The following is a 115,343-nucleotide window of genomic DNA, read 5'->3' on the forward strand; positions in this document are numbered from 1 at the left end:
GCTTACCTATCAACGAAGACACAGTTAAATTACACCACGAATTTAGTGCGACTTCTTGCCCTCATAGAAGTATGGAATTACACGGAAATGGTGGAGCTTACAACGGAGCAGGAACTGAAGCGTGTAGACAATATTTCATCAATCGAATTAAGCAATTATTAGCTGGAGACGTAACTGAACCACCAGTTGTAGAGAAAAGCATTTTAGATGAAGACGTAGAACTAGCTAAGCGTGATGAACCTTATTACGAAGCAACAGTAAGCATTGATTATGTGTTAGAAAGCCAACCAACAGAAGATAGTGAGGATAAAGAATTTGTCCCAGCTGGAACTAGAGTACGTGTGTACGAGAAAAAAGGCGGTTGGAGTAGAGTAAATTACAAGGATAGCGATCAATGGATTGAAGATAAGTACTTAACAGAAGTTACAGTATTTTAATGATTTTAGCCCTTACTTAAAAGTAGGGGCTTATTTTTTATGTATTTTTTAAAAAAAGTTTTAAATATCTCTTGACTTTATACCTTATATAAGGTATAATTAATAATGTAAAGGAGGTGAGGTAGTGAGTAACAGAAGAAATAAAAAAACAGACTCTCACAAAGACAAGATGTTGGTACTAGCAACAGTGTTAGCTATCCTCGAAATAGTAAACACAATTCTTGAAATCTTTGTAAAAGTCTGTAAATAGACCCTTAGGGAACGGAGCTTATAAAAGCTCCTAGTACCTAAATGTTATTCACATTATATCATGAAAAAAGAAAAAATACAAACTATGATTATAATATTAGGTATATTTGCCGTGATAATTTCAATTATCTTAAAACTTATTTAGGAGGTTTTACAATGATAGATCAAGCGATTAAACAAATAGAAGAATTATTCAACAGTGATTTAACTGATTATAGAATTTCAAAAGATACAGGATTGACACTAAGTGTTATTCAAAATTACCGCAGTGGTAAGTACGAGTTAGAAAATATGAGTTTTAAAGTAGCAAAAAAATTAATCAGATATGCGGAGGAATTAAAAATGAGAAATTATGATAAAATGATGGTAGTGGTAAATGAATTAGTATTAGAAGATGGAGCAACAGTGACTTACTGGACTGAGGATAAACCTAATGATTGTACATGTTGCTATTCAGTAGAAGAGCTAAAAGCACATTTAGGAAATATGGAAGAAGATGACTATGAGAAATTAATATTCCAGGTTGATAATGGTGATGATTGTGACAAATCATATCAATTCTACATGAGTGAATACAAAGCAGTTTTAGATCGTGACGAAATTACACTATCTTTCTTACACAACACTAGATAAATTTTAAGCCCCAAAATAAGGGGCTTTTTTTAAAAAAAATTTCAGTCAAACTTTGATTATCGGAAAATCGTATGTTAAAATATAGTCAGTTGGTATTACAACCTAAACTTTCTTTTAATACTAAAGTTTTTCAAGACGGGACGCTATTTCTCCTTGTAATATTTATTTGGTTAATGCGATGTATCATAGTAACAAAATAGCGTCCGCAGTCGGTTTTCCTTCCATAAAACAAAATAGCAAACATTTTTCAACCTCCTAATGGGGGTTGTTTTTTTATGGGGAAAAAAAGGGGAAAAAGCTTCTGAATACTTGTTTTTTTCTTTTAAACCTCAAATATACACAGGTGCTTTTTAAAACACCTGAAATATGCTATAATATACTGATAAATATACATTTTATACTTGAAATATATTTTTTTACACCTCAAATTTAGAGAAACATCTATATGAGAGAAATATAGTAAAAATTATCGGTTATGATAGGGGGAATAGGGATGGAATTAAAAAGATTAGATGAAACTAAAGTATTAAAGGATCCAGTGCATAGTTATATTCATATCCATTATGAGGTAATTTGGAATTGTCTTGATAGCAAGGAGTTCCAAAGATTACGTCGTATTAGACAATTAGGGGGAGATTTTCAAGTTTATCCAACAGCAGAACATTCAAGATTTTCTCACTCGTTAGGGGTGTATGAGATTGTTAGAAGGATGGTAACTGAGATAAAGTCTTTATGTGTTGAGTTAACTGAATATGAAAAAGTGTGCGTGATGCTTGCTGGGTTGCTACATGACGTAGGACACGGCCCGTTTTCTCATGCTTTTGAACATGTAACTAATCATAGTCACGAGGAATATACCGCAAAAATTATATTGGGGAATACAGAATTAAATTCTATTTTACGAGCTGTATCTAGAAAATTGCCTGAAGATATCGTTTCTATTATCCAACATACTCATGAAAATGATATATTAAACCAAATTGTTTCTGGGCAACTCGATGCAGATAGAATGGATTATCTACTACGTGATTCTTACTTTACAGCTACGAGTTATGGACAATTTGACTTAGAAAGAATATTGCGTACGATGCGTGTTAGAAAAACAAGTGAAGGTAGGAAGGTGATTGTAGTAAAACATACAGGTATCCATAGTGTAGAAGACTATATTATGGCGAGGTACCAAATGTACTGGCAAGTTTACTATCACCCTGTAGCTAGAAGTTATGAAGCAGTGTTTATTCAACTATTTAATAGATTAAAAGATATTTTTAAAGACAATAAAGATTATTTTGAAGATATGAAGGTGCTAATTCCATTTTTAGAAAAAGCCGAAGTTAGAGAAGAGGAGTATTTCAGATTAGATGAGAATTCATTATTATACTGTTGTGCTCTTATTCAAGATAAAGCTGATGCGATAGCTGCAGACTTAGCGAAGAGATTGCAAAATAGAAAACTTTTCGAGTATGTAGATTATAATGAAGAGAATTTAGCTCAAATTCAAAATATGCTACGTGATAATGGATATGATGAACAATATTATTTAAGAATAGAGAATGTGGAAGCGAGTGTCTATAGTCCATATAAAGGTAGAAAAATTTTAATTGAGAAATTAGATGGACAGATAGTTGCTCTTGAAAAAGCTAGCACAATCGTTGAATCTATCACAAAAGGTCAGACTAAAAAAGAGGGGACTATATTTTTCCCTAGATAAAATAAAATTTTAAGGTAATGTAGAAGTGTTTGGAAAGAGAAATGTGCTCTTTTGATAAGAAATACTTCTATGTTACCTTGTTTTATTATTGGATTTAAAGAGTATAATTTTAAATTTTTATAATAATTGTCAGAAAATAAAATATTTTTAACTTACTATTGATTTTAGTTTTCGGAAATGTTATAATCGTAATTACATTATAAAAAACAAAAATAAATTAACAACAAAGGAGAGATGTAAAATGTTTGAATTAGCAAATGTAGCGAGACCAGGGGTAAGTGAATATATTTCAGGAAGTGGGGCATTATCTGCACTTGATAATAGATTAGAAGGGTTTAAAACTCCTTTGATTGTTACTGGAGAAAAATCTTACGCGGCGTTTACGAAGTTTTATAAAGGAAATAGAGAATTTAGAGTAGCGAAATATGATGGATCGGCATCTTTTGAGGATATGCAACGTATTGCAGATGAATTTGGTGAAGGTGTTGACGTAGTTCTTGGAGTAGGTGGAGGTCGTGTTATCGACACTGCCAAAGGTGTAGCACAAAACTTAAACGTTGAGTACATGACAGTACCGACGGTAATCGCAACTTGTGCACCTTATGCACCTGTAGCTGCGGTTTATCACCCAGACCACACATTTAGAGAAGTTGCATACTTTAAACGTACTGCATATGCTTGTGTGGCAGACTTAGATTTATTATTAGAATCACCAAAAGAATATTTCGTAGCAGGTATCGGTGATACTTTAGCAAAATGGTATGAAGCAGTAGTTTTAGTTGAAAGAAATAATAAATTTAACGATCCTTTTGTAAGAATGGGATTAGAAGCAGCTAAAATCACTCGTGATGTGCTTTTACGTGATGCTAATGGTGCATTAGAAGCTATGGAGAAAGGTGAAGTAACAGAAAGTTTCAAAAATGCTGTAGACACAGTATTTGCAATCTCAGGATGTGTTGGATGCTTCGGTGTTCACTATGGACGTATGGCAGGAGCTCATGCAGTGCACAATGGTATGAGTTTAGTTAAAGAAACACACTCTGTGTTACATGGTACAAAAGTATCTTATGGTATCTTAGTTCAATTACTTGCTGAAGGTAAGAGAGAAGAAGTTGAGAAACTTGTTCCATTCTATAAAGACAATAACTTAGCTTACAACTTAGCTTGTGTTAATGTAACTGAAGATGTAGAAGAAAAAATGAAGAAAATTGCAGAATTTGCAGCTAGTGAAAAAGAAACATTTAAACTTGCAGTTGATGTTTGTACTCCAGAAGTTGTATTTAATGCGATGAAAGAATTAGAAGAATTAACAAAATAATAAAATAGTAAAAGACCTCGGATAAGTTAATCTGAGGTCTTAATTTTTGTGTTTTATAAGTTGTTTTTTAATACTGGTACTAGCATAGCGTTGCTAATGTTTTGTGCAGTATCGTCTTGAAGTAGATAATTAACGATTTCGTAACCGAATAGAATTGCGACAGCTGGGCCTTGGGCAGTAATTACATTTTTATCAACGATTACCGCTTTTTCGTTATTGTATGTTTTGCAGTTTATTTCTTTATCGAATCCTGGATAAGAAGTTACTTCTTTATCTTCTAGTATACCCGCTTTGCTTAAAACGATAGGTGCGGCACAGATAGCTGCAACAAGTTTTCCGTTGTTATACATTTCTTGATAAAATTCAATTATTTTATCGTTGTCGCGAAGTAGTGTGCTTCCAGGCATTCCACCAGGGATTACTATAGCATCATAGTCAAGGATGTTGTCGATATCGTTAATTTTTTTATCTACTATTATTTTCACATCGTGTGAGCTTGTTATGTGATCTTCGTTGTTGGCAGAAATTAGATCAACATGAATATTAGCACGGCGTAATATATCGAGAGGTGCGATAAATTCTAATTCCTCACTTCCGTTTTCAACGAATAAAGCAACTTTTTTAGTCATAAAAAATCCTCCTAATGGTATTGTATGTAGTTATAGAAAAGGTATTTTGCAAGTTTATATTTTCTCTCCTTACTATTTTTGTGTAGCTTGCGACACCTCCATATCTTTTGTTGTACAAAAGGATATTCCGGTTAAGAAATAAGCCTGTAGTCTTATTTCTTCGCAGTAAAACACTATTGTGTTTTACTTTAGCTACTATAAAATAGTAAGGGGAATAAAAAACTAATTGGATACAATAAGAGTACAGAAAAAATACATATAAGAGAGTGTTTCTTCTATATCGTATATCATTTCTTATTAGTTTTATTTTATTGTATTTATAAAGAAAAATCAACCACCTACGGAAGATGGTTGATTAAGTTTAAACTCATTGTTAATTATTTAGAAATTTCTAGAACTCCGTATCCAGTGTCACGGCGTTTGTATACTACTGAAATTTCGTTTGTATTGCTGTCTAAGAATGCGAAGAAATCGTGTCCTAGAAGTTCCATTTGGAATACAGCTTCTTCTCTTGTCATTGGTTCTACTTTAAGTTGTTTAACTTTACCGAAATCTAATGTAGTTTCTTCAGCTTCTTCTAACTCGTTAGTAAGAAGATTTTCTTCAACAAATCCTTTTTCGCGTCCTTTTCTATTGATTTTAGTTTTGTGTTTTCTCATTTGACGTTCAAGTTTGTCTACAACTAAATCAACAGCTGCGTATAAATCTTCGTTAGTTTCTTCTGCACGAAGTGTTACACCTTTAAGTGGCACAGTGATTTCAATTTTTTTCTTATTATTTTTGTATACTTTAGCATTAGCATAAACGTTTGCTTCTAAACTGTCAGCAAAGTATTTTTCTAATTTAGAAACTTTGTTTTCAACATACTCTCTAATTGCTTGAGTAATCTCTAAATTTTCTCCTCGTACTTGATATCTTAACATTTTAAAGCACTCCTTTCATAAAGTAGCCTAGCTACTTTATAGGGGGTTCCCCCTCTTTTTATAGTTTTATTATACCACTTTTTGATAACGTTAGCAATATAGTTTGCATAAAAATGTCGCTTTTATAAAATGGATATTTATTTTGCTTTATAAATATATTTTTGTTAAAATAAAATTAAATATAGCAAACATAGAAGTTAGAAAGAATTGTAAAAGCTTAAGATGTTAACTAAATGAGTAAAAATAATCTGAAAATTTAATAAATATTTACAGATAAGGAGGGGAGAAATAATGTTTTTTAGGGAGTACTGTGAATTTATAGAAGCACTTTATATAATTTATTATTCAAAAATGGATGACTATGAGAAAAAAATTAATTATAGAAGAATCAAAGACAGTTATGATAGTTTTGGGAAAAGAAACGATGATTTTGAAGAAATTTATGATGAGATAATTACAGGAGCAGTCTATACTTTGAAAGAAAGTGATTTAACTTTTTTGAAGAAGTACGATGGGCTGCTTTTGTCTATTTCTAGATTACTCAATTTAAAAATTAAATTACACTGTTTAGATAATTGTCCGTATATCCAAAAGTTGTATTCAGTTGAGTTGGTCGGAGATAAATATCATTGTCTACAATGTGATAATAGAGATCAAAATTTATTTTTTAGTTTTGAAAATAATAATCTAAAGACTACATATTGTAGGAGATGTATTTCTTTTGGAAGAAGTGATGATAATTTTATAAAATTTCATGTTAATATTCCAGTATCAAAAATTGAGGCACCTAAACGACCAAGTGTAAAGCTGAGTGATATTCAGGAACTAGCGAGTATAGGATTGGTAGAGAATACTAGAAAAGATTTAAGTACACTAGTTTGGGCTGTTTGTGGAGCGGGAAAGACAGAAATAGTTTACGAGGTGATTTATCAAGCGATCCTAGAAAATAAAACTATTTGTTTAGCTATTCCAAGGAGAGATGTAGTTAAAGAATTATTTGAAAGATTTTCTCGCGATTTTAGTGGTTATCCTATAAACGTCTTACACGGAGAAGAGAAGGTACTAGAAGAATCTAATTTTTATATAATGACTACTCACCAACTTGTGAAATACTACAATTATTTTGATATAGTGATAATTGATGAGGTAGATGCTTTTCCGTATTCTGGAGATGAATGTTTAGAAAATGGTGCGAAAACAAGTTTAAAAAATAATGGAGTACTTGTGTTTTTATCAGCTACACCATCAAATAGAATTAAGGCTAGTGTCGATGAAATTATTAAAATACCTATAAGATATCATAGATATTTGTTGCCTGTTCCGAAAATTAAAATTGAAAAGACAGAGGTGTTTGATTTTACGAAGAAATCCAAATTTATAGAGAAATTTATAAAAGGCAGGTTAGCTAAAAACAGACGAATTTTAATATTTGTCCCTGAAATAAAAATGTGTGAGACGGCAGTACTTTATCTTAGAAATATTTTTCCAGATGATATTATTATAGATTTTGTGTATAGTGAAGATAAAAATAGAAGCGAGAAGATTAGGAAGTTTTATGATAGGAAAATAGATATTTTTGTAACTACTACTATATTAGAACGCGGTGTGACTTTTGATTATTTAGATGTGATAATTTTTGATGCAAAACATATAAATTTCACAAAGTCAGCATTAATCCAAATTTCTGGGAGAGTAGGAAGAAAGGATTATGATAATAGTGGGGATATAGTATTTTTATCAGATAAAATTAGCGGGGAGATGAAATCGGCGATTAAGGAAATAGAATACATGAATAACCTGGCTAAATATAGAAAGTTAAATAGGCGGTAGAATATGAATTGTAGTTTTTGTGGATCGGAAATTAGGAGTAAGTTAGGTTTCGATACAATTTTCAAAACAAGAGAAAAATTTCAACTGTGTGCTGAATGTAAGGAACATCTTGATATAAATGTGTTAGAAGTAGGAGAATACACGCTCTATTATTTCTCTGATTATGAGTTTGTCAAAGATGATATTTATTCGATAAAATATTTTGGAGATGTAGCGTGTGCGCTGAAGTTTAAAAATTTGTTTAAACAATTTCTATCTTTAAATAAGTTTGATTTGATAACGATTGTACCTGCTAATGAGATTCGGGAGATTATACGTGGATTTGATCATATTGAACAGCTATGCAAAATGTGCGACATTAATTTTGAGAAGATACTAGGCTGTGAATATAGAGAAAAACAGGCGAAACTTCATAAAGAGAGAGGGGAGAATAAATACTATATTCTACCTAATGGACAAAATTTGGGAACTGTTAGAAGTATGTTGATTATTGATGATATATTTACAAGTGGTAATACCTTACTAGGTTGTGCTAAAACTATAAGAGAACTTTATCCAAAGATAAATATAAGTTTTTTAACGTTATCGAAAGTAATATAATAATAATCTGAGTATTTTTTACTTAACAACTTAGATATTTGTGGTATAATGTTAAAGTTGATTTTAAATGTTGTCTTAGAAAGGTTGGGAGTGACTCAAAAATCGTGATTTCGTAGAAATCGATTTTGTCGAGTCACCCCCGCAAAGTTTATTAGATATCTAAAAAGCTCTTATAAAGCGCATTTAGATATCAATAAACCACTGCGTCTATGAATTCTCATATAAATTATGTTAATTTTTAGAACTTTTGGAACAACCTCAAATTATACAGCTAGGAGATGGTTAAAACAAAAATTTTATTTTCATTTATAATGATCGCATTAATTTTAATTTTAGTAGTTTTCTTATCTAAGAAATTTGAATTAAATAAAGATCAAATTATTATATTCTGGATATTAGTTTTATTTTGGTCGGCAATAAGTATTATTAGAGCATATAGAAAATTATATGCCATAACGCCGATTGAACAAGGGGGACTTTCGTTAACTCCTGTACTTGCTGCACAGATTGCTGCAGGGTATGGACTTATGAGTTTAATTGTAAGGTTGCCGATGTTTTTAGCGAGTGATATTTTTAAGAGAAGAAAAATATTCGTACAGATCTCATTATTTTTACTAATTGTAACATCGTTTTTAGTTGCATTTAACGGAAGTTATGTGACGTTATACCTATCTTCATTATCTTTAGGTATAAGTGCAACAATGCTTGCCTTATTTAATGTTATTTTCTCAGAAACATTTTCGAGAGATAAGGCTGCGGTATCAGTTTCGATATTATCTGTAGCACCGTTATTAGCTGAATTTATCGCTGCACCGATACAATATGTTTTCACTATGAATACATATAAACACTTTGATTATATGTGGATAGTAGCGGGAGTTATAGCGGTAGTAACGTTCATATTATCATTTATGATGAAAGATTATCGCCCAATCGATAGTGATTTCTCATTTGATAAAGTAAAAGTAGTAATTAAGCATAAGAGTTTTATTTATATTTGTTTATTAGCATTGTTACTTTCATTTATTAAATTCTCAACAAGTGGAGCTAATATGATAGCTTATGGTAAAACAGAGCTAAACATGACGCCACTTATGCTTGCGTATATGGATGCAGTCTTTGCTGTCCCTCAGCTCATTGCAGGGGTTCTTGTGGGAGTGTATTTCACTAGAAAATGGGGTATTCAAAAAACCTTATTATTCTTATTAGGGTGTTCATTAGCATTCTACGTAATAGCACTGTATGTAAATAATCCGTATGTTATTTATTTCAGTTATATTCTTAACGGATTAGGGTATGGAGGTGCATATAACGCACTTATTTCACTTGCTATGCAATATTTTGATAGAGAATACCGCAATGTAAGTATGGGGATATATCAAGCATTCTTCGCATTAGGAATTTATTACGGAGATTATGTTTATGTTTGGATTGCTAAAAATGTTAAAAATGGTCTATTTGGTTTCACGCAAAGTAAAGCAATATTCTTGATAGTAATAGGAATAACTATAGTAAGTATGCTTATGGTTAAAATCAAAGTTAGAGATAATTAAAAAAAGGGCTCTTTGTCAAATTCGGGGCATGGAGAAAAATAGGAAATGAAATCTAGGCAGCATTTTGCTGCTTAGATTTTTTCTTGTTTTCTTTAAGTTTGACATTATTTTTATACTCAGAAACAAATAATCTAGACATAATTAAAATGCGTAATCTGAAATTACTAAAGCTAGAATATCCATAAGATACTCTCTTTAGTAGTTTTATTTTATTATTAAATCCTTCTAATGGACCATTAGAATACTTATATTTAACAGCATTAAGCATATACTCTTTGTGCTTTTTCATAGTATTTATAGCTTTAGATACACCTTTAGATAATCCTCTAGTATCCATATCTATATACTTCTCTAATTCTACAGAATCTTTAGCCTTAATAGCTTCTCTTATCTCATGCACTCTCTCATAGCTAGGTGTAAATTCATCATCTATAGCTAATATATAATCTAATACTTCTTTTCTAGTTACATAGCGTTTAAAGCTTCTAGAATAGAATGTTTTTGTTGAATTTACTTTATCTCTATCTTCTAATATTACTTTCCAGAAGTTCTTTAAAATAGTGTAAGTAGAACTTTTTTTATTCTTATATTGGTTCATTAGTTTTATTCTAGCTTTATTTAATTCTCTATTAATATTTTGTACCATATGGAATCTATCTATAATTATTTTAGCGTTAGGAAACATCTCTCTAATCATATTCATATAAGGAGGGTAAATATCTATACAGATTGTTTTTACTTTCTTTCTTACTTTCCTTGGATATCTCATAAAGTACTGTTTTAATATATGTTGAGTTCTTCCATCTACAATATCTATAAAATCATGTGTTTTAGCATCTAAGAATACGAAGCTCATTCCATTTTTACTGTCTTTAGTTGACTTTATCTCATCAAAACATAGGTGTTCTGGTAGGTTTGAATGAGTCTTAATTTCTACGGCTTCTCTACATGATTTCATTACTCTTACTACTGTAGATACTGATACATTACTTAATTCAGCTATATCTTTAAATGATATTGTCTTAGAAAGATTCTTCATAATGTGAAATATAAGATTTTTAGATATACTGCAGTGTTTTTGTACAAATAATGTTTCAGCACAAAACTTAGAATTACATTCTTTACATTTAAAGCGTTGTTTCTTTAATCGTAGATATGTAGGGCATTCTGATATCTTTAATAAAGCTACTTTTAATGGATCTGTGAATCCATTTTTAACTATATTATTTCCTTCTTTTATACAACCACAGTTTGTACAACACTTTGGATTGTATGATAAAGTCCCATGAAATACGAATGTATCTTGACCGTCTACATTAATTAAATCAAGTTTATCATCCATAGTTATATTTTGGTCTTTTATTAATAGTAAATTTGTGATAAAATTAGACATGACAAATATCCTTTCTTAGTTAATTATTTTTCTACACTTTAATTATATTGGGTATTTGTCTTTTTGTATATAAAAATTGAAATCCGGGGCTGGAATTTTTCCATGCCCCGGATTTAGTATACAACCAAAAAAAGTTGATTCACGATTTTGTGAATCAACTTTTTTGTTTTGAATCTATTATCCGATTAGGTCGGCTCTAATCCAACCATTACTTCCTCCGTATGAAACATAAGCCCATGCTTCACCTTCTGAGTTCACTTCGATATAGTGTTGGTAAACAGAACGTCCTACTGGAATAGTAGTAATGATACTACTTGAGTCGTTAGAAGAACTTCTTAAGTTAACCCCAGCTGATGGTTTAACATAAGCTGTACGCTCATCACTACGACGACTTCTAGAACTTGAAGAGCTAGAAGCTGAAGGTCTAGAAGAACTTTCTTTAACGATGATAGTTTCTTTTTCTTTAGCTTTTTCGTTTAAACCATTAACAGTGAATGTACGTTTAAATTCTCCTGTTGTTTTAAGTTTTAATTTGTTTACTGTATTTTTATTTAATGAAATAGTTACTTCTACTTTGTCACCATTTTTTAAATTGCTTTGTTTATCAAATGAAATATCTGGGTTTGATAATAAGTTTGAGATTTCTGCATTTGAGTTATCAACTTCAGGAACTTTTTTGATATCAACTTCAGGTTTTCCTTCACCTTCAGCACCATATGTTACGAAGTTTACTTCATATGTAGCTAAGTCGATAACATTTTCTTTTTTCAAGAATTTATTATAACCGAAGTATAATCCTACAACTAGTACTATAAAAGTGATGATAGCTGTTAATACAACTGGGATAATACTTTTCTTTTTCTCTTTAGGTTCTTCCATATACATAGGAGGAACGTTATAGTTTTGTTGTTGGTTATTATAATCTTGAGGTTGTTGATACTGTGTGTTTTGGTATTGAGTGTTTTGATATTGTTGATCATAACCTTGATTATTGTATTGAGTGTTATCCATATTTGGATCGTAATTGTAGTTAGGATCAAAATTTTGATTATTGAAGTTTTGGTTGTTTGGACCTTGACTATTTCTATTCATTTAATTCTCCTTTTTTAATAATATTTTAGTTAGCGTAATCTCCACCAGGAGCGTTTAAATACTCTTCAAGTGAAATATTTTTTTCGTGGATTGTTTTAGCGATGTCTTCTCCAACGTAACGGATATGCCAACTTTCTTCCATATAACCAGTCTTATCTACGAATTCTGGTTTGTATCTAACGATATATCCATATTTATGTGCGTTATTTGCCAACCATTCAGCAGCCTTTTTACTGGCTTCGTTAGTTCCGTCTGATCCTAGTAGTTGACCTTGATTGTCGATAAGGTCGAATACTAAACCAGTTTGGTGTTCGCTGTATCCAGGACGAGCAGAGAATCTATCTGCTTCTTGTTTTCCATGAGCAGCTACATAATTATTGTAAAGCCCAGCTTGAGTATCGTAAGCTCTGAAACCTGATACTTGGTTAGAAACGTTAAGTCCTAATGCTTGAGCATCAGCAATAAGCTTATTGACTTTTTGTCGAGCTGTAGGATCTTCTCCAGGATTATAATTAGCAGGTAGTGGATGTTTTTTGTTAGCTAAAATAATACCGTTGATAACTGTAGGTTTAGTAACAGTTTCTGGAGTTTTACCCATAGTTGATGATTCATTCTCACCGTTTTTATTTTTATCGTCCTCTTTATTAGTAGAAGTTTTAGAATCCTGTTTTTGATTAGAAGAATTAGGAGTTGTTGCTTTATCATCTTTAGTTAAATAATAAAAACCACCTAAAGCGACAGTTAAAACTACTAAAGTAACTGTAACGATAGTAATAATATATTTTTTCATAAAAAAATAACCCTTTCTTTAAGTATAATAAATGCATTCAATTCATAATATTAATGCAAAAAAAATATAAATACTAATTTAAATATAGCTCTTATTAAATATGATAAGTTGAATAGGGGTTTTTGTCAATTATAAACAATGTTTAAATTGAAATTTTATAATAAATATAAGATAAATAGTATTTGGTAGATATTTGTATGAGACGATTAATTTCTATAGAGAAAACGTAAAGTAGGAGTAAAAAGAAAATAGATAGAATTATTTGGAAAGGGAATAGATTCGTGTATTTCTTATTTAAAGTATTTAGAATAGCAGTAGGTTTGTGAAGTGCTATAGGGATGAAAGATTCAATGAAAACTAATAAAGGAATTCAGTGAATAATAATATCTATAATACTTATAATTAAATATATATGAGTCTAGAACATTTTCTAGCCAATAGTTCTAATATTTTTATTTTCCTTTAAAAAAACTGGGAAATTTGATATAATAATAAAGATACCTATATAGTTAGAGTTGCTTTTAAGGGTATTATAAAAACGAAAAAGGAGTGTTAATTTGGATAATAACATTTCAGATTTATTGACAAAAGAAATTGCAAAAGCAATGTTAAATAGATTTTTCTTTAAAGAACCTAGTAATTTAAAAATATTTGCATATTCAGTTGGATATATATTATTAATATTATTAGGAACATTACTAAATATCGAAATTGTTGCAGCATTTCTTTCTGTGTTTCCTCTTACATACGTACTTGGAGCTAAAGGATTAAAATTGTATCTTCCGTTGATTGTTTCAGGGGGGATAATATTAGCACTGTTAGGATCTCCAATAATGATGTTTTGGTTTGGGATTCACATGGTTGTTGCATATATAATATATAAAACTATAGATTTACGTTTATCAAAGTTATTTTTAGTGGTAGCAATAGCGACAGTATTATTTTTAGGAATTGCTATATATGTATTTTTATCTATAAGATTAGGTAATATAACTATAGATAGTAAACAAATTTTGGAGTTTATTAATAACTATGTAAATTCAATGGTAGAGATGAATCAAAATGTAGATAAAAATTTAGTTTTGGAGAGTTTCTCAAGCATGCAAAGAACATTTCCAGTAACTTTATTCATAATGTTGTTTGTATATAGTTTATTAATGGTACAATATACACTTTCTTTATTGGCTAGAGAATATGTGATTATTCCAGCTTTTCCGAGATTTAGTCGCGTAACATTAAGCCCGAAAAGTGGCTATATTTACATCGGAGTTTCTTTAATTACATTGTTATTTGAGATGGGATTAGATGAAAATAAATATAGTTTCTGGAATATATTGTTCCAAAATATATCAGGTGTACTAGCATTAGCATTTATTCTAAATGGTTTGTTTACAGCATATTTCTTTATCGAACAAAAAACTAAGAATAAGGTCACTATAGCAAAACCAATCGCATTTGTTTTAATGTTAATCTTCAGTCCAATTTTTGAATTACTTGGATTTATAGATAGTATATTCAAATTAAGAGAAGGTTATATCATTATGAAGAAGGGGGAATAGATATGAATGGAAAAAGAAAATATGAATTGATAATTTCAACTATTTTTCTAATAGGAGCAATACTTTGCGGAATATTTGATATTTTTAGTTTAGTTATTTATTTATTAATAGGTCTTTTAATCTTCGTATTCTATATTCTTCAGAAGAAAAAAGCTGTAGAACAGATGGAAAGGTATATTAGTAAATTAACTAATAGAATAAAAGATTCATCAGAAAAAGGAATTAATAAGTTTCCTATTGGTATAATTGTAATAGATGAAAATAAGAATATTGAATGGGCTAATAACTTTATCTATAAAAATATAAAAGTTGAAGAGATAAAAGGTCTAAATATCTTAGAACTTATGCCGGAAATTTCAGAGTTATTTGAACTGGAAACTCCGGTAGATAATCAGTTTGAAATCTTTGGTAAATTTTATAAAGTTAACTATCAAAAAGATAGTGGTTATATTTACTTCTTTGATATTACAGAAAGTAAAGTTGTTATGCAGAGATTTAGAGATACAAGGCCTATTATTCTTAATCTAAGTCTTGATAATTATGAAGATGTTTATGATTCGTTAGAAGATGAAGTAGCGAGTAGATTAGATGCTACTGTAGTTGTTACTTTAACAGATTGGGCTAAGAAAAATAGTATTTATCTAAAAAGAATCGATGACGATAGATTTATTGGACTTTTAAATGTCAAAGATTTAAAGAAAATAGAAAAAGAAAAATTCCAGATTTTAGATACTATTAGAAATCTAAAAGAAGAATTCGATGCACCTATTACTTTAAGTATAGGTGTAGGTATGGGAACTGACTTCTTGCCAGAATTAGGAGAACTTGCGAAGAGTTCACTTGATTTAGCTTTAGGGCGTGGTGGAGACCAGGTTGCTATGAAAGATGTTGATGGTACGATTAGATTTTATGGCGGTAAAACAAATCCACAAGAAAAACGTACTAGAATTAAGGCACGTGTTGTATCTAATGCGTTAGCCGATATTGTAAGTGATAGTGATAAAATAATCGTAATGGGACATAAACGACCTGACTTCGATGCTGTTGGAGCTTGTGTAGGGATTTACACATTTTCTAAAATAGTAGGTAAAGAATGTTACATTATTTTAAATGATAGTGACAGAGATGAAACAATTCAAAAAGTAATGTTTGAAATTGATAATTCTGATGAACAATTGTCAAAAGTGTTTGTCGATAGTGATGAAGCTTGGGAACTTATGACTCCTCAAACAACATTAATCGTTGTAGATACTTCTGATGCATCACGTGTTATTGATGCTGCGATATTATCTAAGGCTAATAGAAAAGTTATTATTGATCACCATAGACGCGGTGAGGATATAATTACTAATCCGTTGTTAACTTACATTGAACCTTATGCATCATCTGCATCGGAATTAATCGCAGAATTAATAGAGTATCAAACTAAGATAGAAAAAATCACTCCTATTGCAGCAACGATTATGCTTGGTGGAATAGTGGTAGATACTCAAAACTTCTCAATAAGAACTGGTTCTAGAACGTTTGATGCAGCTGCTTATTTACGAAGTAATGGAGCTGATCCAACGAGAGTAAAAACAATTCTAAAAGAACCGTTTGAGAACTTTATGAATAGGGTAGAAATTATTAATAATTCTATCCAAAAAACACCGGAGATAATAATGGCAAAAGCCCCTGAAGATAAATATTATACTAATGTAATGCTTGCTCAAAGTGCAGACTTACTGCTAACTCTTAAAGGAATTGAATGTAGTTTTGCTATAGGATATTTAGAAGAAGGTAAAGTTGGAATTTCAGCAAGATCATTAGGTAATATAAATGTTCAATTAATTATGGAGGAGCTTGGTGGTGGAGGTCATCTTGCCAACGCAGCAACTCAAATAGAGGGAATTAATTTAGACGAAGCTTTAGAACGACTAAATGATGCCATCGATAAAATATTATCATAAAATAAAAACATAGATAAAAGGAGAAATTGTAATGAAAGTTATATTTTTAGAAGACGTTAAAGGAAAAGGTAAAAAAGGAGATGTTAAGGAAATTGCAGATGGATATGCAAAATTCTTAATAACAAATAAAAAAGCTGTAGCAGCAACTAATGCTAATATGGCAACACTTAAAGGACAACAAAAACGTGTTGAAAAAGATAAACAAGAAGAATTAGTTCAAGCTAACTTACTTGCGAAACAATTAGAAGGTCTTGAAGTGACAATTAAAGTTAAATCTGGAGAAGGTGGAAGATTATTCGGATCAGTATCTTCTAAACAAATTGTTGAAGAACTTAAGAAACAACATGACCTTAAAGTTGATAAGAAAAAAATCGACTTACCACACGGTATCCAATCTTTAGGATATACAAATGTAAAAATCAAACTACACAACCAAGTAGAAGGAACTATTAAAGTTCACGTGGTGGAGCAATAATAAAGAATTTGAAGGTGACAATATGAAATATCACATAGATTCTGTTGTAATGGCAGAACAATCGTTATTAGGGGCTCTGATGCAAGAGCCAGAGAAATTAATAGAAGTCAAAGCAACGGTTGATCCGGAAGACTTTTATGATGAACGAAATAAAGATATTTATAGTGCTATTTTACGTTTAGATGAAATGGAGATAATACCTGACACCACTACGATTTTTGAAGAAATAAATAATAGTGGGGCATTCAGAACAGTGGATGCCTCATTATATATAGTGGACTTGTATGATATTACTCCAAGTTCTCGTAATATTATGCACTATGCGAACTTAGTAAAAAGATATTCGATATATAGAGAAATTCGAGCGGCACTTTTAAATAGTACTGAAGAGATGAATCAAGGTAATGCTGACATAGACTCTTTAACTGCTACATTATTCGATCAAGTTGAACGTGCGATGGAACGAGCGAAAACATCTCAGTTTAAAAATATGAAAGATGTTACTGATGAAGTTTTTAAAGAAATCTTAGCTCGTATGGCTGGAGAAGGTCAGAATGTTGCTGTACCTACAGGATATGGAGCATTAGACAAACTTGTAGGCTTTGGTAAAGGGGATTTAATTATCCTTGCAGCTCGTCCTGCGATGGGGAAAACAGCATTTGCGCTTAATATCGCACTTAATATCGCTGGGAAAAATCCTCGTTCAGAAGAAGAGAAGAGAACAGTTGCACTATTCTCATTAGAGATGGGAGCAGACCAACTTGTCTCTAGGATGATTTGTAGTGAAGGAATGATAGATTCTGAAAAAATTAAAAAAGGTGATTTAGATAATGATGATCTAATGAAACTTGAAACAGCGGTTCATTTCTTAAATCAAAAAAATGTCTTTATTGAAGATAGTGCTTTTATCAAAGTAAATGAAGTAAGAGCAAAATGTAAGTTATTAAAAGCAGAACATGGTCTAGATCTTGTTGTTATCGATTATCTTCAACTTCTTCAAGGAAGTAAGAGAACTGATAATAGGCAACAAGAGGTATCTGAGATTTCTCGTAGTTTAAAACAGATGGCAAGGGAACTAGAATGTCCAGTTATTGCTTTATCTCAGCTATCTCGTAGTGTTGAGTCTAGACAAGATAAACGTCCTATGATGAGTGACCTTAGGGAATCTGGAAGTATTGAGCAAGATGCTGATATAGTTTCATTCTTATATCGTGGGGATTATTATAGAAGTGAAGATGCCGATGAAAATGAACCCCAAGAAACAAGTGATGTTTCAACTATTGAAGTAATTATTGCTAAAAATAGGCATGGACAAACAGGTACTGCAGAACTTGCATTTATGAAACGATATAATAAATTCGTATCGAAAACTTATGCTGAATAGGGAGGGAAAGTAATGACGAATAGAGATACTAATTCTCAAAACAATGAATTTAATAATGATTTAAATGGTTATTATGATCAAAATGGAAACTTTATTCCTTATGGATATTATGACGAGAATGGGAACTATATATCAAACGGTTATTATAATCAAGATGGAAACTTTATTCCGAATGGCTACTATGATCCAAATGGAAACTACATTTCAAATGGTTATTACGATCAAAATGGTAATTTTATTCAAAATGATGGAAATAATCAAAATAATAATGAATTTGCACCTGCGGGTTATTATGATCAAAATGGATTCTTTATGACAAATGGTTATTACGACCAAGATGGTAATTATATTGAGAATGATCAAACTAATTTTGAACAAGGAGTAAATGGTCAATATGATCAGTTTGCTAATAATAATTTCCAAGGAAATGATAATTATTCTAATGTAAATCAAGAAAATACTGATGAACAAAACAAGGAAACTAAAAAAGAGAAACCTAAGAAGAAGTCATCGAAACTTGGATTTATAGTTGCATTTCTTTTAATATGTGTTATTGCTGCGGGAGTTTATTATTTTAAATTCTACAAGAAAGATGATAAGGTAGTTCACCTAGATCAATATAAGGTTGAATTAGCTGCATACGGTACTAATAGACAAGGTAAGGTAAATGTTGATATAGTAGAAATTCCAGAAGTAAAAGATGCAGATGATAACATCAAGAAATTCTTGAAAAAACCTGAGATTAAATATACTCCTACAGAAAACCTAGAAAATGGAAGTAAAGTAGATGTAGAGATTACTCTTAATAAAGATGAAGCTCAGAAAAAAGGTCTGAAAGTTAGCGGAACATTTAAACGTACTCTAACTGTTACTGGATTATCTGAAGAAAAAACAGAGAAAAAAGAAGAAGTTAAAACTACAAGTACAGCTTATTGGAATAAAAACAAAGGTGATAAACTTTATCGATTTGTGAAAAGTTGGGAAAAATCTTTAAACCAAAGTTATAAAGAGTATACACCGAGTAACCAAGTGAACTTCCATGGATTAAAACTTCCTACTGAAACAGAAATGGCAGGAGACGCACGTTTAGTTCTTGAAGGAGATAAACTAATAAATATGAAGTGGTCACCAGAAGGAAATTATAAAGATGTGTATAATATAGTTGCTGTATTTTCAGATATTGATAAACCTGTGAATTCAGTTGCTCACTTATATTATTTCACTATTTTAAATGGTGAACCTATCGTGTTAATAACTGAACAAAATCAAGGAAATTCTAAGAAGTATGTTTACTTTAGAAGAACTGCTAATGTAGACCTGCAAAAAGGTTTTGAAAATATAGTTAAGAGTTCATAATAATAGGCTAGGGGCAGATAGCGAAAGTGTTGTTTGTCTTTGGCCTTTTACAAAAAAAATATTATAATAAAGTTTTGGAGGACAAAATATGAATTTTAAAAATAAAAGGTTGATATCAACTGTTATTGTCGTAGTATTGGTGGTATTTTCGCTGATTAAAGGAACTATATCATCAAGCAATAATAATAATAATAAAAAAGATGAGTCAGAATTAAATGGCTATTTAACAGAGTTTTTACAGGAACAAAGTATTACTAAATTAACCCTTAAAAAAGGAGATAGTAGCCAAGTAATTCAAAAGATTTCTATTGAAGGTGAAATTAATTCTGAAATGACGAATACTTATTCACGAGGATCTGTATTGAATCAAATTAAAGAGGCAAAAGGTAATCCGAATGTAAAAGCGATATTACTATCAGTAAATTCTCCTGGTGGAGGAGTTTATGAAACTGCTGAATTATATAACGCATTAAAAAATAGTGGTAAAGATGTTTATGTTTCAATGAAGAAAACAGCTGCTTCGGGTGGATATTATGTATCTACGCCAGCTAAGAAAATCTTTGTGAATACTGAAACAACTACTGGATCTTTAGGGGTAATTATGAGTTATGTATCTGCACAAAAATTCTTAAATGATCACGGAATTAAACAAGAAACAGTTCGTTCAGGTGATCAAAAAGCAGTAGGTGGTCTAACTGAAGACTTACCAGAATCAACTAGAAAAATCTTACAAGAACAAAATAAAGAAGCATATGAAAGATTTGTAAAAGCTATAGCTGAAGGTAGACACTTAAGTGAAGATGAAGTTAAGAAACTTGCTGATGGAAGAACTTATACTGGAACTCAAGCAGTAGCGAACAAACTAGCTGATAAAATTGGTACGGAAGATGAGCTTATTGATTTAATAAAAGAAGAAAAAGGATTATCTAATCCAACTGTAATTGAATTAAGAGCTGATAAAACTGCAGAAAGTTTAATTTCTAGATTTGTTAAAGCTACAACAAAAAGTTTTATCTCTGAATTAAATAGTGAAGTGAATTCAAATAAAGTAGAACGTAGTTACTTAGGATAAGGAGGTTTTTACATGAATAATGAATTAAATAATAATAAACCTTCAAATGATCCTCTTCTAAATGAAACTTCAGAAGCGGTAACGACTGATACGATAAAAAATGAACAATCTACTATTGAGAACGAAGATACTAAAGTAACGGAAGAAAAAGTTGATAAAAAAGAAAAAGACCTTTCGTTGCCAACAACAATGGAAGATTATATAAAACTTTCGAAAAATTTCTATGCAGGTTTTTGGGTTAGATTTGTTGCATATTTAATCGATATGATTGTTATTTACGCTATAGCTAGTTTATTAAATACCTTTAGTTTTGGACTTTTGAATAAGCGATTAGATTTTCCGATTTTAGGAGAAGAATCTCTTAGTTATGTTATCGTTATGTTTACTTATTTTATAGCGATGACTTACTTCTTTTCTCAAACTTTAGGTAAGATGATTATGAAGGTAAAAGTAGAAACTAATAAAGGTGATAAGCTGAGTCTTGCTGATGTGGTTTATCGCGAATTGATTGGTAGATTACTAACAATATTTTTGGCGTATATCCCGTATATAGCAGTTGCTTTTACTAATAAGAGAAAAGGACTTCATGATTTTATCGCTGATACTGTAGTAGTCAAAGAAGATTTCTCTAAACTTCGTCGACAGATGAACGAAAAATTAGAAAGTAAAAAATAAATAAGTTTTAAAGCTGTAGATTTTAATTAATCTATAGCTTTAAATTTCAAATTAAATCCTAGAAAATCAGCTGAGAAACCCTTTATAAGAGCGTTTTTCTATATCATAATGATAGCTGTTATTGATTATTTAAAATATTGTTGACTATAATTTTAGATGGTAGTATACTTAATTTATAACTAAGATTACAATTGTAGACAAAAAATATTTAAAAGATAGGTGTGATTAATATATGGTAAAAAATGAAACATATTTAATTGAAGGGATGAGCTGTGCTTCTTGTGCAGCACATATTGAAGAGAGTTTAAAACAAGTTGATAATTTATCAGATGTCAATGTAAACTTTGCAACAAGTAAGCTTACTCTTTCTAGAGGAGAAGGAATAGATAGAACTAAAGTAGAAAAGATTGTAGAAAAATTGGGGTATAAGCTTACTTATGTTTCTAGTATTGAAGAGAGAACTTTCATATTAGAAGGAATGAGTTGTGCAACGTGCGCGAAAAATATAGAAGATACGATTTCATCTTTAGATGGAACAGAAAAAGCCATTGTAAATTTCGCTACAGAGAAGATGGTAGTAAAATTCGATAAAGAAAAATTAAGTGTAGCTGAGATTGAGAGAAAAGTAGAAGAAGCGGGCTATAAAGCAAGATTAGAAATAGATGATTTGGTTGATGATCAAGCTGAGAAAAAACAACAAGAAATTGATGGTATTTGGGAAAGATTTATTTATTCAGCTATATTTACAGTGCCTGTGTTGTATATAGCGATGGCTGAGATGGTGGGATTACCTATGTTGGAAAGTTTAAGCCCGATGGGAAATACAAAATTATTTTCAACTGTACAGTTTATTCTGGTGTTACCTGTTTTATATTTTGGTAGAAAATTCTTTAGTGTAGGAATTAGAGCTATTTTTAGAAGAAAACCTAATATGGATTCTTTAGTAGCGTTAGGAGCAGGGGCGGCATTCTTATATAGTGTTTATTCAACCGTATTGGTATATTTAGGTGATGAACATGCAGCTATGAATTTGTACTATGAATCTGCAGCGGTAATCTTAACATTGATTACACTAGGTAAATACTTTGAAGGAGTATCGAAAAGTCGTACTACAAATGCTATTAGTAAGTTGGTCGGATTGGTACCAAAAACTGCTAATTTAATTATAGATGGTGAAGAACATGTTGTAGCAGTAGATGAAATATCTACAGGTAATATACTACTTGTTCGTCCTGGTGAAAAAGTACCTCTTGATGGAGTAGTGATTGAAGGTCGTTCGACTGTAGATGAATCGATGTTAACAGGGGAAAGTATCCCAGTAGAAAAAGAAATAAATAGTAAAGTTGTCGGAGCTAGTATTAATAAAACAGGTGTTTTTAAAATGAAAGTTACTAAAGTGGGTAAAGACACTACTTTATCACAGATTATTAAACTTGTTGAAGATGCTCAAAATTCTAAAGCTCCGATTGCAAAACTTGCTGATAAAATTTCAGGAGTATTTGTTCCTATTGTTATTGTTTTAGCACTAATAGCTGGAATTTTATGGTACTTTGTTGGAGATGCATCTTGGAGTTTTTCTCTAAAAATTATTATCGCAGTACTTGTTATTGCTTGCCCATGTGCTTTAGGATTAGCGACACCAACAGCTATAATGGTAGGTACTGGTAAGGGAGCGGAACACGGTATTTTAATAAAAAGTTCGGAAGCTTTGCAATTAGCTAAAGAAGTCGATACTGTTGTTTTTGACAAAACTGGAACACTAACAGAAGGTAAAATTTCAGTAACTAATATAGTGACATTTAACAATTTATCTGAAGAGAATCTCTTGCAGCTTGCAGCGAGTGTAGAATATCTTTCAGAACATCCATTAGGCTTAGCGATAGTAGATGAAGCTAAAAATAGAAACTTAGAGCTATTAGAAGTTAAAGATTTTAATTCATTAACAGGATTAGGTATTTCATCAACGGTTGATGGTAAGTCAATGCTTATCGGAAATGAAAAATTAATGTTAGAAAACAATATTGACACTAAAGATTCAGTTGAAAAAGCAGAGAAATATGCTTCTGAAGGAAAAACACCATTGTTCATAGCGGTAGATTCAGAACTTGCTGGAATTATAGCTGTTGCTGATCAAATAAAAGAGAGTAGTTTGAAAACTGTAGAAAAACTACATAGCTTAGGTTTAGAAGTAGTTATGTTGACTGGTGACAATAGAAAAACTGCTCAAGTAATTGCAGAACAATTATCGATAGATAAAGTTGTGAGTGAGGTTCTACCAGAAGATAAAGCAAATGAAATAAAAAAACTTCAAGCACAAGGTAAAAAAGTAGCAATGGTTGGTGATGGTATTAATGACGCACCCGCACTAGTACAAGCAGAAGTCGGAATAGCAGTAGGAACAGGAACAGATGTAGCAATTGATGCTGCGGATATAGTGTTGATGAAACCTGACTTAAATTCTGTTGTTAATGCTATTGTATTAAGTAAAAAAACTATAAAAAATATTAAAGAAAATCTATTCTGGGCTTTCTTCTACAATGTTATAGGTATTCCTTTCGCGATGGGGGTATTCTACATATTCGGAGGGCCGTTGTTAAATCCGATGTTAGCGGGAGCTGCTATGAGTTTTAGTTCTATCTCTGTAGTTCTAAATGCTCTAAGATTAAAAAGAGTAAAATTAAATTAATAAAATAAAAAAAAAGAAAGAAGGATTAATCATGAAAAATGAATATAGTATTGAAGGTGTAAAATGTGGTGGTTGTGCATCTACAGTTAAAGAAAAATTATCTAAATTAGATAATGTTGATAGTGTTGAGGTTAATATCCAAAACAAAAATATTGTGGTTGAAGGATCTGCTTCAAAAGAAGAACTTCAAGCTGCATTAGCAGATACAAATTTTAAAATAGTATAATTAGAAAACACCTTAGAATTAGTAATAATCCTAATTCTAAGGTGTTTTTGTGTTCAATATGAATTTTTATTTATCGTATCCTAAATATCCGATTGCGATTGCTTTCGGTCCAGCATGAGAACCGATTACTGGAGATACGATTTCTGTTTCTACTTCGATGTCTCCAAAAGTTTTTTTAATAGAAGACATTGCTTTTTCTAATAACTCGTCAGTTGTATAAAGAACAAATAAGTTCTTTGGATTTTTTTCTTTTATTTCTTCACACATTTTAGAAAGTACTTTATTTATTCCTCTGTGTTTACCACTAACAGAAAGTAGACCATCTTTAATAGTAATAATAGGAAGAATGTTTAGTAGGTTTGATAAAACGAATTGAGCTTTCGTAAGTCTACCACCTGCGTATAAATACTCCATAGTTTCTACTGTTACAAGAACATTATGTTGAGAAGCTAGTTCTGCGTATCTTTTTTCTATATTTTCAAATGTTAAACTTCCATCTTCGAATTCTTTGATAATTTTTTCGATTGCTATTCCTACCATTCTTGCTATTTGAAGAGTATCTATTATTTTGATTTCAATACCGTCAATTAGTTCTTTAGCTTGTACAAAAGAAGAATATGTTCCTGATAATTTAGAAGAAACGCTAAAAGCAACGATACGCTCAACACCTTGTTGTTTAAGTTCTTCATAGACACTTAGTATTTTACCTACAGCAGGTTGGCTTGTGCTAGGTTTTTGTCCACTATGTATTCTTTTGTAAAATTCATCAGGAGTAATAGTTACGTTATCCTCAAAAATCTCATCATCAAGACGAACTTCTACTGGAATAACTGTAATTGGATTGTTGTTTGCAAAATTTTTATTAATTTGTAATGCTGAATCGCACACAAAAGCTGTTTTCATAAATTTAACCTCATGTTTTATTTTTATATTCAAAATTATAGTAGCTTTGCTACGTTTTTATATAATACACTAAAAATAAAATTTTTTCAAATAAAAAGTGAAATAAAAAATTCACTTTTGTTAAGAAGGTGTAGTGAAAAAGTTAAATAAAATAAGATGTTAGGGTTTTAATGGTGTTGAAATTAATTTAGAAAGTTACATGCTTTATCTCTAATTATATTTATATTTGTTGATAGAGATTAATTAATGATTACAGAAAGGTGATAAAAAGTATTAATAAACCTATAATAAAAACGAATACTTAGGTTAGATTAATTTATGTTATAATAAGATTAATACAAATAGATAGAAGTAGGAGGGATAAATATGATTTTAGAAAATATTTCAGGACCCCAAGATCTTAAAAAATTAACAATTGAGGAATTGCATAAGCTTGCTGATGAAACAAGAACGGTATTATTAGAAAAAATTAGTTCTCACGGAGGACATAGTGGACCAAATTTGGGAATGGTAGAAATGACAGTTGCCTTGCACCATGTATTTGATTCACCAGTTGATAAGATAATTTTTGACGTATCGCATCAAACTTATATTCACAAAATGCTAACGGGACGTCAAAAAGCATTTATGGATCCTAAACATTATGATGATGTTTCTGGATACACAAATCCAAAAGAAAGTGAGCATGATCTTTTTACTATGGGACATACATCAACTTCACTATCGTTAGCAAGTGGGGTTTTACATGCAAGAGATTTGAAGAATGAAAAAAGCAATGTTGTAGCAATTATCGGAGATGGTGCTTTATCTGGTGGTATGGCTTATGAAGGATTAAATACAATAGCTACACTTGGCACTAATGCAATAATTATAATAAATGATAATGATCAGTCGATTGCTAAAAATCCTAAAGGTGGTATATATACTGCATTAGAAAATTTACGTAAGACTAAAGGTCAGGCGACGAATAATATTTTCAAAGCCTTAGGATATGACTATCATTATTTAGAAGATGGAAACAATTTAGAAGAGCTTATTTCATTGTTTAAAGAAGTAAAAGATATAGATCACCCAGTAGTATTACATATTTATACAGAAAAAGGGAAAGGGTTTAAACCAGCAGAAGAAAATCATGAAAAATTCCATGCTGGAGGACCATTTAGCTTAGAGACAGGGGAGTATATTAAAAAAGGTGCTGTTACTTCAACATACAATGGAATTACTTCTGAGTATTTAACTAAGAAGTTAAAAGAAGATCCACTAGCGGTCGTTATTAATGCAGGAACACCGGGAATAGTTTTTAATAGAAAGCTAAGAGAGCAAATAGGAAGCCAATTTATAGATGTCGGTATTGCAGAAGAACAAGCGGTAACGATGACAACGGGACTAGCAAAAAATGGCGCAAAACCAGTGTGGGCAGTATTATCAACGTTCTTACAAAGAACATATGACCAACTTTCTCATGATATGGCATTAAACAATCAAGCAGGGGTGGTATTAGTATACAGTGCTTCGATAAATTCAATGAATGATGAAAGTCACTTAGGATTTTTTGATATTCCATTTCTATCACATATACCAAACTTTGTATACTTAGCTCCTACTAATAAAGAAGAGCATTTAGCGATGCTAGAGTGGGCAATTAACCAAAATGAGCATCCAGTTGCTATACGTGTTCCTGTGGGAAGTGTAATAGAAACTGGGGAAGAAGATGAAACTGATTACTCTATTTTAAATAAAAATAAAGTAGAAAAATTTGGAGAACAGGTTGCAATATTTGGAGTAGGTAATTTTTATAACTTAGCCGAAAAAGTTTCTGAACAATTAAAATTGGAACATAACATAGAAGCAACATTAGTAAATCCACGATTTTTAACAGGTTTGGATAAAGAATTGCTAAACTCTCTAGAAGATAATCATAAATTGGTTGTAACTGTTGAAGACGGTATAGTAGAAGGTGGATATGGTCAAACTGTAGCGAGCTATTTAGGGAATACAGAATTGAAAGTTCAAAACTACGGAATAAATAAAAAATTCTATGATAGATATAACGTAGAAGAATTAATGGAAGAAAATGGCTTAACTGTAGATAATATGGTTAAAAATATTATAGAAAACCTGTAATGGAAGGAAGCATCCCTAATTTTTAGGGATGTTTTTTTGATAATCAAACGTGATAGTGTGGAAATTAGGATAATATAATTAAAATAAAAACAGTGTAAATTCTATTTTTCTAGCGGATTAAAGCGTTTTTCTTTTTAGAAGAAAATAACTGTATTAATTATTTGAAACATTAACATTATAATAAATATAGGTGGTGAAGCAAATGGAGATTTTTAATTATGATAATAGAAGTTTGAGGTTACTAAATATATTAGAATCTAGTTTTTTAGTTCAAGATCAGTACTTATTAGATGTATTAAAGGTAAGTTCAAAAACTATTAGTAATGAAATAAAATCTTTAAATGAATTATTTGAAGACTGTGCATATATAGAAAATAAGAATTCAAACTATAGTCTCTTTATTACAAAGTTAGAAGAATATTTAAAGAGAAAAAGATCTATATACGAAGCTAGTATTAATTTTGATTCTAGTAAGGTAAGGTTAGTATATATATTTAAGACATTAGTTTCTTCGGGTGAGAGTACCCTTATAGATGATTTATCTTTTGAAATGATAGTTAGCAGAACAACTTTAAATTCTGATATAAAGAAATTAAATGAAATTATAAGTAGTTATAATCTTGTTATAAAAGGAAAACCTAATACAGGTATTAGGGTAGTTGGACTAGAAAAAGATATTAGAATTTTTATTTTAGAAAATATATTTAATTATATGTATAAAGAAGATATTTTTGATAAAGATGATAATATGTTCTTTGATGAAACATTTGAAAAGTACAAAATTGATAAACAGGCAAAAGCTGAATTTTTCAGATACTTAACAGTATCTTTAGATCGATTTGCTAATGGTTATTATTTGAATTTTGAAGAGAATCAATATGAAGAATTATTAAATAATTATGCACAACCTTTTATTAAAGAGATAAGTGATTATATAGAGAATAAATATAAGATAAACTTATCTACTGATGAAATCAAATTTTTAGCGATTTGCTTTGCTACGATGAGAGTTCCTACAAAAATAAATAAAATAAGAGAAAACCTAAAATATACTGAAGAATATACGAACCTTGTTCAGGAAATTTTAGAAACAGTTGTTTACGAGTATGGACTTGAATTTGATACTTCGGATATTATTGAAGAATTTATCTATCACATATACTTCTTAATGGAACGATTAAAATATGGGGTTAGATATAACAACAATATGAAAGAAAAAATTAAAGAACAATATCCAGTATCGTATAAAATTGCTAAAACCGCCAGTAAAGTAATTAACGATAAGTATAATTATATAGTTTCAGAAGATGAAATTAGTTATCTAGCGATATATTTTGAAACGTTATTGAAAAAAATAAAAGTTCAACCTGAAAATTTAAAAATATTGTTAGTAACTAACTCAGGACCAGCATATAGAAAACTTATGGTAAATGAAATAGAAAATATAATAGTAAATTCACAAGTATCAGCATACACCACTTTTGAAAAAGTTGATTACAGTAAATTTAATATTATAATTTCTACAGAGGACATACAGTTTGATACAGAAACACCGGTTATTTATCAAAACGAAATTTTAGATAAGATGTACTTGAAAAAAGAAATTAATTTTCTACAATATGTTAATAAAATGAATAATCCTAGTATTCGAGGAATGGAATCAGTGTTGCTAAGTTCGATGAGAGAAGAGACATTTTTCAAATGTGATAGCAAAAAAACATATGCTGATAATATTGATTTTATGATAGAAGAGTTAATAAAACAGTATTTGGTAGATGATAAGTTTTTAGAAAGAATCAGAGAAAGAGAAAAAAAATCGTCTATGATTTTTGAAAAAAATGTTGCATTCCCACATACGATAAATAAACTAGGAGATGATTTAATAATTGCTCTAGGGGTAAGTGAAAAAGGATTTAAGGATAATGAAGACTTAAAACTAATATTTATGGCGTGTGTACCTGAAGGAGAAAAAAATGGGTTGATTTTAGCTAAAACCTACGATGAATTAATTTCAATTATTAAAGATGAAAAATTAATTACAGATATATCAAAAATAGATAATTATGACTTATTAGTAAATTACTTTATAAAAAATACTAATTTATATAGATAGCAATTAGGAGGACATATGAATTTAATAGTTTTAGGAATACTCTTTATTTTAGCGTTTATTTTACAGTATGCTCTAACTTATGTTCAGTTAAATAGTTTTAAACGAAGCTATAGTAAACTTAGACGAATAGGTAGAGTAGTAATAGGAAGAAAAAAAGGTGCTGCACGAGCAGGAGCAATCGTTATGCTAGCTATTGATGAAAATGATAAAGTTATTACTGGAGAAGCTATGCAAGGAGTAACGGTACTTGCTAGATTTAAAAAATTTGAATATTTCAATGGTCTGAAAGTAGGGACTATAAATAGAGAAGATTGTAAAGCGGTAAAATTATCAGCATCTTTAACTAGTGCAGTACTTGATGGAGTTGTTAATTATAAAACAATTTCTGCAGGTGGACAAGTTGAAATGGAAGCAAGTCCATTTGGGAAATTAGCAAAAAAATTAAAATTAAATTAAATATTATAAGGAGGACAATATGGATTATATTGTTAAAATAGCTTCAGGCTTTACAGGTTTATTTGACGAAGGTGCTAAAACTTTCGTAAGTTGGGTAGGAGGAATCGTACCAAAAGTATTATTACTTCTTGTTTTTATGAATGCCTTAGTTGCTTTTATAGGGCCGCATAGAGTAGAAAAATTCGCTAAAGTTTGCTCTAAAAACGTAATTTTAGCTTATGGAATTTTACCATTCGTTTCTGCTTTCATGTTAGCAAACCCAATGGCATTATCAATGGGTAAATTCTTACCAGAACGTATGAAACCAAGTTATTATGCATCAGCATCATATCACTGTCATACAAACAGTGGGGTATTCCCACACATTAACGTTGGTGAGATCTTTATCTACTTAGGAATTGCAAATGGTATTACTCAATTAGGTTTAGATGTTACACCATTAGCAATTAGATATCTTCTTGTAGGGTTAGTAATGAACTTCTTTGCAGGATGGGTTACAGATTTCACAACAAAAATCGTTATGAAACAACAAAAAATTGAATTAAGTAATGAATTAAAAGCGTAAAATTAGGAGAAATAATTATGACATACGGAACAATTAAAATAGAAAAAGGTAGCGGTGGTTTCGGTGGACCTTTAGTAGTTACTCCAAAACCAGGAAAAGATAAAATTTTATATATTACAGGTGGTGGAGCTGAACCTGAAATCGTAGAAAAAATCGTAAAATTAACAGGTGCTACTGCGGTTAACGGATTTAAAACATCAGTACCAGACGAAGAAATTTTCTTAGCGATCATTGACTGTGGTGGTACATTACGTTGCGGTATTTATCCACAAAAAAGAATTCCAACAGTTAACATTATGCCTGTAGGACCAAGTGGACCACTTGCTAAATTTATTAAAGAAGACATCTATGTTTCAGCTGTAGGATTAGACCAAATCTCTTCTGCTGAAGGTAGTGAAGAAGTAGTAGTTGAGGAAAAAACTCAGGAAGAACCAAAACGTGAATTTAAATATAGTGCAGATAAAAAAGTTTCACAAAGTTTAGCAGAAAATGCTAAATCATCTGTTATTCAAAAAATCGGTATGGGTGCTGGTAAAGTAGTTCATACATTATACCAAGCTGCAAGAGATGCAGTTCAATCAATGATTACAACAATTTTACCATTTATGGCATTCGTTGCGATGTTAATCGGGGTTATCCAAGGATCAGGATTTGGTAACTGGTTTGCTAAATTATTAACTCCTCTAGCAGGGAATATCTTTGGATTAGTAGCTTTAGGATTTGTATGTTCTATTCCATTATTATCAGCGTTACTTGGACCTGGTGCAGTAATTGCTCAAATTATCGGTACTTTAATTGGGGTTGAAATCGGAAAAGGAACTATTCCTCCACAACTAGCATTACCTGCATTATTCGCAATCAATACACAATGTGCTTGTGACTTTATCCCAGTTGGTTTAGGTCTTGCAGAAGCTGAACCAGAAACAGTAGAAGTAGGTGTAGTATCAGTACTTTACTCACGATTTATTATTGGGGTACCAAGGGTTATCGTAGCTTGGTTAGCAAGTTTTGGAATGTACTCTTAAGATTTTATAGGAAGCGGTCTTCGCTTCCTACATTAACGACATAGTCGGCCGTAAATGAATGAATAAAAATATAAGCAGAGGAAGAATGAGTATGATAATTTATGAAAATACAATAAAAAGTAAAGGAAGTCTTGTAGGTGAATTTGGAGATGGTATGTTTATCCTTTTTGGAGATAATGCACCGGATATGTTAAAAGATTATTGTTATGGAATTGATGTGGTACCAACTAATGCAACTATAGAAGTTGGTCATAAATTAAAAGTAGATGGAGAAGAGTTTGAAATTCTTGGTGTAGGTGATGTAGCTGAGAAAAACCTAGTAGACTTAGGACATCTAACAGTTCATTTTTCAGGAGATTTAGATAGTTTATTACCTGGTGCAATTGTGGTAGAGAATAAAAGTTGTCCTAAGATTGATATAAATACAAAAATTACTATAGAAAAATTAAACTAAAGGAGAAATAATTATGAGTTGGTTAAATTTAGAAGGAAAAACAGTAGTAGTAACAGGTGGAGCATCAGGAATCGGTGCAGCGGTAGTTGATGAATTCTTAAATCAAGGATGTAATGTTGTAGTAAGTGATCTTACAGAAAAAGAATCTGATAATAATAAATTATTATATGTAAAATGTGATGTTACTAAAAGAAGTGATGTTAAAGAAGTTGTTGCTAAAACTGTAGAAAGATTTGGAACAATCGATATTCTTGTAAATAATGCAGGAATTAATATCCCGCGTTTATTAGTAGATAAAAAAGCCCCTGAAGGTAAATATGAATTTAGTGATGAGATATATGATAAAATTATGGATATAAATGTTAAAGGTTTATTCATCTTCTCTCAAGAAGTTGGGCGTATACTTGTTGCTAAAGGAAGTGGTGTAATAGTAAATATGTCTTCAGAATCTGGATTAGAAGGATCAGAAGGACAAAGTATTTATGCGGCTAGTAAGAATGCGGTAAACTCATTAACACGTTCATGGGCAAAAGAACTTGGTAAATTAGGTGTTAGAGTAGTAGGTGTGGCTCCAGGTATATTAGAAGCAACGGGACTTAGAACATTAGCTTATGAGGAAGCGTTAGCTTACACTCGTGGTGTAACAGTAGAACAAATTCGTGCTGGATATACAAGTACAAAAACTACGCCATTAGGAAGAGATGGTAAACTATCAGAAGTTGCAGATTTAGTTGCATATGTAGCAAGTGATAGAGCAAGTTATGTTCATGGTGTTACATATAATGTAGCAGGTGGAAAAACAAGAGGATAATAAATGAAATAGGGGAGTTTCCCCTATTTTTTGTAGTTTGTGAATTTCAATTATTTTTACTATAATAAATATATAGAACTAAAAATGAGGTTGATAATATGAATATAAAAGCTGTGTTATTTGATATGGATGGATTAATGGTTGATACGGAAAGTTTAGCAACTGAAGCGTTTATTCATAGTGCGAAAAAGCAAGGATATGATATGACGAAAGAAGAAACTCTTATGGTATTAGGATTTACTACGAAAAGTATTTATGAGTTTTGGGAAAATTATTTCAAAAATTCTGATGTTAGCGGGAAACAACTAGTAGATGATCATTATAAATATATAGAAAATGTTTTATTTACTACAGGGCCTAAAAAGATGCCGTATATAGAAGAGTTATTAAAATATTTGAAAGAAAATAATTATAAGGTTGCCGTAGCTTCTTCGTCTAATATGAATCATATAATTAACAATATGGAAAAAACAGGATTGAAGAAATATATAGATGGATTTGCTAGTGGTGCTGAGGTGAAAAATGGTAAGCCAGCACCAGATGTCTTCTTATTAGCTGCTGAACGTTTAGGCGTAGAACCAAAAAAATGTTTAGTTTTAGAAGATTCAAAAGCTGGAGTAATAGCTGGTAGTTCAGCAGGAGCTAAGGTTATAATGGTTCCTGATATGTTTAAACCAGATGATGAGTGTAAGGAAAAAGCTTATAAAATTGTTAATAATTTAGGAGAAGTTATAAATATGTTAGAGGAGAATAATAATGAAGATTTTAATAGATAGTGCAAACGTAGAGAAAATTAAAGAAATATCGAAATATAGAGAGATAACAGGGATAACGACTAATCCAACAATATTATCAAAGGTAGAAGGAGATATTGAAAATATATTGAAAGAATTAAAGGAATTTACTTACAATAAATATGAAATTCATGTACAAACAACAGAAAGTGAAGTAGAAGGAATATTAAGTGAAGCAAGAGTACTTAGAAAATTTTTTGGAGAAACATTTCATATAAAAATTCCTGTAACAAAGGCTGGTTTAGAGTCTATTAAACTTTGTTCAAGAGAAGGGATTAAGGTGACGGCTACAGCGGTTTTAAGTCCTATGCAAGCATTGGCTGCAGCTATGAATGGAGCAAGTTACGTAGCACCGTATGTAAATAGAATGGAAAATGTCGGGCAAGATGCAACAGAAACAATTTCTGTAATAAGTGATTTATTAATAGATTATCCTACAGAGATTTTGGCTGCAAGTTTTAAAAATATAAGACAGATTCAAGAAGTCTTGCTTCAAGGAGCCGAAGCGGCAACTATATCTCCTGAATTAATAGAAACAAGCATTTGGCATCCTTATACAGATAAGTCTGTTTTAGATTTTGAAATTGATTGGAAAAATAAATTTGGTGATAAAAAAATTATTGATATGATATAATAATTAATAAGAATAAAATATGTCTAGAATTGGAGATTAGTATGGATAACATAAATAATGTAGAAGAAATGACAGATAAACAGTTTATGGAGTATAAAGAAACACTCCTAAAGCTAGCTTTAGAAAAACTAGAGAGTAGTGCAACATTAGAAGAAGATAAAAATAAAATAGAAAAGTTAATTAAATAATTTTAAAAATCAACTCAATGAATAACAAAAAATACTAAGTTATTGAACTTATTAGTGGTGTTATAATGATATTGGGTTGATTTTAGTGCAAGGAGAATAAAATGATTGGTCTTGTTTTTGATGTTGATGATACTTTATATGAACAGATAGTTCCATTTGAAAATGCGTTTAGAAGTCTATTTGATATAGATATTGATATAGAAAAGTTTTATCTCTTGAGTAGATATTATAGTGATGTAAAATTTGAAGCTTCTAGAAATGGTGAGATGACGATGGATGAGTATCATATTTATCGAATCCAAGAAGCGGCAAAAGATTTAGGTGTATACCTAACAGATGAACAGGCTCTTAGTATGCAAAGGCAATATAAGAATAATCAACAAAAATTAAAAATGTCTGATACAACGATAAGTATTTTGGAACTTGCTAAAAAGAATAATGTGAAGTTGGGTGTCATAACTAATGGTCCTAGCGATCATCAATGGACGAAAGTAGATGCTTTAGGCGTTGAAAAATGGATTCCTAGAGAAAATATTATTGTTTCAGGTGATTTAGGAATAAACAAACCAGATGTTAGAATATTTGCTGCTATGCAAGAAAAGTTACAACTAGGAGTTGAATCTTTATATTACATTGGGGATTCTTTAGAAAATGATATAGTTGGAGCGAATAATGCAGGATGGAAATCGATTTGGATAAATCGTTATAATAAAGAATATTCTACAGGTACTGAAATATATATAAAAGTTCAAAACAATTATGAATTGTTTGAAATTATTAAAGAAATAATTGAAAAATAAGACAAAAGTATTTTAGGATACAGTTTTTTATGGTAAAATTAATTATATATATTCAATATAATATTTATTTTAGATATTGAATAATAACATTCTTGTAAACAGGAGGAAAAGATATGAAATTAGTATTTTTTAATTTAAGAGAAGATGAAAAGAGTGCTTTAGAAAGTTGGAGAAATGCTCATCCTGAGGTTGAAATTGACGTTTATACAGAGGAACTTTCATCTGCTAATAAACACTTATTAGAAGGAAAGCAAGGTGTAGTTTTAGCGCAAAATAAACCTTTTGAGAGCGACGTATATGAATATGCTCACGAACAAGGAATTAAAGTCTTTGCGACTCGTTCTGCAGGATTTGATATTTATGATTTAGAGTTAATGAACAAATATGGTATTAAAATGACAAACGTACCATCATATTCACCTAATGCAATTGCTGAGCATGTACTTACAACAGCACTTAGAATTAGTAGAAACACTAACAAAATTCAACGTAATTTAGAAAGACATAATTTCTCTTGGAATCCAGGGATTTTATCTCGTGAACTTAGAACTTTAACAGTGGGAGTTATCGGTACTGGAAGAATCGGGACTCAAGCTGCTAGATTATTTAATGGTCTAGGATCTAAAGTTCTAGGATATGATGTTTACAAAAATGAAGCGGCAAAAGAAGTTTTAACTTATGTTGAGAATTTGGATGATTTAATTGCAAATTCTGATGTAATAACTATTCATATGCCAGCTATTAAAGAATATAACCACATGGTAAATGATGAGTTTATCTCTAAAATGAAAGATAACTCAATTTTATTAAATGCTGCTCGTGGTATGTTAGTTGATACTAAGGCTGTGTTACGTGCTTTAGATAGCGGAAAAATTCTTGGAGCAGGATTAGATGTATATGAAAATGAAAGTAAATATGTTCCTAAAAACTTTGAAGGAAAAGAATTCGATGATGAGTTATTGCAAACTCTAATCGATCGCGATGATGTAATTTATACACCACATACAGCGTTTTATACAGAAACTGCAATTCAGAACCTAGTAGAAGGTGGATTAGAAGCTGCTGTAGATGTAATTACGACAGGAACATCAGCGAATGCTGTAAATTAATTTAATAACTGATATTATAAAGACTTAGTTTTGTTAAATGCAAAATTAAGTCTTTTTGTGTTGTTAAATATATAAAGTTGCATTATAACTATAGAAGAGAGAATAAGAGGTGATTATTTTGATAATACATCTTGAAAAAATTATTTTTAACGCATTGAATATTTATTGTTATATTTCTTTATTTAATAATTGTATTTGTTTGTTTTTTTGTTTAAAATATATATGGTTAATTCAATAAATACTTGAAAATAGATTATGCTTTTAAATGTTTCAATTTAATGACAATAACGTATTCTATATATGAAAGTATTGAATATCTAAAGGATTAGAGATATAATATAATGTATATTAATAATATCGTAAATATAAGAATAAAATGAAGGAGAAAAGAGATGTTATTTAATCGACAAGGGCTACAACAAAAAAATTGGCGAATGGTCAAAAAAGGAAAACACATACTTTTTGGTTGTTCGTTATTCTTTGTTGTTGGGGGAGTAAGTGTTAATGGCCCGCAAGTGACATATGCAAGTGAGATTAATAGCTCAGAATTATCTGTTAAGCAAGATAATATAAGTAACAAAAATACGGCAGTTAGCACTTCGGAATTAAACGATGAGAAACAAACGGAAAGTTTAAACAACACAACATTAGAAAATAATACTTTAAGCGAAAGCAAAGAGAAGATTATCCTGAAAAAGGAAGCTAATAAGGAAGAACTAAAGAATTTAGTTGATAAGATTAAGAAAGCAGACATCAGTGGAAAAACTGAAAAATCTGTAAAAGAACTTAATCTTGTTTTGTCACGTGCAGAAAAAGCGCTAGATAATAAAGAAATAACTCAAGAAGAAATTGATAAAGAAGTAAAACTTTTAAAGGTAGTATTTGAGAATTTAGAAGATAAATCTAGGGGAGACAAAAAATCAGAAATTAAGAAAGATGATGATAAATCAGATTCTGAGAAAGATACTAAAGAAAAACAACAAGTTAATAATACAGAAGATGTTGCTAGAAGACATAATGAAAAAATTACTAAAGCAACTAATATCGTGAAAGAAATTAATAGTTTAGCTAGTGAAATAAACTATGAATTTAGTGATTCAGAAAAAGAACTAGTTAACACTATTGAGAAACTTCCAACTACTGATAATAATAGTGAAGAAAGTATTCAAAAACTATTAAATGAAGCAATTTATCTTCGAAATAGAGTAGCTAATAGAGTTACTCGTGCTAATTCGGGAAGACGTGACCCACGAAATGGAAAAGTCATTGACAAAAATGGAGAGAGTGGGTTTAGAGCGATTTGGTTAGCATCAATTGCTAATAAATATGAAGGTAGTAATAACTTAGTAAATGAAAATAGAACAAATTTAACTTTTTATAATTCGGATACTTTATTCTCAGTGATGACAGCGTATGGTAAAAGAGGAAATGGGGAACCGTTAGTAAGATATCAGAATGGCCCTAAACGAGGAGAGGAAAATCCTACTCCGTATTATGTAAAAAGAGTAGGAGTTATAAGTGGTCTTAATCAAGTTAAAGGTTTAAAACTACGTGTAGCTTATAAAGATTTCCGAACAGGAAATAAAGAAGAAGTAGATATTGCTGCTAACTATTGGAATGTAAATAATCCTGAAGTACAAATGGCTCTTGTTGGAACTATAGGTGATGGTGGAAATGTAACACCAGGTACTTATCATATTACAATTGGAGCAAATGGGACATATAAACAAAATACAATTACCTATACTCTAACTATCAAACCTCAGAGTGAGCGTAATACTGTTAATAATTTAACTCCTACTTACGTAGATGATATTAGACATTTAACAGAAAATGAAAAAAATGCTTTGATTGAAAAATTTAAAGCTGAGCATCCGAATGTCGTCAATCGTGCGAATCATGTTGACTTCGACCATGCTGAAATTTCAGCTGATGGTACAACGATGACAATTCACTTTAAAGATGGATTTAATCCTAAAACAATTCAAACAAATGCGACGAATGATGTAGAAGCAAAACACCAAAGTATAACAGCTTATTTTGGTGATTCTAAAGAATTGTATACAAATCCAAGGCAATTAGTACGTTCTAAAACTGGAAATGAAGTACCGTCGACAGCTCAAGTAACTTATAAAACACCTTTTAACTTACAACAAACGGGAACAAGAAACGTTGTAGTAACGACAACTTATGAAAATGGAATAACAAAAGATGTAACAACTCCTTATACAGTTTTAGATTTTATAGGAAAACAAGATAAGAAAATTAACCAGAATCAATCTGGTCAATTGGGAGACGCAAGAAATTATATTACTGTTTCGGATAATTCAGCACTTCCAAGTGAATTAACTGTTCGTTGGAAAGGTGGTTCATCGACTGTAGATACCTCTGCTGCGGGTGTACAACATAAAGAAATTGAAATTCTTCGTGGAAATCATTTGATGAAAACTGTAACTATACCGGTAGAAATAGTGGATAATATTAATCCAACTATTACAGCACCAGATTCAGTATTACTAACAAGGTTGGAAGGGTTACCAAGTGAGATAAATATTTCTGCACAGGATAATAATAAAGGAGTAGGACTTAAAGATGGAACTGCTGTTACTGTAGAAAATCTTCCTGCACCTTTAACGTATAATGCAGCAAAATCTAAAATTGAAATAAATGGTGTTATTCCGAATAACTTCCAACTTGGTAAATCAAGTATTCAAGTGACTGTTAAGGCAGTTGATAAAAAAGGAAATACTGCGACTAAAAATATTACTTTTAATATCCAATCTCAAACACAAAAATATACAGCAGTTGCTAATCCTCAAAAACAAGAAGTGAGTTATGGTGAGACTCCTGATGCAGGAACAAGTATTCAAAGAAATGGATTGCCAACAGGCACAAGATATGGATGGGCAACAGCACCTAATACGACAACAGGTCCTGGAGATAAAGCAGGAGTTGTAACAGTAACTTACCCAGATGGTTCAACAGATACTGTAAGTGTGACCGTAAAAGTGCGTAAGTTAAGTGATGAGCATGAACCAACTGGGAAGACAATTACTGTCAATCAAAATGAACCTGTAACAAATGATAGACTGAAAGCAGCGGTAACAATCAGTAGCAATGGTAACAGTAAAGTGAGATCGGTTACTCCAGTCGGAAATATCAGTACGACAAATGCAGGGCCACAAACCATAAAAGCGACAGTTACCTATTTGGATAATACTACTGATCCGGTTGATATTCCACTAGAAGTAAAAGACATTACAGCTCCAACGATTCAAACACCAACTGACAGACAAAATTGGGATTTAATCGCGTTAGACAGAACATTGCCACCAATAAAAGTAATATCTGCTGATAACGCCGGTGGAACAGGTATTAAATCAACAACAGTAACTGGGTTACCAGATTTCTTGGTATATGATAATGCAACTAAGACAATTAAGTTTAAAAATGGTGTTCAAGAGGTAACGAAACTACCTGCTGGACAAGATAGTAAGATATATAATGTTAATATCCAAGTAACAGATAATTCGAATAATTCTAGTCAAAGAACAGTAGCGATTACTGTTAAATCGATGACTACTAAATACAGTGCAACAGCCAATCCACAAAAACAAACTGTAAGTTATGGTGAAACACCAAACGCAGGAACAAGTATAAATAAAAATGAATTACCAGAAGGAACATCGTATACTTGGAGAACGATGCCTAACACAACTACTGGTCCTGGACAAAAGGCTGGAGTAGTAATTGTAACATATCCAGATGGTTCTACAGATTTGGTTGATGTAACTGTGGATGTACGAAAACTAAGTGAAGAACATGAACCAACAGCTACTAAAATAGTTAAAAATCAAAATGGCTTAGTGTCGAATGCAGATTTGAAAGCAGCGGTAACAATCAGTAACAATGGTGCTAGTAAGGTGAAATCTGTAACTCCTGTCGGCACAATCAACACTGTTGAAGCAGGGGAAAAAGAAATTTCTGCAATGGTAACCTATCTTGATGATACAACGGATACGGTGAAAATTCCGTTAGAAGTAAAAGATGTGACACCACCAACGATTCAAACACCAGTAAATGGTCAAAATGTTGATTTAATTGCATTAGATAAAGCTTTTTCACCAATAAAAGTAACGTCTAATGACAACGCTGGAGGAAGTGGTGTTCAGTCAACAACGGTAACAGACTTACCAGATTTCTTAACATATGATGATGCGACTAAAACCATCAAGTTTAAAGAAGGTACTAAGGAAGTTCCTAAATTACCAGTTGGTACAGATTCTCAAACGTATACAACTACAATTCGTGTGACAGATAATGCAAATAATAGTAGTACTTCACATTTAACTTTTATTGTGAAATCAATGACTACAAAATATGATGCAACTTCAAACACTCAAAAACAAACAGTAAGTTATGGTGAAACTCCAGATGCAGGCACAAGCGTGAATAAAACAGGACTACCAGAAGGAACAAGTTACGCTTGGAAAACAACACCAGTCACAACAGATGGACCTGGTGAAAAAGATGGAGTAGTAGAAGTAACGTATAAAGACGGTTCAAAAGATATGGTAAATGTAAAAGTTACTGTAAAAGAATTAAGTTCAGAATACGAAGTAACTGGAAATGAAATCGTAGTAAATCAAAACGATCGTGTATCAAATGATGATTTAAAAGCTAAAGTAACAGCGACATCAAAAGTAGGGAATGTTGATGGAACGGATAAAATTTCAAAAGTAGAACCAAAAGCGGAGATTAGCACGGCCAACTATGGAGATCAAAATATAACTGCGACAGTAACATTTAAAGATGGAACAACTAAGGAAGTAACCATTCCATTGAAAGTAAAAGACGTAACGAAGCCAACTATCCAAACACCAGAAGATAATACAAACTGGGAAATGACAGCATTAGACAAAGCTTTACCAAATATGGAAGTAAGAGCTGAAGATAATGCAAATGGTAGTGGAATAAAAAACGTCACTGTAATAGGATTGCCTGATTATCTAGAATATGATAGTGCAACTTACACTATTAAATTCAAATCAGGAAAAGACACAGTTGAAAAACTACCAGAAAATATACCAAGTCAAGAATTTACTTTAAATATTCGAGCAGAAGATAATGCGGGAAATGTTAGAGAAAGAACGGCTAAAATTACAGTATTTTCAATGAGTGCGAAAAAGGAACCTACACCAATTCCACAAAATACAAGTTATGGAAAAGTACCAGATCCTAATGCAAGTGTAGATAAAGAAGGACTACCGGAAGGTACAAATGTAACATGGAAAACACCACCTGTAGTTAATACACCAGGTACAACAACTGGTGAAGTGGAAATCACTTATCCAGATGGATCAAAAGACGTAGTTACAGTAAATGTAACAGTGAGAAAAGTAAGTGAAGATTTTACAGCGACTGGAACACAAATTGAAGTAAATCAAAATGAAGCAGTAACATCTGATATGTTAAAAGCAGCAGTAACTACGGTAAATGCGCAAGGTGAAAATGGAAATGCCAAAATTGCAACAGTTGAAGCCAAAACACTAATTAACACTGAGGCTTATGGAGAACAAACAATACAAGCAAAAGTAACATATATTGATGGTTCCGAACAAGAAGTAACAATTCCTCTTGAAGTAAGAGACGTAACGCCACCGACAATTCAAACACCAACTAATGGACAGAATTGGAATTTAATCGCAGTAGAAGGACAAGATCCAAATATAGCCGTAACAAGTGAAGACAACGCAGGAGGAAGTGGAGTTAAATCAACGACAGTAACAGGGTTACCAGACTTCTTAGAGTATAATGAATCAACTAAAAAGATTCAGTTCAAAACAGGAGTAACTCAAGTACCAAGTTTACCAGTAGGAACTGACGTACGATCTCACAATGTAACTATTACAGTAGTAGATAATGCAGGGAATGAAACAACAACAAATGTTACAATCACTGTGAAATCAATGACTACGAAATACGAAGCAACTCCAAACTCGGAAAAACAAACAGTAAGTTACGGAGTGACTCCAGATGTAGCAACAAGTGTGAATACTTCAGGGTTACCAGAAGGAACAAGATATGCTTGGACAATAACACCAGTAACAACAACACCTGGTGAGAAAGACGGAGTAGTAGAAGTAACGTATAAAGACGGTTCAAAAGATACAGTAAATGTAAAAGTTACAGTAAATGAACTAAGTTCAGAATACGAAGTAACTGGAGCACCAATTGAAGTAAATCAAAACACTCCAGTAACAAATGATGAATTGAAAGCCAAAGTGACGGCGACATCAAAAGTAGAGAATGTTGATGGGGCAGATAAGATTTCAAAAGTAGAACCAAAAGTACAAGTAAGTACAGCTGCATACGGTGAAACAAATATTGAAGCAACAGTAACGTTCAAAGATGGAACAACGAAAGAAGTAACAATTCCGTTAAAAGTCAAAGACGTGACTCCACCAACTATTACAGCTCCAGAAGAAAATAAAAACTGGGAAATGACAGCATTAGATAAAACTTTACCAAATATGGAAGTAAGGGCAGAAGATAATGCGAACGGAAGTGGAATAAAAACGGTAAGTGTAGAAGGACTTCCTGATTACTTAGAATATGATAGTACAACTAACTCAATTAAGTTTAAATTAGGGAAACAAGAAGTAGAAAAACTACCAGATAATACGCCAAGTAAAGAATTTAATTTGAATATTCGTGTAGAAGATAATGCAGGAAATGTTAATACAAGAACTGCGAAAATTACAGTATCTTCAATGAGTGCGAAAACTAATCCTCAACCAAAAGATCAAATGGTAAACTACGGACAAGTACCAAATCCAGAAGATAGTGTAAATAAACAAGGGCTACCAGATGGAACAACGGTGACATGGAAAACTCCACCAGTAGATAATACGCCAGGTTCAACAACGGGAGAAGTAGAAATCACATATCCAGATGGCTCAAAAGATGTGGTTACAGTAAATGTAACTGTAAGAAAAGTAAGCGAAGAATATACTGCGACTGGAACACAAATCGAAGTGAATCAAAATGCAGAAGTAACATCTGATATGTTAAAAGGAGTAGTTAATGCGATTAATGCACAAGATGACAATGGTAATGCGAAAATCGCAAAAGTGGAATCAAAAACACCAATTAATACAGCGTTGTATGGAAATCAAACAATTCAAGCAAAAGTAACATATATTGATGGCTCAGAACAAGATGTTACGATTCCGTTAAAAGTCAAAGATGTAACTCCACCAACAATTCAAACACCAACTAATGGACAGAATTGGAATTTAATCGCAGTAGAAGGAGGAAATCCAAATATTGCTGTAACGAGTGAGGATAACGCTGGAGGAAGTGGAATTAAATCTATAACTGTAATGGGGTTACCAAATTTCTTAGAATACAATGAAGCAACTAAGATGATTCAGTTTAAAACAGGAGTAACATCAGTACCAAAATTATCAGAGGGAACAGATGTAGAACCGCATAATGTAACGATAACGGTAGCAGATAACGCGGGTAACGAAACAACAACAAATGTTACAATTACTGTGAAATCGATGACTACGAAATACAATGCAACTCCTAATGAACAAAAACAAACGGTAAGTTATGGTGAAGAATTAGATGCGGGAGCGAGTATTAATAAATCTGGTTTACCTGCAGGAACAACTTATACATGGGAAACAAAACCAAGTACGACAGAAGAACCAGGGGAGAAAGCAGGAGTAGTAACTGTTACATATCCAGATGGCTCAAAAGATGCAGTTAATGTGACTGTAAATGTGAGAAAACTAAGTGATGAATATGAACCAACAGGTACTAAAATAGTTAAAAATCAAAATGACTTAGTATCAAATGAAGAATTAAAAGCAACGGTGACAATTAGTAATAATGGTGCTAGTAAGGTGAAATCTGTAACTCCTGTTGGAACTATTAATACGATAAACTCAGGAGATCAAACAATTAATGCGACTGTAACGTATCTTGATGGTACAACAGATACTGTAACAATAACACTTGAAGTAAAAGACGTGACTCCACCAACTATTCAAGCCCCAACAGAAAATACAAACTGGGAAATGACTGCATTAGATAAAACTTTACCAAATATGGAAGTAAGTGCAGCAGATAATGCGAACGGAAGTGGAGTAAAAACAGTAAGTGTAGAAGGTCTTCCTGATTACTTAGAATATGATAGTACAACTAACTCTATTAGATTTAAAGCAGGAAAACAAGAAGTAGAAAAACTACCAGAAAATACACCAAGTAAAGAATTTAATTTGAACATTCGCGTGGAAGATAAAGCAGGGAATGTCAGTGAAAGAACTGCGAAAATTACAGTATCTTCGATGAGTGAGAAAAAGAATCCGACGCCAATTCCACAAAATACAAGTTATGGACAAGTACCTTCCCCTAATGCAAGTGTAGACAAAACAGGATTACCGGAAGGAACAAATGTAACATGGAAAACACCACCAGTAGTTACAGCACCAGGAACTAGTACAGGAGTGATTGAAGTAACTTATCCAGATGGAAGCAAAGATACAGTTGAAGTGACGGTAAATATAAGTAAGTTAAGTGATGAGTACAATATAGCTGGTACTGAAATTGTAGTGAACCAAAATACTCCAGTAACGAATGATGACCTAAAAGCCAAGGTAACGGCGATATCAAAAGAAGGAAATATTAATGGAACTGATAAAATCTCAAAAGTAGAACCAAAAGCAGAGATTAGCACAGCTAACTATGGAAATCAAAATATTACTGCGACAGTAACATTCAAAGATGGAACAACTAAAGAAGTAACAATTCCATTAAAAGTTAAGGATATCACAGCACCAACAATTCAAACACCAACTAATGGACAGAATTGGGACTTAATCGCAGTAGAAGGAGAAAATCCAAATATTGCTGTAACGAGTCAGGATAACGCTGGAGGAAGTGGAGTTAAGTCAACAACGATAACAGGATTACCAGAATTCCTAGAATACAATGAAGCAACTAAAACAATTCAGTTTAAAGCAGGAACAACATCAGTACCAAACTTACCAGAAGGAACAGATGTAGAGCCACATAATGTAACGATAACGGTAGTAGATAACGCAGGGAACGAAACAACAATAAATGTTACAATCACCGTGAAGTCAATGACTACAAAATATGAAGCAACTTCGAATCCAGAAAAAAAAATAGTAAGTTATGGAGAAGAAGTAGATGCGGGAGCAAGTATTAACAAATCTGGTTTACCTGTAGGAACAACTTATACATGGGAAACAAAACCAAGTACGACACAAGGTCCTGGGGATAAAGTGGGAGTAGTGACTGTTACATATCCTGATGGTAGTAAAGATACTGTTAATGTTACGGTAAATGTTCGTGCACTTAATGATGAGTATGATGTAGCTGGAAATGAAATCGTAGTAAACCAAAATACTCCTGTAACAAATGATGAATTAAAAGCCAAAGTGACGACGACATCAAAAGTAGGGAATATTGATGGAACTGATAAGATTTCAAAAGTAGAACCAAAAGCGGAAATTAGCACGGTTAACTATGGAAATCAAAATATTACTGCGACAGTAACATTCAAAGATGGAACAACGAAAGAAGTAACAATTCCATTAAAAGTCAAGGATGTAATACCACCAACTATTCAAGCTCCAACAGAAAATACGAACTGGGAAATGACAGCATTAGATAAAACTTTACCAAATATGGAAGTAAGGGTAGAAGATAATGCGAATGGAAGTGGAGTAAAAACAGTAAGTGTAGAAGGACTCCCTAATTACTTAGAATATGATAATGCAACTAACTTAATTAAATTTAAGACTGGAAAACAAGAAGTAGAAAAACTATCAGAGAATACTCCAAGTAAAGAATTTAATTTGAATATTCGTGTTGAAGATAATGCAGGAAATGTTAATACAAGAACTGCGAAAATTACAGTATCTTCAATAAGTGCGAAGACTAATCCTCAACCAAATGATCAAACGGTAAACTACGGACAAACACCAAATCCAGAAGATAGTATAAATAAACAAGGATTACCAGATGGAACAACGGTGATATGGAAAACACCGCCAGTAGTTAATACACCAGGTTCAACAACCGGAGAAGTGGAAATCACTTATCCAGATGGATCAAAAGATGTAGTTACAGTAAATGTAACTGTAAGAAAAGTAAGCGAAGAATATACTGCGACTGGAACACAAATCGAAGTAAATCAAAATGAAGAAGTAACATCTGATATGTTAAAAGGAGCAGTTAATGCGACTAATGGTAAAGGTGAGAATGGTAATGCGAAAATCTCAAAAGTAGAATCAACAGCACCAATTAGCACAACAACATATGGAGACCAAACAATTCAAGCAAAGGTAATATATATTGATGGTTCAGAACAAGAAGTAACGATTCCGTTAAAAGTCAAAGATATAACACCACCAACTATTACAGCTCCAATAGAAAATAAAAACTGGGAAATAACTGCATTAGATAAAACTTTACCTGCGATGAAGATTAAAGCAGAAGACAATGCAAATGGAAGTGGAATTTCTATGATTGAAGTAAGAAATCTACCTGAATTCTTAACTTTTGATGAATCTACTGGAACAATTGTTTTCAAGGAAGGTGTACAAGAAGTACCGAAAATTAAATCCGACAATACAATGCATGGTGTAACGATAATAGCAAGAGATAGAGCTGGAAATTCGACATCAATTTTAGTAAATATTACAGTTTGGTCTATGCGAGGAAAATATGATCCACAACCAAAAGCACAAACTGTGGACAACGGAACAGTACCAAACGCAGAAGATAGTGTAGATAAAACAGGGTTACCAGAAGGTACAACTGTAACATGGAAGACAACTCCAGATGTAAGTACACCTGGAAGTCATCCAACAATAGCGTTAGTAACGTACCCAGATGGGACAGTAGACGAAGTCACAGTACCAATCACAGTTAAGAAACAAAGTGAAACATTCACACCAACTGCGAAAGAGCCAAACCAAACCGCAAAACACGGAAGTGACCCAAGCGCAGAAGGAAGTATCAACACTGAGAACCTACCTAAAGGAACAACGTACACATGGGTAGAAAAACCAGATACAAATACAACGCCAGGAAGCAAACAAGGAAAAGTATTAATCACATACCCAGATAATAGTACGGAAGAAGTTACAGTAACAGTAGAAGTAACACCACAAAAAGACGACTACAATCCACAACCAAAACCACAAACAGTGGATAACGGTACAGTACCAAACGCAGAAGATAGTGTAGACAAAACAGGCTTACCAAGTGGAACTACAATCACATGGAAGACAAATCCAGAAGTAACTACACCAGGAGAATATCCAACAATAGCGTTAGTAACATACCCAGATGGAACAGTAGACGAAGTTGAAGTACCAATTACAGTTAAAAAACAAAGTGACACATTCACACCAACTGCGAAAGAGCCAAATCCAACGGCAAAACATGGAAGTGACCCAAGCGCAGAAGGAAGTATCAATACAGACGGCTTACCAAGTGGCACAACGTACACATGGGTAGAAAAACCAGATACAAATACAACACCAGGAAGCAAACCAGGAAAAGTATTGATCACATACCCAGACAATAGTACGGAAGAAGTGCCTGTAACAGTAGAAGTAACACCACAGAAAGATGACTACAATCCACAACCAAAACCACAAACTATTACAAATGGAGATGTTCCAAATGCAAAAGATAGTATAGGAAATGTACAAGAACTACCAGATGGAACAAGAATAGAGTGGAAAGATGGAACAGTTCCTAATACTGATACTCCAGGGAATATTTCTGCAAAAATAACTATCACATATCCAGATGGAACGGTAGATGAAGTCGATGTGACAATTATAGCTAATAAACAAACTGCAAAAGGAGATCCAGAAGTTCAACCAACGTTACCAGAATTCAGTGGAGGAGTAAACGGGGATCCAGAAGTTCAACCAACGTTACCAGAATTCAGTGGAGGAGTAAACGGGGATCCAGAAGTTCAACCAGCTTTACCAGAATTCAATGGAGGGGTGAACGGAGATCCAGAAGTTCAACCAATGTTACCAGAATTCAGTGGAGGAGTAAACGGGGATCCAGAAGTTCAACCAGCTTTACCAGAATTCAATGGAGGGGTGAACGGAGATCCAGAAGTCCAACCAACGTTACCAGAATTCAACGGAGGAGTAAACGGAGATCCAGAAGTTCAACCAATGTTACCAGAATTCAGTGGAGGAGTAAACGGAGACCCAGAAATTCAACCAGAGGTACAAAAAAATAAACTTATTATTACTAGATGGATCGATGAGAATGGCAATGAATTGAAACCTGCGGATGCTGAAGCTTCAACCAAACTTGGTGAAGAAAATAAGGCATTTGATCATGGTGAAATAGAAGGTTATGAATTTATAAGAACAGAAGTTAGTAAATCTGGGGATGTTGTTACACATATCTTCAGAAAACGTGCTAACAATGTGATTAATAAAGTACGAGTAACACAAGCTAATTCTCGAAATATTGATCTAGTGAAATCTAGTGGATTTAGTAAAACATATAAACGTTTAGCTAATACAGGTGAAACCGCAAATAATAGTGAATTAGCAGGACTAGGTTTAGCAATAGTAGGTCTATTTGCAGCAATAAAACGTCGTAAAAACGAAGAAGATTAATTTTAAATTTTCTTAGAAGTTTAAAAGTTATAAACCTACATAGGAAAAGAATCCCTTGGAAATGATTATCTCCAAGGGATTCTCTATTTGATTATAAAAGAAAAGATCCGACATTGTCAGACCTTAAAATTTTAATCTATTATTTTTTTAATAAATCACGGATTTCTTTAAGAAGTTCTTCTTTAGCATCAACTTTTGGTGTTTCTTCTTCAGCTTCTTCTTTAGACATTTTATCTTTAGCTGTGTTGATTGCTTTAACGAAGATGAAGATTGCGATTGCTGTGATTAAGAAGTCGATTGTGATTTGGATAAAGTTACCGTATTTAATACCTTGCCAAGCTAAGTTAGTGAAGTCTGGTTTAGCTGGGAAAATAAGAGCGATAAGTGGCATCATAACGTCAGTTACTAATGAACTTACGATTTTACCGAAAGCTGCCCCCATGATAACCCCGATAGCTAGGTCTAATACGTTTCCTTTTAATGCAAATTTTTTAAATTCGTTTAACATAAAAATAATTCTCCTTCTATAAAATTTTAAATACCTCAGTATAATATATTAAAATTGAAATAAAATCAAGTATAAAGTTAAAAAAAATAAAAAAAAATTAAGTAAACGTATTCTAATCTTAATTGTCATATTATTTAAATATATTTTTTATAAATTATTTATATTTTTTTAAAAATAATATATGTATTTATTAAGTAAAATATACTGTATTTGTAATTAGTATATAAATTACCGAATAAACAAGAAAACTAACCGAATATGCATTATCTATAGATTTTTAAATATTTATTATATAAAATATAATTATGAAAGGAGCTAAAGATATGAAAGTTGAATTAAATATAGATAAGAAATTTGGAGAAACAATAGTTACTATATCAACAAATAAAGTGAATGATGAGATTCAAAACTTAGTGAATTATATAGAAAATAAGGAAGGTTACTTTATAGGAGTTTTAGATGACAAAGTACGTTTATTAAATATGGAGGATATTATAAGGGTATATGTTGAAGATAGAAAAGTATATGTAGTTACAGTTGAAGGTAGATTTATTGTTAGAAAAAAATTATATGAAGTGCAGAGTACATTAACTAAGGATTTTATAAAAATATCTCAAAGTGAAATAGCTAATGTTAAATATATTCATAGCTTAGATTTAGGATTAAGAGGAACAATAGTTATAAATTATAAAAATTCGGATATAAGTTATGTATCACGTAGAATGTTAAAAGAATTTAAGATGAAATTAGGATTATAGGAGGTATTAAAATGAAATTATTTCAAAAAATTGTAATATTTATGTTGTTAGGGATAGGAGTAGGAAATGTTATTAATCTAATATTTGGTATTTTATATGGTCAGTTTTATCCTGGTATGCCATTGTATATTCAGAGTTTTGATAATCTAAATACGGCAGTATTAATTCAAACCTTAGTATATGCTATTTTAGGTTTATTACAAGGATTAGCTGGTAAAGTATTTCAAAGTAAGTTAAATGATAACATAGTAATAGTATTTGTATCACATTATTTTCTTATTATGTTACCACTTGTGTTAGCGGGTTATTATTTGAAATGGTTTAGTAGTCTTACTACTTTAATTTTAATGCTGATTACAGCTACTGTGGTTTATGTTTTAATAGGAATAGTTCGATATTTTAGTGTTAAAAATAGTATAAGTGAGATAAATATAAAATTAAGAGATAATAGATAAGATTTCGCTAGTAACAAAGGAGGAGCAACACAAATTAATTATTTTGTGTCGCTCCTCTAAATTTTATAACAGATTATAAAATACTTTTTAAAGAATACTTGATATAAAATATTTTTTAATTTTTGTTATTTTGAATTATTATTTTATTCCAATTAAAATATTATTTTTTTACTTCAACTTTATTTTTCTTTAAGAATTTATTAAGTAGATTAGAAGCTTTAGCTTTATTTTCTTCTACTTTTTCAGAAAGATTTTCTATTTTTTGATCAGTATTTTTTTTGAATCCAGTAACATTTGATTTCATATTATCAACAGATGATTGTAATCCGTTGATTGATGATGCTAATCCTTCTGCTGAGTTGAATAGTGGATCTAATTTTTCAGATTTAACTTGTAAATCTTCAGCTAGGATGTTTGTGTTTTGTAATAAAATATTAGCTTCTGCCATAATTGGCTCTAAGTTACCTTCAACTTTTTTAACTGTTTCATTTAAATCTTTAGCAAGAGCAAGAGCATCTTCTGCGATGTTCGTAACATCTTCTACACATTCAGTAGCAACAACTACAGATTTTCTAACAGTTTTAAGTGTAATAGCGGTACTTATACATAGGATTAAAACACCAACACCTGCTAAAAAGATTCCAGCGTATGCTAAAATTAACCAGTTTATATCTAACATAAAGTTTTCCTCCTTGGGTTATTATAATCAATTATATTTTAAGTTTATTATAAATACAACTAATTATTTTGATTTTTGTTCTATAAATTTGTGGCAAAGTTTATTGATATTTCCTGCTCCCATAAATAGAAATACACTATTATCAAAGTTTAGTTTATCGAAATCTTCTTCACTATTTATAATTTGAGAACCTTTAGTCACTTTTTGTAAGTCTTCAATACCTACAATTTTTTCTTTTTCACGTACCGAAGCAAAGATTGGGCAAAGGAATACTTTGTCTGCAGTCTCTAAGCTCTCGGCAAATTCGTTTAAGAATTTAGCTGTACGTGTGTATGTATGTGGTTGGAAAATTGCGATAACTTCTTTATCAGCATATTTTCTACGTGCACTATTGATTGTAGCTTTAATTTCACTAGGATGGTGAGCATAATCATCTACAACTACACTATTTCCAATTTTGTGTTCGCTGAATCGTCTTTCTGCAGGTTTATACTGACTAAGAGATTCTTGAATTTTCTCTACACTAATTCCATTTAGATCGGCTAAAGCAATAGCTGATGTCGCATTAGAAATATCATGTAACCCAAATACTGACATAGTAAATGTTCCAAGTAGTTCAGAGTTTTTGTAAATGTCGAATTTACTATGTTCTGATGTAGTTTGGACATTTTTTATTTGATAGTCATTTCCATCGTTGAATCCATATTTTATAGTTTTTGCCTGTGCAGGTTTAAGTTGCGAAGCTAAGCGATCATCACCACAAATAACAACCGTATTTTTAACCTGATTTACAAAACTTTGGAATGCATCAAACATATCGTGTTCGTCATTAAAATAATCTGGGTGGTCAAAGTCAATATTTGTTACAACAGCATAATCTGGATGATATGCTAAGAAGTGTCTGTAGTATTCACAAGCTTCAGCTATCATATACTCTGAATTTTTCTCACCGTGTCCAGTTCCATCTCCGATTAGGTATGAAGTAACGTGACTGTGTTTAAAAATATTACTTGTCATAGTAGTTGTAGTAGTTTTACCATGAGCTCCTGTGATTGCGATTGAAGGAATCTCAGAAAGAAGTTTACCAAGGAATTGAGAGTAAGTGTAAGTAGTTAAACCTAATTCTTTAGCTCTTCTGTATTCAACATGTGTTTCATCGAATGCGTTCCCTAGAACTACTTCATATCCTTCTTTAATATTTTCTGCCCCATAGTAGTACATTGGGATGTTTCTTTGTTCTAATTTTTCTTGTGTAAAAAAGTATGTTTCCTCGTCTGAACCTTGCACTTCATTACCCATATCATAAGCAATTTGTGCAAGAGAACTCATTCCGGAACCTTTAATACCTATAAAATGATATTTACTCATTATAGTATCTCCTAAGTTTTCATTAATAAAATAAAAAAAATTCTGTAATATTTTTTTCATAAGCAATTCAATTTTACAACAAAACTGATAAAAATTCAATAAATAGGAGTTTATTTCTGATAGGATATTTTCAAATTTTTTCTATATTTTCACTTTGGAACTAATAATTTTCCACATGGATTGTAGGTAATGTAAAAGAGGGCAATTAAGAAGTAAGTTTTCAAAATTGCCTCTCTTAGAGTTAATTTAATAAATTTATATTAGAAATAAGATTATTTTCTATATTTTCTTCTACCAAGTAATAGTGCGCCACCTAATACTAATCCTACCGCAGCTAATGAAGCTAAATTATTATTTGCTAGTCCAGTTTTAGCTAAGTGTTTTCCTAATTTTGAATTATTTATACTTGATGCTAAGCTGCTGTTTAGCGGTGTAACTTTATTAGGTTGGTTACTTTGAATTGCAGGGGTAGTTTGTTTGTTATTTGAGTCATTATGTCCTAAAGTAGTATTATCAATGTTAGAATAATTATGCGCAACACTGCTATTACCACTATTAGAATCATTGTGAGTTGCATCATGATTATCAGTGTCGATAGACGTATTATTGTTGTTTGAAGTATTACCACTGTTTTCGTTGTTTTGTCTAGATTTATTAGAAACTATTGCGAATTTACTGAAGTGATCTATTTCAAATATTACTTTTCCATCTTTTATAGTTGACTTCATAAGTTCTAACTCTCCGTTATCTTTTATGTGATAAACATCTACATCTTTTTCATCTTCTTTTAAGACAATGGCTACTGTACGGTTTGCTTTTGAATTAACTACATTATTGTCTTTGTCTAGAAGTTTTAAATCTAATATTCTGATTTGATTGTCTGTAGGTAAGTTTAATTTTTCTAGAACTGAACTTGCTAAGGCTTTATCTTCTACAGTAGTTGCAGAAAGTTTTGCTGCAGTTGTTTTATCTGTTAAAGTAACTTTAACTCCTGATGCGTCATCAGAGAATATATTGTTTATAATATTTTCAGATGGAGTTACGTTATTTGTGTTAGTGTTTCCTGAATTTGAATTATTATTAGGTTTATTATCAGGAGTAGGTTTGTTTTCAGGTTTGTTATTTCCTGTGTTTTCGTTGTTTCCAGGTTTTACTTCAGTAGAACTGTTATTAGCATTATTTGAAGAGTTATTTGCATTATTATTAGCTGTGCTACCATTAGAAATATCACTTGGTTTTGTATTATCTCCAGATCCATTATTGCTTGAATTATTAGCAGGGTTATTATCTGGAGTAGGTTTATTTTCAGGTTTGTTATTTCCTGTGTTTTCGTTGTTTCCAGGTTTTACTTCAGTAGAATTGTTATTAGTATTATTTGAAGAGTTATTTACATTATCATTAGCTGTGCTATTATTAGAATTGTCGCTTGGTTTTGTATTGTCTACAGCTCCATTATTACTTGAATTATTATCAGGTTTATTATCTGGAGCAGGCTTATCTTCAGGTTTATTATTTCCTGGGACAGTTTCTTTATCATTTTTATGTTTAGTATACTCTTCTAATGCTTTATCTATGTTAGATTTTTCTTCTAAAATTTTCTCTATAGATTTTTCTTCATCATATACTTTTTGAGCTTTTTCTGTGGCTTCTTTTAGTTTAGCATATGCTTCTTTATTAATTCCTTCTTTATCTTTGTCATCATTAACTAAGATTTTAGCTGTTTCTAAAGGTAAAAGAAGGTTTGCTCTTTCAGTAGCAAATTTTTTCGCAACTTCATCATTATCATTTTCAGTTGGTTTGTTATCGCTAGGAGTGTCAACTTTATCGCTAGGAGTGTCAACTTTATCGTTAGGTTTGTTGGCATCACTATTAGATGGAGTGTCGACCTTGTCGCTAGGTTTGTTGGCATCATTGTTAGATGGAGTGTCGACTTTGTCGTTAGGTTTGTTAACTTCGCTGTTAGATGGAGTGTCGACTTTATCATTAGGTTTGTTGACATCACCGTTAGTAGGAGTGTCAACTTTGTCGTTAGGTTTGTTGGCATCACTGTTAGCAGGAGTGTCAACTTTGTCGTTAGGTTTGTTAACTTCGCTGTTAGATGGCGTATCAACTTTATCACTTGGTTTATTAGTCTCATTATTATTAGATGTATCAGTGTTGCCACTTGGTTTATTTGCTTCAGGAGCAGGTGCTTCTTTCAATCCATTAACCGCTTCTTCGATTTCTTTTAATAAACTAGAACGAGTGTCTTCTAGATTTCTTGTTTCTTTAGCTTTGTTTATGAATTCAGTTGCTTTACTAATAGCTGTAGTTAAATTGTTTTTAGATTCATCTGTATATTTATTAGCGGCAAGTTTATCGTTGGCTGATTTAACAGCTTCATCTAGTTTTGAAGTGTCGTATCTAAGAAGGTTATAGTATGTTTGAACATCATTAAATAATTTCAAGATTTCATTAGATTTAGGGTTGTTGTGTACTAAGTCTTCTAGTTTATCGATTTTACCTTGAAGATAGCTATCTACAGCGTTGATGCTTTCTTCACTGTAGTTTTTACTATCTTTATCAGAATTGAAGTTAGCTACAGCTTCAGCGTTTGAAGTTCTTAGTTGAATAAGTAAATCATATTGATTTTTTAAATCTGATAGTTCAGTAAATGCAGTAGAAATTTCTTCTGTGCTGGCAATATTATTTTTCAATACATTTTGTGCCGCGTTGATTTTGTTACCGAAGTTTTTAATTACCGCCATATCTTGGCTCACGTTTGCATTTTTAAATACATTATTCCAACTATCATAGTATTTACTTGTAGTAGCTTCGAATAGTGCGTTTAGTTGTTTTTTATCTGCAGTGATAACAGCATTTTCTTTAGGATATTTTACAGATAATACAGCTATGTTTTCATGCTTGTCAGTACCGAATAATGTACTGCTTGCAAAAGTGTTAAGTTTTATTGTAGATGGTTTTCCTTCGATAGGTATTCTAATTTTTGAAGGATATTTATAAGAATTAGTTACATTATTGTAAGTAACGTCGGCAGTATCTTCTTTTAATACTTGAACATCTTTTTCAGTATTACCATCAAAATATGTAAGTTTACTCATAACAGCAACATTAGTTGTTCCATTATTCATAGGAACAAGATCTAATTCTAAGTAATTTTTTCCATTTTCAGTTACTAGATATACGTTTTTAATTATTCCATTAGCCATAGAAGGACTAGTTAAATCTTGTTTTAATAATGAACCTTCTAATTGAACTTTATTATTAGAATCTGTAGAAGGAGATTCTGATGGATTACTTGGTTGATTTTGAGTTGAATCAGCAGAATTGTTAAATGCATTCACAGCGGTATTCAGTTTGTTTAATTCAGTAAGTAACGCTTCTTCAGTAGACGAATCATTGTTTAATAATTCTTTAGCTTTTGTTAGTTCATTAGTTAAAGTAACAAAGGCTGCCGGTTCTTTTTTACCTTGTTTTATCAGTTCAACTTCAGCAATTTTTTTCTTAAGTTGTTCTTTAGCTGAAACTTGTTCTGCTTCAGGGTTTTGAGAACCATTTAAGTCTTCTATAGCAAATTTAAATTGTTCTTTGTAGTAATCTGTCAAATCGGTATTTACTTGATCGTCAGTATCATTAGAATCAGGTGTTAGTTTGGCATGTTCAACATATGCTTTTGCTTCATCTATTAATTGTTTAAGTTTAAGTTTTGATTGAGTAATTTTGTTGAAATTGTTGTAAGCTTCTTCAGCTTTTTTAATTTCTCCAGAAAGTTCTTCAGTATTGATGCGAAGATAGTCTCCTAAATGTTGAACATCTCCTGTTAGTTCATCTAGTTTTTTATATACTGTTACAGTTCCTTCTTTGTCGAATTCGTTTGAGTAAGTTTCTTTTTTGCCTTCTATATCCACTGGATCTAGAGAGTTTATTTTACTTTCAACTGCATCTAATTTTTCTTTAACTAATGCTTTACTTTCGCTAGTAAAGTGTGAGTTGTTCTTCCAATCATTTTCATACTGTTCTTTTGCATTTTGTAGTGATTTATGAAGGTTAGCCAATGAATCTAATTTAGTAGTTTCATCTAAAAGTTTATTAATAATGTTATCTACTTCGTCTTTAGTTAGTGAATCACTATTTAAAAGTTGTTGAGCCTTAGTAATTAATTGATTGAATGAAGTTTTGAACACTGGTTTTAAATCTTTATAGTTATCTTGGACTGTATTACTTGTGTAGTAATTAATTTTATCTCTTATAGAAGCTTTTAGAGGTGATTCTTTTTTAGCTTCTAATTTTGTAGAGTAATCGATATATAAATCTGTTGGACTTGTAAAGTTATCGATTCCATTTTTTCCTAATGAGAATGAATCTTTAAAATTGAAGTTTCCTAGAAGGGCTATTTCAATATTTTTCTTAGTAGCATCGACTGTAAGTTTTAATTTAGTAGGGTAGTCGCGACCTCCAATATTTTTTGTCTCTAAAACAACGGCATCGGCATCTGTATTTCCTAGACTATTGTATTTGAAAGTGTCTGCTAGAGCAAAATCAATAGCTCCACCCATAATTTTAGGTTCTAATGTTAATATTACTTCGTTTTTACCATTTCCTAATTCGTGAACTTCTACATTTTTTATAAGTTCTGTTAAATCACGACTGTATCTTGTTTTAATAGGTTTGTCGCTACCTCTTTCTACGAATTTTGCAGTTACATTATATGGCTCTGCTGGCTTAGTAGTATTTTCAACAGGTGCGGCAGGAACTGGTTCTCCTTTTCTACCATCTTTTGTAGTAAGATTATTTATCGCTTCAGTTAATTGTTTAACAAGGTCTGATGTCTCATTGATTTGAGGGTTATAACTGTTTGTTTGGTTAATCCAGTCTTTAGCGTGATTTAATGCTTGATCAAATTTTTCAAGAGACACAGGTTCGTATTCACTTCTTATTTTTTTATCTGCAATGCCGATGATACGTTGTAATTCTGTAGTATTGTATCTTAAGTAAGTGAAGTTAGCATTGTCGAAGTCTTTTATTAGCTGAACTAATTCTTTTATGTTTCTTGTATTTTTTAATGCAGGAACACTCTTAATGTAATTTTTGTAGTTTTCGATACTTTCTTTAGTGTATGTTTTTTCGTTATAAAGATCAAAGAATTCTAATAGTTTTGCAACTTTAATATCTAGAACCTCTCTTAATGTTGCAATGTCTTCCATTTCATGAATAGGAGTAGAAATTTCATAAAGTTTATCGTAGTTAGCACTATCTGAACGTTTTAATTCTTGTAGTTTTGTTATAGCTTCGCTAATTTTAGCTCTTTGTGAGAAGTCTGCAGCTGTATCTGAAGTATTCTCTTTTGTTAGTAACCATTCATTAACTTTATTACCACGATCAATCCAATTTTGAATTTTTTCGTCTAATTTTTCTCTGTATTTAGGGATAGCTTCATTACTTTTTTTAGCAGCTGAGTAGTTAATATCTAAAGCAAATGGACCTGTTTGTTGTTTGACTCCATTTTTATCAATATAAGTCATATTAGAAACAACTAATTGTTCAGCTTTTAATTCGCCAGGAACGCTAAAGGCAACAAGGTGTTGATCTTCAGCAGAAGGACCTAGTTTAACATTTGTATCTAAACCAGAAACTTTATTAACAACAAAGCTTGTAATTTTACTAACTTTATCAGGGTTAGCAACAAGATTAATTTCAATATCTTGCCCTTGTTTGTAGATACCTACTAAAGACTCTTTAAATAGATTTTTAATTTCTTCTTTGTTATCAACTACTTTTTTATAGAAATCTTGTTGACCATCGCTAGAAACAGTTACCATTGTTGGTGTTTTGAAGTCAGTAGTAGTGTAAAAACCGTCATCTTTTAAATCGTGATTCACATCGAAGTTATAAAGTTGAATATAATATTTTAAAGTGTTAATTGCATTTTGTGCAGTTTTTTCTGTATAAGAATTAGCATCTAGTTTTGCTTTTGCAGCAGCAGCTTCGCTCCACATATTATACCAAGGAGTTGTATCGATAACATCATCTGGAACTTGATGATTTTCAAATGTTACGTGGTAATATGGAAAGTTAGAAGTTTTGTGGAAAAAAGTAGTTCCTAAATATCTATTTGTGATAGACTGATCGTTAAAGATTTTATTTATTATTTCATTTAGTTCAGCCTTAGTTTGTTCAGTAGCTGCTTTATCTCCGAAATCAGCTTTTGCTATATTGCTATTTGTTGGCCAAGCTTGAGCTGTGATAGAAGATATAGTAAGTGCTAATGCAACACCCATACTAGATTTTAATAATTTATTTGTTTTCATGGATATTCTCCTTTTGTATATAATATAATAATTTATTCTAATATTAATTTTCTAGAGTTGATTAAAAATACATGATATTATAAAAACTATTTACATAAACACTATTAAATCAACCTTTAAAAATAATAGACATCTATACTATAACATAAAAACGTTTCAATTGAAATAGATTATCAGTATCTTTTATATAAAAAATAAAATAAAATTTCTTGAATTAATAAAATTATACTTACTAATTTAAAATAATATTTTAAATTTAGTATTTTTATTATTTAGTAAAAAAGCCAAAGAAATATTTGTATAGGCTTATTTATAATTTTTCCTATTTAAAAAATGTATTCAATTTAAAAAAATAATTTTTCTTAGTTTATTTTAAATTTTCTTTTTAAAAATTTACTTAATATTTTTCATGTAGTATAATCTAAAAGGAAATATTTTTATAAGGAGAGCAAGATGGCGAAATTTTATGCAGTAAAAAAAGGTAAAAAAACAGGTATATTCTCAACTTGGGATGAATGTAAAGAGCAGGTGACTGGATTTAAAGGTGCGGTTTATAAAAGTTTTAAAACTTTGTCAGAAGCTGAAGCTTTCCTAGAAAGAAATGAAGAAAAAATTGAAAATATTGAAGAAGTTGATGGTGTATATGCTTATATCGATGGTAGTTTCGACAGAGTTAGTGGTATATATGGTTCAGGTGTGGTCATAGTAGATGGCGATAAAAAATATGAATATAAACATGCTGGGAATCGTGAAGATTATGCACAATTACATAATGTTGCTGGAGAATTGGAAGCTGCAAAATTCGTTATGTGGTATGCTGTTGATAAAAAAATTAAAGAGATTACATTGTTTTACGATTATCAAGGGATAGAAGCGTGGGCAGTTGGAGATTGGAAAGCAAATCTTCCTTATACTCAAGATTATGTAAAATTTTATAGTAAGGTGAAGATGGCAGTAAAGGTTAATTTTGTGAAGGTAAAAGCTCATACCGGAATTGAGTTGAATGAAGTTGTGGATAAGCTTGCGAAAGAGGCTATTGAACAATTTAAAAAAGAAAATACTAAGTAAGATAAAGCAAGGGGCAGACCCAAAAGTCCTAAAATTTAACAAAGTTCATATGAGAACTCATAGACGCAGTGGTTTATTGATATCTAAATTCACTTTATAAAAGCTTTTTAGATATCTAATAAACTGTGCGGGGGTGACTCGACAAAATCTTGTTTCTTAAGAAATCACGATTTTTGAGTCACTCCCTTGTTTTTTATTAAACCTTAAAAGATAAATGTGTTATAATTATTAAAATATAATTGAATTCTAGAAGAAAGAGGGTGAATAAGTGAGTACAACAATAAACAATAAACAAATATTAAATAAGATAGCTGGTCTAATATATAGGGATAAAAAACGTATAATAATTGCGTTGGTAGTTTCGATAGCATCTTATTATTTTACGTTATATCCAACTGATAGATTGAGCTATATTGTTGATGGTATAGCGAGTGGAAATATTGATTTTAATGGTGTAGTTAATGAAATTCTTAGAATTATTTTAGCTGGGATTGCATTATATATAGTCTATTTCTTTAAAGAATACTATACTTTCATTGGTTATGACAAAGTTATTAAAGATATGACATATGATATCCAGTATGATATCTATAGGCATACTCCTGTATTTTTTAATAAGTTTAGTATAGGTGAGGTAATAAGTAGATCTACTAATGATATTACAAACTATATTGCTCCACTTTTTGGGTATGGTATTCTATTAATTTTTGATGGAATAATTTACAATTTATTTATAAGTGTTCTTATATTTAATAAATCAAATTTTATCTATTTACTGCTAATGCACATACCGTTAGTCATACAAACTATTTATTTAGTGAGTAGACGAAATGTGCAAGAAAAATATTATAACAAGATGGCGAAAACTATGGATGAAATTACAGAGGAGACTTTGGAAAATGTTAAAGGTATTCGTGTAATTAGAGCATATAGCTTGTTAGATAAAGTGAGAAATAGTTTTGTAGGAAAACTTAGAAGTTATGCTAGAAGTAATGAAGAATACATGAAAAAAACTCTTGTCTATCAACCGCTTAATACAGTATCGTTAGCTACAAGTTATATTATAGCTGTAGCTGGAGGATTTTACTTTATTAATTTAGGGATGATGACATTAGGAGAGTTGATTTCTGTCTGTGTAGTTATAGGTATGATTCAGTGGCCATACATTGCTTTATCTGAGTTAGTTATTATGATTATAGAAGTTCGTCAAGCTACGAAAAGAATCTTAGAAATCTCTGATAAAAAAGCTGATGTTAATAATGACCTAGCTGAAAGTAATTTTGAGTTTAATAGTAGTATTGAATTTAAGGATTTTAATTTCAGTTATGAAGATAATAATCATGTACTAGAAGATATTAATTTTACCATTAATAAAGGCGAAACTATAGGAGTAGTAGGAAAAACGGGTAGTGGGAAAACGACATTTATTAAGCAACTGTTGCGATTATATCCGATAGATGAAAATACACTTCTTCTTGATGGTAAGGGGATTGAGAAATACTATGATTATTCTGTTAGAGAAAAAATTGGTTATGCACCACAAGAATATCAGTTGTTTTCAAAATCTATAAAAGAAAATGTATTATTTTATAGATATGATTTAGAGGATAGATTAGATGAGGTGTTGGAACAAGCGGACATAGAAAAAGATATTAGTAGATTTAAAGATGGTATTGATACCCTTGTAGGAGAAAATGGTTTATCTTTATCAGGTGGACAAAAACAACGTCTAGGTATAGCGAGAGCATTGTTATCTGATCCTGATATCTTAATACTTGATGACAGCTTAAGTGCGGTAGATTCTAATACAGAAAAAACTATTATAGAAAATATTAAAAAAACCCGAGAAGGTAAGACTAATATAATAGTGGCTCATAGAATTTCTGCAGTAAGGCATGCTAATAAAATAGTTGTATTAGACAATGGTAAAATATTAAGTTTCGGAACACATGATGAACTTCTTGAAAAATGCCCTTGGTATAAACAACTAGATGAATATCAAAATAAGGAGGTAGAAGATAATGAAGAATAAAAATCCGTTATTTCAATTTCTTCCTTATATGAAAAAAGTAAAGAAATCTTATATAATAGGTTTTGTTTTTTCACTATTAAATGTGGGGCTAGGTGTTGCTGGTGTGTACGTATTGTCGAAAGTTTTTGATGGAATTACTGGAGATTTAACACGTCAGATAATTCTGAAATCATTGGTGGTAGTAGCTGGTTATGGACTTATTCTATTATGTTCGGGGATATCTAACTATATTAGAAATATTTACTTAGTAAAAGGAGCTAACGAGGTTTACGTTAGAATTCAGATGCAGGTATACGATCATATTCAAAGTCTACCGATTAAGTATTTCGATAATATGCCTGCTGGTTCTGTAGTATCTAGGATAACAAGTGATGTAAACCAAATTAGAACATTTTTCGTTTCGACATTTGTGCAGATATTAATAATTGTCCTTAAGATTGTTTTTTCTTATATTGTATTATTTTATGTAGATATACGCTTTGGATTATTTATGCTAGCGCTATTCCCGGTAATGTTTGTGATTTTAAAACTATACAACAAGTTATCTATAGATAGTATTAAGGGATATAGACGTAAGTTTTCTCAAAGTAATGGGATTATAAATGAAAATTATCAAAATTTAGAAATCATCAAAGCTTTTAATAAAGAGAAAGAGAGTATTGAAGATTGGAATAAACATAATGAAGAAAGATATAAATATTGGAAAAAATTAAATCTAGTAGATAGTCTATTACTTCATAATATAACTGGAGTATTTAGAATAGTGATTTTCATAGGTATTGTTTATTACTATTCGTATTCACACTTTAATAATGTTTATGGTATTACATTGGGTATGGTATATCTATTTATAAATTATACTACTGATATAATTTATAGAATCGCAGACTTTACAATGGGGATTTCTAATTATATCAGAGCGCAAGGTGCGGCTATAAATATTCAAGAAATATTAAAATTAGAAATTGAAGAGGATAAAGCAAGTGAAGTAGTTGAAGAAGATTTCCGAGGAAATATTAAATTTGAAAATGTATCTTTTGCTTATAAAGATGATTTTTATGTACTTCGTGATTTGAATCTCGAGATAAAAGAAAATCAAACTGTAGCCTTTGTTGGTCATACAGGAAGCGGTAAGAGTACTATAATGAATCTAATCGTAAAATTTTACAGTGCCACTAAAGGTAATGTATTAATAAACAATAGAAATATAAATGATTATAGTAAGGAGTATCTAAGAGAAAAAACGGCTATAGTACTTCAGGATTCATTTTTATTTGAAGGGTCTTTACTTGAAAATATTACGACTTCTAACGATGAAAAAATTGCTAGAGAAGCTTTATCTAGAGTTGGAGGAGATTTTATTTTAGAAAATCGTTCTCTTGATTCAAAAGTAGAAGTGGGTGGTAGTAACTTTTCTACAGGAGAAAAGCAACTTATCTGTCTAGCGAGAGCTTTAGCTAAAGATCCGAAAATTTTAATTTTAGATGAATCAACGGCTAATATAGATAGTGAAACAGAACAAAATGTAAGTCGAGCTATAGAAGAATTAAAACAGGGACGAACAACCCTTATAATAGCTCATAGGTTATCTACGATAAAAAATGCTGATATGATTTACGTCCTTAGAAAAGGTAAAGTTATAGAAAATGGAACTCATGAACAATTATTAGCTCTTGAGGGAAGCTACAAAAAAATGTATGAAACTCAGGTAAAAGGATAAAAAAATAAAGGAGCGATTCGTAAAAAAGATTCTGCTGAATTCTGATTTTCGGATCACTCCTTTTTTAATAGTTATTTTTTGAATACAAACTCGTATGCTAAATCGATATCTTTAAATGAAATCATTACAGTTTCATATCCTAATGGTTTGAAAAGTTCATTTACGGCAGTAGCGACTTTCTCACAAACTTCTACAGGGCGGTGTACCCAACCGATTTCAAGATTAGCTCTGCTAATTTCTTCTCCGTCAAGAATAGCAACACTCTCGATTAAATCTAATGTAAATGCTTCTCTTGGTCTTTCGATTATTTCTGCAATTGTATCAAAAAGTTCAGCACTAACTTTTTTTAAATCTTCTTTTTTAAATCCTCTAGCAACTATACGTGGCATAATAAACCTCCATTTTTTGAATTCGTTTTCTTTAATTATATCATATAAAACCACATTTTTGGTGAAAAATATATCTAAATAATAATTTTGTGTATATATGAAATTAAATTTTAATTTATAATAAATGAAGATAACTTTTACTATATCTGTAATCTAATGAAAATATTATGTTTTTTAGCTGATTAGAAAAAAAAACTAGAGTAATTTTTTGCTTATTTTACTTACAAATGTTATTATTAAGATAGGGAATGTGGTATGATATAAAGTAGGAAAAAATATTAAATTAAATACTAAGGAGAAATTTTTATTAGACTTTTATATAAGAAATACTTTTCATTAATAATGTTGATTTTAATTTGCACTGCGATATTTTTATTTTCCAATCAAGTTGGTGAGGAATCTTCGAAGATATCAAGTGATTTAATCATAAGAAAATTAGGTCACTTTAGTGAATATATGATTTTAGGATTTTTTTCATTTTCTTATCTATCAAATTTATTTGTGAAAAGTAATGAATTTAAAGATTATAGAAAAACAGCAATAGTGAGCTTTGTATTTTCTGTTGTATACGCTTCTAGTGATGAATTTCATCAGACTTTTGTAGCTGGAAGAGATGGTAATATCATAGATGTACTAATAGACAGTAGCGGTGCTTTAGTAGGGATAATGATATCTAGTATTATGTATTTTCTTATTATGAAAAAATAGTGAAAAATATAGTAGTTTTTAGTTGTATTTTTTTTAGAAAAGTTATAAAATATTTACTTAGAGAATTAAAAGTTAAAAAATAAAAGGAGGAGTTTTTGATGCTTAAAGCGCTTATTGTAGAAGATGATAAATTATTAGCTTCATCGTTAAAAGCAGCAATCGCAGAAAAATTCGATGCGGATGTTTGTTATAATGGGCTAGATGGACGAAAATATATTGATGAAAATGTATATGATTTTATCATAACGGATAGTATCTTACCCGGAATGGGTGGAATAGATCTATTAGATTATATTCGTGAAGAAAAAGAACTAAAAATACCAGTAATTGTAATCACTATAGCTGAGTCAACTGAAGAAAAGGCAAGAGTTATGAAGCATAGAGTAACGGAATATCTACCACGTGTAGCGGATGCTTCTCTTTTACTAACAACTATGTCTAACTTACTTCAACGTGAAAGTAATCTAAAAGGTGAAAATGAAATTACGTATAAAGATTTAGTATTAGATCTTAAAAACGAATTGGTATCATCTAATGGTGGAACGTTAGAATCTATTAAAGGAAAATATCTTGAATTATTATCTTTCTTCGTTATAAACAATAATATTGTATTAGAGAAAGAAGAAATTTTTGATCGTGTATGGGGTGTTGATTCAGAAACAACTATTAATGCGATTGAGGTTTACATTTCAGGATTAAGAAAAGAACTACGAAAAATTGGTTATGACAAAAATCTTAGAACTGTTCGTGGTGTCGGATATACTTTTGAGTAGGTAAGGATATGGAGTTCAATTATCCAATAGATTATACGCTATATAATACTGAGGAAATAACAACGATTATTAAGTTCTTAGACTTAATTGAAGAGTGTTACTTGTCAGGTGTGGAACTTACAGAGTTTAAATCTGCATATAAAGAATTTAAAAGTGTAGTTCGTGCGAAATCTGAAGAAAATTTATTGTATCGTGATTTTAAAGAAATCACAGGTTTTGATGGTTATTTAGCAGTAAAAGAAATGAAAAATGAAAAACCAAAAATTAAGCTTTAATGCTTGATTTTTGGTTTTTATTTTAGGTCAAGATATCCGTAATGAAATTTTGTGTTTTTTCTTATTATTTGAGTAAAATTAAATTTTTCGAAGATATTATCTTTAAAATGTGCTTTTACTATTATTTTTTTTCTTGCGACTCTTTTCGCCTCTTTTATAAATTCTTCGTAAGGAAAGGTAGTGTCGGCTAAGGGAAGTATACCTTCAAGATTTCTTGATTCTGTAATGTTATGAGAAAACATAGGATCGAAGTATATAATGTCGAAACTAGCATCAGGACAATTTTTTAAATAATCTAGACAATCAACATTATAAGTTTTAATTTTACGCATTGCTTTATTAATTTCTACATTAGGAGAAATATAGTTTTTTAGACCGTTGGTTGTGATTAGGTGAATGATGTTATTTTTTTCTAAAGATATAACTTTATGTCCATAATAACTTAGTAATATACTGTCTCCAGCTAGGCCCATAGTACAATCAAGAATGCTTTGTTCTTTTTCTTTGATTATTTCTACTAACGGTTCGTTATCTGAATTTTTTATCTTAAGAGCTGTTGTGTCTAAATGAAAGAAGAGTTCAGAATCATCTTCGAAGTAGCTTAATTTGTTTTTATAGACTACAAGTACACCATCTACTGAAGATAGTAGTTGTTTTATTGTTTTCTTGTTCCTAATAATATATTTTAATCTTAAATCATCCGCGAGTTGTTGAGCTTCTTCGTTAAGTTCTAGGTTCGTTTTTACACTAGTTGTTACTATTATATTTTTCATTGATTATAAAAGTTTTCTCCTCGGTTATGATTACATCTACTTTTTTATCGTGATCTTCTTTAGGGACATTATCTTGTAGTAGTTTATGGTAAGATAAACCGACACTAATACCATATTCTCTAGATGAGAAATATTTATCGTAGTATCCTTTACCGTAACCAAGTCGATATCCATTTTTATCGAAAACGATAGAAGGTGTAATAACTAAGTCTATTTTTCCTTTATAGTAATCAGATGAAGTTGGTTCTAATACTCTGAAATGCCCGGGAGTAAGTTCATCCCAGGAATTCAACTGAATTAAATTCATCTTGACGTTTTCTATTTTAGGAACAAATATTTGTTTTTTGTTTATCCATTTTTTTATAAAAATTTCAGTTGAAATTTCGCTACCAAATCCTACGTATATGAATATTTTTTCTGAGGATTTGAAGAAATCTTGATCTTCTAATATTGTAAAGATTTTATTAGTAGATGAATTTCTATAGTCATTTTCTAAATTATTTCGTTCGGATATAAATTTTTTTCTAAGTGTTTTTTTCATAACTTATCACCTCACGTTATATTATATCATAAATCTAAATACAATTATATTTTTGATATAGTATAATAATTGAATGATATATTTATGATTATGTAAATGAGAAAAAGTACATTATATCTGTAATAAAAATTTTTATGGTAAAGGTGTTCAAAAAGTTATTATAAAAACAAATATGGATTTTATTGGTAGATAAAGTTATGATATGGAGATACACGTTATCTATTAATTTTTAGAATTTTTATATTAAAGTATGTACAAGTATAATCAAAATTTTAAGAAAATATAAATGGATGTAAAAACTGTAAATGTTGTTGTAGGTGGGTTTCAGATTTTCATAATATTATGAGATTTTTATAAATATAAAAATCTTAAATTATGATTTGCCGTATCTGCAAGATAAAAGTAGTAAAATAAAAAATAATTATTCATTATTTAATGGAAATAATAGTATAAATATGATATAATATAAAAGAAAATTTATGAGAAAGGAATCTTCTACAAATAATGACAAATTCAGAAAAAAATAAAGATTTATTAAGTAATGATGAATTGGCAAAAAATAGTAAAAAATCAGATGATTATTCAAACCTGCTTGAAAAAATAAGAAAGCAAGTTGATATAGAGAATTCTTCTACTTATACTAGAAAGACTCATAATGAACGAGAAAATCTTGAAGAAACAGTGATTATACCAACTGTTACAGAAGAAGTAACTGATGAGTATGCCGAAACAGTTGTACTAGATAAAAATGAGCTAGTGCAAGCAATAAAGAAAGAAGAAGCGTTAGTAGGGAAAAAAGTAGAAAAAGTTGAGGAAAAACCTGTAGTATTAGAGGTATTAGGACTTAAAAAACGTATTGGATTAAAAACAATTGTTGAAGACATTACATTCGACATGCGTGAAGGTGAGATAATTGGATTACTAGGGCCTAATGGAAGTGGTAAAACTACAATTATGAGAATGATGGTAGGGTTAACTAAAAAATCAAAAGGTGATGTCTATTGTTTTGAAAAACCTTTAGGTTTAGGAAGAACTGCTATGCTTAAAGAAGTTGGAGCGATGATTGAAACACCTGAATTTTATAATTATATGTCAGGTTGGGCTAACTTAAAACAAATTGCACGTGTATGTGGTAAAAAAGTAACAAGAGCACGTATGAAAGAACTAGTAGAGTTCGTTGGTTTAAGTAAAGTAATTAGAAAGAAAGTTAAAACTTATTCTTTAGGTATGCGTCAACGTTTAGGGTTAGCTCAAGCATTGCTAAATGATCCTAAAGTTCTTATCCTTGATGAACCGGTAAATGGATTAGATCCTCAAGGAGTTCAAGATTTTCGTAATAAACTTAAAGAAATAGCTGCAACTGGTGTATCGATATTAATTTCATCTCATTTATTAGATGAAATTGAAAAAGTTTCTGATAGAGTTATCGTTATCGAAAAAGGTAAAATTATTGCTGATGATAAATTAGAAAACCTAGTAGCAGATGAAGTTATTAAAACATTAATTTCAACTCATGATGTGGAAAAAACAGAAAGATTAGTAAGAGAATTAGGTGTCAGATATGAACTGTCTAAAGATGGATTCGTATTTGAAAACCTAAGTCGTGAAGAAAAATCTCGTATTATTACATATCTAGTAACTAATAATGTTGAATTAGAGACAATTCGTGAATTAACAACATCATTAGAGGATCGATTCCTACAAATCACAGGAGGGGAGAGAAAATAATGAAATTATTAATAAATGAATTTATAAAAGATTATAAAAAGAAAACTACATGGTTATATTTCTTACTGTCATTTGGAATTATTTTATTAAATAGTTATATTGCTAAAAGACAGTTTGAAGATGGAGTAGATGCGGTAAAAATACTTAGTGGAATAACAGTTGTTGCGGGTTCAGTAGCTATGGTATTCTCACTAATTATGTTAGCAAACAACTTATCTCAAGAATACTCAAAAGGAACTATTAAGTTCTTATATACAAGACCAAAATCACGTTCTGCAATACTTACTGCTAAAATAGTATTAGCATTTATCAACTATATTATTTTCCTAGTAGTAGGAACAGTATTTGATTTTGTGACTAAAAACTATGTATTCTTCAAAAATAAAATAGGGTTAAATCATTTAAATGATACTATAGAAGAAGGATACTTCGGAAGAACAGTTGTTAAACAAATAATTATAACAAATTTAGCTGATTTAGCAGTGTATATCTTCTTTGTAGCCATGGTAGTGTTAGTTTGTGTAGTATTCAAAACTCAAATTCTATCATTAGTATTAGTTATGCTATCACTTTTAGGAACTGGATTAATTCAATCATTAACAATATTTGCAGTTTCAAAATTCTCATGGGCAAAATATCACATGTTTGATGTGCCTTTATTTAGCTCATATTATTCAAGTGAAGCAGGTCGTCACACTGTAAAAGAATTGTTTAAGTTTGACAATGCAAATGCGTTAATTATTATGTTAGTAGCATATAGTTTTGTATTCTTTGTAATTTCATATATTGTAAATGCAAGACGCGATATCACAATAGATTAGAGTATAAATCGTTAGGAGGTAGGTAAAATGAGAAGTTCATTAAAGAAAATTGAGCGAATTATGGATATTCTGGATTTAAATGGAGATGTGTTATCATATAAATATACAGATGAAGAAATACGTTTTGACTTAGGTGAAGAACAATTAAGCAGTATTTTTAGTAGATTTATTAAGAGAAATCTTCCTAAGATTAAAGAGGGGTTACATGCTGGGAAACTTGTGAAATGCCAAAGTGGATTAGGGATTTCATGTTTATTTATTCCGAGTGATAATGAAGATGATTTCTATTTAATTACTCCTTTCTTAGAATATTTAATACCAACTAAATTATTCCAAGAGTCATTAACAAAATATGGTGCAAGTATCAGTGAATTAATATGTGATATATATTTTTCATTACCAATTACACCAAGAAAAAAATTCAACTATTTAGTAGAATTATTAGTAGAAGATGAAAATGTAGACTTCTTAGATGCTATTGTTTTAATTGAAGATTCTAGTGTGAAAAATGTAAGAAGAACATCATCTAGAAAAAATACATACTTAAATAGCATTCTAGAGAGTGAAGTTAAGTTTAAACATGAAATTTTACAAGCTGTAGTAGAAGGTAATATTTCTCGTGTTAATATGCTTTTTGACTTACGTCGTAGAAATCACGGAGTAGAAGAATGCCACATTGATCAAGGTGTTAACGTTCGTCGTAGAAAATCATATAATATGAATGATTTATTACGTTATGCTCTTGAACAACACAATGATGATTTCTTAGGAATTGAAGAATTATGGGTTAAAATTAAAAATAAACTTGATAACTATGACTTATCAGAAGATGTTATTAGAAGTTACTGTCTGTTAGTTGATAGAAATAAATATAAAGATAAACAAGCTGTGGTTCGAAATTGTATAGCTTATATCAATGACCGAATTTCTGAAAAAATCAGTTTAGATAATGTTAGTGATTATCTAGGTGTTAATAAGAGTTATCTTTCTTCTATCTTTAATAAAGATATGGGAATTAGTATTGTAGATTATATTCACGATAAACGTATATCTAACGCGTGCTATTTATTAGCGAATACTGATTTTTCAATTTCAGAAGTTGCAGATTATATTGGGTACTTCGATACAAGTTATTTCATTAGAATATTTAAAACACTAGTGAAAATGACACCTCTTAAATATAGAGAGTCATTATCTAAAAGATAATATAGAAAAGATTGTTGGCTAAAATAGTCAATAATCTTTTTTTATATGTTATGTAAATAATATATATCGTTAATTTTGTATTTTGCTACTTGCATTTATGCAATTGTGGTATAATATAATCATTCTTAAAAATAGTAAATCGTAGGAGATTAAAGATGATTTTTGCATTAGATGTAGGAAATACAAACATCGTACTTGGAGTATTTAGTAGTGACTATAATATGCTTCATTCATGGCGTATAGCAACGGATAATACTAAAACAGAAGATGAACTATATGTTATTATTAGAAATTTCTTTATTGATAAAGGGATTAAGTTTAAAGATTTTGATGGAGTGGTAATATCAAGTGTAGTTCCTAAAATGATGTTTGCATTAGAATTGTTAAGTAAGAAATACTTTGAAAAAGAACCGATTATTGTTTCGGCTGATATTAACACAGGTATAAAGGTACCTGAGCCATATAGTAGTAAATTAGGAGCCGATCGTGTAGTTGATATTGTCGGAGCAAAAGTTAGTGAATATTTACCAGCTATAGTAGTTGATTTTGGTACTGCTACAACATTTGATTGTGTAGATGAAGATATGAATTATCGTGGAGGTATTATTTGTCCAGGTATGAATATTAGTGCGGAAGCATTATATTCAAGGGCAGCAAAACTACCTAGGGTGGAATTTGAAGCGGTGAGTACCTCTTTAGGAATGGATACTACTAGTCAAATGCAAGCAGGATTATTTTACGGATTCCTAGGACAGTTTGAGAATATCGTTAAGCATTTACAACAAGACTTAGGTAAAGATTACAAAGTAGTTTTAACTGGGGGCTTATCAAAATTTATAGCCAAGTACAGTGACGTAGTGGATATAGTTGATGAAGAATTAACTTTAAAAGGTATAATTGAATTGTACAAAATGAATAATAACAAATAATATTTGAAGAACTATGAAAAGGATATAACTACAATGAAAATTACAGTTTTTTGTGGAGCAAATAATGGAAAAAGTGAATTTTATAAAGAAAATGCAATAGAACTTGGTAAGTGGATTGCTAGAAACAATCATACTTTAGTATATGGTGGTGGGAAAGTAGGTCTAATGGGAGCTATTGCTGATACTGTCTTAGAAAATGATGGAGAAGTCATAGGTATAATGCCACAATTCTTAGTAGACAGAGAAATTAGCCACAATGATATTAATGAATTGATTATTGTTAATGATATGTCGGTGAGAAAAACTAAACTTGTTGATCTTGGTGATGTGTTTATTTCTTTACCAGGTGGACCAGGAACACTAGAAGAGATATCACAGGTAATCTCATGGGTGAGAGTTGGTAAAAAAGATGCTCCTTGTATTTTAATGAATATTAATGGTTATTATGACTTTTTAGAACAATATTTTGATAAGATGGTAGAAGAAGGTTTCTTAACTATTGAAGATAGGAAAAATACTTTATTTACAGATAATATAGAAGAAATGGAACAATTCATAGCTAACTATAAAAATTTATAAACGTAAATAAATAGACAATAATGGAAATAAAATGTATAATAGTACATCGTAATAAGAAGTTCTAGAATTGAAAGGAATTTATTTTAATGAAAGATTATTTGATTAGAGGATTAGCCTTTAACGATGAAATTAGATTTTTTGTAACAAAAACTACAGATTTAGTAGAAGAAATTAGACAAAGACATGATGCTTATCCAACAGCAATAGCAGCAGTAGGTCGTACAGCTACGGTTACTACAATGATGGGTGCTATGCTTAAGAGTGGAGATAGAATTGATGTTGCTGTTCGTGGAGATGGTCCTGTAGGAACAATCTATGCATCATCAAATGAGATAGGGGAAACTACAGCATATGCTAAAAATATGCAAGTTCATATTCCAAGTAATGCTCAAGGTAAGCTTGATGTGAAAGGAGTAGTTGGAGGAGGAAATATCACGGTAGTACGTGACTTAGGATTAAATGAAAAGTATACTACTACTTCACCGATAGTATCTGGAGAAATCGCAGAAGATTTCACTTATTACTTCGCTGCTAGTGAGCAGGTTCCTTCTGCAGTTTCACTAGGGGTATTAGTAGAAACTGATAATTCTGTAATTGCAGCTGGTGGATTTATTTTACAAGTACTTCCAAATGCTACAAATGAGACGATAACAAAGATAGAAAAAACAATAAGTAATATTAAACCAATTTCTACTTTAATTCATGAGGGTAAAACTCCTGAAGAGATTGCAAATATAATCTTCGGTGGAGAAGAAAACTATCGTATCTTACAGAAGAATGATGTAGTATTTAAATGTACATGTTCTAAAGAACGTTATGCTGATGCTTTAGTAACATTAGGAAAAAAAGAGTTAGAAGATATTGCTAAACAAGAAACTACGGAGTTAGTCTGTGCGTTTTGTAAAGAAAAATATCATTTTTCTCAAAAAGAAATTACTGACTTATTAGACAATTTAAATTAATATTATGAATAAAGAGCCTTAATGATTAACATTTCATTAGGCTCTTGAATTTTCAATAAAAGTTTGGTATCATAAGTAAAATTACTCAAAGTTTATATAGGAGGAGTTATGGAATTACTAAGAGAAATGGTTATTACCGATGGTAAAGTTTATGATAATAATGTCCTTAAAGTTGATTCATTTTTAAACCATCAAATCGATGCTGGCTTAATGATGAAAATGACAGAGTCTTTTTATGAGTATTTTAAAAATGAAAAAATAACGAAGATTCTGACAATCGAGGCGAGTGGTATTGCACCAGCGATTATGGTAGCAAACTTATTTAAAGTGCCGATGGTTTTCGCTAAAAAGAGTAAACCATCAACATTAAAAAATAATGATGTATACACTGCCGAGGTTCATAGCTACACGAAAAATATAACTAATACTATAGTAGTTTCAGAAAAATTCATTAATAAAGATGACAAAGTACTTATTGTTGATGATTTTCTTGCTAATGGACAGGCTACTCTAGGTCTTATGGAAATAGTAAATAAGGCTGGAGCAGAAACAGTAGGAGTAGGAATACTAGTTGAGAAAAGTTTCCAAGATGGTAGAAAATTATTAGACGAAAAGAATGTTAATGTTTGTTCTTTATGTAGAATTGCTTCTCTAGAGAATAATGAAGTTAAATTTAATAAAGCTGATGATGAGAAATAAGAAAGGATTTTAAATAAAATGTGGGAAAATAAATTTCAAAAAGAAGGTTTAACATTTGATGATGTGCTATTAGTACCAGCTAAAAGTGACATTTTACCTAAAAAAGTTGATTTAAAAGTTAGTTTAACGGAGAAAATTAAACTATCAGTACCAATTATTTCTGCTGCGATGGATACAGTAACAGAACACAAAATGGCAATAGCAATGGCTCGCGAGGGTGGAATCGGTGTTATTCACAAAAATATGACTATTGAAGAACAAGCTGAACAAGTAAGAAAAGTTAAACGTTCAGAAAGCGGAGTTATTACAGATCCTTTCTTCCTTACACCAGATAGTCTTGTATATGAAGCAGAAAACTTAATGCAACAATACAGAATTTCAGGTGTACCGATTGTAAACAATGAAGATGACATGAAAGTTGTTGGAATTATCACAAACCGTGATATGAGATTCTTAACTGACTTTGATATTAAAATTAGCGAAGTAATGACTAAAGAGCACCTTATTACTGCTCCAGAAAAAACTACGCTAGAAGAAGCTAGTGTAATTTTACGTAGTCACAAAATTGAAAAATTAATTTTAACTGATGAATCTGGTAAATTAACAGGATTAATTACTATTAAAGATATTGAGAAATTAGCTAAATATCCTAATTCAGCAAAAGATGCTAAAGGACGTCTTCTAGTAGCCGCGTCTGTAGGTATTACTAACGATACAGTTGATCGTGTTGATGCTTTAGTAGAAGCTGGAGTTGATGCTATCGTAGTTGATACTGCTCACGGACACTCTAAAGGAGTATTAGATGCAGTTAAAACATTAAGAACTAACTATCCTGATTTAGATATTATCGCAGGAAATGTAGCGACTGGAGAAGCTGCTCGTGATTTATTTGAAGCTGGAGCAGATGTTGTTAAAGTTGGTATTGGTCCTGGATCAATCTGTACTACACGTGTAGTTGCAGGGGTAGGAGTTCCACAAATCACAGCTATTTACGACTGTGCAACAGTAGCTCGTGAATTAGGAAAAACAATCATTGCTGATGGTGGAATTAAATATACTGGAGATGTAGTAAAAGCTATCGCAGCTGGAGGACATGCAGTAATGTTAGGTTCTATGCTTGCAGGTTGTGAAGAATCTCCAGGTGAATTAGAAATCTTCCAAGGTAGAACATTCAAAGCATACCGTGGAATGGGATCAATTTCTGCAATGGAAAAAGGATCTAAAGACCGTTACTTCCAAGAAGATGGTAAGAAATTAGTTCCAGAAGGAATCGAAGGACGTACACCTTATAAAGGTGCTGTTTCTGAAACAATTTACCAAATCATTGGTGGATTACGTGCAGGTATGGGGTATACTGGTTCACGTGATTTACGTGCGCTTCGTGAAAACTCACAATTTGTTCGTATGACTGGTGCTGGATTAATTGAATCTCACCCACACGACGTTCAAATTACAAAAGAAAGTCCAAACTACTCTAAATAATAATTATAGATAATAAGAAGCTAGGAGCTTGAAGTTCAAGTTCCTAGCTTTGTTTTAGTTATTAGATTTGTTTAGTTAAGTCTATCATTTCAAGAAGCCCTTGAGCGCACTCGCTACCTTTGTTTCCGGCTTTTGAACCAGCTCTTTCGATAGCCTGATCGATGTCTTCAGTAGTTATAACACCGAACATTACAGGAATTTCGCTGTTAAGATTGATTTGACCTACACCTTTTGCTACCTCGTTACAAACTAAGTCATAGTGACTAGTGCTTCCACGAATAATGCTTCCTAATGTAACGATACCATCGTATTTATTTGTAGCTACTAATTTTTTAGTAATGAATGGAATTTCGAATGCTCCTGGAACCCAGTATACATCGATGTTTTCTTCTTTTACTTCGTTTCTAATTAACGTATCTTTAGCTCCACCTAATAATTTAGATGTAATGAACTCGTTAAAACGTGCTACTACGATTGCTACCTTAATATCTTTACCTATAAATTTTCCTTCAAATGTTGTCATAATAATGTTCTCCTTATATATCTAAAAAGTGATTAAATCTTATTTTTTTTGTTTGTAAATAGTGTTTGTTTTCTTTATGTGGTTTTATCTTAATTGGTTCACGGTCAACTATATTAATTCCTAAAGAACTTAATTGTTCTACTTTGTCAGGGTTGTTAGTAAGTAGTTTTACTGATTTTATTCCTAAGTAATCTAATATATCTACTGCAATACTATAGTCCCTCTCATCAGGAGCGAAACCTAATTGAACATTAGCATCGTAAGTATCTACACCTTGTTCTTGCAATTGGTATGCAAGGAGTTTGTTTCTAAGCCCGATTCCTCGACCTTCTTGTCTCAAATATAAAACTGCTCCTCGACCTAGTTCTGAGATTTTTTGAAGTGCGGCGTGTAATTGTTCACCGCAATCACATCTATGAGAAGCGAATATATCTCCTGTCAAACATTCTGAGTGAACTCGTATTAGTAAAGGTTCTTCAGAAGTTAAATCACCTTTACTAATAATTAAATGTTCTTTATTAAATTCATCTTCAAACAGCTGTAAATCAAAGTCTCCAAATTCTGTTGGAAGCTTTATTTTAACGCTGTCTTCAAATGACAAAAAACGTGTTAGTTCGTCTAAATCAACAACTGTTAAATCCCATTTTTTGGCAAATTCATACAAGTCATCTCTTCTAGCCATAGTACCATCTTCGTTCATGATTTCACAGATATATGTAGCTTCGGTACTGTTAGCTAATCTTGCTAAATCTAAACTTGCTTCGGTGTGGCCACGACGAACTTTAATTCCACCATCACGTCCTATAAGAGGGAACATGTGTCCAGGTCTATTAAAATCTTCAGGTCTAGAATTAGGATTTGCTAATTCTTTTATAGTTGTAGCTCTTTCAAAAGCAGAGATTCCTGTTGTTGATGTTTTATAATCAACACTTACTGTAAATGCAGTCTCGTGAGGATCTGTATTTTTATCTAGCATTGAATGCAAGTTTAATCGTTTAGCTATTTCAGTTGAAACAGGTGCGCAAATTAAACCACGGGCATGTTTCGTCATGAAATTTACATTTTCACCAGTAACTAGTTCAGCTAAGCCGACTAAATCTCCTTCTGCTTCTCTGTCATCATCATCGATAAGAACGATTAATTTTCCAGCTTTTAAGTCTTCGATTGCTTGTCGTACATTATTAATCATTTAACTTTCCTCCAAATAGTTTTAGTTGAGCTTTTATATATTTTGCTAGAATATCGGTTTCAATATTTACATTGTCACCAATTTTCAATTTTTCTAGATTTGTATGTTTTGCAGTATGTGGAATTAACGAAACGGTAAATTTATTATTGTCGCAAGTTACTACTGTTAAACTTATTCCGTTTATAGTAATTGAGCCTTGATTAATGATTTCTCCTTGAAATTTACTTGGATAAGCAAAAGTTAGAAGAATAGCATTTTCGTCTTTTTGTCTTGCTGCTAATTGTGCTAAGCCATCACTATGCCCCGAAACGATATGTCCTTCAAATCTATCTGAGTGTCCCATTGCGGGCTCAAGATTTACAGAGTCATTTACTTTTAAGTCTTTAAATGTTGTTCTCTTATAAGTCTCGGGCATAATATCAACGGTGAATTGTGATGAACTTTTTTGGACACATGTTAAGCATACTCCATTTACCGCCATACTATCACCGATTTTATATGTTTCCAGTAAGTTTTTAGTTGCTTGTATTGTTAATTTTATACTGTGACTTGATTTTATAATTTTTACTATTTTACCTTGTTCTTTTATTAATCCTGTAAACATTGACTTTCTTTCCTTCCCGAGATTCTTATATCTTCACCGAGTTTTGTTACATTAATATCGTGTAAAGTGATTTTTTCATTAGTAGTTCTATCACTATTAAATGATGAAGTATTGCTTCCTCCTAAGAGTGTAGGGGAAATATATGAAATTACTTCATCCCAATAACCACTAGCAAGGAATTGATCGTGGATACAAGGGCCACCTTCTACATAAACTGACTGTATACCAAGTTTTGCAATCTCAGTAAGAATTTCTTTTATTGTAAATTCGTTAGGTGTAATGATAGTTACATGTGAAGGTAAGTCTTCATTTTTGTATTTCGAAAAAACTATAACTTCAGAAGAATCGTCTTTAAAGAGATTTAGTTCTTTATGTTGAAAAATAGTTCCTTCTTTATCTAATATGATTCTTTTTGGTGGGTATAATGATGTGCTCGCTCCAGTTAATTTTGGATTATCTATTAACACAGTTTTTGCCCCAACGAGAATAGCTTGATAATTATCTCGTTCTTTTCTGACGAAGTCATATACTTCTTTTCCTGTTATTTGAGTTCTTTCATTAGTAAAGGCTAATTTTCCGTCAAGACTGGTAGCTTGTTTTAAGACTACATAAGGTCTTTTTTGTGTGTGGAATAAATTGTAAGCATAATTCAGATTATAAGCTTCTTTTTCCAAGATACCAGTTGTAACTTCAATTCCATTATCACGTAAGAATTTAATTCCCTTTCCACTAACTATTGGATTAGGATCTAATTGAGCAACAACAACTTTAGAGATGCCCATTTTTAATATGGCTTCTGTACAAGGTGGTTGTTTTCCTTTGTGGTTACATGGTTCTAATGTGACATATAGAGTTGAATTAAATATTTTCTCAGGAGTTTTACAAGTAGAAATAGCATTTTTTTCAGCATGTTCACAACCGTAACGAAGGTGTGAACCTCTTGCGACAATTTTATTATCTTTTACTATAATTGCACCAACTAGAGGATTGGTATGTGTATATTTTGCACCACGCTTAGCTTCTAATAGAGCAAGATTCATAAAATATTCGTGCATAGTATCAACTCCTTTATAAAAATAAAAACCCGATTATATTTGATGATTCAAATAATCGGGACTGATGGTTTGTTTTTTATTCGATAAAGAGACCTGAATGTATAGTTTTTATACATTCTAGGTTATATATTATCAGTAGTATTAGATATATTTATCTTAATGCTATAATTTCTTCTCCCATCCAGACTATACTGTCGGTTCTGGAATCTCACCAGATCAGCTTGCGCTCACGGACTTCTAGGAAACTAGTCACCGCCGGTTGGGAATTACACCCGACCCCGAAGAAATATTCAATTCATGACTTAATAATAGCACTATTGAAAACGTATGTCAACAATTAAAGTTTATTTATAAAAAATATTTAAAACGCTATAAAAAAATAAGAGTAATTCAATAAATGGGATTTCAGCAAAATCGTTATTTGAATCACTCCTAATAGTTTTAAATTATATTATAAAAATTGTGCTAAGCAAACGATAAGAATAATAACTGGTAGTATATATCTTAATAGGAATAGCCATGTTCTGAATAAGACTAGGTTTGTTTTGTTATTCTCGTTGATATGCAATTGCTCCTGAGCGACTTTTTTGTCTAGTACATATCCAGTGAATATTGATAATGCTAAGCAACCAAGTGGCATAAGTATATTAGATACTAAGAAATCCATTAAATCGAAAACTGTTTTTCCGAATATTAATGTATCAGATAATGAACCGTAAGATAGAGCAGAAGGAATTCCAACGATGAAAGTTAAGATTCCGATGATTACACTGAATTTAGTACGGTTAGTATTTTTTTGGTTAGTAATATTTCCTACATTGATTTCTAACATAACTACAGATGAAGTAATAGTAGCGAATAAGAATAATATTAAGAATAAAATGTAGAAAATTTTACCGAATGCCATATTGCTGAATAATTGCGGTAATACGATGAATAATAAACTCGGTCCACCTTCAGATTCCATACCGAATGAACTCATAGCTGGGAAGATTGCAAGTCCTGCCATTATAGAAACTGCAATGTTCATTAATACAACCGAAATACCTGATTGAACCAGGTTAGTTCTTCTATCAAGGTATGATGCATAAGTTAACATAGCTGTAACCCCGATAGAAAGTGCGAAGAACGATTGCCCAAGTGCGAATAAAATACCAGAACTAGTAATTTTAGAAAAATCAGGTTTTAGGAAGTAAGTAACTCCAGCCATTGCATTTGGTAATGTTAATGATCTTGCGATAATTACTAAGAATATGATGAATAATAGTGGCATCATGATTTTTGATGCTTTTTCAATACCTTTTTGAACACCACGAGATACTATAAGAATATTTAATAAGATGAATAAAGCCTGAGCGCCTAATGCAATCCAAGTATTTGATATAACACTCGTGAATAAGGCTGCGTGATCACCAGTAAAATGAAGCCCAAGAGTATCAGAAATTGAAATACCTAAGTATACTAAAATCCATCCACCAATAACACTATAGAATGATAGTAAGATAAATAGGGCGAATCCACCGATATAACCAATAATATTATAATTTTTGTTTTTTCCTAGTTTGCCAAAAGTTCTAATGGCTGAAACTCCAGCGCCACGACCAAGTACAAATTCAGCAAGAAGTAGTGGTAGTCCAATTAAAAGAGTGAAGATAAGAAAGACTAGTAAGAATCCACCTCCACCATTTGCTGCGGTCATGTATGGGAATTTCCATACAGCTCCAAGACCTATCGCAGATCCAGCTGAAGCAAGTATGAAACCTACTTTAGAACTCCATTTCGAATTTTCTGACATAAAATTTTTCCTCCTGTTAATTGATAATAAATAAAAGCTATTTAGAAAATACTAAATAGCTTTTAAAATATATATAATACTATACTCAAGGCCATTTAGTATTTTTACCAATGGCCTGAAAACATGTTTAACTAGCCATTGTAGACATCGTTGCACTTATATCTACAATGCTATGAGATATAAGTGCTGCTAAAATGGCACGAAAAAGTATTCTCTTTTACTAGTTAAAATATTAGTTTTCATTATTGAGTAGCTCCTTTATTAATTGTAATTAAAATCTTAACATTTATCTGAAAATCTGTCAATAATTTTTTGAAAACTTTTAATTTGTTGCTCTTACATGGATAATAAAAAGGTGAGGAGCAAAGAATAATCGTATAATAAAATAAATCACCATATTCAAATATATACTTGAGTATGATGATTTATTAGATTGTTGATCAGTATTTTTATAGATTATTCATTATCTAATTGCATGTAAACAACTTGAGTAGTTAGGTATTCTTCTAAACCATGTTTACCATCAGCTCCACCGATACCAGATTTACGACGTCCAGCGTGGAATCCTTGCATAGCTTCGAAGTTTTCACGGTTAATGTATGTTTCACCAAATTTTAGACCGTTAACTGCTTTGAATGCAGTATTTAGGTTAGTAGTATAAACTGATGAAGTTAATCCGTATTCTGAATCATTAGCATATTCTAATACTTCTTCTAAAGTTTTGAATGTTGCTACTGGGATTACTGGTCCGAATGTTTCTTCTTTCATAATTTTCATTTCGTTAGTTACATCTGTTAAAACAGTTGGTCCAAAGAAGTATCCAACTTGGTTTTCATCACGAGTTCCACCATATGATAGAGTAGCACCTTGTTTTACTGCATAAGCAACTTTTTCTGCAACAGCGTCTACAGCACGTTTTTCGATAAGTGGACCATAATCTAAACCACCTTCTTTATTAGGATCACCGAATTTAACTTTATCAAGTTCAGCGAATAATAATTTTTCGAATTCATCTTTAACGTCTTCGTGAACATATACTCTTTCAGCACAGTTACATACTTGTCCAGAGTTAATTACACGAGATGCAACGATAGCTTTTGCAGCAAGAGAAAGATCTGCATCTTTAAATACTATAGCCGGTGCTTTTCCTCCAAGTTCTAGAGAAACATTAGTAATATTTTCAGCAGCAGCCTTCATAACTTCTTGTCCAGCTGTTAAGCTACCTGTTAAACTTACTAATCCAACTTTAGGGTTAGAAGCTAATCTATTTCCAACAACAGATCCACGACCGTGAACAATGTTTAAGATACCTTTAGGTAGACCTACTTCTACACAGATTTCAGCGAAAATATCAGCATTTATTGGAGTTAATTGACTTGGTTTCAATACAATTGTATTACCAGTAAGTAGTGCTGGTGCCGCTTTTCTAGCGATTAAGAAGAATGGGAAGTTCCATGGTAAAATACCAGTAGTTACTCCGTGAGGGCGTTTGAATAAGAAGATGTGTTCATCTTGTCTATCACTTTGAATAATTTCTCCCTCATATCTTCTAGCCCATTCAGCCATATAATCTAAGTAATCTGCTGTGAATAATACCTCAACTTTTGCTAAATCGAAAGTTTTACCACCTTCATTAACAATAGTTTGTGTAATTTCTGATTCGCGTTCACGGATGCGTTCAGCAATTTTTCTAAGATATGCACCTCTTTGAATTGCAGGTAATTTTTCCCAATCACGTTGAGCTACTTCTGCTACGTCAATTGCGCGGTCTACATCAGCTTCTGAAGAAGAAGGGATTTTCGCGATAACTTCTTCTGTAGACGGATTTAGTACCTTGATGTAATCGTAATTTGTATTCCCTTCAAATTCTCCGTTAATAAAATTTTTTAATACTTTAACTTCACTCATAGTTAATTCTCCTTTTTCTGTTTTCCTCATAAGTAAACGTTATCATTACTGTATTAACATTGTATCTTATGAAAAAATATAAATCAAGTACTTTGTTTGTGTTTTTTGATATATATTTATGTATTTAAACTTTTATCCATATGTTTTTACAAAAAAAATTATATATAATTTTAAATAGAAGAAATGAATAATTTAAGAATGGTAAAAAGAATTAAATTATTTTTATTTCCTGTAACATATCAAATAAAGCGCATACATAAAAGTGAAAAGTTATTTAATAATAAGATTGTTGTTATTGTACTTGATACAGTTTGTCTGAAATATTAAATTTTAATGTATTAAGTAACTAAAGAAAATAATAGTAAAAAATTTTTCCGAGCAAAAATATTTCCATTAGCAATGTATTTAGTGGTATAATCTTAGGTAAGAAACATTAGGAGGTTCATTAATGAAACAAAATATCGGAGTTATCGGTTTATCAGTAATGGGAAGTAATCTTGCATTAAATATTGCAGATAATGGTTTTAAAGTTGCAGTATTTAATAGAACAACATCTGTTGTAGATAAAATGCTAGAAGAGCACCCACACAAAAATGTAACAGGGAGATATTCATTACAAGAATTAATCGATGGATTAGAAAAACCAAGAAAAATTGTTTTAATGGTTAAAGCAGGATTTGCTGTAGATAGCCTAATTGAACAATTAACACCACTTCTTGATAAAGGAGATATCATTATTGATGGAGGAAATTCATTCTTCAAAGATACTCAAAGAAGATATGATCTATTATTAGAAAAAGGAATTAACTACTTCGGAGTTGGTGTATCTGGAGGAGAAGAAGGTGCTAGATTCGGTCCTGCTTTAATGCCTGGTGGTGATGAAAAAGCTTACGAAGAAATTCGTCCAATTTTAGAAGCTATTGCAGCTAAAGTTAACGATGTACCATGTTGTAGTTATACTTCAACTGGTGGAGCAGGTCACTATGTGAAAATGGTTCACAATGGTATCGAATATGGAGATATGCAACTAATTTCAGAAGCTTACAAAGTTCTTAAACACCTAGGTGGTTTCTCAAATGAAGAATTACAAAAAACATTTGAAGAATGGAATAAAGGTGAATTAGAATCATATCTAATTGAAATCACAGCAAATATCTTCAAAGTAAAAGAAGAAGATGGAAGCTACTTAGTAGATAAAATCTTAGATAAATCTCAACAAAAAGGTACTGGGAAGTGGACTAACGAACAAGCTATTGATTTAGGAATTGATGTATCAGTTATTACAGCTGCGCTAAATGGAAGATATATGTCAAATCTTAAAGAAGAACGTGTTCGTGCTGAAAAAGAATTTGCTCGTAAACCTTATGCAGTAGTTGAAGATAAAGAAAGATTAAAAAATATTGTAAAAGATGCTTTATTTATTTCAAAAATTGTATCTTATGCACAAGGATTCAAATTATTACAAGCTGCTGAGAAAGAATATAACTGGACATTTGATTATTCACAAATTGCTAAGATTTTCCGTGGTGGATGTATTATTCAAGCGAAAATTTTACAAAATATTATTGAAGCATACCAAAATAATCCAAAATTAGAAAACCTAATCTTTGATCCATTCTTTAAAGAAGTTATTGAAACAAGACAAGATAGCTTACGTGAAGTTGCTGCTTTAGCGATTTCTAATAGATTACCACTAAGTGCTATGACTTCTGCAGTTTCTTACTTAGATATCTACACTACAGCAGATAGTGGTGCTAACTTAATTCAAGCACAACGTGACTATTTTGGAGCACATACTTTCGAAAGAACAGATAAAGAAGGAAATTATCACTATGACTGGGTTGGAAACAATGAAAAATAAAACAGCAATAACACTTTTTGGAGGGACAGGAGATCTTACATATAGAAAATTGTTACCTGCGTTATACAATTTAACAGTTTTAGGAAAATTAGCCGATGATTTTAAAATTGTTGTAATTGGTCGTAGAGCTTATACACAGTCAGAATATATAGATATTGCTCGTACGTGGGTAAAAGAGTATGCGCGTACTAAATTCGACGATGAACAATTCGACGCTTATGCTGAAAGAATTATCTATTTTAAAATGGATATGACAAATGAAGATGACTATGAGATGTTACAAGCATTTTATGCTGAACAAGATATACAAAATCATGTATACTACTTTGCAGTAGCTCCATCATTCTTCATAACTATTACAAATGGTCTTAAAAAATATTGCTCAGAAAATAATGCGAAAGTTATTATTGAAAAACCATTTGGAGAAGATTTAGAAAAAGCTGGAATATTAAATGATGAGCTTGCTAAATTCTTTAATCAAGATGAAATTTATCATATTGACCATTATCTAGGTAAAGAGATGATTCAAAACATCCTATCTCTACGTTTTGAAAATATCATCTTTAAGGGTATTTGGAATAAAGATTTTATCGAAAATGTTCAAATTACTGCTGCAGAAACTGTAGGTGTTGGAACTAGGGCTAGTTACTATGATAAGAGTGGTGCTTTAAAAGATATGGTTCAAAATCACCTATTACAGGTTCTATCATTAGTAGCTATGGAAGAACCAAAAGAAGAGGGAAGTCGTAGTATTCACGAGAGTCAATATAATCTTCTTTCTGCACTAAAACCGATTGAAGATGTTCATGAAAGTTTAGTTATGGCACAATATGAAGGATATCTTCAAGAACAAAATATTCCTGCAGATTCTAAGACGGAAACGTATGCTGCACTTAAATTATTTGTAGATAATGAACGTTGGGAGGGTGTACCATTCTTTATAAGAACTGGTAAAAAACTTGAAAAACGAGAAACTCAAGTAGTGGTACAGTTTAAGTCTGTTGGAACTTCACCTGGTAATGTATTAATAATAAAAATTCAACCTGAAGAAGGTGTGTATTTCCAATTTAATGCTAAAAAACCAGGTACAGAGCAAGAATTACAACCAATTTCACTTGATTTCTGCCAAAGTTGTATACTAGAAAATATAGTAAATACACCTGAAGCTTATGAAAGATTATTAGATGCTTGTTTTAGAGAGGATAGAGCATTATTCTCTCAATGGAATCAAATAGTTGAATCTTGGACATTTGTTAATAAACTTATAGCTAAGTATGAAGAACAAGGTTCTCCATTATACACATATGAACAAGGTTCAAAAGGTCCAAAAGAGGCTGATAATTTAGTGGATTGGGTTAAATAATTATTTAGATGTATTGTATGGCTTAAAGTCATGCAATACATCTTTTTTGCAGTGTAGGTGATTTTTTAGGGGTTGCTAGTTAGGAAAGTTTACGTTAAGCATGAAGTATAGTATAATGAAAATATAAGAAAAATTTAAATAATTATTTTCAAAAGGAGTTAAGATATGAGACTGTTAGATTCAATGTTAGAATACAATGAGTATTTTGTTAAATTCGAAGAGTATGAAAAATATAAGACAGAAGATAAATATCCAGCTAAGAGAGTAGTAATGTTTACGTGTATGGATACAAGGTTAGTTGAACTTGCAACAAAGTCTTTGAATCTATCTTCAGGAGACGTTAAAGTTGTAAAAAATGCAGGTGCTATATTAACTCATCCTTTTGGATCGATTATGAGAAGTTTGATAATAGCAGTGTATATGTTAAAAGCAGATGAGATTATAGTTATGGGACATCACGACTGTGGTATGCAAAATATTGATACTAATCTAATTATGGAAAAAATGCGAGATAGAGGTGTTGGAAAAGAAACTATTGATATTCTTCAATACTCTGGACTTGATTTAAATACTTGGCTACATGGTTTTGACGATGTTGAAGAAAGTGTTGGGCATGATGTTAATATGATTATGAATCATCCATTAATACCAAAAGACGTCCCTGTACATGGTTTAGTAATAAATCCAAGTAACGGGAAAGTTGATTTAGTTGTTAATGGTTATGAAAATCTAAGAAAATAGAAAGGGGATAGTAAGTTGAAGAAAATATTAATCTTGAATACAGGTGGAACAATCTCTATGAGTGAAGATCAAACAACGGGTAAAGTTTCGCCGACTGATAAGAATCCAATTGGTGTTGGAGGAAGTATGTTTTCTTATATTGGAGATTTAGTAGTTGAAGATTTATATCATCTTGCTTCTCCTCAGATAACAGAACATGAAATGTTAGGTATAAAGAATAGGATACTAGAAGCGGTAACACAAGGATATGATGGCGTAGTAGTTACACATGGGACTGATACGCTTGAAGAAACTGCGTATTATTTAGAATTGACATTAGATGTGAATATTCCAGTAGTGGTAACAGGAGCGATGCGTTCTAGTAATGAAATAGGAGCGGATGGACTTGCTAATCTAAGAAGTTCTTTAGTAGTTGCTGTTAGTGATGAAAGTTGTGATAAAGGTGTATTAGTAGTTATGAATGATGAGGTGCATACAGCTACCTATGTTACTAAAACACATACTACAAATGTAGCGACTTTCCAAACACCAACTTTTGGACCTATAGGATTAGTATCTAAAAATAGTGTAATTTATTTCCAAAAATTAATAAATGAAGAACATTACGATGTAAATTTTTTTGGTAAGAAAGTTTACTTATTAAAGGCGTATGCTGGTATGGGAGATGAGCTTATTAATGCAGTCGCAAATCTTGGAGCAGATGGATTGGTGATCGAAGCTCTAGGTGCTGGTAATTTACCTCCAAGAACTGTTCCGGCGATAAGAGAATGTATTAAGAAGAAAATACCTGTAGTATTTGTTTCCCGTGCATTTAATGGTGTTACTCAAGATGTATATGATTACGAAGGTGGCGGTAAGAGATTCCAACAAGGTGGAGTTATTTTTACAACAGGACTTAGTGGACAGAAAGCTAGAATTAAGTTATTAGTTTTATTAGAAGCAGGAGTTGATTTTGATAATTTAAAAAATTATTTTTAGAAATAATTTGTGAAGTTATTGAAATATGAAGAAGGTTGAATATTTTTTATAATTATGGTAGTATATTAAATGATTAAAATTAGGAAAGAGGTGTAGAGTTGAAATTTAAATATCATAAGTCGTATAGAGGATTTTATCTAATAGAGGATAATAAATTTAAGCGACCATACCAAAAAATAGATCAAGAAAAAACATTAGAGAACTTAAATGGAAAAGTTGAGTTTAATAAAAATGAAATAATTGAAATAGCTGATGAATTCGTAGTTTTTGTTGTAAAAGATGGTGGAAAAACAAATGATACAAAGCCTGTAAAAGAATCAAAAACTAAGAAAAAAACTGAAAAAATCGATTTTGAAGTATTGGAATTAAAATACAAAATTCCTAGACTGTTATTACAAAAATTGTATGGAGTTATAGCAGGGAATTCAAAAAAAGGACAACGCGATTTATTATCTGTTTTATCAGTTATAGAAAATGTTACTCTAGCTGATAGTCTATTTTCTTCAAAAGTGAAAAAAATATTCTACTACAGCGATAAAGAACTGAATGAGTTACTAGTTAGATACAACTTTGATAACTTAAATGTAGAAAATCTGAAAAAAGATATAGAGGTCAACTACCCTAGCCAATACATTTCTAATTTGCCAGTTGATTATAAAGAATATGAAATGATTTTTGTATTTTATTTCATTATTCTAATAGAATTATTAACGATATTAAAATAAGATGAATTTTTTGATTAAAATTTATTTAAAAGACTTGATTTTTATGTAGGTCTTTGTTATAATTTTAATCAGAAAGTTTATTTTTTTGAAATAAGTTGGTCAAAAAACGACCTAACTGGACAAGGGGTGTCCACAAATAAACTTTCAAATAAACAGGGGAAACATAAGATGGATATTTTACATTTGTTACATATGCAAAGTAGACTTGTACCTGATATGTTTATGAAGTTTAGTAATAGGTATGAATTGCTTATTGCAATAAAAGTTAATCAACCAGTAGGTCGAAAAACATTATTAAACTTTATAAATATGACGGAAAGACAATTACGTACGGAATGTGAAGTTTTATCCAAGTTAGGGTTAATAACAAAAAAAGCTACGGGAATGAATCTTACAGAAAAAGGAGAAGAGCTTTTATTGGAGATAAAAGAATCAGTTATTAATGATGCTTTTGCCAAAGAGAGAAGTTTTATAAAAAATTATTTTTCAATAAAACAAGTTCACATTGTAGCGGGTGACTTTATTAATAATGAAGCCACTAGAGAAGAAATGACTAACTTACTCTTGGATAAGGTTAATGCTAAGATAACTAAAGAATGCGTAATTGGAGTCAGCGGTGGTAGTACGATGTATTACATAGCCGGCAGAGCTAATGAAACATTTGGTTATGGAAAAGATGTTACTATAACGCCTATCAGAGGGGGATTATCTGTAGTAAATACAGAATATCAAGCCAATGATATAGCCTCTAAGATGGCAAAAAATTCTGGACATAATTATCAATTATTACATGCACCAGATAATATAGGACAAAAAGCATTAGAAGAACTTGTAAAAGAACCAGTCATAAAAAATGCTCTAGATGTTATAAGTAAAACATCGATAATTATCCATAGTATAGGGAAAGCTTTTGAAATGGCGAATAGAAGAAAATCTTCTAAAGATATTTTGAAAGTATTGGAAGAAAAAAATGCTGTTTGTGAATCATTTGGAAGTTATTTCGATGAGAACGGCAGTGAAATATTTAAAACCTCTACTATAGGTATGAGTTTTAAAGATGTTGATGGCATTGATAATGTCTTTACGATAGTTGGTGGAGAAGAAAAAGCTGATGCAGTATTTAGTTACTTAAATACTAGACCAGCAAATGCGACACTAATTATTGATGAGGCTATTTGCAAAAAAATAATAAAAAAAGTTAATAAAAATTTTTAGGAGGAACTAAAAAATGACAGTAAAAGTAGCAATTAACGGATTTGGACGTATCGGACGTCTTGCATTAAGAAGAATCCAAAACGTAGAAGGAATTGAAGTAGTAGCGATTAACGACTTAACACCAGTTAATCAACTAGTACACTTATTAAAATATGACACAACTCAAGGTCGTTTTGATGGAGAAGTATCAGCAGCTGAAGGAAGCTTAGTAGTAAACGGAAAAGAAATCAAAGCATTCGCTAACCCTAACCCAACTGAATTACCATGGGGAGAATTAGGAATCGATGTAGTATTAGAATGTACTGGATTCTTTACTTCTAAAGAAAAAGCAGAAGCTCACGTTCAAGCAGGAGCTAAAAAAGTTGTTATCTCAGCTCCAGGTGGAAACGACGTTAAAACTATCGTTTACAACGTAAACCACGAAACTCTAGACGGAACAGAAACAGTTATCTCAGGTGCTTCTTGTACAACTAACTGTTTAGCTCCAATGGCTAAAGCTTTACACGATAACTTCACAGTAGTTGAAGGATTAATGACTACAATCCACGGATACACTGGAGACCAAAACACACTTGACGCTCCTCACCGTGGTGGAGACTTACGTCGTGCTCGTGCAGCTGCTGAAAACATCGTACCTAACACAACTGGTGCTGCTAAAGCAATCGGATTAGTAATCCCAGAATTAAACGGAAAATTAGATGGAGCTGCTCAACGTGTACCAGTACCAACAGGTTCATTAACTGAATTAGTAGCTGTAGTAGAAAAAACTGTAACAGCTGAAGAAGTTAACGCTGCTATGGAAGCTGCTGCTAACGAATCATTCGGATATAACGTTGATCCAATCGTGTCTTCTGATATCGTAGGTATCTCTTACGGATCATTATTTGATGCAACTCAAACAAAAGTATTAACAGTTGGAGACAAACAATTAGTTAAAGTTGTTTCTTGGTATGACAACGAAATGTCTTACACTTCTCAATTAGTAAGAACATTAAAATACTTTGCAGGATTAATTAAATAATCTATAATAGATAATAGAAGAATAGATAAGATATAAGTCAATTTTGACTTATATCTTGTCTCATATATTCTAAAATATAAATAAAAGGAGCTTTCCATGAAGAAATCTATCAAAGACTTAGGTAACTTACAAGGGAAAACTGTCTTAATGCGTGTTGATTTCAACGTGCCTTTAAAAGATGGTGAAATTACAAACGATAATCGTATTACTGCAGCATTACCAACTATTGAGTATGCTTTAAATCAAGGTGCTAAAGTAGTTGCTTTCTCACACTTAGGCCGTGTTAAAGAAGAAGCTGATAAAGCATCTAAAAGCTTAGCTCCAGTAGCTGTTAGATTATCAGAATTATTAGGTAAAGAAGTAAAATTCGTAGCTGAAACTCGTGGAGCTGAATTAGAAGAAGCAGTTAAAGGATTAAAAGATGGAGAAATCTTAATGTTTGAAAACACTCGTTTCGAAGATGTTGAAGGCAAAAAAGAATCTAAAAATGATCCAGAACTTGCTAAATACTGGGCTTCTCTAGGAGATGTATTCGTAAATGATGCATTCGGTACAGCTCACCGTGCTCACGCTTCAAACGTAGGTATTGCATCTAACATTGGTGAAGGAAACTCTGCTTCAGGATTCTTAGTTGATAAAGAAATCAAATTTATCGGAGGAGCAGTTGATAATCCAGAAAGACCTCTTGTTGCAATCTTAGGTGGAGCAAAAGTTTCTGATAAAATTGCAGTTATTGAAAACTTATTAGAAAAAGCTGATAAAGTAATTATTGGTGGAGGTATGGCTTATACTTTCATGAAAGCACAAGGTAAAGAAATCGGAATTTCACTTTGTGAAAATGATAAAGTTGAATATGCTCGTGAATTAATGGAGAAAGCTGGAGAAAAATTAGTATTACCAATCGATACAGTAGTAGCTAAAGAATTCTCTAACGATGCACCAAGTCGTGTAGCACAAGGTGATATCCAACCTGATGAAGAAGGATTAGATATCGGACCGAAATCTGTTGAATTATTCAAGAGCACTCTTGAAGGTGCAAAAACAGTAATTTGGAATGGACCTATGGGTGTATTTGAAATGCCTAACTTTGCCAAAGGTACAATTGGTGTTTGTGAAGCTATCGCAAACTTAGAAGGTGCTACTACTATTATCGGTGGTGGAGATAGTGCTACAGCAGCAATTTCTTTAGGATATGCTGAGAAATTCTCACACATCTCAACAGGTGGTGGAGCTTCTCTAGAATATCTAGAAGGAAAAGTATTACCAGGAATTGATTCATTATCTAATAAATAATTTTAAAACTCAAGGAGAGTAACATCATGTCAAGATTACCATTTATCGCAGGAAACTGGAAAATGAACAAAAACCCACAAGAAGCTAAAGCGTTTGTTGAAGCTCTTGCTGGAAAATTACCATCATCAGATAAAGTAGAAGCAGGAATTGCAGCTCCATCTGTAGATTTAAGTGCAGTACTTAGTGCGGCAGAAGGAACTGGATTAAAAGTTGCAGCTCAAAACTGTTACTTTGAAAATTCAGGAGCTTACACAGGTGAAACTTCACCTAAAGTATTATCTGAAATGGGAGTAAACTATGTAGTAATCGGTCACTCTGAACGTCGTGATTACTTCCACGAAACAGATGAAGATATTAACAAAAAAGCAAAAGCTATCTTTGCTAATGGATTATTACCAATCATCTGTTGTGGAGAAAGTCTTGAAACATACGAAGCAGGAAAAGCAGCTGAGTTTGTAGGAGCTCAAGTAAAAGGTGCTTTAGCTGATTTAACAGCTGAACAAGTAGCTTCATCAGTAATTGCTTATGAACCAATCTGGGCTATCGGAACTGGTAAATCAGCTACAAAAGAAGATGCACAAAAAATGTGTAAAGCAGTTCGTGATGTAGTTGAAGGATTATACGGTAAAGAAGTTTCTGAAAAAGTTCGTATTCAATACGGTGGATCAGTTAAACCTGAAAACGTTAAAGAATACCTATCATGCCCAGATGTTGATGGTGCATTAGTAGGTGGAGCATCTCTAGAAGCTGAATCATTCTTAGCACTTCTAGAAGGTGGAAAATTAGCTTAATTTTAGCAAAATTAAATAAATTATAGTATAATAGAATTATAAATTTAAACAACAAGGAGAAAGTTAATGTTAGCAAAAACATTTGATATTATCGCAGAAGTATATGCAAGAGAAGTTTTAGATTCACGTGGTAACCCAACTGTAGAAGTTGAAGTAACAACTGAATCAGGAGCATTTGGACGTGCATTAGTACCATCAGGAGCTTCAACTGGACAATACGAAGCAGTTGAATTACGTGATGGAGACAAAGGACGTTACCTAGGTAAAGGTGTAACTAAAGCTGTAACTAACGTTAATGAAGAAATCGCACCTTTATTAGAAGGTAAATTCGACGTATTTGATCAAGTAGGAATTGACTACGCTATGATCGAATTAGATGGAACTGAAAACAAAGGACGTCTAGGAGCTAACGCTATCTTAGGTGTATCTTTAGCAGTAGCTCACGCTGCAGCTGATTCTTTAGGAGTACCTCTATACAGATACTTAGGAGGAACTAACTCTAAAGAATTACCAACTCCAATGATGAACATCGTAAACGGTGGATCTCACTCAGATGCTCCAATCGCATTCCAAGAGTTCATGATTTTACCTGTAGGTGCTCCTACATTCAAAGAAGCTTTACGTTGGGGAGCTGAAGTATTCCACAACTTAGCTAAATTATTACACAACCGTGGTTTATCAACTGCAGTAGGTGACGAAGGTGGATTCGCTCCAACATTCGAAGGAACTGAAGATGCTGTTGAAACTATTTTAGCTGCAATTAAAGCTGCTGGATTAGAACCAGGTAAAGATGTATTCTTAGGATTTGACTGTGCGTCTTCTGAATTCTACGAAAACGGAGTATACAACTACGCTAAATTCGAAGGTGAAGGTGGAGCAGTTCGTACTTCAGTACAACAAGTTGATTACTTAGAAGAATTAGTAAACAAATACCCAATCATCACTATCGAAGATGGTATGGATGAAAACGACTGGGAAGGATGGAAATTACTTACAGACCGTATCGGTAACCGTGTGCAATTAGTAGGGGACGATTTATTCGTAACTAACACTAAAAAATTATCACAAGGTATCGAACAAGGTGTTGGTAACTCAATCCTAATCAAAGTTAACCAAATCGGTACTTTAACTGAAACTCTAAACGCTATTGAAATGGCTAAACGTGCTCGTTACACAGCTGTAATTTCTCACCGTTCTGGAGAAACTGAAGACTCTACAATCTCAGATATCGCAGTTGCAACTAACGCAGGACAAATCAAAACAGGTTCTCTTAGCCGTACAGACCGTATTGCTAAATACAACCAATTATTACGTATTGAAGATGAATTAGATGCTACAGCTGTATACCCAGGTGTTCAAGCATTCTACAACATCAAACGCTAATTAGAATATTTTAAAAGAAGCAAGAGCTAAAGGCTCTTGCTTTTTTTGTTTAAATAATTATATTTTTACTCATTAAAATATAAAAAAATATTAAGGTATATTTACAATATATTAAATGGAATAAATTCAGTATTTGCCTAGTCAAATGTAAAATATAAGAATGTAAAACGATTGCAATATTGAATTATAAACTAAAAGGTAATTTAAAAATGAAAATAGGTAAAATTAGATATTTTAAAAAGGTACTAAAATTTATACTAGTGTTAATGTATTAAATTTAGTATATAAATGATTAAATAAATATAATAAAAAAACAACTATAGAAATGTTTGTATTATCTTTGAAAATGTTCACTTTATCCTTGTTAGTCATATTTTGTTGTTATACAAGTTTGATTATTGTTTAAATGAAATAAAAAAATAATGGATTATTTTTAAAGTTACAACATTAAATTAACGAATAAAAATCTTTACAAGCGGTTTCATATATGATACTATTTTAGAGAAAAGATAAATATTTAATTAACAGGAGGCTAATATGGCAAGTTTATCATTAAAAAATATTTATAAAAAATATGATAATGGTTTCTGCGCGGTAACGGATTTTAATTTAGAAGTAGCCGATAAGGAATTCGTCGTTTTTGTTGGACCATCTGGATGTGGAAAATCTACAACACTTAGAATGATTGCTGGTCTAGAAGACATAACTGAAGGAGAATTTTATATAGGGGATAGATTAGTTAATGATGTTGAACCTAAGGATAGAGATATCGCAATGGTATTCCAAAGTTATGCGCTGTATCCACATATGACAGTTTTTGATAATATGGCATTCGCTTTAAAATTAAGAAAAGTTCCAAAAGAGGAAATTAAGGCTAAAGTAGAAGAAGCAGCAAAAATTTTAGGACTAGAAGAACTTTTAGATAGAAAACCTAAAGCACTTTCTGGAGGTCAAAGACAAAGGGTTGCGCTTGGACGTGCAATAGTTAGAAGTCCTAAAGTTTTCCTTATGGATGAACCTCTATCTAACTTAGATGCTAAACTAAGAAGTAATATGAGAGCGGAAATCATTAAAATCCACAATACTTTAGGTGCAACTACAATCTATGTAACACACGATCAGACTGAAGCTATGACAATGGCTGACAGAATTGTTGTAATGAAGAAAGGTATAGTTCAACAAGTAGGAAGTCCGAAAGATATTTATGATCATCCTGAAAATCTTTTTGTAGCTGGATTTATCGGAGCACCAACTATGAACTTCATGAGAGGAAAAGTTGTAGAAGGTAACTTTGTTACAAAAGGTGGTGGGAATATTGAGATTCCTGTTGGATATTATGAAAAATTAAAAGAATTAGGATACGAAGGGAAAGAAGTTGTTTTAGGGATTCGACCTGAAAATATTTCAAATGATCCGTTAGTATTAGAAACTTATTCACATGCTAAAATTACTTCAAAAGTAATTGTGGCTGAGTTATTAGGTTCTGAATATATCGTTCATACTGATTTAAATGGAGAAAATATCAAAGCAATTGTACACTCAAGACAAAATATTAAAATGGGTGATGAATTAACTTTTGCTCTAGATATGAATAGAGCTCATTTCTTTGATGTAGATACTGAGCTTAGTATTTTAGATTAGTTTAAATAAGACGTCAAATTTTTAAAAACATAAAATAATAAGGAGGCTCATATTATGAGAAAAATAAATAAGCTGCTTGCTGTAGCAGCAACAACTGCACTTGTTTTAACAGGGTGTGTGGGTGGTAAAAAAGAAGAAAAACAAGCTGACCCGAACAAAAAAGTAGAAATTACTTATTGGGACTTCCCACAATTCACTAAAGATAAAGAATTTAAGAAAACTGAGGATTTCGATGCAGCTTTAATTAAAGCTTTCGAAGCGAAAAACCCAAATATTAAAGTAAATTATCAAAAAATAGAATTTACAGATGGACCAGCTAAAATAGAAACAGCTATTCAATCAAAAACTGCTCCAGACGTAATTTACGATGCACCAGGTCGTGTAATTGCTTGGGCAGCGAAAGATTTATTAGTTCCTTTAGATGATGTAGATAAATCTAAATTAAATGAAGCAGCAGTTAAAGCTTCTAGTTACAAAGATAAACTTTACATGTATCCACAAGGGGTAGCACCATTCTTAATGGGTGTAAACAAAGACCTAACTGATAAATTAGGAGTAACAGATCTTCTACCTCTTAACAAACAAGATAGAAGTTGGACAGTTGAAGAATATGAAAAATTCTTAAAAGCAGTTAAACAAAAAGATTCAAACATCACTCCAGCTTTATTCTATACTAAATCACAAGCAGGAGACCAAGGGCCAAGAGCATTCGTTGCAAACTTATACAACTCTTGGATTACAGATGATGCAAACAGTAAATATACAATCAATGATGCAAATGGTGTTAAAGGTTTAGAATGGGTTAAAAAAGCATATGATGAAGGTTTATTAGGTCAAGGTGTTGCCTTAGAAGCTAAAGATGCTCTAGAAGCATTCAAATCAGGACGTGCAGCAACTACAATCTTATTCTCACCAGGTATCGCAGCATCACATGCATCAGGATTTAACTACAAATTCTTACCATTCCCTAACAATGGTGGAAAAGCTAAATATGACTACTTAGTAGCTGGACCAGCTATCTTTGATAATGGTGATGTAGATAAAGCAGCAGCAGCTAAAAAATTCGTTGACTTCATGGTAAATGATAAAGATTGGGGTAAACGTACTCTATTAGCATCTGGTAACTTCTCAGCTAAAAAAGGTGAAACAGGATTATACGATTCAGAAGAACTTAAATTCGCTGAAGGTCTAACAAGTCAATATGGAACATACTATAACACAATTCCTGGATTTGCTAAAATGAGACCACTTTGGTTCAATATGGTTCAAGGTGTATTAAACGGAAAAACTTCACCTAAAGAAGGATTAGATAAATTTGTTGAAGATGCAAATAAAACAATAAAAGAAGCATTGTAATTTGACGTATAAAGGGGATAGAGTTGCTTCTATCCCTTTTTAAGATAAAATAATAACTTTTTAGGAGGAGCTATGAAGACTACTAAGAAAAGAAAAAAAATAGACTTTAGTGCATATTTATTTATTTTGCCGGTTAGTATATTTTTTATAACATTTGTTTTGGTCCCGATGTTACGTGGACTTCAGTTATCATTATATAGTTTTGCTAAGAAAAATCCAGTATTTGTTGGATTGAAACACTATTCAGATTTATTATTCAGTGGAAATGGAGCAACAATCCATGAACCATTTATGAAATCTCTTATTAATACAGTTGTTGTAACTGTAGTTGCGGTACCGATAGTTGTATTGGTTTCAATATTTGTTGCGGTAACAATTTATAATAAGAGTGCAGTTGTAAGATCATTCTTCCGTGGAGTATTCTATATCCCAGCTATTTCTTCAGTAGTATCTGTTACAGTAGTTTGGGCTTGGATTTATCACCCAGAATATGGAATTTTAAACTATGTGTTTAAGTCTATGCACATAATTAATGAAAATGTCGATTGGTTAGGGAATCCGAAAACAGCATTATATGCTATTATTACGATTCTTATTACTACTTCGCTAGGTCAACCGATAATTCTTTATGTTGCTGCTTTAGGTAACGTACCGAAAGAATTATTAGAAGCATCTGAAATTGATGGAGCAACAAAATGGCAAGTATTTACAAAAATTACTTGGCCGCTTATTAAACCAACAACATTATATATTGTTGTTGTAACAACAATTAACTCGTTCCAAATTTTCGCCTTAATTCAGTTATTAACAGCAGGGGGACCGAACTACGGAACAAGTACAATTATGTATTTAGTATATGAAGCAGCAATTAAAAATGGAAATCATGGTGTAGCTAGTGCGATGGGTATTATCCTTGCGGTAATTATTGGAATAATTTCTATCTTACAATTCAAGTTTCTATCTACAGACAATGATTAGGAGGATTTAGGATGAAAAGTATTAGTATTTTTAAAATAGTATCTATGATAATATTGATTGGATTAACTATATTCTTTATATTTCCATTCTACTGGATTGCATCGGGATCGTTTAAGTTACAAGATGTAGCTATAACAATTCCACCTGAATGGTGGCCGACATCTCCAACTTTGGAAAACTATAATAAGTTATTCACATCAAATACTCTAAGATGGTTTTTCAACTCAGTATTTATTTCAGTAATGACAACATTCTTAGTATGTGCGACATCAGCATTAGCAGGATATGCATTAGCTAAGAAAAATTTCCCAGGAGTTAAAGTTATTTTCATGGTCTTTGTTGCAGCGATGGCCTTACCAAAACAAGTAATTTTAATACCTTTATTAAACTTAATTACTGAATTTAACTTAATGAATACTTACTATGCATTAATTTTACCAGCGGTAGGATGGCCATTTGGAGTATTCTTAATGAGACAATTCTCACAAGCAATTCCAACAGAATTACTTGAATCAGCAAGAATTGATGGTTGTGGTGAAGTAAGAACATTTATGAACATTGCATTACCGATTATTAAACCAGGTATTGGTGCGTTAGCAATCTTTACATTTATAGCTAGTTGGAATGATTACTTCTCACAATTAATCTTTTCTAACACACCTGATATGTCTACATTACCATTAGGACTAGCAGCGTTAGCACAAGGGCAAGAGTTCTCTAATGACTATGGGCTATTAATGGCAGGGGCATCATTAGCATCATTACCTATGATAATCGTGTTTATCTGTTTCCAAAATTACTTTACTCAAGGTGTTACTTTAGGAGCCGTGAAAGGATAATCTTATGGAGAAACAACAATTATTAGAATATCTAAAAGGAGAAATGATAGTTTCTTGTCAAGCTCTACCAGGAGAAGCTTTATATAGAGAAGAAGGTGGAGTAATGTGCTTAATGGCACAGGCTGTAAAAAATGCTGGGGTAAAAGCTATTAGAGCTCAAGGTGTTTTAGATATTAAACAAATAAAAGAACAAACTAACTTACCTGTAATTGGTATAATTAAAAAATCATATGAGGGTTATGCTTCTTATATAACAGCTACAATGGATGAAGTAGATAAATTGGTAGAAGCTAATTCTGATATAATTGCTCTTGATTGTACAAATAGAGAGCGAGGAGATGGAAGAACTCCAAGTGAATTTGTAAAAGAAATTAAAGAAAAATATCCAAATGTCTTGTTGATGGCAGATATTTCAACTTTAGAAGAAGCAATTGAAGCTGAAAAAGCTGGAGTTGATTTTGTTGGGACAACTATGAATGGCTATACACCATACACGGAAGATTCAAAACAATTTAATCCTGGTTTAGTAAGAGAAATCGTAGAAAATGTAAAAGTGCCTGTTATTGCAGAAGGTAAAATTCATACTCCACAACAAGCAAAACAAGCGTTTGAAGCAGGGGCGCATTGTATAGTTGTTGGTGGAGCGATAACAAGACCGCAAGAAATTGCAACAAGATTTTTAAGTGAGTTGAGATAATGAGTGTATTAGTTTTATTAGCATATTGGTATACCTACAGTAAATGGTATATACTTGGATCATGGTTTATAACACATATATTGAATATAGCGTTTAAAAAGATATGGCTTTCTCCATTATTGATAAATGCTCTAGCATTAGCTGTATTATTCATAGGAATATACTATAAATTGATAGAAGGTCAAGAGGTTGGAGCATCTGTTCTTAATGTATATTTACCAATAGTGTTTTCGAGTATTGTAATGAATGTGCTCATTTTCACGATTAGAAAAATTAAGTTAAAAGTAAAAAACTAAAATAGAGCTATTGATTGTTTTAAAGTTGTGATATATTATCATAGTTTAGGGCTAATCAATAGCTTTTTATTTATTATAATATTAATTTAGAAATTGCATTTTTATTTTTAATTAAAAATGAAAATCAATGAAAATATGAAATAATTTGATGAAAATATATTTTTTTTAAACTTATATTTGTATTTTTATAATTTTATAACATTTTAAATTTAGTAAATTTAATAAAAATATAAAGTTTAAGGAAATCTAATAAAATAAAGGTTTTCAAGTTTTTTCACAGTATATATCTATTTATATTTGTAGATTTTTTATATAAAGAAACATAAACTCAGTTAATTTTTATTGTGTTTTTTAATGAAAATCGGTATTAAGTCAGTCTTTATGAGTGAAATATTTTGTTGATTTGAAGTTATTTCTGTTATATAATGTAATTAAAGTATTAATTATCTATTATTACTTTGTCTTTTAATAACAGGTTTCTTGTAGATGTATACAACATATTTAGTTATCTTAAGCAAATAAATTTTTTATTGTAAGGTGTAAAAAAATGAATTTAAGAAGAAAGACCTTAAAATTAATGGGTTCTCATATAGATATTCTTATTTTTGATAGCATTGATGCTGAAAATATTTTAGATGATGCTGTGGAAATGTTAAAGATGTATGAGCATAGATTTAGTGCAAACGATGATAGTTCTGAACTTATGGTTGTAAATCATAATGCAGGTATTAAAACTGTCAAAGTTCATCCAGATTTATTTGATTTGATAAAAATTGGAAAACTTCACAGCTGTGCGCCTAATAGCTTTTTAAACATAGCTATTGGACCAATTGTGCAGACATGGAGAATAGGATTTAATGATGTCAAAGTTCCAACAAAACAAGAAATTGATAGTCTATTAGAAATAACAGATCCTAATCAAATAATTCTCAATGAAGAAGAGCAATCTGTCTATCTTGCAAAGAAAGGTATGGCTATTAATTTAGGTGCCGTAGCAAAAGGATATATTGCGGATTTAATGATTGAATATTTGAAAAAAAGAGGTGTAGATGCGGGTTTAATTAATCTAGGTGGTAACGTATTAACTTTTGGTGATGCTAAGCATAATCCAGATTTAATGTGGCGCATAGGTATTCAAAATCCTGTGGAACCTAGGGGAAATCACTTATTTACTATAGGTATAAAAAATCAATCTGTTGTAACTTCTGGTATTTATGAACGTAATTACACAGAAAACGGAAAAACTTATCATCATATATTAAATCCGAAAACTGGTTATCCCGTTGAAACAAATGTAGCAGGTTTGTCTATAATTTCAACAGCCTCGGTGGATGGAGAAATTTGGACTACAAGGTTATTTGGAAAAAATGTCGAAGATATTATGGATGAAATAGATAGTTTACCTGATATAGAAGGTGTTGTTGTAACAATTGAAGGTAAAATCTATTATACAAGCGGAGTGCTAGATAAAATAATATGTTAGCTGATAATATCTTGAAGAATACTGAAAATACTATTAATTTAAGGAGGCTCTATTAAAGTGGCTGAAGTAAAAAACAAAAAAAATGTTAAAAAAACAAGACAAGAAAATCTAGATACAAATAAAGTAGATAGTACAAAAAAAGAGAGAGGAAACAAAAACATGGTAAAATTAATTGGTCTAGTTGGTACAAACTCTAAAAAATCTACAAACCGCCAACTTTTACAATATATTCAAAAACATTTTGCAGGTAAAGCTGACATCGAATTAGTTGAAATTAAAGATCTTCCTTTATTCAACAAACCAGCTAATAAAGAATTACCTGAAGGAGTTAAAGAAATTGCAGCTAAAATTGAAGCAGCTGACGGAGTTATCATCAGTTCACCTGAGTATGACCACGCAGTACCTGCATCATTAATGAGTGCAATCGCTTGGTTATCTTATGGAATTCATCCATTACTTGACAAACCAGTAATGTTAACAGGAGCTTCATATGGAACATTAGGATCATCTCGTGCACAAGCTCACCTTCGTCAAATGATGGATTCACCAGAAGTTAAAGCACGTGTAATGCCAAGTTCTGAGTTCTTATTAGGACATTCTTTACAAGCTTTTGACGAAGCTGGAGATATTTCTAACCCAGAAACAGTTGCTAAATTAGATAGTTTATTTGCTGATTTCTTATTATTCATTAAAATTACTGAGAAATTAATCAATGCACATAAATTAGCTGAAAAAGAAATTGAAAACTTCTCTTGGGAAGATTTAAAATAGGATAGGAGTGTAGACACATGAAATTAGTAGGAATCGTAGGTTCAAACGCGGAAGTTTCTTATAACCGCAAATTAATGGAATTTATAGCAAAAGAATATAAAGATTTATTCACTTTAGAATTATTAGACATTACTAACTTACCAATGTTTAACCAAGATGAAGATCATTCAAGAGAAAACAAAGATTTATTAGTAATGAACCGTAAAATTTTACAAGCTGACGGTGTTATTATCGCAACACCTGAGCACAACCACACAATTACAGCTTCTCTTAAGAGTGCTTTAGAGTGGTTATCATTCGAATTACACCCACTTGAAAACAAACCAGTAATGGTACTTGGAGCTTCATACTATGATCAAGGATCATCTCGTGCCCAATTACACTTACGTCAAATCTTAGACGCTCCAGGTGTTAACGCAATCGTATTCCCTGGTAATGAGTTCCTTTTAGGTAAAGCTAAAGAAGCTTTCGATGCAGAAGGAAACTTAAAAGATGATCGTACAGTAGGTTACTTACGTACATGTTTAACTAAATTTGTTAAATTTGCTACAGTAGCACAATCATTAGCAGAAAGAAAACCAACACCACCAGAAGACTTAACAGCTAGTGGAAAATGTGATACAACAATTGAAGGTGTTGATATGGATGATGATAACTGGGTTGAATTAGCAGCTGAGAAAGTTAATGCCGTATCTGGAGATACATATGTTAAACTTGACCGTGGTATCTTAACAGTAGACCAACTTAACTACTTCTTAAACTCTATGCCAATGGAATTAACTTATGCAGATAGCAATAACCAATTCATCTACTACAATTACAACAAAGAAGATTATGAAATGCTTGCAAAACGTCGTCCAGGTCAAGTTGGATGCTCATTAGCAAAAGTTCACCCAGATCACCCAGAGAGAATACAAAAGAGTGTAAACTGGTTAGTAGGATTACTACGTTCAGGACAAATCGATGTATTCCGTACACACGTACCAACTCACGGACCAGACAAATACGTAGTGCACAACTATCAAGCAATGTACGATAAAAACGGTAAATATGCTGGTATCAACGAGTACATCTTAGACTTCAAACCAATCGTTGACTGGTACCTAAAACAAACTGGTCAATCATTAGTTAAAAATGGAGTGCCAGTAGGTCACGGATATGCAGCAGCGCCAGCACCAGCAGCAGCTGACGCAACAAGTGGAGCTTCAGACGCTGGACACGGTCATGCGGCAGCACCTGCACCTGCAGCAGCGCCAGCAGCAGATGCAACAAGCGGAGCTTCAGCATAATAATAGAAAATATTAAAAGGTTTAGGTAGAATTACTTAAACCTTTTTTCTTTTTCAAGGAGTGTTTTTAGAGAAAAATTAAAAAGAATGAGTTATAATAGAATGTGAGCACGATTAGTGCAAAATTATATTTATACTAAATACGGAGAGTTTGATATGAATAAAAATAATTTATTATCAAAGTTGTTTCATAGATACTTTATAGTTGCCTTAAATGGTATGGCATTAGGTTTGTTCTGTACGTTAATTATTGGATTAATTATTAAACAAATTGCTATAAATTTAAGTGGTGCACTATCTAGTTTTCTTATTGTTGTAGCTACAATTTCAATGGCTTTAACAGGGCCGGTAATTGGTATAGGGGTAGCGCATGCCTTAAAAGCACCTAAGTTGGTAATTTTAGCTTCAGGTGTAGTAGGTTTTCTAGGTGCTTTTGGTTCTAATCTTGGGACGAATCATCTAGTAGAACAAGGTAAATTAATTGTTACAGGATCTGGTGATCCGCTAGGAGCATTTATTTCTGTTGTTATAGCAGCTGAAATTGGTAGATTAGTTTCAGGTAAGACAAAGATTGATATAATAGTTACTCCATTCATTACTATTATAATAGGTGCGATAGTTTCGTATTTCACAGGACCTTACTTGATTAAAGGTATGAAAATCTTAGGTACATTTATTAGAGAAGCGACGGAACTTCAACCATTCATCATGGGGATAGTTGTATCAGTAGTTATGGGAATAATTTTGACATTACCTATAAGCTCTGCTGCATTGTCGATTATTTTAGGATTATCTGGAATAGCTGCTGGTGCATCAACTGTAGGTTGTGCAGCACAAATGGTTGGATTCGCAGTAATAAGTTTCAAAGCTAATCGTTGGAATGGACTGTTTGCTCAAGGTTTAGGAACATCTATGCTGCAAGTTCCGAATATTATGAGAAAACCTATTATATGGATTCCGCCGATAGTAGCTAGTGCAATATTAGGACCTATTGCTACAATTGTCTGTAGAATGGAGAATAACCCTGCAGGTGGTGGAATGGGGACATCTGGACTTGTAGGGCAACTTATGACATGGCAAACAATGTCTAATCATGTTTCTCATTCGGTACTGTTAATAGAAATTTTATTATTGCACTTTATTTTACCAGCAATAATCTCATACGCGGTTTATTATTATATGGAGAAAAAAGGATTCGTAAAAGCAGACGATTATAAATTAGACTTATAAAATATTAAGAACTAGCTATTGTAAATGGCTAGTTCTTCAGGCTGTTGACAAATAGGTCAACAGCCTGTTTTTTAACTGAAATAAAATCCTTAAAATGGTATAATATAAGTATACAAAGGAGGTTTTAGTATGTTTAATAAAGTAGAAAATATCAAAGATGAAATAATACTAATGACATTATCAGAAATAGTACCTAAAGATCATTTTTTAAGAAAAGTAGATAAAGCTATTGATTTTAAATTTATTTATGATTTGACAGAAGAATACTATAGCCACACATCAGGTAGAAATTGTTTAGACCCTGTAGTATTATTCAAATTAGTGTTTTTAAAAGATTTCTATGGAATAAAATCAATGAGAGAAACAATAAAAAGAATAGAAACAGATGCTGCATTTAGATGGTTTTTAGGGATACCATTTTCTAAACCAGTTCCACACTACTCTACATTTTCACAAAACTATATTCGACGTTTCCAAGGAACTGATGTATTCGAACAAATATTTATAAATATAGTGAACCAAGCAATTGATAAAAAATTAGTTGGAGGCACTGAGTTTTTTACTGATTCAACACATATAAAAGCTAACGCAAATAAAAAGAAATTCAAAGTTGAAGTAACTACAAAAATAAAAAAAAGAAAATTAGATTTAGAAAAAGAAATAAACGAAGAGAGAGAAAAAATAGGAAAAAAGCCTTTTGAATATAAAGAAAAAGAAGAACTAAAAAGACAACGAGTTAACACAACTGATCCGGATAGCGGTTATTATCACAGAGATCATAAAGAAGAAGGTTTTATGTATTTAGACCATAGAACAGTAGATGGGAAAAATAATATAATCATGGATTGTCACATAACTCCAGGAAACGTTCATGATAGTGGTCCATATATAGATAGATTAAATCAGATAGAAAAAAATTTCGGATTAACACCAGGAAAAGTTGCGTTAGATAGCGGATATTATTCTCTAGACATACTAAAACAGTTAGATAAAAAAAATATATTTTCAGTAATAGGATATAGAAGATTCTCAAAATCAAAAGATAAAAAATATTTCAAATATTTACCAGAAAAAGATATATATGTGGATAAACGAACAGGAGAAATATTTAGATACAGAAATATAGATAGAACTGGATATAAACAATATAAAAGTGATGATAAAAACGAGAAGAAAATAGTAAGACGCCATATAAATGCGGATTATTATGATGAAGCTAGATTAAGACGTATATCAAAAGAAGGAAAACTATTGTATAAGAGAAGAAAAGAAACAATAGAACGTAGCTTTGCAGATTCAAAACAAAATCATGGATACAGATATGCACAATATAGAGGTAAAGCCAAAGTACAGTCGTACGCTTGGTTGTCTTGTTGCGTTCAAAATATGAAAACAATAGCACTAAGAGAGGTATAATCATCTCTTAATACTACTGATGCTTTAGTCATAAGGCTTATTTTTTTTGAAAAACGACCAAAACATCAATATGTTCATTGATATTTTGGTCGTTTTGTCAACAATCTGAAGAACTAGCTATTGTAAATGGCTAGTTCTTTTTGTACTAATATTTTTTGTTGATAGTATTGGGTGGTGTTGAAGATAAAAAATAGAATTAGGATAAAATTATGAATTTTGATGAATATGGTCAAAACATGATTAAAGCAAAAAAAAAGAAGCCCTGTTACAGATGTAATAGGGCTTTTAAGCTTTTTCTTATTATCGTACTTCTTTAATACGAGCAGCTTTACCACGTAAGTTACGTAGGTAGTATAATTTAGCACGTCTAACTTTACCTTTACGTACAACTTCAATTTTTTCAACTTTTGGAGTGTGAACAGGGAATGTTCTTTCAACACCAACACCGTTTGAAATTTTACGTACAGTATAAGTAGCAGAGATTCCTCCACCACGACGTTTGATAACTACTCCTTCGAATTGTTGGATACGCTCACGTCCACCTTCAACGATACGAACGTGTACTCTTACTGTATCCCCAGCTTTGAATTCAGGAATGTCTGATCTTAATTGCGCTTTAGTAATCGCTTCAATGATTTTGCTCATTTTTCTTTCTCCTTTTTTTACAAAATGTTCTTTATTAATGCTTGATTAACAGAGGAACATCGTAATTTAATGTTTTCACATCTCGACTATTATAACATTATTTTTTATAAATATCAATAGATAATTTAATAATTTTTTTATAAAAGGGCTTTTTCCCAAACTTCTTCTTTATATCCTAATAATAAAATATCGTTTTTAAAATCAAAGGCAAGTGGTCGTTTAATCAACATTCCATTTTCATGAAGTAGTTTAAGTGCATCATCAAGAGATAATGTAGCCAACTTGTCTTTTAACCCTAGTTCTTTGTAAACCAGCCCGCTAGTATTAAATAATTTTTTTAGCGGTAAGTCGAATGTTTCGATTATTTTTTTAAATTCATCTACTGTAGGTGTTTTTTCTTTTACATTGTAGTATGTCGCTTCAATATTATTTTCAGTTAATAGTTTTTTTGCTTTTCTACATGTCGAGCATGTTGGATATTCATAAATGTTTAGCATATATTCTCCTTCCTATTGTAATCAAAAATCTCAGTAAAAATTTACTAGTCTACGATATTATAATACTAAATTTTTTTACTGTAAAGAAATCTGTTTAGTAGGAATGTTTAAGGGTAAGCGGTTAAGTTAAAACATTAAATAATATGTGATATAATTATACTATAGGAATAAAGGAGAAATACTATGCAAAAAATAATTGTAAAAGATGTTTCTAAAGTATATGGTGAAGATAGCAATAAAGTTATAGCTAATGATGCTATTAGTTTTGATATTAATGAAGGAGAGTTTGTAGTAATTTTAGGTCCTAGTGGTGCTGGGAAAAGTACATTGTTGAATATTATAGGTGGAATGGATAATGCCAGTGAAGGATCTATTAATGTCTTCGGAAAAGAAATCGTTGGTTTGAATGAAGACGAACTTACAAAATATAGAAGAGAAGATATAGGATTTGTATTTCAATTTTATAATTTAATTCCAAATTTAACTGTTTTGGAAAATGTTGAATTAGCAGAACAAATAGTAAAACAACCAAAAGATGCAATCGAAATATTGAAGCTTGTTGGACTAGAAAATAGATTGAATAATTTTCCTTCGCAAATTTCTGGAGGGGAGCAACAACGTGTAGCTATAGCTAGAGCAATAGCTAAGAACCCTAAACTATTACTTTGTGATGAACCGACAGGAGCTTTAGATTATAAAACTGGAAAAAATATATTAAATATATTAAAAAAATATAGTGTTGATGAACAGAAAACAGTTATTATTATTACTCATAATAGTTCTATTGCAGAAGCAGCTGATAAAGTAATAGAAATCTATGATGCTAGAGTAAAGAGAGTAACACAAAATACTAATCCTAAAAGTATAGATGAGATAGAGTGGTAGTATTATGAAAGCAATAAATAGAGATATATTAAGAGAAGTCTCACGGACTAAGTCAAAATTCATATCGATAATGATAATAATGTTTCTGGGAGTTTTTATATTTGTAGGTTTGAAAGAAACTTCACCTGCAATGGTAAATACTTATAATAAATATATAGAGCGCCATAAGATGTATGATTTGAGAGTAAGTCATAGTTATGGTGTTAATGATTCAGATATGAAGATAATCAATGATTTTGATAATATTGATATAAGTGAGAGTTATTATATAAAAAAATTACAAATCACCAATAGTAATAAATTCGTAAATGTTGAGTCTATACCTGAAAAATTAGTTTTACCTAAGGTTGTTGAAGGAACTTTACCTAGTGATGAAAGTGAAATAGCTTTAGTAGAATCACTTCAAGGTAGTTATAAAATCGGTGATGAAATTTCTTTCGTTTCAAGTAATAATGATAGTAACACTTTGAAACAATTTAAATTTAGAGTGGTAGGTTTTGTACAAGGTGCAGATCATATAGAAGTATCGAATAATAATCTAGCTAATAAAGATTATTTTGGATATGTAAAAAGAAACGTCTTTAAATTTGAAAATGTTAGTGGTGTCAATATTAAATTAAAAAATATTAATTATAAATATAGTGATAAAGATTATATAACTGAAGTTAATAAAACAAGAGATGCTCTTATAGAAAAATTAAAAATTCAACAGGAAACAGATGAGAAAAGTTATTTAGAGAAAAATAATAAAAAAATTAACGAAAATGAGAAAGCTGTAAATCAATCACAAGAACAGTTAAATGCTGTTAAATCAAAAATAGAATTATTAAAAAATGTTGATAGCAAAAATTACAATGAGCAAATAGAAAAACTAAATAAAGCTCAAAAAGAGATTGATGATAATAAAAAACAATTAAATATAGCAAGAACAAGTCTTAAAGAAGAAAGTTATCCAAGATTTTCAGTAGAGAACATTAGAGGGTTAAAAAATTATGCTCAGTTTATAGATTCCGCAAGTAGTTTAACATTTGTTGCGAATGTTTTTTCTATATTTTTATTCGTAGTATCAATCTTAGTTTCGCTAACTACTTTAACAAGGATGATTGATGAAAACAGAATAAATATTGGTACGCTAAAATCATTGGGATACAGTAACTATCAGATTTCTAAAAAGTATTTTGTTTATGGAGGTTTATCAACCTTTGTAGGAACTATTTTAGGAATTATCGGAGCGTATTTAGTAATAGTACCAATAATATATAATTCATACGCAAGATTTTTTACATTTAATAAACCGGAAATTGTGTATACCCCAAGTATTCTTATAGCAGCGTTCATAATTTCATTAGGATGTATAAGCTTAGCGATTTATATACCTTTAAGAAAGAATCTTAGAGAAAAAAGTGCATACTTATTACGTCCTAAAGCACCAAGTAAAGGAAGTAGGATATTCTTAGAGAAAGTACCATTCATCTGGTCAAGACTTAGTTTTTTAAGAAAGGTTACATTTAGGAATATTTTTCGTTATAAAATAAGAATGTTGATGACGATCTTTGGAGTTACGGGATGTTTAACACTTATGTTTATAGGTTTTGGTATTCGATATGGTGTTATTGATATTTCAAAAGAACAGTTTAAAGTGATAAATAAGGTAGATATAGCAGCTACTTATAATCCTTATGTAGATAGTACAAGTGTAGAAAAACTCCAAAAAGAGGTTAGCGAAGACAAGAATGTTAAAGCTAATACAAGAGTAAATATTCAACTTGCAACTTTTGAGAGTAATAATGAAATCGTAGATTCTGTGCAGTTAATTACAGTCGACAAAAGTGAATATAAGGACTATATTACTTTAAAAGATAATGGTGATAATAATATAAGTATCCCAAAAAACGGAGCTGTAGTTAGTGAAAAATTGGCGTACTTACACAAGTTGAATAAGGGGGATAATTTCACTGTAGTAGTAAATAATAAGGAGTACACACTAACTGTAGGAGAAATCAATAAGAATTATTTCGGACATACGATATACATTGATAAAAATTATTATCAAACTGTTTTTAAGAAAGAGTATAAAGACAATACATTTTTAATACAGACAACAGGCGGTAAAGAATCTGTTGAAAATGTAGTAAGTAAGTTACATAATAATAGCGATATCGTAAACATTAGTGATAATTCGAAGATTCAAGAAATACTAGATAATTTTATTAAAGGAATTGATATTATAGTAGCGGTAATGGTAATTTGTTCTTTAACGTTAGCGCTTGTAGTATTATATAATTTAATAAATGTAAATGTTTCAGAGAGAATAAGAGAATTATCGACGATAAAAGTTCTTGGATTTTATCCAAGTGAAGTGACTATTTATGTATTTAGAGAAATTTTTTACTTAAGTGCGGTAGGTATTATCTTAGGTAACTATCTTGGCTATAGGATGTACTTGAAAATAATATTAGAACTAGCGGGTCGTGATATGATGTTTAGTAGTAAGGTACCATTAGTGGTATATTTATTGGCATCTGGAATAACGGTATTTATTACGATAGTAGTAATGATAGTAATGCATAATAAATTAAAAAAAGTAAATATGGTAGAAGCTCTAAAAGCAATAGAGTAGAATAGGAGAGGAAAATGAAAATTACAATTAATGATCAAGCGAAAAAATTATTAAATGAGAAAAATAAAAAACACGTGTTAGTATCTCTGTTTCAACAGTTTTGTTGAGGTGGTAGAGTAAATAGAGCTGTCGTGGTTTCGATGGCTGATAAATTTGATGCAAAATTGTATTCAAAATATGTAGTAGATGGAATAGATGTTTATATTGATAATAGACTAACTACAGATAACGAAGTAGAAATTTGTACAGAAAAATTCTTCTTTATGAGACAGTTGAGTCAAAAAGGAATAGATATTTAATAGTATAAAAGCAACTAGAGGCAAATATTTTATCTCTAGTTGCTTTTGTTTATTTTAATATTTAGTTAGAAGCGGCACTAAGTTCTTCTTCTTTTTTATGTTTGTCGCTATAGATTTTTTTCATGATTCCGATAACGATAGATAATGCGAATAAGCACATTAGCCCGATAAACATATTTCTAACTCCACCTGATAGTGTACCACCTACGTATGAGTAGACGATAGTTGCTGGTAATTGTCCGACACCTGTAGCGATGAAGAATCTCCAGAAACTCATGTTTGTTAAGCCGGCAGCGTAACTAACAAAGTCGAAAGATACGAATGGTAACAATCTACAGATAAGGATAGCTTTATCCCCATATCGTTCGAAGAATACGTCAATACTAGCCATTGCACCTTTACTTGTAAGTTTTTCTACAACATCACGTCCTAATCCACGAGCGATATAGAAACATACCGCTGCACCTATCATGGCAGTTGACCAAGAAAGGACAGCACCGATTACCCAACCAAAAATAGCAGCGTTAGATAATGTGATTAAGAAAGCTGGAATTGGAGCAGCTATTGATTGTAATACCATTAGAACTCCAGAAACTACAGCAGCCCATGCTCCCCATCCACGTAAGTATTCGATAACTGCATTTGTATCAAATTGAGATAATGTAGCGAATGCTGTATTAATACCAGTTTTAAAACTTGGTACTGTGAAATAAACTGCAAAGAAGATTGCGAAGCAAGCAAGAGTAATGTATCTAACTTTTTTACGTTGTGCTTTTAATTTTTTCTCTTCTTCTGGATCTACTTCTCTTAAGTCACTAAGTTTTACTTCTGTTTGTTTTAGCGCTTTAAGTTCATCTTTAGTATAAACTTTTTGGTATCTAGATAGTGTTAGAATAATATAAAGGTTTATTAAGTTAACAATAATAACACCAATGATGAACGGAGTTTTAATTTGGTTAAGTGATCCTGCATGTAGTACTTCACGAGCTATATATAGTAAAGTTTTAGTTTTACCAGAAAAAATAGCCATAAGAAGTATAATAGCTTCTATAATAAAGAATGTGTATTTTCGATTGATGCGTTTAAAGTATAATCCTGTCATTATACCGTAAACAGTCCAAACGAATATTACAAGACTTTGATCGGCTAGCATTTCAAACTGTGTAAAGAAGAACAGTAGAAAAGCAAAGAAGTAACCAACGGCTATACCAACACTTGTGAAATAGAACAATAATCTTAAGCGTTTCATTAAATTTCTCCTTAATTATCAATTACTATTTTTTAATACTGTAAACTACTGCTGCATATGTACCATCTTCAGGTAGAACACTCTCGTTACCAGTAAATTTAACTTCTTTACGAGTTTCAACAGCTCCATAAGTATAAGTAGTATTTGAGATAATTCCAACTGGACAACTATCTAGACAAGATAAACATCCTGTGTTTTTGTCGATAGCACGCTCTAAGTTACCACCGAAGCGGAAGTCGATTTGTTTTCCATTACTATCTTTTACAACTTCGTTGATATCATATTTTTTCTCTGCACCATTCCAAGTAATTTCTGCTTTGATTGGAGTTCCTTCTACGTGAGTAGTAGTTGCATTATTTGGATTCATATTATTTCCAGGTTTTGCACCAATTTCAATTAAAGCGTTGTAGAATTCTTCTGGTTTAGCATAAGCTGTAAAAATTGATTTAGCTCCATTTGTACCACTTTGTTCTACAGAGTTATGTCTTGTAGCTTCATCGAAGTATTTACCGTTAATTTTTGTAAGAACAGTAACAGTACCTGCTTCTTTATCTACTTTTATTGGTTTATCTAATGATACTCCAGCTACATAGTCAGCTGGTTGATTAGAATTTTGTGAAGATGAATTAGATGAACTACTGCATCCGACAGCAGTAAATGCTAATCCGGCAGCCATAAGGACTGATAATAATTTTTTTGGTTTCATGAACGAATCCCCCTTATTCTATAATTTTATTATACATTTGTATTATAACATTTATATAAAAAGGTAACAATAATCTATAAGAATTATATTATAAATTTAATTTTAAAGGTTAAAAATATTGAAAGATGGTATAAAGAATATTTTTCTATTTTGATAAAAGGCACACTTAATAGCTAAAAATACTTAAAATTTATTGAATAAATAAATTAACATAATTTTTATATTCTGAATTATAATTACGAGAGAAAAATAAATAAATTTCAATTGATAAACATTATCGATTAAAGATTAACTTGAATAATAAAAGATAACGACTGTAATTATTAGCTTAAAAGATAAAAATATGGTATAATATTTCAGTTATAAACAATTTAGATAATATTTTGTTAAAAATAAGTAAAAAATTAGAAAGAAAGGAGAAACTATGTTAATTCAGCTAAATAATATAACGAAGAATTTTGTAGTAAACGAAATTTTTTCAAATGTAAAATTGGAAATCAATGATAAAGATAGAGTTGCGATAGTCGGAAGAAATGGTGCTGGGAAAAGTACTTTATTAAAAATAATAGCTGGTGCCATTAGTTTCGATAGTGGAGAAAGAACCATTTCAAAAAATACGACAGTTGGATATCTATCACAGGAATTTATCGTGAGAGAAGATTTGTCGATTTATGAAGAAATGATTACTTGCTTTGATGAGATAATTACTTTGGAAGCAGAATTAGAGAAATTGTCTTTTGAGTTAACTCCGGAAAATATTGAGAATGATCCAGCATTACTTAATAAGTTTGATAGGTTACAAAATGAAGTATTAACTCATAAGGATTATCATTACAAGAGTAAGATAGAAAGTGTACTTTATGGATTAGATTTTACAAAAGAAGTCTTTGATAAGAAAATTAGTACTTTCTCAGGTGGAGAGAAAACAAGGCTATCTATGGCGAAATTGTTACTTAGTGAGCCTGATTTACTAGTTCTAGACGAACCGACTAACCACCTTGATATGGAAAATGTAGCATGGTTAGAAAATTATTTATCAGCATACAATGGTGCAATAGTAATTGTAAGTCACGATAGATATTTTTTAGATAAAGTTGTTAATGTTGTATACAACTTAGAATTTGGTAAGCTTAAGAAATATGTAGGTAACTATTCTAAGTTTTTAGTGCAGTATGAAGAAGATTACGAAAAACAACTAAAAGAATATACTAGCCAGCAAAAAGATATAAAGAAATTAGAAGAATTTGTTCAGAAAAATATTGCTAGAGCATCAACTAGTAAGATGGCTAAGAGTCGTCAAAAAGTATTAGATAAGATGGAACTTATAGATAATCCGAAAAAAGATGATAAAGCAGCAGGGATAGAGTTCTTAATTAAAGAACAAAGTGGTCGTGATGTTCTGACAATTAGCGATTTACAAGTTGGTTATAATGGAACTAAAGTAGGTCAAAGTTATAATCTTGCTGTGTATAAAGGAGATAGAATAGCTGTTGTCGGAAGAAACGGTATAGGAAAATCAACTTTAATAAAAACAATAGCGAAGAGACAAAAAGAAATTGCCGGAAATGTTCAATATGGTAGTAAAGTGTCACTAGGATACTACGATCAAAAACAAGCAGAATTTGAATCTTCAAAAACGATATTAAATGAACTTTGGGATGAGTATCCTTTAATGAAAGAAGCAGAAGTAAGAACTGTGCTTGGTAGATTCTTGTTTAGAGGTGATGATGTTCTTAAGATAGTAAGAGATCTTTCTGGTGGAGAAAAAGCGAGATTACAACTAGCTAAACTAATGTTAGAAAAGAATAATTTGTTAATATTAGATGAACCGACTAATCACCTTGATATTACTAGTAAACAGGTGCTAGAAGAAGCTCTTAAAAATTACGAAGGAACTATTGTATTTGTAAGCCACGATAGGTACTTTATTAATAAGATAGCTAATAAGGTATTAGATATTACTGATAATGGTCATAATATGTATTTAGGGAATTATGATTATTATTTAGAAAAAAGAGAGCAAG

Annotated in this window: 94 protein-coding genes and 1 riboswitch (2 of these 95 running past the window's edge); of the genes, 71 read left to right on the forward strand and 23 right to left on the reverse strand. The window is 31.2% G+C overall.

The window, feature by feature from the left end; all coding sequences use genetic code 11:
- The 5 genes from FOC48_RS00405 to FOC48_RS00420 form a co-directional block, all read left to right on the forward strand.
- Positions 1-437, forward strand: partial view of an N-acetylmuramoyl-L-alanine amidase gene (locus FOC48_RS00405; RefSeq protein WP_003147978.1) — the 3' portion only. Its footprint begins 367 nt before the window's first position; the window shows 437 of its 804 coding nt (coding positions 368-804); its start codon lies off the left edge, out of view; the stop codon is at positions 435-437.
- Between the two features lie 124 nt (positions 438-561).
- The gene (locus tag FOC48_RS10075) at positions 562-687 is read left to right on the forward strand and encodes a hypothetical protein (protein ID WP_269208075.1); all 126 of its coding nucleotides are present in this window, start codon (positions 562-564) and stop codon (positions 685-687) included.
- 155 nt (positions 688-842) lie between these two features.
- On the forward strand, positions 843-1,319 hold the full coding sequence (locus FOC48_RS00410; RefSeq protein ID WP_003147977.1) for a hypothetical protein: 477 nt from the start codon (positions 843-845) through the stop codon (positions 1,317-1,319).
- Between the two features lie 493 nt (positions 1,320-1,812).
- On the forward strand, positions 1,813-3,030 hold the full coding sequence (locus FOC48_RS00415; protein ID WP_003147976.1) for an HD domain-containing protein: 1,218 nt from the start codon (positions 1,813-1,815) through the stop codon (positions 3,028-3,030).
- 241 nt (positions 3,031-3,271) lie between these two features.
- Positions 3,272-4,348 carry an iron-containing alcohol dehydrogenase family protein gene (locus tag FOC48_RS00420; RefSeq protein ID WP_003147975.1) on the forward strand — a complete coding sequence of 359 codons (1,077 nt, stop codon included), beginning with the start codon at positions 3,272-3,274 and terminating at the stop codon, positions 4,346-4,348.
- 53 nt (positions 4,349-4,401) lie between these two features.
- Here FOC48_RS00420 and FOC48_RS00425 read toward each other — a convergent pair whose 3' ends face one another.
- Both FOC48_RS00425 and hpf read right to left on the reverse strand, forming a co-directional pair.
- Positions 4,402-4,977, reverse strand: a complete 576-nt coding sequence (locus tag FOC48_RS00425) for a DJ-1 family glyoxalase III (protein WP_003147974.1) — start codon at positions 4,975-4,977, stop codon at positions 4,402-4,404.
- Positions 4,978-5,354: 377 nt separating this feature from the next.
- The gene (hpf, locus tag FOC48_RS00430) at positions 5,355-5,900 is read right to left on the reverse strand and encodes a ribosome hibernation-promoting factor, HPF/YfiA family (protein ID WP_003147973.1); all 546 of its coding nucleotides are present in this window, start codon (positions 5,898-5,900) and stop codon (positions 5,355-5,357) included.
- Positions 5,901-6,191: 291 nt separating this feature from the next.
- On the opposite strand from hpf, the gene FOC48_RS00435 reads away from it, so the two are divergent.
- The 3 genes from FOC48_RS00435 (at position 6,192) to FOC48_RS00445 (ending at position 9,883) form a co-directional block, all read left to right on the forward strand.
- Positions 6,192-7,730, forward strand: coding sequence for a helicase-related protein (locus FOC48_RS00435; protein ID WP_003147972.1), 1,539 nt, complete (start codon positions 6,192-6,194; stop codon positions 7,728-7,730).
- A gap of 3 nt (positions 7,731-7,733) precedes the next feature.
- Positions 7,734-8,330 carry a ComF family protein gene (locus FOC48_RS00440; RefSeq protein ID WP_003147970.1) on the forward strand — a complete coding sequence of 199 codons (597 nt, stop codon included), beginning with the start codon at positions 7,734-7,736 and terminating at the stop codon, positions 8,328-8,330.
- A gap of 278 nt (positions 8,331-8,608) precedes the next feature.
- A complete protein-coding gene (locus FOC48_RS00445) occupies positions 8,609-9,883 on the forward strand; it encodes an MFS transporter (protein WP_003147969.1) in 1,275 nt (424 codons plus the stop codon).
- Between the two features lie 52 nt (positions 9,884-9,935).
- On the opposite strand, the gene FOC48_RS00450 is transcribed toward FOC48_RS00445, so the two are convergent.
- The 3 genes from FOC48_RS00450 to FOC48_RS00460 form a co-directional block, all read right to left on the reverse strand.
- Positions 9,936-11,276, reverse strand: coding sequence for an ISL3 family transposase (locus FOC48_RS00450; RefSeq protein ID WP_003148113.1), 1,341 nt, complete (start codon positions 11,274-11,276; stop codon positions 9,936-9,938).
- Positions 11,277-11,453: 177 nt separating this feature from the next.
- Positions 11,454-12,368 (reverse strand): SH3 domain-containing protein, encoded by a 915-nt coding sequence (locus tag FOC48_RS00455; protein ID WP_003147967.1) that lies wholly within the window; start codon positions 12,366-12,368, stop codon positions 11,454-11,456.
- A 25-nt stretch (positions 12,369-12,393) separates the two neighbouring features.
- Positions 12,394-13,158 (reverse strand): M15 family metallopeptidase, encoded by a 765-nt coding sequence (locus tag FOC48_RS00460; RefSeq protein WP_003147966.1) that lies wholly within the window; start codon positions 13,156-13,158, stop codon positions 12,394-12,396.
- Positions 13,159-13,715: 557 nt separating this feature from the next.
- Between FOC48_RS00460 and FOC48_RS00465 the strand changes: the two genes are divergently transcribed.
- From FOC48_RS00465 to FOC48_RS00505, 9 genes are all read left to right on the forward strand, one after another.
- The gene (locus FOC48_RS00465; RefSeq protein ID WP_003147965.1) at positions 13,716-14,717 is read left to right on the forward strand and encodes a DUF2232 domain-containing protein; all 1,002 of its coding nucleotides are present in this window, start codon (positions 13,716-13,718) and stop codon (positions 14,715-14,717) included.
- A 2-nt stretch (positions 14,718-14,719) separates the two neighbouring features.
- Positions 14,720-16,666, forward strand: a complete 1,947-nt coding sequence (locus tag FOC48_RS00470; protein ID WP_003147964.1) for a DHH family phosphoesterase — start codon at positions 14,720-14,722, stop codon at positions 16,664-16,666.
- A 31-nt stretch (positions 16,667-16,697) separates the two neighbouring features.
- A complete protein-coding gene (rplI, locus tag FOC48_RS00475; protein ID WP_003147963.1) occupies positions 16,698-17,141 on the forward strand; it encodes a 50S ribosomal protein L9 in 444 nt (147 codons plus the stop codon).
- 22 nt (positions 17,142-17,163) lie between these two features.
- Positions 17,164-18,525, forward strand: a complete 1,362-nt coding sequence (gene dnaB / locus FOC48_RS00480) for a replicative DNA helicase (RefSeq protein WP_003147962.1) — start codon at positions 17,164-17,166, stop codon at positions 18,523-18,525.
- 12 nt (positions 18,526-18,537) lie between these two features.
- Positions 18,538-19,881, forward strand: coding sequence for a DUF4767 domain-containing protein (locus FOC48_RS00485; protein WP_003147961.1), 1,344 nt, complete (start codon positions 18,538-18,540; stop codon positions 19,879-19,881).
- An 88-nt stretch (positions 19,882-19,969) separates the two neighbouring features.
- Positions 19,970-20,953, forward strand: a complete 984-nt coding sequence (sppA, locus tag FOC48_RS00490) for a signal peptide peptidase SppA (protein WP_003147960.1) — start codon at positions 19,970-19,972, stop codon at positions 20,951-20,953.
- Between the two features lie 12 nt (positions 20,954-20,965).
- On the forward strand, positions 20,966-21,628 hold the full coding sequence (locus FOC48_RS00495) for an RDD family protein (protein WP_003147959.1): 663 nt from the start codon (positions 20,966-20,968) through the stop codon (positions 21,626-21,628).
- A 232-nt stretch (positions 21,629-21,860) separates the two neighbouring features.
- Positions 21,861-24,314, forward strand: a complete 2,454-nt coding sequence (locus tag FOC48_RS00500) for a heavy metal translocating P-type ATPase (RefSeq protein WP_003147958.1) — start codon at positions 21,861-21,863, stop codon at positions 24,312-24,314.
- 31 nt (positions 24,315-24,345) lie between these two features.
- On the forward strand, positions 24,346-24,540 hold the full coding sequence (locus FOC48_RS00505) for a heavy-metal-associated domain-containing protein (RefSeq protein ID WP_003147957.1): 195 nt from the start codon (positions 24,346-24,348) through the stop codon (positions 24,538-24,540).
- A 66-nt stretch (positions 24,541-24,606) separates the two neighbouring features.
- Here the strand turns inward: FOC48_RS00505 and FOC48_RS00510 are convergent, their stop codons facing one another.
- The gene (locus FOC48_RS00510) at positions 24,607-25,443 is read right to left on the reverse strand and encodes a DegV family protein (RefSeq protein ID WP_003147956.1); all 837 of its coding nucleotides are present in this window, start codon (positions 25,441-25,443) and stop codon (positions 24,607-24,609) included.
- 366 nt (positions 25,444-25,809) lie between these two features.
- On the opposite strand from FOC48_RS00510, the gene FOC48_RS00515 reads away from it, so the two are divergent.
- From FOC48_RS00515 to FOC48_RS00575, 13 genes are all read left to right on the forward strand, one after another.
- Positions 25,810-27,567 carry a 1-deoxy-D-xylulose-5-phosphate synthase gene (locus tag FOC48_RS00515; RefSeq protein ID WP_003147955.1) on the forward strand — a complete coding sequence of 586 codons (1,758 nt, stop codon included), beginning with the start codon at positions 25,810-25,812 and terminating at the stop codon, positions 27,565-27,567.
- Positions 27,568-27,769: 202 nt separating this feature from the next.
- Positions 27,770-29,680, forward strand: a complete 1,911-nt coding sequence (locus FOC48_RS00520; protein ID WP_003147953.1) for a BglG family transcription antiterminator — start codon at positions 27,770-27,772, stop codon at positions 29,678-29,680.
- 15 nt (positions 29,681-29,695) lie between these two features.
- Positions 29,696-30,136: a transcriptional regulator GutM gene (locus FOC48_RS00525; protein ID WP_003147951.1), complete on the forward strand. Its 441-nt coding sequence runs from the start codon at positions 29,696-29,698 to the stop codon at positions 30,134-30,136.
- Positions 30,137-30,155: 19 nt separating this feature from the next.
- The gene (gene srlA, locus FOC48_RS00530) at positions 30,156-30,701 is read left to right on the forward strand and encodes a PTS glucitol/sorbitol transporter subunit IIC (RefSeq protein ID WP_003147950.1); all 546 of its coding nucleotides are present in this window, start codon (positions 30,156-30,158) and stop codon (positions 30,699-30,701) included.
- Between the two features lie 17 nt (positions 30,702-30,718).
- A complete protein-coding gene (gene srlE / locus FOC48_RS00535) occupies positions 30,719-31,726 on the forward strand; it encodes a PTS glucitol/sorbitol transporter subunit IIB (protein WP_003147949.1) in 1,008 nt (335 codons plus the stop codon).
- Positions 31,727-31,817: 91 nt separating this feature from the next.
- Positions 31,818-32,180: a PTS glucitol/sorbitol transporter subunit IIA gene (locus FOC48_RS00540; RefSeq protein ID WP_003147948.1), complete on the forward strand. Its 363-nt coding sequence runs from the start codon at positions 31,818-31,820 to the stop codon at positions 32,178-32,180.
- Positions 32,181-32,193: 13 nt separating this feature from the next.
- Positions 32,194-32,991 carry an SDR family oxidoreductase gene (locus tag FOC48_RS00545; RefSeq protein WP_003147947.1) on the forward strand — a complete coding sequence of 266 codons (798 nt, stop codon included), beginning with the start codon at positions 32,194-32,196 and terminating at the stop codon, positions 32,989-32,991.
- 98 nt (positions 32,992-33,089) lie between these two features.
- Positions 33,090-33,767 carry an HAD family hydrolase gene (locus FOC48_RS00550; RefSeq protein WP_003147946.1) on the forward strand — a complete coding sequence of 226 codons (678 nt, stop codon included), beginning with the start codon at positions 33,090-33,092 and terminating at the stop codon, positions 33,765-33,767.
- Positions 33,748-34,419: a transaldolase family protein gene (locus FOC48_RS00555; RefSeq protein WP_003147945.1), complete on the forward strand. Its 672-nt coding sequence runs from the start codon at positions 33,748-33,750 to the stop codon at positions 34,417-34,419. The genes FOC48_RS00550 and FOC48_RS00555 overlap by 20 nt, the downstream gene beginning before the upstream one ends.
- Before the next feature lie 41 nt (positions 34,420-34,460).
- Positions 34,461-34,607, forward strand: coding sequence for a hypothetical protein (locus FOC48_RS00560; RefSeq protein WP_003147944.1), 147 nt, complete (start codon positions 34,461-34,463; stop codon positions 34,605-34,607).
- Positions 34,608-34,708: 101 nt separating this feature from the next.
- Positions 34,709-35,407 (forward strand): HAD family hydrolase, encoded by a 699-nt coding sequence (locus FOC48_RS00565; protein ID WP_003147943.1) that lies wholly within the window; start codon positions 34,709-34,711, stop codon positions 35,405-35,407.
- Between the two features lie 113 nt (positions 35,408-35,520).
- The gene (locus tag FOC48_RS00570) at positions 35,521-36,516 is read left to right on the forward strand and encodes a D-2-hydroxyacid dehydrogenase (protein ID WP_003147942.1); all 996 of its coding nucleotides are present in this window, start codon (positions 35,521-35,523) and stop codon (positions 36,514-36,516) included.
- Between the two features lie 392 nt (positions 36,517-36,908).
- Positions 36,909-49,217 (forward strand): Rib/alpha-like domain-containing protein, encoded by a 12,309-nt coding sequence (locus tag FOC48_RS00575; protein WP_172497790.1) that lies wholly within the window; start codon positions 36,909-36,911, stop codon positions 49,215-49,217.
- Between the two features lie 139 nt (positions 49,218-49,356).
- Here the strand turns inward: FOC48_RS00575 and mscL are convergent, their stop codons facing one another.
- On the reverse strand, positions 49,357-49,725 hold the full coding sequence (gene mscL / locus FOC48_RS00580; protein ID WP_003147937.1) for a large conductance mechanosensitive channel protein MscL: 369 nt from the start codon (positions 49,723-49,725) through the stop codon (positions 49,357-49,359).
- A gap of 323 nt (positions 49,726-50,048) precedes the next feature.
- Here mscL and FOC48_RS00585 point away from each other — a divergent pair, with 323 nt between their 5' ends.
- Together FOC48_RS00585 and FOC48_RS00590 are read left to right on the forward strand one after the other, a co-directional pair.
- Positions 50,049-50,483: a LytTR family DNA-binding domain-containing protein gene (locus tag FOC48_RS00585; RefSeq protein ID WP_003147936.1), complete on the forward strand. Its 435-nt coding sequence runs from the start codon at positions 50,049-50,051 to the stop codon at positions 50,481-50,483.
- Between the two features lie 11 nt (positions 50,484-50,494).
- Positions 50,495-50,938 (forward strand): DUF3021 family protein, encoded by a 444-nt coding sequence (locus FOC48_RS00590; protein WP_003147935.1) that lies wholly within the window; start codon positions 50,495-50,497, stop codon positions 50,936-50,938.
- Between the two features lie 160 nt (positions 50,939-51,098).
- Here FOC48_RS00590 and FOC48_RS00595 read toward each other — a convergent pair whose 3' ends face one another.
- The 3 genes from FOC48_RS00595 to FOC48_RS00605 all read right to left on the reverse strand — a co-directional run bounded on the left by FOC48_RS00595 (position 51,099) and on the right by FOC48_RS00605 (position 59,293).
- A complete protein-coding gene (locus tag FOC48_RS00595; protein WP_003147934.1) occupies positions 51,099-51,617 on the reverse strand; it encodes a DUF948 domain-containing protein in 519 nt (172 codons plus the stop codon).
- 63 nt (positions 51,618-51,680) lie between these two features.
- The gene (gene murC / locus FOC48_RS00600) at positions 51,681-52,985 is read right to left on the reverse strand and encodes a UDP-N-acetylmuramate--L-alanine ligase (protein WP_003147932.1); all 1,305 of its coding nucleotides are present in this window, start codon (positions 52,983-52,985) and stop codon (positions 51,681-51,683) included.
- A gap of 272 nt (positions 52,986-53,257) precedes the next feature.
- Positions 53,258-59,293, reverse strand: a complete 6,036-nt coding sequence (locus tag FOC48_RS00605; RefSeq protein ID WP_003147931.1) for a PspC-like choline-binding domain-containing protein — start codon at positions 59,291-59,293, stop codon at positions 53,258-53,260.
- Between the two features lie 453 nt (positions 59,294-59,746).
- On the opposite strand from FOC48_RS00605, the gene FOC48_RS00610 reads away from it, so the two are divergent.
- The 3 genes from FOC48_RS00610 (at position 59,747) to FOC48_RS00620 (ending at position 64,113) form a co-directional block, all read left to right on the forward strand.
- Positions 59,747-60,361: a ribonuclease H1 domain-containing protein gene (locus FOC48_RS00610; protein WP_003147930.1), complete on the forward strand. Its 615-nt coding sequence runs from the start codon at positions 59,747-59,749 to the stop codon at positions 60,359-60,361.
- A gap of 268 nt (positions 60,362-60,629) precedes the next feature.
- Positions 60,630-62,393 carry an ABC transporter ATP-binding protein gene (locus tag FOC48_RS00615; RefSeq protein ID WP_003147929.1) on the forward strand — a complete coding sequence of 588 codons (1,764 nt, stop codon included), beginning with the start codon at positions 60,630-60,632 and terminating at the stop codon, positions 62,391-62,393.
- Complete coding sequence (locus FOC48_RS00620) at positions 62,383-64,113, forward strand: ABC transporter ATP-binding protein (RefSeq protein WP_003147928.1); 1,731 nt, start codon at positions 62,383-62,385, stop codon at positions 64,111-64,113. The genes FOC48_RS00615 and FOC48_RS00620 overlap by 11 nt, the downstream gene beginning before the upstream one ends.
- Before the next feature lie 71 nt (positions 64,114-64,184).
- On the opposite strand, the gene FOC48_RS00625 is transcribed toward FOC48_RS00620, so the two are convergent.
- A complete protein-coding gene (locus FOC48_RS00625) occupies positions 64,185-64,502 on the reverse strand; it encodes a DUF1904 family protein (RefSeq protein WP_003147927.1) in 318 nt (105 codons plus the stop codon).
- 342 nt (positions 64,503-64,844) lie between these two features.
- On the opposite strand from FOC48_RS00625, the gene FOC48_RS00630 reads away from it, so the two are divergent.
- The 3 genes from FOC48_RS00630 (at position 64,845) to FOC48_RS00640 (ending at position 66,258) form a co-directional block, all read left to right on the forward strand.
- Positions 64,845-65,210, forward strand: coding sequence for a VanZ family protein (locus FOC48_RS00630; protein WP_003147926.1), 366 nt, complete (start codon positions 64,845-64,847; stop codon positions 65,208-65,210).
- 98 nt (positions 65,211-65,308) lie between these two features.
- Positions 65,309-65,983: a response regulator transcription factor gene (locus FOC48_RS00635; protein ID WP_003147925.1), complete on the forward strand. Its 675-nt coding sequence runs from the start codon at positions 65,309-65,311 to the stop codon at positions 65,981-65,983.
- An 8-nt stretch (positions 65,984-65,991) separates the two neighbouring features.
- Complete coding sequence (locus tag FOC48_RS00640) at positions 65,992-66,258, forward strand: UPF0223 family protein (RefSeq protein WP_003147924.1); 267 nt, start codon at positions 65,992-65,994, stop codon at positions 66,256-66,258.
- A gap of 17 nt (positions 66,259-66,275) precedes the next feature.
- On the opposite strand, the gene FOC48_RS00645 is transcribed toward FOC48_RS00640, so the two are convergent.
- Together FOC48_RS00645 and FOC48_RS00650 are read right to left on the reverse strand one after the other, a co-directional pair.
- Positions 66,276-67,031 carry a class I SAM-dependent methyltransferase gene (locus FOC48_RS00645; protein ID WP_172497792.1) on the reverse strand — a complete coding sequence of 252 codons (756 nt, stop codon included), beginning with the start codon at positions 67,029-67,031 and terminating at the stop codon, positions 66,276-66,278.
- Positions 67,006-67,572: a 5-formyltetrahydrofolate cyclo-ligase gene (locus FOC48_RS00650; RefSeq protein ID WP_003147919.1), complete on the reverse strand. Its 567-nt coding sequence runs from the start codon at positions 67,570-67,572 to the stop codon at positions 67,006-67,008. The genes FOC48_RS00645 and FOC48_RS00650 overlap by 26 nt, the downstream gene beginning before the upstream one ends.
- A gap of 504 nt (positions 67,573-68,076) precedes the next feature.
- Between FOC48_RS00650 and FOC48_RS00655 the strand changes: the two genes are divergently transcribed.
- The 8 genes from FOC48_RS00655 to guaB all read left to right on the forward strand — a co-directional run bounded on the left by FOC48_RS00655 (position 68,077) and on the right by guaB (position 75,978).
- The gene (locus tag FOC48_RS00655; RefSeq protein ID WP_003147918.1) at positions 68,077-69,300 is read left to right on the forward strand and encodes an ABC transporter ATP-binding protein; all 1,224 of its coding nucleotides are present in this window, start codon (positions 68,077-68,079) and stop codon (positions 69,298-69,300) included.
- Positions 69,300-70,121, forward strand: a complete 822-nt coding sequence (locus FOC48_RS00660; protein WP_003147916.1) for an ABC transporter permease — start codon at positions 69,300-69,302, stop codon at positions 70,119-70,121. The genes FOC48_RS00655 and FOC48_RS00660 overlap by 1 nt, the downstream gene beginning before the upstream one ends.
- Positions 70,122-70,148: 27 nt before the next feature.
- Positions 70,149-71,327, forward strand: a complete 1,179-nt coding sequence (locus tag FOC48_RS00665) for a helix-turn-helix transcriptional regulator (RefSeq protein WP_003147915.1) — start codon at positions 70,149-70,151, stop codon at positions 71,325-71,327.
- 155 nt (positions 71,328-71,482) lie between these two features.
- On the forward strand, positions 71,483-72,256 hold the full coding sequence (locus FOC48_RS00670) for a type III pantothenate kinase (RefSeq protein WP_003147914.1): 774 nt from the start codon (positions 71,483-71,485) through the stop codon (positions 72,254-72,256).
- A gap of 33 nt (positions 72,257-72,289) precedes the next feature.
- The gene (locus tag FOC48_RS00675) at positions 72,290-72,835 is read left to right on the forward strand and encodes an LOG family protein (RefSeq protein WP_003147912.1); all 546 of its coding nucleotides are present in this window, start codon (positions 72,290-72,292) and stop codon (positions 72,833-72,835) included.
- A gap of 86 nt (positions 72,836-72,921) precedes the next feature.
- Positions 72,922-73,797 (forward strand): Hsp33 family molecular chaperone HslO, encoded by an 876-nt coding sequence (gene hslO / locus FOC48_RS00680; protein ID WP_003147911.1) that lies wholly within the window; start codon positions 72,922-72,924, stop codon positions 73,795-73,797.
- Positions 73,798-73,905: 108 nt separating this feature from the next.
- Positions 73,906-74,496, forward strand: coding sequence for a xanthine phosphoribosyltransferase (locus FOC48_RS00685; RefSeq protein ID WP_003147910.1), 591 nt, complete (start codon positions 73,906-73,908; stop codon positions 74,494-74,496).
- Between the two features lie 18 nt (positions 74,497-74,514).
- Positions 74,515-75,978: an IMP dehydrogenase gene (gene guaB, locus FOC48_RS00690; protein ID WP_003147908.1), complete on the forward strand. Its 1,464-nt coding sequence runs from the start codon at positions 74,515-74,517 to the stop codon at positions 75,976-75,978.
- A gap of 61 nt (positions 75,979-76,039) precedes the next feature.
- Here the strand turns inward: guaB and ribH are convergent, their stop codons facing one another.
- From ribH to aldA, 6 genes are all read right to left on the reverse strand, one after another.
- Positions 76,040-76,501, reverse strand: coding sequence for a 6,7-dimethyl-8-ribityllumazine synthase (ribH, locus tag FOC48_RS00695; protein ID WP_003147907.1), 462 nt, complete (start codon positions 76,499-76,501; stop codon positions 76,040-76,042).
- Positions 76,502-76,514: 13 nt separating this feature from the next.
- Entirely contained in the window at positions 76,515-77,690 is a 1,176-nt protein-coding gene (locus FOC48_RS00700) for a bifunctional 3,4-dihydroxy-2-butanone-4-phosphate synthase/GTP cyclohydrolase II (protein ID WP_003147906.1), read from the reverse strand.
- Positions 77,683-78,294 carry a riboflavin synthase gene (locus FOC48_RS00705; RefSeq protein ID WP_003147905.1) on the reverse strand — a complete coding sequence of 204 codons (612 nt, stop codon included), beginning with the start codon at positions 78,292-78,294 and terminating at the stop codon, positions 77,683-77,685. Before FOC48_RS00705 ends, FOC48_RS00700 begins: the two co-directional genes overlap by 8 nt.
- Positions 78,279-79,349 (reverse strand): bifunctional diaminohydroxyphosphoribosylaminopyrimidine deaminase/5-amino-6-(5-phosphoribosylamino)uracil reductase RibD, encoded by a 1,071-nt coding sequence (gene ribD, locus FOC48_RS00710; RefSeq protein WP_003147904.1) that lies wholly within the window; start codon positions 79,347-79,349, stop codon positions 78,279-78,281. Before ribD ends, FOC48_RS00705 begins: the two co-directional genes overlap by 16 nt.
- A 165-nt stretch (positions 79,350-79,514) precedes the next feature.
- Positions 79,515-79,639, reverse strand: a riboswitch (FMN riboswitch).
- A 161-nt stretch (positions 79,640-79,800) separates the two neighbouring features.
- Complete coding sequence (locus FOC48_RS00715) at positions 79,801-81,144, reverse strand: sodium-dependent transporter (protein ID WP_003147903.1); 1,344 nt, start codon at positions 81,142-81,144, stop codon at positions 79,801-79,803.
- Positions 81,145-81,600: 456 nt separating this feature from the next.
- A complete protein-coding gene (aldA, locus tag FOC48_RS00720) occupies positions 81,601-83,052 on the reverse strand; it encodes an aldehyde dehydrogenase (protein WP_003147902.1) in 1,452 nt (483 codons plus the stop codon).
- Between the two features lie 448 nt (positions 83,053-83,500).
- Between aldA and gnd the strand changes: the two genes are divergently transcribed.
- The 21 genes from gnd (at position 83,501) to FOC48_RS00825 (ending at position 106,418) form a co-directional block, all read left to right on the forward strand.
- Positions 83,501-84,913, forward strand: a complete 1,413-nt coding sequence (gnd, locus tag FOC48_RS00725; RefSeq protein ID WP_003147900.1) for a decarboxylating NADP(+)-dependent phosphogluconate dehydrogenase — start codon at positions 83,501-83,503, stop codon at positions 84,911-84,913.
- Entirely contained in the window at positions 84,885-86,276 is a 1,392-nt protein-coding gene (zwf, locus tag FOC48_RS00730) for a glucose-6-phosphate dehydrogenase (protein WP_003147899.1), read from the forward strand. Before gnd ends, zwf begins: the two co-directional genes overlap by 29 nt.
- 165 nt (positions 86,277-86,441) lie before the next feature.
- Complete coding sequence (locus tag FOC48_RS00735) at positions 86,442-87,017, forward strand: beta-class carbonic anhydrase (protein ID WP_003147898.1); 576 nt, start codon at positions 86,442-86,444, stop codon at positions 87,015-87,017.
- Positions 87,018-87,032: 15 nt separating this feature from the next.
- The gene (locus FOC48_RS00740; protein ID WP_035467238.1) at positions 87,033-87,995 is read left to right on the forward strand and encodes an asparaginase; all 963 of its coding nucleotides are present in this window, start codon (positions 87,033-87,035) and stop codon (positions 87,993-87,995) included.
- A 98-nt stretch (positions 87,996-88,093) separates the two neighbouring features.
- Positions 88,094-88,720 carry a hypothetical protein gene (locus FOC48_RS00745; RefSeq protein WP_003147896.1) on the forward strand — a complete coding sequence of 209 codons (627 nt, stop codon included), beginning with the start codon at positions 88,094-88,096 and terminating at the stop codon, positions 88,718-88,720.
- Positions 88,721-88,912: 192 nt separating this feature from the next.
- Positions 88,913-89,935, forward strand: a complete 1,023-nt coding sequence (locus FOC48_RS00750) for a sugar-binding transcriptional regulator (RefSeq protein ID WP_254263184.1) — start codon at positions 88,913-88,915, stop codon at positions 89,933-89,935.
- 13 nt (positions 89,936-89,948) lie between these two features.
- Positions 89,949-90,956 carry a type I glyceraldehyde-3-phosphate dehydrogenase gene (gene gap, locus FOC48_RS00755; RefSeq protein ID WP_003147892.1) on the forward strand — a complete coding sequence of 336 codons (1,008 nt, stop codon included), beginning with the start codon at positions 89,949-89,951 and terminating at the stop codon, positions 90,954-90,956.
- Positions 90,957-91,052: 96 nt separating this feature from the next.
- Positions 91,053-92,249: a phosphoglycerate kinase gene (locus FOC48_RS00760; protein ID WP_003147891.1), complete on the forward strand. Its 1,197-nt coding sequence runs from the start codon at positions 91,053-91,055 to the stop codon at positions 92,247-92,249.
- A gap of 26 nt (positions 92,250-92,275) precedes the next feature.
- Positions 92,276-93,040: a triose-phosphate isomerase gene (gene tpiA, locus FOC48_RS00765; RefSeq protein ID WP_003147890.1), complete on the forward strand. Its 765-nt coding sequence runs from the start codon at positions 92,276-92,278 to the stop codon at positions 93,038-93,040.
- A gap of 66 nt (positions 93,041-93,106) precedes the next feature.
- Positions 93,107-94,423: a phosphopyruvate hydratase gene (gene eno, locus FOC48_RS00770; protein ID WP_003147889.1), complete on the forward strand. Its 1,317-nt coding sequence runs from the start codon at positions 93,107-93,109 to the stop codon at positions 94,421-94,423.
- 537 nt (positions 94,424-94,960) lie between these two features.
- Positions 94,961-96,064: an ABC transporter ATP-binding protein gene (locus FOC48_RS00775; RefSeq protein ID WP_003147888.1), complete on the forward strand. Its 1,104-nt coding sequence runs from the start codon at positions 94,961-94,963 to the stop codon at positions 96,062-96,064.
- A gap of 54 nt (positions 96,065-96,118) precedes the next feature.
- Positions 96,119-97,420, forward strand: coding sequence for an ABC transporter substrate-binding protein (locus FOC48_RS00780; RefSeq protein WP_003147887.1), 1,302 nt, complete (start codon positions 96,119-96,121; stop codon positions 97,418-97,420).
- Between the two features lie 72 nt (positions 97,421-97,492).
- The gene (locus tag FOC48_RS00785) at positions 97,493-98,398 is read left to right on the forward strand and encodes a carbohydrate ABC transporter permease (protein ID WP_003147886.1); all 906 of its coding nucleotides are present in this window, start codon (positions 97,493-97,495) and stop codon (positions 98,396-98,398) included.
- Between the two features lie 11 nt (positions 98,399-98,409).
- Positions 98,410-99,237, forward strand: coding sequence for a carbohydrate ABC transporter permease (locus FOC48_RS00790; RefSeq protein WP_003147885.1), 828 nt, complete (start codon positions 98,410-98,412; stop codon positions 99,235-99,237).
- A 4-nt stretch (positions 99,238-99,241) separates the two neighbouring features.
- Positions 99,242-99,934 carry an N-acetylmannosamine-6-phosphate 2-epimerase gene (locus FOC48_RS00795; protein ID WP_003147884.1) on the forward strand — a complete coding sequence of 231 codons (693 nt, stop codon included), beginning with the start codon at positions 99,242-99,244 and terminating at the stop codon, positions 99,932-99,934.
- Positions 99,934-100,230, forward strand: coding sequence for a hypothetical protein (locus FOC48_RS00800; RefSeq protein ID WP_003147883.1), 297 nt, complete (start codon positions 99,934-99,936; stop codon positions 100,228-100,230). Before FOC48_RS00795 ends, FOC48_RS00800 begins: the two co-directional genes overlap by 1 nt.
- A gap of 547 nt (positions 100,231-100,777) precedes the next feature.
- Entirely contained in the window at positions 100,778-101,713 is a 936-nt protein-coding gene (locus FOC48_RS00805) for an FAD:protein FMN transferase (RefSeq protein ID WP_003147881.1), read from the forward strand.
- 57 nt (positions 101,714-101,770) lie between these two features.
- Positions 101,771-102,484, forward strand: coding sequence for an NADPH-dependent FMN reductase (locus FOC48_RS00810; protein WP_003147880.1), 714 nt, complete (start codon positions 101,771-101,773; stop codon positions 102,482-102,484).
- A gap of 17 nt (positions 102,485-102,501) precedes the next feature.
- Entirely contained in the window at positions 102,502-103,773 is a 1,272-nt protein-coding gene (locus FOC48_RS00815; RefSeq protein ID WP_003147879.1) for an NAD(P)H-dependent oxidoreductase, read from the forward strand.
- Between the two features lie 155 nt (positions 103,774-103,928).
- The gene (locus tag FOC48_RS00820; protein ID WP_035467234.1) at positions 103,929-105,002 is read left to right on the forward strand and encodes a PTS sugar transporter subunit IIC; all 1,074 of its coding nucleotides are present in this window, start codon (positions 103,929-103,931) and stop codon (positions 105,000-105,002) included.
- Positions 105,003-105,131: 129 nt separating this feature from the next.
- The gene (locus FOC48_RS00825; RefSeq protein ID WP_172497796.1) at positions 105,132-106,418 is read left to right on the forward strand and encodes an IS1182 family transposase; all 1,287 of its coding nucleotides are present in this window, start codon (positions 105,132-105,134) and stop codon (positions 106,416-106,418) included.
- A 300-nt stretch (positions 106,419-106,718) separates the two neighbouring features.
- Here FOC48_RS00825 and rplS read toward each other — a convergent pair whose 3' ends face one another.
- The gene (rplS, locus tag FOC48_RS00830) at positions 106,719-107,063 is read right to left on the reverse strand and encodes a 50S ribosomal protein L19 (protein WP_003147874.1); all 345 of its coding nucleotides are present in this window, start codon (positions 107,061-107,063) and stop codon (positions 106,719-106,721) included.
- 137 nt (positions 107,064-107,200) lie between these two features.
- Complete coding sequence (locus tag FOC48_RS00835; protein ID WP_003147873.1) at positions 107,201-107,560, reverse strand: Spx/MgsR family RNA polymerase-binding regulatory protein; 360 nt, start codon at positions 107,558-107,560, stop codon at positions 107,201-107,203.
- 183 nt (positions 107,561-107,743) lie between these two features.
- Here FOC48_RS00835 and FOC48_RS00840 point away from each other — a divergent pair, with 183 nt between their 5' ends.
- From FOC48_RS00840 to FOC48_RS00850, 3 genes are all read left to right on the forward strand, one after another.
- A complete protein-coding gene (locus FOC48_RS00840; protein ID WP_003147870.1) occupies positions 107,744-108,445 on the forward strand; it encodes an ABC transporter ATP-binding protein in 702 nt (233 codons plus the stop codon).
- Between the two features lie 70 nt (positions 108,446-108,515).
- Complete coding sequence (locus tag FOC48_RS00845) at positions 108,516-111,065, forward strand: FtsX-like permease family protein (protein WP_254263185.1); 2,550 nt, start codon at positions 108,516-108,518, stop codon at positions 111,063-111,065.
- A 140-nt stretch (positions 111,066-111,205) separates the two neighbouring features.
- Positions 111,206-111,364, forward strand: a complete 159-nt coding sequence (locus tag FOC48_RS00850; RefSeq protein WP_155801261.1) for a hypothetical protein — start codon at positions 111,206-111,208, stop codon at positions 111,362-111,364.
- 61 nt (positions 111,365-111,425) lie between these two features.
- Here FOC48_RS00850 and FOC48_RS00855 read toward each other — a convergent pair whose 3' ends face one another.
- On the reverse strand, positions 111,426-112,613 hold the full coding sequence (locus FOC48_RS00855; protein WP_003147866.1) for a TVP38/TMEM64 family protein: 1,188 nt from the start codon (positions 112,611-112,613) through the stop codon (positions 111,426-111,428).
- A 25-nt stretch (positions 112,614-112,638) separates the two neighbouring features.
- On the reverse strand, positions 112,639-113,319 hold the full coding sequence (locus tag FOC48_RS00860) for a YdjY domain-containing protein (protein ID WP_003147865.1): 681 nt from the start codon (positions 113,317-113,319) through the stop codon (positions 112,639-112,641).
- A gap of 424 nt (positions 113,320-113,743) precedes the next feature.
- Between FOC48_RS00860 and FOC48_RS00865 the strand changes: the two genes are divergently transcribed.
- Positions 113,744-115,343, forward strand: partial view of an ABC-F family ATP-binding cassette domain-containing protein gene (locus FOC48_RS00865; RefSeq protein ID WP_003147864.1) — the 5' portion only. Its footprint extends 320 nt past the window's final position; the window shows 1,600 of its 1,920 coding nt (coding positions 1-1,600); the start codon lies at positions 113,744-113,746; the stop codon falls past the right edge of the window.

The sequence above is a fragment of the Gemella haemolysans genome (assembly GCF_012273215.1).
GTDB classification, from domain to species: Bacteria; Bacillota; Bacilli; order Staphylococcales; family Gemellaceae; genus Gemella; species Gemella haemolysans_A.

What these genes read in the sequence shown, in the direction of transcription:
- murC (WP_003147932.1), bottom strand. Translation starts at nt 52,985, where the DNA reads ATGAGTAAATATCATTTTATAGGTATTAAAGGTTCCGGAATGAGTTCT.
- FOC48_RS00780 (WP_003147887.1), top strand. Translation starts at nt 96,119, where the DNA reads ATGAGAAAAATAAATAAGCTGCTTGCTGTAGCAGCAACAACTGCACTT.
- FOC48_RS00455 (WP_003147967.1), bottom strand. Translation starts at nt 12,368, where the DNA reads ATGAATAGAAATAGTCAAGGTCCAAACAACCAAAACTTCAATAATCAA.
- FOC48_RS00835 (WP_003147873.1), bottom strand. Translation starts at nt 107,560, where the DNA reads ATGCTAAACATTTATGAATATCCAACATGCTCGACATGTAGAAAAGCA.
- FOC48_RS00855 (WP_003147866.1), bottom strand. Translation starts at nt 112,613, where the DNA reads ATGAAACGCTTAAGATTATTGTTCTATTTCACAAGTGTTGGTATAGCC.
- FOC48_RS00565 (WP_003147943.1), top strand. Translation starts at nt 34,709, where the DNA reads ATGATTGGTCTTGTTTTTGATGTTGATGATACTTTATATGAACAGATA.
- FOC48_RS00540 (WP_003147948.1), top strand. Translation starts at nt 31,818, where the DNA reads ATGATAATTTATGAAAATACAATAAAAAGTAAAGGAAGTCTTGTAGGT.
- FOC48_RS00820 (WP_035467234.1), top strand. Translation starts at nt 103,929, where the DNA reads ATGAATAAAAATAATTTATTATCAAAGTTGTTTCATAGATACTTTATA.
- FOC48_RS00665 (WP_003147915.1), top strand. Translation starts at nt 70,149, where the DNA reads ATGAGAAGTTCATTAAAGAAAATTGAGCGAATTATGGATATTCTGGAT.
- rplI (WP_003147963.1), top strand. Translation starts at nt 16,698, where the DNA reads ATGAAAGTTATATTTTTAGAAGACGTTAAAGGAAAAGGTAAAAAAGGA.
- FOC48_RS00410 (WP_003147977.1), top strand. Translation starts at nt 843, where the DNA reads ATGATAGATCAAGCGATTAAACAAATAGAAGAATTATTCAACAGTGAT.
- FOC48_RS00860 (WP_003147865.1), bottom strand. Translation starts at nt 113,319, where the DNA reads ATGAAACCAAAAAAATTATTATCAGTCCTTATGGCTGCCGGATTAGCA.
- FOC48_RS00500 (WP_003147958.1), top strand. Translation starts at nt 21,861, where the DNA reads ATGGTAAAAAATGAAACATATTTAATTGAAGGGATGAGCTGTGCTTCT.
- FOC48_RS00700 (WP_003147906.1), bottom strand. Translation starts at nt 77,690, where the DNA reads ATGATTAATAATGTACGACAAGCAATCGAAGACTTAAAAGCTGGAAAA.
- FOC48_RS00620 (WP_003147928.1), top strand. Translation starts at nt 62,383, where the DNA reads ATGAAGAATAAAAATCCGTTATTTCAATTTCTTCCTTATATGAAAAAA.
- rplS (WP_003147874.1), bottom strand. Translation starts at nt 107,063, where the DNA reads ATGAGCAAAATCATTGAAGCGATTACTAAAGCGCAATTAAGATCAGAC.
- FOC48_RS00435 (WP_003147972.1), top strand. Translation starts at nt 6,192, where the DNA reads ATGTTTTTTAGGGAGTACTGTGAATTTATAGAAGCACTTTATATAATT.
- FOC48_RS00840 (WP_003147870.1), top strand. Translation starts at nt 107,744, where the DNA reads ATGCAAAAAATAATTGTAAAAGATGTTTCTAAAGTATATGGTGAAGAT.
- srlE (WP_003147949.1), top strand. Translation starts at nt 30,719, where the DNA reads ATGACATACGGAACAATTAAAATAGAAAAAGGTAGCGGTGGTTTCGGT.
- hpf (WP_003147973.1), bottom strand. Translation starts at nt 5,900, where the DNA reads ATGTTAAGATATCAAGTACGAGGAGAAAATTTAGAGATTACTCAAGCA.
- FOC48_RS00420 (WP_003147975.1), top strand. Translation starts at nt 3,272, where the DNA reads ATGTTTGAATTAGCAAATGTAGCGAGACCAGGGGTAAGTGAATATATT.
- FOC48_RS00815 (WP_003147879.1), top strand. Translation starts at nt 102,502, where the DNA reads ATGAAATTAGTAGGAATCGTAGGTTCAAACGCGGAAGTTTCTTATAAC.
- FOC48_RS00685 (WP_003147910.1), top strand. Translation starts at nt 73,906, where the DNA reads ATGGAATTACTAAGAGAAATGGTTATTACCGATGGTAAAGTTTATGAT.
- FOC48_RS00635 (WP_003147925.1), top strand. Translation starts at nt 65,309, where the DNA reads ATGCTTAAAGCGCTTATTGTAGAAGATGATAAATTATTAGCTTCATCG.
- FOC48_RS00450 (WP_003148113.1), bottom strand. Translation starts at nt 11,276, where the DNA reads ATGTCTAATTTTATCACAAATTTACTATTAATAAAAGACCAAAATATA.
- FOC48_RS00775 (WP_003147888.1), top strand. Translation starts at nt 94,961, where the DNA reads ATGGCAAGTTTATCATTAAAAAATATTTATAAAAAATATGATAATGGT.
- FOC48_RS00515 (WP_003147955.1), top strand. Translation starts at nt 25,810, where the DNA reads ATGATTTTAGAAAATATTTCAGGACCCCAAGATCTTAAAAAATTAACA.
- FOC48_RS00800 (WP_003147883.1), top strand. Translation starts at nt 99,934, where the DNA reads ATGAGTGTATTAGTTTTATTAGCATATTGGTATACCTACAGTAAATGG.
- FOC48_RS00750 (WP_254263184.1), top strand. Translation starts at nt 88,913, where the DNA reads ATGCAAAGTAGACTTGTACCTGATATGTTTATGAAGTTTAGTAATAGG.
- gnd (WP_003147900.1), top strand. Translation starts at nt 83,501, where the DNA reads ATGAAACAAAATATCGGAGTTATCGGTTTATCAGTAATGGGAAGTAAT.
- FOC48_RS00705 (WP_003147905.1), bottom strand. Translation starts at nt 78,294, where the DNA reads ATGTTTACAGGATTAATAAAAGAACAAGGTAAAATAGTAAAAATTATA.
- FOC48_RS00670 (WP_003147914.1), top strand. Translation starts at nt 71,483, where the DNA reads ATGATTTTTGCATTAGATGTAGGAAATACAAACATCGTACTTGGAGTA.
- FOC48_RS00415 (WP_003147976.1), top strand. Translation starts at nt 1,813, where the DNA reads ATGGAATTAAAAAGATTAGATGAAACTAAAGTATTAAAGGATCCAGTG.
- gap (WP_003147892.1), top strand. Translation starts at nt 89,949, where the DNA reads ATGACAGTAAAAGTAGCAATTAACGGATTTGGACGTATCGGACGTCTT.
- FOC48_RS00660 (WP_003147916.1), top strand. Translation starts at nt 69,300, where the DNA reads ATGAAATTATTAATAAATGAATTTATAAAAGATTATAAAAAGAAAACT.
- FOC48_RS00715 (WP_003147903.1), bottom strand. Translation starts at nt 81,144, where the DNA reads ATGTCAGAAAATTCGAAATGGAGTTCTAAAGTAGGTTTCATACTTGCT.
- FOC48_RS00610 (WP_003147930.1), top strand. Translation starts at nt 59,747, where the DNA reads ATGGCGAAATTTTATGCAGTAAAAAAAGGTAAAAAAACAGGTATATTC.
- FOC48_RS00555 (WP_003147945.1), top strand. Translation starts at nt 33,748, where the DNA reads ATGAAGATTTTAATAGATAGTGCAAACGTAGAGAAAATTAAAGAAATA.
- FOC48_RS00825 (WP_172497796.1), top strand. Translation starts at nt 105,132, where the DNA reads ATGTTTAATAAAGTAGAAAATATCAAAGATGAAATAATACTAATGACA.
- FOC48_RS00425 (WP_003147974.1), bottom strand. Translation starts at nt 4,977, where the DNA reads ATGACTAAAAAAGTTGCTTTATTCGTTGAAAACGGAAGTGAGGAATTA.
- FOC48_RS00585 (WP_003147936.1), top strand. Translation starts at nt 50,049, where the DNA reads ATGAAAGTTGAATTAAATATAGATAAGAAATTTGGAGAAACAATAGTT.
- FOC48_RS00845 (WP_254263185.1), top strand. Translation starts at nt 108,516, where the DNA reads ATGATAATAATGTTTCTGGGAGTTTTTATATTTGTAGGTTTGAAAGAA.
- zwf (WP_003147899.1), top strand. Translation starts at nt 84,885, where the DNA reads ATGACTGGGTTGGAAACAATGAAAAATAAAACAGCAATAACACTTTTT.
- aldA (WP_003147902.1), bottom strand. Translation starts at nt 83,052, where the DNA reads ATGAGTGAAGTTAAAGTATTAAAAAATTTTATTAACGGAGAATTTGAA.
- FOC48_RS00850 (WP_155801261.1), top strand. Translation starts at nt 111,206, where the DNA reads ATGGCTGATAAATTTGATGCAAAATTGTATTCAAAATATGTAGTAGAT.
- FOC48_RS00550 (WP_003147946.1), top strand. Translation starts at nt 33,090, where the DNA reads ATGAATATAAAAGCTGTGTTATTTGATATGGATGGATTAATGGTTGAT.
- FOC48_RS00545 (WP_003147947.1), top strand. Translation starts at nt 32,194, where the DNA reads ATGAGTTGGTTAAATTTAGAAGGAAAAACAGTAGTAGTAACAGGTGGA.
- FOC48_RS00675 (WP_003147912.1), top strand. Translation starts at nt 72,290, where the DNA reads ATGAAAATTACAGTTTTTTGTGGAGCAAATAATGGAAAAAGTGAATTT.
- FOC48_RS00470 (WP_003147964.1), top strand. Translation starts at nt 14,720, where the DNA reads ATGAATGGAAAAAGAAAATATGAATTGATAATTTCAACTATTTTTCTA.
- FOC48_RS00445 (WP_003147969.1), top strand. Translation starts at nt 8,609, where the DNA reads ATGGTTAAAACAAAAATTTTATTTTCATTTATAATGATCGCATTAATT.
- FOC48_RS00785 (WP_003147886.1), top strand. Translation starts at nt 97,493, where the DNA reads ATGAAGACTACTAAGAAAAGAAAAAAAATAGACTTTAGTGCATATTTA.
- FOC48_RS00645 (WP_172497792.1), bottom strand. Translation starts at nt 67,031, where the DNA reads ATGAAAAATATAATAGTAACAACTAGTGTAAAAACGAACCTAGAACTT.
- FOC48_RS00655 (WP_003147918.1), top strand. Translation starts at nt 68,077, where the DNA reads ATGACAAATTCAGAAAAAAATAAAGATTTATTAAGTAATGATGAATTG.
- FOC48_RS00485 (WP_003147961.1), top strand. Translation starts at nt 18,538, where the DNA reads ATGACGAATAGAGATACTAATTCTCAAAACAATGAATTTAATAATGAT.
- FOC48_RS00640 (WP_003147924.1), top strand. Translation starts at nt 65,992, where the DNA reads ATGGAGTTCAATTATCCAATAGATTATACGCTATATAATACTGAGGAA.
- ribD (WP_003147904.1), bottom strand. Translation starts at nt 79,349, where the DNA reads ATGCACGAATATTTTATGAATCTTGCTCTATTAGAAGCTAAGCGTGGT.
- FOC48_RS00650 (WP_003147919.1), bottom strand. Translation starts at nt 67,572, where the DNA reads ATGAAAAAAACACTTAGAAAAAAATTTATATCCGAACGAAATAATTTA.
- FOC48_RS00795 (WP_003147884.1), top strand. Translation starts at nt 99,242, where the DNA reads ATGGAGAAACAACAATTATTAGAATATCTAAAAGGAGAAATGATAGTT.
- FOC48_RS00805 (WP_003147881.1), top strand. Translation starts at nt 100,778, where the DNA reads ATGAATTTAAGAAGAAAGACCTTAAAATTAATGGGTTCTCATATAGAT.
- FOC48_RS00505 (WP_003147957.1), top strand. Translation starts at nt 24,346, where the DNA reads ATGAAAAATGAATATAGTATTGAAGGTGTAAAATGTGGTGGTTGTGCA.
- hslO (WP_003147911.1), top strand. Translation starts at nt 72,922, where the DNA reads ATGAAAGATTATTTGATTAGAGGATTAGCCTTTAACGATGAAATTAGA.
- FOC48_RS00735 (WP_003147898.1), top strand. Translation starts at nt 86,442, where the DNA reads ATGAGACTGTTAGATTCAATGTTAGAATACAATGAGTATTTTGTTAAA.
- FOC48_RS00575 (WP_172497790.1), top strand. Translation starts at nt 36,909, where the DNA reads ATGTTATTTAATCGACAAGGGCTACAACAAAAAAATTGGCGAATGGTC.
- FOC48_RS00595 (WP_003147934.1), bottom strand. Translation starts at nt 51,617, where the DNA reads ATGTTAGATATAAACTGGTTAATTTTAGCATACGCTGGAATCTTTTTA.
- FOC48_RS00760 (WP_003147891.1), top strand. Translation starts at nt 91,053, where the DNA reads ATGAAGAAATCTATCAAAGACTTAGGTAACTTACAAGGGAAAACTGTC.
- FOC48_RS00590 (WP_003147935.1), top strand. Translation starts at nt 50,495, where the DNA reads ATGAAATTATTTCAAAAAATTGTAATATTTATGTTGTTAGGGATAGGA.
- FOC48_RS00440 (WP_003147970.1), top strand. Translation starts at nt 7,734, where the DNA reads ATGAATTGTAGTTTTTGTGGATCGGAAATTAGGAGTAAGTTAGGTTTC.
- FOC48_RS00460 (WP_003147966.1), bottom strand. Translation starts at nt 13,158, where the DNA reads ATGAAAAAATATATTATTACTATCGTTACAGTTACTTTAGTAGTTTTA.
- FOC48_RS00625 (WP_003147927.1), bottom strand. Translation starts at nt 64,502, where the DNA reads ATGCCACGTATAGTTGCTAGAGGATTTAAAAAAGAAGATTTAAAAAAA.
- FOC48_RS00560 (WP_003147944.1), top strand. Translation starts at nt 34,461, where the DNA reads ATGGATAACATAAATAATGTAGAAGAAATGACAGATAAACAGTTTATG.
- mscL (WP_003147937.1), bottom strand. Translation starts at nt 49,725, where the DNA reads ATGTTAAACGAATTTAAAAAATTTGCATTAAAAGGAAACGTATTAGAC.
- FOC48_RS00790 (WP_003147885.1), top strand. Translation starts at nt 98,410, where the DNA reads ATGAAAAGTATTAGTATTTTTAAAATAGTATCTATGATAATATTGATT.
- guaB (WP_003147908.1), top strand. Translation starts at nt 74,515, where the DNA reads ATGTGGGAAAATAAATTTCAAAAAGAAGGTTTAACATTTGATGATGTG.
- FOC48_RS00520 (WP_003147953.1), top strand. Translation starts at nt 27,770, where the DNA reads ATGGAGATTTTTAATTATGATAATAGAAGTTTGAGGTTACTAAATATA.
- ribH (WP_003147907.1), bottom strand. Translation starts at nt 76,501, where the DNA reads ATGACAACATTTGAAGGAAAATTTATAGGTAAAGATATTAAGGTAGCA.
- eno (WP_003147889.1), top strand. Translation starts at nt 93,107, where the DNA reads ATGTTAGCAAAAACATTTGATATTATCGCAGAAGTATATGCAAGAGAA.
- srlA (WP_003147950.1), top strand. Translation starts at nt 30,156, where the DNA reads ATGGATTATATTGTTAAAATAGCTTCAGGCTTTACAGGTTTATTTGAC.
- FOC48_RS00630 (WP_003147926.1), top strand. Translation starts at nt 64,845, where the DNA reads ATGTTGATTTTAATTTGCACTGCGATATTTTTATTTTCCAATCAAGTT.
- tpiA (WP_003147890.1), top strand. Translation starts at nt 92,276, where the DNA reads ATGTCAAGATTACCATTTATCGCAGGAAACTGGAAAATGAACAAAAAC.
- FOC48_RS00495 (WP_003147959.1), top strand. Translation starts at nt 20,966, where the DNA reads ATGAATAATGAATTAAATAATAATAAACCTTCAAATGATCCTCTTCTA.
- FOC48_RS00605 (WP_003147931.1), bottom strand. Translation starts at nt 59,293, where the DNA reads ATGAAAACAAATAAATTATTAAAATCTAGTATGGGTGTTGCATTAGCA.
- FOC48_RS00525 (WP_003147951.1), top strand. Translation starts at nt 29,696, where the DNA reads ATGAATTTAATAGTTTTAGGAATACTCTTTATTTTAGCGTTTATTTTA.
- dnaB (WP_003147962.1), top strand. Translation starts at nt 17,164, where the DNA reads ATGAAATATCACATAGATTCTGTTGTAATGGCAGAACAATCGTTATTA.
- FOC48_RS00510 (WP_003147956.1), bottom strand. Translation starts at nt 25,443, where the DNA reads ATGAAAACAGCTTTTGTGTGCGATTCAGCATTACAAATTAATAAAAAT.
- FOC48_RS00570 (WP_003147942.1), top strand. Translation starts at nt 35,521, where the DNA reads ATGAAATTAGTATTTTTTAATTTAAGAGAAGATGAAAAGAGTGCTTTA.
- sppA (WP_003147960.1), top strand. Translation starts at nt 19,970, where the DNA reads ATGAATTTTAAAAATAAAAGGTTGATATCAACTGTTATTGTCGTAGTA.